Origin of the sequence: Sphingobium rhizovicinum, assembly GCF_042647625.1 — a bacterium.
GTDB classification, from domain to species: Bacteria; Pseudomonadota; Alphaproteobacteria; order Sphingomonadales; family Sphingomonadaceae; genus Sphingobium; species Sphingobium rhizovicinum.
Genome location: NZ_JBHRVU010000005.1, coordinates 691,911 through 807,253, shown reverse-complemented (window position 1 = coordinate 807,253; position 115,343 = coordinate 691,911). Strand labels below are relative to the sequence as shown.

Here is a 115,343-nt window from a genome sequence, read left to right as displayed (position 1 = left end):
CGCGCACCTTCTCGACGGGAACCTGGATGTCGCGGTCGGTGTAGACGACCGGCTGATCGGCCCGGATATAGGTGGCGATGGACAGCGTCGGGTTGTCGGCGAGCTCGTCCAATATCCCGTTCAGACTGTCGCGCAGCGCATTATAGGCCGACGGGTGGGCGAGGGTCAGCAGTTCCTGGAACTGACGGTCCGCCGAATAGGCCGAATAGGTGCCCGACAAAGCGACGATGTTGCGTGTGATGGTGCGCAGATAGGCGGAAGACGGCTTGTTGCCCGTCACATAAAGGTCGCCAGACGCGCCGAAGGGGATGACGATCGTGCGCTGGTTCTGGTTCGACGAATAGATGACGATGCCGAGCACGCTTGTGACGCCGAACAGGCCCACCACGGCGAATTTGAGCAGCCTATTTTCCTCGAAGAGATTGGAGGAGCCTTGCAGATAGCGGTGGATGCCCCAGCTCGACGGTTTGCCTGCGAGCGGATCAGTGGCGTTCGCGTTATGCGATCTTGAAAAGAGCATGGACAGGCTCCCTCACTCGAAGAAGCGGGTCTGGGTCGGACCCGGATAATGGGAAAAGCGCAGCAGGCCCCAGCGCCAGGCGAGATGCGGGATGAACCCGCGCGGCTTGGTCCGCTTCCAGGGGATGAAAAGGAGAAGGGACCCGATAAGCGCCCAGCCGATCACGCCGCCCACGATCACCGCGACGAAGATGGTGGCCATCACCAATATGAATTCATCGGAACCGAACCAGAGGATCTGGACGGGGCGGTGAAGATATTGGGGAAGACGCTCGTCCATGTCCCTTCTCCTCCTGCTTCACGACACCCCGCAGGGCATCGTTCCGGGAACCGACCATCGGCTCCGGTGGGGTGTTGCCGACGCGGACTGATGGTCCGCGTTTGGCGCCGTCAGATGGGTGTCAGATGGTCAGCCCAAAGGTCTGGAGGATCGAATCCGCCTTGATGAGGCAGACCGCCGCCACGATCGTCGGGATGCCGATCATGATGTTGGAGAAGAGGCGCGAGACGCCGAACAGGAAGGCGGCGACGCCGCCCACAAAGCCCAGCGGTCCCTTGACCCCCTGATTGACCACGATGTCGTAGATATCGTAGCCAAGATCGCCCTGCGCCGGCGCGGAGAAGGCATGGGCCGCGCTGCCGATAACGGCCAGCAGCAAGAGCGCCACCCCATAATCTGCGGCCGACGCCAGCCGCTTTCCCAATTGGATATGCATGAACGTACCTCCGTTGAACCGGACCGTCCCTGTCCCTGCCTGCCGGCCTCGATCGCAATCGCTGTCGGCCGATGACCCTGCTGGACGGCCCAGGAAGGGCAGCGCCATCGGCATTCCGGTCCGTCCCTCGGAGTGCGCGGCTGTCCCATAGACTGCCGCGGGCCCGTTCGAGATGGCCGCCATAATTCGCGTGTATCGCCGGGCTTCGCCGGCCGAGCTATTTGCTCGCATGGGTCTGGCCCTGCTTTTGCTGAAGCCAGGCCTCGATCTCGCCTTGCTGGAAACCCGAGATGAGCTTGCCTGCAAGGATGAGCGTGGGCGTGCCGGAAAGGCCGATCGCCTTGACCGCGGCATCATGGGCGGCAAGTCGGGCATGGCCTTGTGGACAAGCGTCGAGCTTGTCCGGCGCCGCGCCGCCATAGATGGCGCGGAAAGTGGCCTCGCTGTCCCTGGCGCAGAGAATATGCTCGGCCTTGGACGCGGCGCCGGGGTGAATGCCGCTCACGAAGAATATGACCCTGCGTACCGGCTTCCCTTCGGCGGCCTTGGTCGCCCAGAAGCGGTCGAGTGCGCGGCAATAGGGACAGTCGGGATCGGTGAACTCGATGACCTCAGGCGCATTGCGAGGGCCGATGACGAGGGCGTTCGACCGGTCGAGACCCGCGAGGCGTTTGCGCGCCGCGGCGTCCTGCGCCAGCGCGGTGACATTGACGCCGCTGCGGTCATAGATGGCGGCAAAGAGGATATGCTCGCTCTCGGGCGCATAATAGACCATCCGGCCGCCTGCGTTGGCCTGGTAGATTGGCCCTTTGATGGGGGATGGACCGAAATCCTCAAACGACAAGTTGGTGAAACTCTGTTTGAGCTGCTGCTGCGCCAGCGCTGCTGCCTTCGAGAGCGCCTCTGTTGACGGTTCCTGGGCGAAAGCGTTCCCACCTGTCGCAAGCGATCCAAGCAGGATTAGACCAAACAGGGGCTTAGCGCGCTTCATGAGCCGCCTCCTTCCTCGATGCGGATGAGCCACGGAGGAGCGGCAGCGCGACATGAGCACCGAGCTTGAAAGTCCGACGCTGCTCAGGCTGATGCACTTCAGCAGTGCGAGACGTCTCTTGGATGGAAAAGTCACTGCCCTTAGCAGCGATATGCTGGCGCGGCGCGCTGAGGGAGGTCGGAAATTCATCCTCAACATTCAGTCCTGACCGGGATGGTGTCGCAGCTTGCACTGCAAGGCCGGCCGCTAACAGAGAGGCAAAGGCAATAATCATCGCGAACTCCCACATTTGGGGGAAGCGCTCGGCCTTACTTTCGGCCGACTATCGCGGCTTTACGGCGTCTGCGCTTCGCATACTATCTCGATGAGAGGTGGATGATCGAACGGAAGCATCGCTGCAATCACGGGAGCATTTAAGTGCGCAATGCGCATTTTTCTGCTCAATGCGCACTACAGTGCCCATTTCTTCACCAATTCAGTCGCACAGCCGCCTCGGTCCATTGTGCGGTTACACCTTGAATTGAACGGTGAGACCAAGATCGCCCTGCGGCTGTGAATGGCGGCGAAGTGCCTGATTTCCCCGGGCAAGACTCGCCGGATCGGCGATTGTTTGTGTTGCGGTGCGGCGAGCGCTGCTTATTGTCCGATCACAGGGATGCCATGGCGGGCTTATTCTCCAAAGAGGGGAGCACATGTCACCAGACAAGGCGACTGCGCTAACGAACAGTCCGCTTCTCAACTTCGTGAAGGAGTTGTCCGGACGACGCATCGAACAGGCGCGTAGACGAAATGGGATCACGCAGGTGCAGTTCGCGCGTGAGGTTGGCATCAGCCGACGTTGGCTCCAGGAAATCGAATCGGGAAATCCAAGTTCCCGGCTCGATTTTCATGTTGTCTGTGCTGAACATCTCCAGTTGAAGACGGGCTATATATTCTTCCCGTTTCTATTCCGTGGGCACCAGATGGAGTTTCCTCGCGAACTCACATATGGAGATTTCGAAGAGATCGAGCGCGAATGTATCGACCTCTTCGTCAGGCGAAAGCTTTCGCGGATGAAGCAGAAACTGACGCCGCGCTGGTGGTCCCCGCAGCAAACCGATGGCGCGTGAGATATCAATGTCCGCGCTCGAGCCGATCACGCATGATCGCATTTACCGGACCATCAAGGCCCATATTCTCGCCGGCCAATTCTCACCCGGCGCCAGGCTGACGGCGACAAGGATTGCCGGCCAGTATGAGGCAAGCATCACGCCCGTGCGCGAAGCGATCTATCGCCTGGTTGGCGAAGGTCTCGTCGAAATGACGCCGGAAGGCTTTCATGTGAAGCCGAGCAACCGGGATATGCTGCTCGACATTCTTGATCTTAGCCAGAAGCTATTGGTGGTGGGTCTGCAACGCTGGACTGCGCCGCAGACAATGAGAGGCGACGAACCGCCGCTTGCGGTCATGCCCCTTGCTGAGGAGGCCGTGCAGCTGCTCGAAAATGTTCTCGTCAATCTCTTTGCCGCCTCCAATAACAAGGCGATCCTGGCCTGGGGCGAACAGGCGAACGAACGCCTGAGATGGATTCGCACCTATCAGTGCCGCGGCAGCAAAAGGGCGTTGCTCGAATGTGTTTCAATTCATAAACTTGCCGAGCAGCGCGATCGCGCGCGTCTTGGGCGACAACTTCTGGCCCATCACCGGCGCTGCGCGCGTGCGATCGTCCAGCATTTTTTGTCGAGCGACCAGCCTGTTCACGCCGGAATCCCGGAAGCGAACCACGAACTCTAGAATAATCCCCGCTACTTGCGCCGGATCGGCGCTTTATGAATTGCGATATATATCCGTCGTCGACCTACCTTGTGATGGCCGCAATGCTGCGGCGGTTATGAGGAGTGAAACGATGCGTGACGAAGAAGCGGTCGGCCAGTCCGACATCATCGAACTGGGCTCGGTCACCGAACTGACCCGGGGTCCTTTCGGTATCCAGGAGGACGTTCTCACCAACCAGGCCCTGGCGAGCATGGGCCTCGCCGACGAGTGATGGGAAGGGGGCACGCAGCCGCGTGCCCCTTTTTCTTGGCAAGGAGGGTGCTGTGGGATTTGTCTTGGCGGATGGTCTCTCTTACGGCGTCGGCGCGAACAAGGCGATTTTTCTGGCCATCGCCAGCGATCGCTATTTCTGCCTGTCGCCGCAACTCAACGACGCATTTCTGGCATTTGCGGATGGGCAAATTGTCGATCAGCGCCATATCGAGGCCCTCATCGCTGATGGGATCATATGCGAGACGACTGGCGACCATGACATTCGCCCCGTCCGCGTGCCGGTGGCGGAGCGATCACTTGCAACCCGCGCGGCGCGTTATTCCATGGCCGTTCGGTCGCCGACCGCTCTGTTGGATCGCGTCTATGTGAAGCGCGTACTGGCCAAAAAGGGCCTCCCACGCTTGCTCACACGAGATTTGAGTAATCTCCTGTACGAACGGAGCGAGCGTGGGGCAGAAGATATAGCAGAGATTGTGGAGGCGGTTCACGCCGCAGGCCGGATATTCGGAGCGAAGGATCAATGCCTGTCGCAATCCTTGCTGATCCGGCGCCAGATGCAACGCTGCGGCTATGGCGCGGCCCTTGTTTTTGGCGTGCGGCTCCTGCCCTTCGAGGCCCATTGCTGGCTTCAGCGCGGTGTCACGGTGCTGGATGACCATCATGAGCATGTCGTTCAGTTTACGCCGGTCTTCGCGTCATGATGGCGCAGCGCTATTTGGTCGTGGCGGATAGAGTGTCTGGCGCGGAAAGTTCGATTGCGGAGGCGGGGCTGCGGATAGTCTATGCCAACGATCGATTGGCAATCGGCATTTCGGCTGGTCTGCCCTTCACGCTTCTGCCGGGGGGCGCGGGCGTAATTTTGGGCGCTTTCTTCCCTCGCAAAGGTCGCGAAAGGACGCTGGATAGCCTCCTGAATTGGGAGGCGACCGGACCGAGGGAAATGCTTGAGGCCATCAGTACCCATTTCTGGGGTTCCTATGTGCTTGTTTGCGATAACGCGAATGGCGAAGGGCCGTTGGTCGCCCGCGATCCTTCGGGCGCGCTCGCTGCCTATTACAAGGCTGAGCCTGGCGGACTGCGTATCAGCAACGATGTCAGGTTGCTCGCTAATTGCTTCACGATCGCCAGCGACCGGGTCCGCGACCTCATAGCGTCGGACGGCTATTATGCGGAAGAAACTTGCCTTGCGGGCATATTTGATTTGAGGCCGGGTATGGCACTCATGGGAGTGGTCAGCCAGCCCGTCGAGCGTCCATTCTGGTTCCCCTGGGATCATTGCCCTGATCCCCGTGAGCCGGGGAATGCAGATGCTGCCGACATTGTCAAAGAGGCGGTGTGCGATACGGTCGCTTCGCTTTGTGGTGCTTATGAACGTCCGCTGGTCTTCATGTCGGGAGGCCTCGATTCTTCGGTGGTTCTCGCCGCGCTACATATAGCCAATCGTCCCGCCCATTGCTTGACAACCTATACAGCTGACTTGTCGGGAGACGAACGCGGGTTCGCACGGATCGTGGCCAAGGCCCTCGATTATCCGTTGGACGAACAGTTTCTCGATCCTTCGCTGGTGGACTTCACAACCTGCGTTGCCTCCCATCTTCCCCGGCCCAAAAGGCGGCCTCTCTTCCAGGCGATGGGCAAACTGGCCGCTCCCATCGTCAAAGACATGGGCGCCGATATTCTGGTGAATGGAAGCGGCGGCGACCAGGTTTTCTGTTCGAGCCAGTCGATGAACGCGGTGATCGACAGTCTGAAAGCGCGTAGATCCCTGCTCGCCACGATGGCGACGTTCGAGAATATCTGTGAATTGACGGGCTGCTCTGTCGGTGAAGGTCTCAAAGGCATCTGGAGGCGTGCCCGGCGGCCGGCGCGCCATGAATGGGGGATCAACACGGATCTGTTGGTCCAGACGGAAAAAATCCGCGTTCCGCGGCATAACTGGCTCGATTGTCCAAAGGGCACGCCCCCGGGGAAAGCATTTCATGTGGGGATGCTCCTGCGCGTCCAGGAAAGTATCGAAAGTCCGTTCGATGCGGACGGTCCGCCGATGCTCAATCCCCTGATCGCGCAGCCGGTCGTTGAAGCCTGTCTTGGCATTCCGAGCTGGGCCTGGGTTCGTGGCGGTCGCAATCGCGCGGTCGCGCGTGAAGCTTTCTCGTCGGACCTGCCGCCGGCGATTGTGAATCGAAGGGCAAAATCGGGTCCCACCAGTTTCTCATCCCAGCTTCTGTCGAAATATCGATCGCAGATGCGAGAAAGGCTGCTCGGCGGGGTCCTCGCTGAGCAGCAGGTGATCGATGTGGCAGCGGTTTCCCATGCTTTGGACAATGTTATGCAACAGAGCGGGCCGCAGAGCCTGAGATTGCTGCAACTCGCCGACACCGAAGCCTGGTGTCGGCATTGGGTGAGCATTGGTTAGATCGCCATGTCCGCGTCAGCTTGCCTTGTTCTCCGCCGTGGGCTTCCTGTCGCGCAGCATCGTCCATCGCTTTGCCGTCTCTGCATCCCGTGGCACGATGCCTTTCAGCCAGAAGTCGAACCAGGCGATATTGCGCTCATAGACGGCGAGGCGATGGGCAGCCTGCCATTTGATATGCTGCTCGTCCGGGAAGACATAGGCGTCGACCGGCTGACCGAAAAAACGGAGTGCCCGGATCGATACCAGGGAATGGAGATATTCGCCGTCGGCAAGATTGAGCAGAACCGGCGTGTTAAGCTTTGCTGCGTTGCGCGACACCGACATATTGGCCCAGAAGGGCTGGTCATTGTCCGACAGGAGCGGGTAACCGGCTGCCTGGAAATAGTTTGCGCCACCTTCTCCGAGCAGGGCCATCGAGCTGATGGGCTCTTCGCAACAGCTACTGACGGATGCCGCAGCGAAGAGATTGCTGTTGATGAGCGAGAACCACAGGATCGAAGCGCCTTCGCTCAGACCCGTTATGGCTCTGCGTTTCGGATCGCTGAGGCCAAGCCGTTCGACCGTCGCGATCCCGGCTTCAAGTGACGACTGGATGCTTCGCCGATTCGCCCAGTCCTTCCGGTTGATCGCGCCATATTCCGCCCGTGAACTGGTCTTGGCAAAGGACGCAACGTCCCTGGGCTCGTCGAAGCTGAGAACCGCGTAGCCCCGCGCCGCCAATGGCTGGATCGGATATTCGTCTCCGGTGCCCCCGCGAAGAAAGCCGCGACTGCGATAGGTGGCGACGATGAGCGGCGGTTTGTCACCCTTCCGGGTTTCGGGCGGAAGAACAAGATCGCCATAGGTTTCTATGCCACGGTCATTGCTCCAGAAGAGCCGCCGGACCGGTCCCAGACGGAATTGTTTGAACTCCGGGTTCGGATCGAAGACGAGGTGTGTCGCACCCGTTTGCGGATTGAGCCTTATGATCCTCCTTGGGCGTTTCGCTTCCTCCTGCGCGCAGACGAGCATATCCTGGGCGGGTTCGCAGCCGAGGAGAAGGCCTGCGGTTTTGAAGCGCTCGATCACCTCACCTTTGTCGATCCGCCATTGGTATAGCGCCATGTCCCCATTGGCGCGACCGACGCGCCGGAGGAAAAGGAGGGATTGGCGGTCAGCAGCCTGCCAAGCCGCGAGAATTCGCCCATTGCAGGCATTTCCCGGGCAATTTCGACCTATTCCAGCTTTTCGGGCGAGCTCGGCAATCGACACGTCCGCGCCGTGATCGTCAATGTCCAAAGCTAGCCAATGCGGACGGGGCGTTGGGGCTGATCCTCCGACCTGCGATCTGGTGAAGAATGATGTCGGGAATTGTGAAATAGGGACGGCTTCATTGCGCAGGGGAAGCGGCGCGCGGAAAAATGGCCGATCCCGGGTGACCGGGGCAAAGCGATCGTCGAGATGATAGCCCTGGCGGGCTTCCTCAGCATCGGCGAGCTTCAGAGCGGTCAGATCTTCGAATGTCACATCAAGGAAGGGTGCATTGTCCGCCCATTTCACCGCGACCACATTGGACGGTCCCGTCGCGACGGCACGCGATCCTCCGCCCGATGCGTCAGCAACCCAGGCCTGGACTTGTCCGTTCACCTGTTTGAGGAACGCCAGAGACCGTCCATCGGGCGACCATTCAGCTTTAATGGCCTTGGCATTGCCTGAAGGATAAGGCCCCAGTCCCCATTGCGGATCGTGCCGAAGGATCAACTCGCCGCCGCGATCAACGATGCGCGCCTCTCCATGTCCGTCCGTGGCCATGACCATCAAGGAAAGACAGTAGCTGTTGCTGATCGGGTCCGCCTGACGGATCTGGAAGGCAACCTGCCGACCGTCGGGCGAAACACTTAAGCCCACAGTAGACTGCGCATAGGTCGGCTCGCCAATATCGCGCAAACGCGCCAGATCGTCCGATGTCATCAGCCGGGTGCCGACGGCCGACACACCCCCTTGGGGAACATCCGTGCAAGAGGGCTGCGCTGGTGGGGTAATTGCCGACGCGGCGAGGGCAAGAAGGAGACCTGTCACCAGCTCTTCTCCACGGTGAAGCCGACATAGCGGCCGATGGCGGAAAAATTGGTGGAATCGAAGGCAGGTACAAAGGCGCTCGAAGTCCGGATGCGGTCGGGCTTGGCATTGAAGATGTTCATGACCGACAGGGCAAAGTTGACGCCGGGAAGCGTGGTCGAGTGTGGTTCATAGCGAATATTGGTGTCGAGCGTGGTCATGGATGCGACCGTGTCGGTGGCGCCAAAGCGCCGGTCTTCAAGGCTGTCGGTATAGTTCACATAGCCAGCGAACATGAGGTCGCTTAGCTGCCAGGCGACACCACCGCGAGCGCGCCAACTTGGGGGACGAAACACTGTGCCGGCAAGCTGCTCCGGGGTTTGGCCCGGCAAGAGCTGTTGACGGCTTTTGAGGTAGGATAGCGATCCTGAAAACTGGAGATCACCCATATCCCTCGTCTTGAGGTGATATTCCAGGGCAAGATCGACACCCTGAATCTCCTGCCGCGCCGCATTCCGGCTTCTGTTGTCGACAATATATGTAACGCTTGCCGGATCGAACGGCAGGCCAGAATTATTTAGCAAGCCGCCAGTCGCCAGTGCAAGGGCACTTTCGACCTGAGCGATTGTCGGATCGATGGTGATGATCGAACTGTACAAGGGGTTCGACAGCACACCAATGCGGCTTGCAATCGGGGTTACCACCCGATCTTTGTAATTGGTGTGGAAATAGCTGAGTTCAACCTTCAGAGCGGGAATGAAATGCGGCTTGACTGTCACACCTGTGGACCAGGTCTCCGCTCGCTCCGGTTTGAGATCCAGATTGCCTCCCGTTAATTGCAGAACCGTATCGCCCGCCACGCCCGTTGCACTATAATAGCTTGGCAGGTCGATCTGCCCGCGCTGGGTCAGATAAAGTTGACGGAAGGTCGGAGCCTTGAAGGATTTGCCCCAACTGGCGCGGAATGTCACATCAGCGACCGGAGCATAAACCAGGCCAAGCTTCGGCGTGGTCACGTTGCCGATTGATTGATAGCGCTCATGCCGCAGCGCGCCCGTCAGCGTCAGGCGCTCGACCCCTGGTACATCATTTTCCGGGGACAAAAGAGGCAGATTGGCTTCGGCGAAGACGTAGCTCGATTTCCGGGTTTCATCGAACGTCGTTCCGGGAATGATCGCGGTCGAAGTGACTGTCCGGAGCCGAGAGTCGAGGCCGTTATGGCGAAAGCCTCCACCCGCCGCGATCTTCGCGTCGCCGCCGGGGAGTTTGAACAGACTGCCCGCCAGGTTCAATTCGCCGAGCAGGATGTTGTTGGCATAGCGCGCCTCGCTGGTGCTGACGCGCACGCCGCCCGCATTATAGCCCGTCGCGACAGAGCTTTTGTCTTCGCCATAGGTTCCAGTCGCCGAGACCGACCAGTCCTTCGCAAAATCCCATGTGAGCCGCGGCGTGACCACAAACGACGACAGACGGGACGACGTCGGAAAGCCTGACTGGCGGTAGTCCGCCGTCGGCGTGAGGGCGGTCGCGAAGAAGGAGGTGCGGTGGTTGTACAGGGCATCGAGATCGAAGGTCAGATCGCTGCTGATCTGCTGATGCCCGGTCAGGGCAATGGCATAATGTTTCTGTTCCGGAAGCAGCGTGGTGCTGTGGTTGAGGTTGCTCGCATAGCTTCGTTCGCCGGCTTTGATAGACGTGTTCCGCCCCGTCTCCGCGGTAATGAGAAAGCCGCCATTGTTCCACCGGCCGCCGGTGACAGCGGCATATTGCTGTTCGACATCACCCCCGTCAGTCGCGGCTCCAAGCCGCGCCGAAATATTCAGCCCTTCGAAGTCGCGCTTCAGGATGACGTTGACGACGCCCGCGACAGCATCCGATCCATAGATAGCGGATGCGCCCTCTGTCAGGATTTCCACCCGCTCGACGGCTGCCATGGGAATGGCGGAAATGTCGATGGACTCGATCCCGCTATCATAAGCCAATCGCTTTCCATTGAGCAGCGTCAAGGTCGCATCCGCTCCGAGACCCCGCAAATTTACGCCGGTCGCGGAATTCACATTCAGGTCAGCGGCGGTCGGACTGCCCGCAAGCACGCCGGGATTCTGGCCGCCGTTGAAATTCTGCGGAACCGAGCGCACGACGTCGCCCAACTGATATTGGCCGGCATCACGCATCGTTTCCCGGGAAAGCGTGATGACGGATGCGGACGGCTCAGCACCGGCGATCCGCGTACCAGTGACAATGATGGCTTCTGAATGGCTATCGCTCTGGCCGGCAGCCGCAGCGCGGCGCCGCTTGTGAACTACAGCGCTGCCTTGAGCATATTCGATCTGAAGCGGAGATTTCTGTTCCAACGCGGCGAGAGCCTGCGGTCCCGTCATGCGGCCTTTGATAGGAGGGGCGATTAATTCTCCCATCTCCTGCGCGTCATACAGGACCTCAAGGCTGCTGGCCTGGGCAATGGCGCGCAGGGTCGTTTCCATCGGCTGCGACGGAAGGTCGAAGTCGGCGACGATATCTTGCTGCGCCGACGCGACAACGGGAAATGCCGCCGCATGGATGCACGCCGAGGCGAGGAGAGTCGGCAGAAATTTGCGGGTAATACGCATAAAGCCCCCTTTGACCCGGCTTGTTCATTTTGCCGGGTTCATGGGGGCTTTCACGCCTCAGTGAGGTTCACCCCTAAATCACGGGTGAATTTTTTTCTCCTGCCGTTGGCGCAAGATGATCCGCTCCCTGCTTACCTCTCGCTCAAGGTCAAAAAGAGCGGCAAGCTTGATGCTCAATGCTTCGGTGTCCTTCAGAGAGAATATCCCCGACACCCGCAGCTGCTCTGTCTCAACGTCGCCGATCTGAATCGGCAGCTGGGCGTAGCGATTGGCTTCGGTCACAACGTCGAGCAGCGGTTCGTCATGAAACTCGCCCTTTGCCTGCGTCCACAAGTCTGTCTCGTGATCAGAAATGGGTCGAGGGGCTTCAAGGCGAGGAGCAAAGACTGTTTTTTCCCCTGGGTGCAATCGTTGGCGAGAGGTGGCTCCCGAGCCGGTCACCGTGACATCGACCGCGCCCCGGAGCAAAGCAACTGAAACCCTCCCGGTTTCCGCGAGACGCACGTCAAATATCGTGCCGCGCGCCGTTACCGTGCCTCCGCCAACAGCGACGTTGAAGGGGCGTTGTTCATGAGCAACCTCGAACCGGGCACGGCCCCGGACAAGTCTCAGGCGCCGGTCCTTTTCGGTAAATGCGACCTGCACCTCGCTGTTCGTGTCGAGAAGGATGGTCGATCCATCCGGCAGTGCGACGCTTCGTATCTGGCCGACGGCACTCGCAACGGTGAAATGATCGGGCGCTGCATGCTGGAGCTGCCCAGCCTCCTGGCGGTCGAGCACTGTATGAAACATCATCTTCGCCGAGATTGCGCCCAGCCCAATGACGAGCGCGATCATCGCCAGACCGTGCTTGCCGGGGCGGGACCGGGGCTTTTCGCCTCCTAAGCTGCCATCAGGATCATCCACTTTCCCACTGTCGGTAAAAATCTCCGATATCTTATTATAAGCGGCCCGGTGCAACGCGCCGCGGGCAAGCCAGGCTTTGAAATCGGGCTCATGCGATTTTGCATCAGGGCCGCGCATCTTGGCGAACCAGTCTGCGGCGTCGTCATAGAGCTGATTGCCCAGAGGAGCGATCGGATCCGGTCTCTCTTCGGTCATGCCTGATCCACTCCTCTCACAAGCGCCTTCAATGCCGATGATATGTGATACTCGATCGCCTTGACGCTCAGATTCAGCTCCTGGGCAATCTCGTTATAGGTTCGCCCGCCCAGGCGATGCATCAGATAGATGCGTCTGGTTTTCTCGGGCAGTCGGTCAATAACGCTTTGATATTGTCGCTTCACGTCTTCTGCCTCAAGGTTCAGTGACTGCTCTGGTGGTGACGCGAGCGCCCTGCCTTCCTCGATCGGCGCGTCGCTGACAAGGCGCCTCCATCGGGCATCGCGACGGCTCCTGCTGATGAGCAAATTCCTTGCGATCCTGAACAAATAGGGGAGGGGGTCGCCATCGATATTGGCGCGGGACAAATGAAGAAATGCGTCATGCATCAAGTCCTGAGCTTCGGCTTCGTGGCGGGTTCGCCGCGCGAAAAACCGAACAAGGCGGCTCGACTCATGCCGATAGAGCGCCTCGATCGACGCAACTGACACGGGATTGCGGTCACCATGACCGCCTTGAACTCTGTCACTCATGGCCTGGACACTTTCCAGGCAGGGCATCGCTGCCCAAATTAGGGCAATGGCGCAAGATGAACATGGAATAATGCTACATGCCGACACGAACCATCCGGAAACCCGGACCAATCCGATCATGCTAATGCCGCCGTTCATCCTCTGCCTGAAGGCGCTGGACTATTGTCCGGTACGGCCGCTCGGCCGTCATGGACGAGCGTGATTGATGCCTGACGAGAAAAACTGCGAGGGGGCGCCGGCAATCCGATCTCGCTCAAGGCAAGTCTGCATAGCGGCGTAGAGCTGTCAAGGGGCGGTAACGGTCTTGAGCGTTCGCCTGGAAGCTGCTTTGTCGCTGCCCGGGCCAACTGATGCGGCCCGGGCAGGATTCCAATCAGCCGTTGAGCTTGTCCTTGATCGCCTTGGCCGGCGTGAAGCCGAGCTTGCGCGACGCAGCAATGCTCATCGGTTCGCCGGTCCGCGGATTGCGGCCGTCGCGCGCCGGGCTCACCTTCACCTTGAACTTGCCAAATCCGTTGATCGAGATTTCTTCGCCCTTCGCCGCGGCGATTGCGATCGCATCAACAAATCCGTCCAGGATCTTCTTCGCGTCGGCCTTGGTGACGCCCTGGGCGGCGGCGACCGCCTCGACCAGTTCAGTGGTATTCATGAGCAAACTTCCCTCTTGTAGGAAGCTCGCTCATGCCGTGGACGCGCCAGCCAGTCGATAGGGAAATGCGAGTATTGCTGGCGGGCGCGTCCTTGTTTCACGATCGCGCCTGGCTCCGGAAAGCTTCGATCAGGGCTATCTGCTCGTCGCCCAACGCATCGACAGCGCCGCTATGTTGGCGCTCGCCCAGCAACTCTGACGGACATCGCCCTTCGACATTGCCGAGATTGGGCCGATGGACCTGATAGCCGACCAAGCGCGCCAGATCCGGCGAGAAATGCCTCGCCTTCTCGGGCGGGTAAACGAGCGACTGGATCTCGTAAGGCTTGAGCCAACCGAGCGAATAGCTGACGATCATTCCGCGGCGCGCCGCCATGGTCCCGTTCGCGCCACCGCAATGCAGCGTCGATCCCAGGAAGAGGAGCGCAGACCCTGGATCGATCTCCAGCGACACCGCCTCGTCGGGATCGATCAGGTCTTCGGCCCGTCGACGATGGCTGCCGGGCCATAGCATGGTGGACCCATTTTCAGGCGCGTAGGGCGTGAAGGGCCACATCACGTTGACCAGATATTCTGCCTCATGGTCGCTCGGCAGCATCCGGCTGACCGGCCACATATCCTGATCGCGGTGGGGCACCTGCTGCTCCGCGCCTGGACGGATTTCGATCGCCTGGGTGAGGTTGAGCTGGATGTTATCGCACCATGGCCCCAGGATATTCTCGACAATCTCCAGAATGAGTGGATGCTGGATGAAGAGGGCGGCGAAGGGCGATCGGTTCAGTAAGCCGCCGAACCGTACCGTGTCGGCTCCATAGAAGGGGCCGTCCGACACCGGAGTTGCGGCAAAGCTGTCGCCTAGATCGGAAGCGAGGCCTTCCACCATGGCTGCCGGAATGATGTTTTCGACAAGGCAGAAACCCTGATTTTTCAGAGCATCGAGATGAGGCCCCGCGGCATGGCCAATGCGTCGGTGTTTCATTGGACCTCTCCCCGATCGAGGGACGGGTCGAACGACGTCTGCGCGGGCGTCTCGTCCCAGGTTCCCGCCTGCGCCATGAGGCGGGGCGTGTCTTCGTTGATCGCGATTTCCAGGGCGCCGACCATGCCGCCCGGGTCCATCTGCGGAAGTCCCAGAACCGTGCACTGCCAGCCATAGGCCATGACCTCGGGCATATACCAGGCATGGGTGACGCAGCAGAAGGCGCTGATCCCGTTCTGGAGCGCGAATTGGACAGCCGATGTCAGCAGGCGATTGCGGACACCTCGACGTTCCGCCGCGCGGATGCGGGGGCTGAGGCACAGCCGGGAGAGTTCCCAGACCGCTTGCGAACTGGGTGCCCCGGCATCGCACAGATGATCGAAGAAATCGCCGATGATCGTGGGCCTGTGGGTGGGAAGCAGGCGCATCGATCCCAGATGCGTGCCATCCGCCAAACCGACGATGAGGTAGAGGGTATCGGGACCGTCAAACTGGTCGATCTCATACTTGCCGTCCAGGGCCGGCAAATCCCAGCCCAGCAAGTCGATGAAGACCCGTTTCCGGTCCCGATACATATCGGCCATGAGCGCGTCGGGCACGCGCGCAGATACACCCTGTTCAAATGACAGCATCATGTTCCTCCTGTGTGTGAGACAGGCAGGATGCGAAGCTTCGCGATTCCGCGCTATTACCCGAACAGGGGTAATTTAGTGCAAGCGCAACATGTCGCGGTAGCTGAGCTGTCCATCAAACAGCGCTCGGACAACCAGCAGCGTCCTCTTGCCAACGCCGTAGCGCTCCATGGCGCTCGAGATATGCTTATCGACCGTATCTTCCGACACGCCCAATATCACGCTCGTCTCCCAGCTGGTCTTGCCTGACCCGACATGGACCAGGCAGTCCAGTTGCCGCTGGGTGAGTTCAGGTATTTTGGAAGGTGAGCCGCTGGCCAGATTTGTGATCCTGCGTGCTGCCTCGAAGCAGAAGGTGCCGACAAGTTGCGCGCTGCCAATGATGTCTGCGGTCAACTCTACCGGATGATCACTGGCGAAGGAGCATGTTCCCCTATATTCGCCTGCCACCTGAACCGGAACGGTAAATCCGTCGCGCAATCCATGGGTGCTCGCCTCGTGCAGGATCCGCCGCTGCCGACGGCTCAGGCGAATGATGTCGGACACCTCGCGCCAGCCAAAGCCGGTCAGTCGGCGATTGCTTGCGGCCAGGATTGGATCGTCCTGAAAATAGCGGTTCCTGATGATCCGCTCCATCCAGCCATCCTCATAGCCCATCAATGTGATCGAATGGGCCGGCGGATGGGCCAGGTCGACATGATGGAGCAACGCATACTGATTGAAGCCGAGTTCCCCTGTCATATCGCGTAATACGTCTCGCAGCCCGGACTCGTCCGAAATTGCGCGGCAGGCGTCCATGAATTCGACCATTTTCGGTGACATGAGCATTGGTAAGTCCCCTGTTGCCTAAGCCTGAGTAAGCACCTCCGACACCACTCCACTTGCAAGGCAGCTGCACCCATTCACCCCCCTTTCGGGGAATGGTCGAGAGCGCGACCTCATGAAATATTTGTGACAGTTTTGCGAAGGGGTGAACATAGATGCGCAGGGCAATAATGAGGGATTTTTTCGCCATATCGGCGATAGTTAGAGGGTTTTCGGGCGCTGTAGCCGTCCTAGCGTTTAGGGCTGATATAACCAGCGTTGCAGCCGCCGGTCCCGGCGCCCCAACCACCGGAATTTGCGGGTGATTCCGTGGACTCGGGCACGGCCAATCGCGGGAATCCCCGGCATATCACAATATGCCTGGATTTGATCGCCAATCGCCAACTTGTTGGAATGCATATCGGGTTCCAACTGTCCGCCGACCCGGCCTGGGATATGCTGCTTGACCTCTATGTCTGGGAGCATCGTGGCCGTGACATTGCAATCTCCAGCCTCGCCAGCGCCGCCAACGTCCCTGCGACGACGGCACGAGCGTGCATCCAGACAATGATTGAATCGGGGTGGTTCTACCGCCAGCGCGATACCGGCGATGGCAGGCGTATCTATATCCGGCTAACCGATAAGGCCCATAGCTCCCTCGCCGCAATTTTTGACGGAATTGCTGACCGGATGAGCATTTGAAGCGGGCAGTGCAGGAGAGGAGGGGGAGGGAAGTTTGCGAATTCATGGATCAGGAGTTCGCAATGTCATCCCATTCAAAACATCACGCTCGCTCTCGGCACGACAGTTCGATCGAGAACACCAATACAGACATCATGCGCGGGCCGCACCTTGAACCGCTGCTGCGCGAGGTCAGATCGTTACTGCGCTGGATGCCGATACGCCATTTCCATCCGCAGTCGCGACGACAGGCCAATGCGATCGCACGCCGGATCGATGACTATCTCGACCGTTTCGCATCGACGCCGCTCGCAATGGCGGCTGCAGCTGCATCCGTTCGGTCTTCTCCCGACCCGGACATGCTCGCGGACGAAGCCTGTCCGCTTGTCGTGGCATCCGACGCAGGCGTCTGGATTACCATGTGGCGCCTTATCGACTGGGACCAGCTACTGCCTCTGCTGCCAAGCTATGCGAGCGCCTGCTATGCTCCGGCGATCACAGCACTTCCGAAGACGGAACGGACCGTCTTTCTGCTCCATCGCATGGGTGGCCTTAGCTTGGCCGATATCGGGCACAAATTGGGTATCGATGTCGCGGATTGCGAGCGCCTTCTTGGCAAGGCGCTTGGCACCATTGCCCGGCAAGTCGATGGAGCGAACTGAGCCGCCGGCGGCCTGACTGAAACAAGCGTTCAAGGAATTGGATCGGGCAATAGGCTACCCGATCCAATTCAATAGCCTTTAAGCGTCGGTCTTGATTTTGAGGGTCTTCCTCGACTGTTTCGCAGGTTTCACATCGCCTGCAGACGCTGTCTCATTCAGGCCGGAAGCTGGTTCCGGGGCGGTCTTTCCTCTGCCTTTTGGCAATGCTTTCGTTGCAACTTTGGCGGGAGAAGCCGAAGTGGTTTGCGACGCAGACGGTGCTGCCGCTGCTATCGGCTCCGCCTTTTTACCCGCTGCTTGAACGCTTTCCGCCTTTGGCTTGCGGTCCACGCGCTTACTTTCCGATGAAGGGGCATCGGTCGTGGGCGCAGCTTTTTTACGCGTGGTGCGGGCGGCCTCCGTCGTCGGCGCTTCTGCGCTGACCTTTGCGGATATCGTATCGCCTTCAACTGCGCTTGCTGCGGCTGCCGGAGCATCGGGCTTCTCGGACGCCGGCTTGCTTGGCGGCTTCAAGGCGTCGGTTTTGGCTTTCGATCCGCTTTTCTTCCCCTTGGTTGTCGCTGCGGCGGATTTTTGCGGCGGAGTTGCTTCGTCCTGCGTCTTGGGCTTTCGCCCGCGCTTTGCGCCGACCACGGGCTTAGCGGCTATTCCGTTCGCTTTGTCAGTCGCGGACGATGGATTGGGATCAGGGGTTGGCGCCACTTTCGCGGCTACTGGAGCGGCCTGCGGAACAGATTCAGCAGCGCCTGGCATCTGTGTAGCCGCGGTGACTGGCTTGCGCCCTCCCAATCCAATCCGCGCAGCGGTGGCGCGACGTTCATCCGAATAGGCTTTCGCCGTCATAGGATAGTCGAATGGCAGGTCATATCGTTCGCGATATTGGGCAGGTGTGAGTCCATGCTGCGCAAGATGACGCTTCAGCATCTTGTAAGGCTTGCCGTCGATCAGGCTGAGGATGTGGTTTGGCGACGCAAGGCTTTTGCGTATCGACACTGCCGGAACAAATTCGGGCTTCGACAATGGTTGAGCGGGCGCTTCATCCGATAGCGCTGCCCGCGTTGTCTTGATCAGTTCCGCGAGGTATTCACGCGGAACGATGTTATTCGACAGGTAGGAGCTGAGCAATTGTACTGTCAGTTGTGCGAGATCGGTCTTTTCGGTATCGGCCATTGGAGGGCTCTCCATCTACACGGCATACTCCATGCCGAAGTCCGTCTTCATCGGACTGAATGAAGATGAAGTAAAGGCGCGAAACCTTCCCCAGTACACCCCTCGGGTGACGATTGCGCGACGAAGATTTGATCTCTCAAAGTGGACGGTATCAGACTGAGAGTCAGTGCAATCTTGGGATGATCTCAAACTCTCGTACAGCGGCCAGAATTGTCTCCGCGAACGGTATCGATAGCATGTTGGAGACGCATTGCGCCAAGGCTGTCTTCAATGGCTTCAAGTTCGATCAGTGCCAGTTCCATCAACTGGACTGCGACCGCTCTTCTCTCGGCGACGGTTTCGCTTTCGGGCATTTGAATCTTCCTTGGCTCTCAGCCGGCGGCACGCCTTGGTCATGAAGAATCAAGGCGTGCGGCCCCTGAGAACCGGATGTTCGAAACTCGCCACTAGAACGAGCGCGAGCGCCTTTAGCCGGATGGCCTGGACATACGCGCCCGCCACCCGGTCGAAGGAGCTTTCGACCGGCTCTAGTGGAACGAGGTTTCGACGCCTCGGTCCGCCTGCTGACGGACGGGGCAAGTCATAGCCGAAAATGACGGAAAACCAAGCACTCATGTCGCCGGTTCGGCGAGAGTGAGCCTGGCGGAATCTCCGGGGCTGGTAGGAGGGGAGAGGGAGCAGGGCTCGCCGTGGCATCCGCTATGGAGATGCGTCCCCGCTGACATAACTTCCGCCCAGTCGCCGCCCAGTCCATCGTGCTGAATGCGCTCTGCACCGGCGATCCCAGCCACGCGAGACCATCGGCACGCATCAGGAGTTGCAGACATGAGCACGCATCTTGAAAGGATAGGCGAAGCGCTCGTCCGCAAGCTGGGCGGCCATTGGCGGCATGGGAAAGGCATGTGCCGCTGCCCAGCGCATGCAGACAGAAATCCGAGCCTCTCGGTCCGGGTTGGGACCAACGCGCTCCTGTATAAATGCTGGGCCGGTTGTGACACAAGCGACGTCATTCGCGAAATTCTGCGGCTCGACGAAAATGCGCTCGATCATATTGAGAGCGGCACAAGCGCAAATTCGACTTTTGGCGCCGACCTCTGGCGGCGCCAGCGCGCGCTTCAGATCTGGGACGAGGCACGCTTGTTGAGCGGCACGCCAGCGGAAATCTATCTGCGCCGCCGGCGCATCGCGATCTTGCCGCGTGCGCTGCGCTTCCATCCGCGAACGGCACTGCGCGGAGGCGAGGATCTCGAATTTCGCCCTGCGATGATCGCCGCTTTGCATGAAGCTGACCGCTTTGTCGCGATCCAGCGCACATTCTTCGACCCCGATGATGCCCACCGCGCCCGCGATCTGGACGACCCGCGAATGATGCTCGGGCGCCCGCACCGGGGCGCTGTGATCCTTGAACCAGCGACCACAGTCCTTGGCTTGGCGGAAGGCATCGAAACGGCACTTTCGGCAATGATTTTGTTCGGCATTCCTGTCTGGGCGGCGCTTGGAGCCGAGCGCCTCGATCAGATCGCCATACCCGATAGCGTCTCCCGTCTCCTCCTGTTCCCAGACAATGACCTTGCCGGTGAGATCGGGGCCGCAAAAGCGATGGCCGCCTATGCGATGTCCGGTCGCCATATCGAGATGGAATTTCCGCCGATCGGCTTCAAGGATTGGAACGACGTCCTGCGGGCTGGAGGGGAGGGAGTGGGGGAGTGGTGGCGGCAAGTGGCCTGATGGTCAGGTCGTCCCCGCCAGGAGCCTAGTCTCATGACCCAACTACCTATCCTCGTTTCCGCGGCGAACCTCACAAAGTCGCCCTATAATGTGCGCACGGTGAGCGACGCTGTCGCCGATGCGCAGCTTGAGGCCAACATCGCCGTCAAGGGCGTCCGCAAAAACCTGATCGGTGTGCCCGTCTCCCGCAAGAAGGGCCATTACCGGATCATCGCGGGAGGCCGCCGGCTCGATGCGGTTCATCGTCTCATCGAGAAGGGCATATTGGATGCGGACTATCAGGTCGCTGTCCTCGTCCTTCCCAATGCCAATGACGCCATCGAAACCAGCCTCGAAGAAAATTTCTTCACGCTGACGATGAACCCCGCGGACACCTGCCGCGCTTTCCAGGACATCATCGAAAGTGAAGGCAAGACGCCCGAGGATGTCGCCAAGCGCTTCGGTCTCACCGAACGCTTCGTGCGCAGCCGGCTGCGCCTCGCCGACCTTGCCGAGCCTGTGTTCGATGCGCTGCGCAGCGCCGAAATTACGCTCGACGTCGCTATCGCCTATACCAGCAATTGCGATCGGACGCGGCAAGGCGAGGTCTTCGCACTGCTCAAGGACGGCTATTATCGCTCGAACGTCAGTGAAATCCGTCGGCAGCTCGCCGAGGACACTTATCTCGGCAGCGATCCCAAGGCGCTTCTAGTCGGGCGCGCGGCCTATATCGAAGCGGGTGGGCGTGTGGATCTCGACCTCTTCACCGACGCGACGACCGAGCGCTGGATCGATGGGAGCCTGCTGAACCGGCTCGCCGCCGAAAGACTGGCGGCCGCGGCTGAAGCCATGCGAAGCCAGGAAGGCTTTGCTGAAATCCGCGTCGTTCCCACGACCCATGTCAGCTATAATGACACTTGGGATCTTCAGCCGCTCAAGGGCGAGACCGCGCCGCTCACCCCCGAGCAGGAAAGCCGGCTTGAGGCGATCGAAGAAGAACTCGACGCCATCAACGCGGCCTATGAGGACGGCGATGAGGAGGAACAGGCGGAGCAGGCGAACCGGGCCGAACTGCTGGAAGCCGAAGCCAGCGCCATTGCGAACCCGACGCCGATCCTGTCGGATGAACAGAAGGCAGGCGCACTTGCCTACATGATCATCGGCCATGACGGCCAGCCTCGCCTCCACCAGCAGCTATATCTCGCGCCGGTCGAGGAAAATGAGCTGGAGGACCAGGACGACGAATCCGAACAGAGTGAGGCGCTCGAGCCAAACGGTGATGTCGAAAGCGGCGCCGGGCGCCCGGTCTACAGCCAGAGGCTCTCCCAGGAACTGGCCGAAATGAAGAGCGAACTGGTTCGGGTCCATATCGCCAGCGACCCAAGCTTCGCCCTCGATCTCGGCGTCTTCTGGATGGTCGATAAGGCGACGCGCCATTATGGCTTCGATCAACTCGCGACCGAACTCAAGGCGGACAAGCCCTGGTCGCCCCTCACTGGCTATAAGAGCGAGACGCCTGCGGCCGAGGAATGGGCCAAGATCGAAGCCTCCCTCGACCGCAGCTGGATGGAAGCCGGCGAGGCATCTGAACGCTATGATGCCTTCTGCTGCCTTCCCGATGACGTCCGCGCGGCCTGGCTGGCCTGGGTCATCGCCCGCACGCTCCATGCGGTGGTCGCGGGCAAGAATGGTTCTGCCTTCATCGACCATCTGGGACAGAAGCTCGGCATCGATGTTGCTGCGTGGTGGCGCCCGACCGCGACCAACTATTTCGACCGGTTGGCCAAGGGCACCATCCTTGCGCATCTCGAATCTGTGGGCGGCAAGGAATTGTCGAGCCGTTATGGGGCTTCGAAGAAGCATGATCTTTCGACGTCGGCCGAGAAGATCTTCGCGGGCAGCATTCCGATCGAAGCGGAAATCCGTGAGGCGGCCATCGCCTGGATCCCCGATGTCATGCGCTTTGGTCCGCTGGTGACCCAAGAGGCAGAGCCAGCGCCCAATGATGCCGAGACCGACGCTGCCTTGGATACGCTAGCCAAAGCCGCCTGATCTCGTCTCCCTGCCTCCGAGGTCGCGGTCATGTGCTGCGGCCCACCTTTCCTCGCGGCATCGCTGCTCGGGAGGGAAGGGGGAGGCAAAGCGGCGGGCCGCCATGGCCCTCAACGAAATCTGGAGTTTCGCCATGTCCCTTCCACTCCTCGCGCTCGTTCAACCGGACGAGCCGGAAAGCTTAAAGATTGACCGTCTTCACAGCGTCGCCACCCGCCTTGCCAATATGTTGCGGCGCGGCCATCACGTGCGGCGGCAGGACCTCAAGCGGCTGATGGAGGAAGCGTTCCATGCCTCCGACGCTACCGACTCCTGGTCGATGCGCGACGCTTATGATGCGCTGGAAGCTGCCCAGGTTCTGCTGCTGCGCTCGCCCGATATGCCGGCGTTTCTCGACCTTGGGGGTGACGCGGCCTTCTCTTGCCTTGCGCGCTTTGAAAACAGTCTGCCGACCCAAACCTATCGTAGCGAGCATCAGGTAGAGATGCAGCAGTTCAGCACGCCGATCTCGCTTGCGTGGTTCGCCGCGACGGCAGCGCGAATCACGCCCGAGGATCATGTGCTGGAACCATCGGCCGGCACCGGCATGCTGGCCGTACATGCCCTTCGCGCTGGAGCCAGCATGTCGTTGAACGAGCGCGACCCTGGCCGGGCTCTTCTCTTGGGCAAGCTCCTTGGGCAGCCGGTTTCGAGCCACGATGCCGAATATATTCACGACCATCTGAGCATCGATGTCCGCCCGACCATCATTCTCATCAACCCGCCCTTCAGCCGAAGCGAAGGTCGTGGTCAGGATCGCTTTGCTGGCGCGCGTCATTTACGGTCCGCGCTCCTGCGGCTTGTCCCCGGCGGGCGCTGTGTCGCCATCATGTCACCGAGCTTTGCGGCCGACGGGAGCGGCGCTGGCGGCTATGCGGCGGTGTGCGAGATCTCTCTGCCCCGCTTGGAAATCACGATCCAGGGGAACCCCTACGCCAAGCACGGCACCAGCATCGCCGTCCGGTTGCTCATTTTCGACAAGGGATGGAGTGGCACGACCGAGCGTCACGTTGCGGACAATATGGAAGCGGCCGCAGCCATCCTGCGGAACGCGCCACCACGGTTCACGCCACCAGACCTTCCACCGCCTACCTCTGCACTCGTGCCCTTGCGGCGCCGCCTCCAAGTTGCAGCTTCTCCGGCGTCTCTCTTCGGCGGGTTAGGGCGGCGTGAGCTGGCTGCGCCGGATCGGATCGCCGCGAGCGGCTCGGAAATCGCGCCTGTCCGCTATTGCGTCAGGGAAGAGCCGCTTGCCCCTGGTGAGCCGGTCGGCATTTATTCCGGTTGGCGATTAGCGCGCATATCGATCGAGGGCGCGAAACCGCATCCAGACGCCCTGGTCGAGTCCGTTGCCATGGCCTCGGTGGTCCCGCCGGCGCCGAGCTATCAGCCGCTGTTGCAGGCCCGCGCGCTTGAGGGCCTATCAGAGGCCCAGCTTGAATCCATCATCCATGCCGGTGAGGCCCATTCAAGAAACCTCCCCGGACTCTTTTCGCCCAACCCTGCCGGCGACCGGCTGGTCGATGATCCTGCCGGGCAGGCCTATCGTACGGGTTATTTCATTGCGGACGGCACGGGCGTCGGCAAGGGACGGGAAGCGGCCGCCTGCATTCTCGATCAATGGAACCGGGGACACCGCAGGGCCATCTGGATTTCGATGTCCGATCTGATCGAGGACGCCCGTCGCGATTGGTCGGCTCTCGGCGGTCTTTCGATCGACATCCAGCCGATCAGCGCCTTTCCGCTTGGCGCCCCGATCGCGATGGAAAGCGGGATCATATTCCTGACCTATGCGGCCCTGCGCTCGGCGCGGCATGACAGCGCCTCACGCCTCCAGCAGCTTCTCGCCTGGACCGGTACGGAATTTGAGGGGATCATCCTGTTCGACGAGTCCCACGCCATGGCCCATGCCGGCGGAACCGAGACAGAATTCGGCAAGGCGCAGGGATCAGAACAAGGTCTCGCCGGAGTCCGTCTACAAAATGCGCTGCCGCGCGCGCGGGTCATCTACATGTCGGCGACGGGCGCGGCGAAGCCTGAACATCTGAGCTACGCCATGCGGCTCGGCCTTTGGGGACCTGGCACGGCCTTTTCCAGCCGCGATGCCTTCATGGCAGCCATGGAAGAAGGCGGTATCGCGGCAATGGAGGTAATCTGTCGCGACCTTAAGGCCATGGGCCTCTACACGGCCAGAGCGCTGAGCTTTGCCGGCGTCGAATATGAACCGCTCGAACATAGACTGACCCAGGAGCAGATCGCCATCTATGACGCCTATGCCGACGCCTGGGCGATCATCCATCGCCAGTTGAAAGATATTTTGAGCGAGTCCGGCATCATCGACAAGATGTCGGGCAAGGTTCAGAACGCTCGTGCGCGCGGCTCGGCGCTCAGCGCTTTCGAATCGGCCAAACAGCGTTTTTTTTCCGCCCTTTTGGTGGCGATGAAGATGCCAACCCTGATCGACGAGATCGAACGCGAAATCGCGTCTGGCCATGCCATATTGGTCCAACTTGCCAGCACCGGGGAAGCGATACTGGACCGACGGCTGTCCGAACTCTCGCCTGAGGAGCGGGCGGCGCTGGATCTGGAGGTCTCGCCCGGGAAACCGTCATCGACTATCTCAAAAATGCCTTCCCGACGCGGCAGATGCGGACCTTCAAGGCGAGCGATGGCGCGGTTCGATCCGAGCCGATGTTCGACGCTGCCGGCAACGCCGTCCATTGTCAGGCCGCGCTCTTTGCGCGGGACGCGCTGATCGAGCAGCTTTGCTCGCTTCCCGCGATCCCCACCGCGCTGGATGCTCTGATCTGGCATTTCGGCGCTGATCGGCTTGCGGAAATCACCGGGCGGTCACGCCGCATCATCCCGGGACCCGACGGGCAGCAGAAGCTTGATCGCCGCAGCCCCAAAGCCAATGTGGTCGAAACCAAGGCGTTCATGGATGCGGCCAAGCCCATTTGCGCCTTCTCGCTGGCCGGAAGCACCGGCCGATCGATGCACAGTGACCGCAATAGCCCAAGTGCGCATCTTCGCCGCGTGCATTTCCTGGTGGAGCTCGGCTTTCGTCTTCTGAGCGCGGTGCAAGGCTTCGGGCGGAGCAACCGGACGAACCAGGCGACATCACCCATCTACCGGCCGCTGACCACGGATTGCCGTGGCGAGCGCAGGTTTCTGAGCACGATCATTCGCGGTTTGGAAGCGCTCGGCGCCTTGACGCGCGGTCAGCGGCAGACGGGCGGGCAGAATCTTTTCGACCCTGCCGATAATCTGGAGTCGGACCATGCGCGCGAGGCGCTCAACCAGTGGTTTCATTTGCTGCATGCGGGGAAGCTCGGCAGCGTTTCTCTTGCTGCCTTCGAGGAGATGACCGGCCTTGAGCTAGCGACCGAAAGCGGTGAACTCAGTGAGAGATTGCCGCCGATCCATCGGTGGCTCAATCGTATCCTGGCGCTCAGGATCGGTACGCAAAACGCCATTTTCGACGAATTTATGGGGCTGGTGGAGAACCGGGTCGAAGCGGCGCGGGCCGCCGGCACCCTCGATCTTGGCATCGAGACGATCAGGGCCGAGCGTGTGGAGCGACTGTCCGATCAACTATTGCGGGCCGACCCGATCACCGGGGCGGAAACCCGCCTTCTCCGGCTTGAACTGCATCGGCGCCCTCGCGTGACATCCTGGGCGCAGTTGCAGATCGAAACTAGGGGCATCGAAAATCTCGCCTATCTTCGCAACGGTCGATCCGAGCGCGTGGCGCTTCGCATTCCAGCCTGGTCGAGCATGGATGAAGAGGGACGGCTGATCCCGATGTGCTATTTGGTCCGGCCGGGAGGTTCCGCGCGCGTAACGATAGACTCGCTTGCCGATAGCCATTGGATCGACATTGAACGCGACAATTTTCAGACCCTGTGGGAACGGGAGGTCGCCGAAACAGAAAGCCAACTGTCGGTCGAAACCATCCATGTCGCGACAGGCTTGCTGCTGCCGGTCTGGAACAAGCTGCCAGAAGATGATGTCCGCGTCTGGCGGATCGACGGTGGCGACGGCGCTTCGATCCTCGGTAGGATCATACGCCCGGCAGCGATCGAGAAACTGGAACGTGAATTCGGTCTCGGCTCAACTGTCGTCCTCTCGCCTGTCGAGATTTTGGAGGGCGCACGCAGCGGTGACGGAATTGCGGTCCCTGGCTGGGGTGAGACAAGGCTCATTTCGGTCTTCGTCAATGGGACTCGCCGGCTAGAAATCCGCAACTTCCGGATCGAGGATCGGGATCAATTGAAGGCTGCCGGGGCCTTTTCCGAAGTGATTCAATATCGCACGCGCCTGTTCCTGCCCTCGAACCGCGCGCGGGATATCCTCGAGGCGCTGATCGACTTGCGGGCATGAGACGTCCGCTCGCCTGACCGCGCCATACGTCCCTCCTCCCGTCCTGATGGAGGGGAGGAGGGAAACCGGTGGTGGCGCGGCAACTGGGTCGCGTGTCATTTCCCAAGAAAGATAAGCCATGGCCGAATGCTTTATACAGGGCTCCTTTGCCTTCACCTGCACCATCGCGGAAGCGGCGCTCATCGAAGAGAGTTGGCAACATGCCTCCGACCTGCTGAGCGAATTTGAACCGGGCGAACCGAGCCACGAATTTCTCGCGGCTTACCCGCCCACAAATGATGAGGATCGCTTCAGCGGCTTCATCACCATCTTCGACGATGCCGACTTCCCGGACTTCGGCGCCGATATGGTCGTCGAAGGCGCGATTGGTGATGCTTCGCGCTGTGCAGTCACGATATTCAGCCTCAGCGATTTCCAGCCAGGGCCGATCGCCAGTCTCATCTCGCATTGCTGCAAACAGACATTGCTGGGAGCGCCGATCGGGTTCGAATGGAGCTATAGCTGCTCCAGGCCCCGCATCGGCAATTTCGGCGGCGGCTACTGCGCTATCTTCTCCGACCGGACCGAGTTTCGAACCACGGCCAATCAGCTGAGCGAAGCGCTCGGGCGCTCGGGCTCAGTTGTCGATGATCGTCCAGACCCATGGATTGAACATCTTGGCCATCCGGTTTCGGACTGGGTCTGCGAGGTCTCGAACGGCGACACGCGGCTGGGATATCTCGACTGGATTACGTCCCGCATCCAGATTGACGACATTGGCTGATGCCCTCGTCTCGCTCAGTTCCTGCGAGGCCCGCCAGCTAACGCCAGCCCTGCGGCAATAGCCGCTTCAATTTCCTACAAGAGGCAAGCCCATGACCGACGCCATGACGCCGGGCGCGCCCTTGCGCCTGTACAGCCAGACCCCATTCGATGAGCGGGGCAATTTCCATTATCAAGGCGACCTTCATCAATCGGGAGAAGAGCTGACCGCCATATCAGGGCGGATCGCGCGACATCTTGCCGTGCAATTCCCGGAAATGAAATTCGCTATTACGACAGAAAGATTTGCCGGCGGCCGCAAAATAACGGCAGAAATCCTCGACGCTCCAACCGAACTTACCTCGCGCGAAGCGCAAAATGGGATTCTTGAAGCCGTCCGCGACCAGATGGAGCGCTTCGGCTTCACCCGGTCGAACATCTACCAGGATTTTCACAGCTGCGCGTTCTTCTGTGAGGCAAGGATTGGGCAGGCCTATTGGTCGGCACTCGGCGAGCGCCGCGGGCGCAAGAACCCGGTCGAGCCGATTATTCCGCTTGCCGCCTTCAAGAAATGGCTCAAGGCTGGCGACTCCCTCAAACTGGTCTACGCGCCCACGGGCCACCGCGCTCTGGGAACGACCCGGACGGTCACCAAGGTCCGCTCCGGCGATCTCATTCTTGAAGGAAAGTCCTATTTGAGCTTCCTGCGCGCGTCCGCCTTTGCCTGCGACGGACGCCTCGTGCGGATCTCGATGGGTTCGGAACAGGACCCTAATGCCCATCTCCTATATGAGTGGCATCAGCAGAAAGCGGCCTGAGCCCAAGCTTTTTCACTTGGGCATGTGACCGGCGCCCATGTTCATATATTGTCTGCGGGGAGAAGATCATGGCTGATCGTGTGTCTGCGTCCATCACATTGGGCGGTACGTTGAGTGCGGCCGATTATGCTGCGCTTTGCACCATTATCGCGAGCGAAGACCTTTCGACCGATTGGGACGGCGACCCATTTTCGTCGCAGCATCGTACGATTGGTGAGCCTCTCCGTCTCTTTGCGCATGAGGTCGCCCTAGGCCGGTTCGAGGCGCTGGAGGGCTGGTGCGTTGAAAAGCGCCTGAGCTTTGCCAGATGGTCCGGCGGATATCCTGGCCAATTTGGCGCTCAACGTCTGGTATTTGCAGGGCAGGGCGATCCACTCGTCTATGCGGCGGATGAAGAAGATCAGATCGTGCTACCGCGCACCACGATAGAGCAGTTGGGCTCGTTCGACGCCGTGATGGCTTATTTCGAAGCTGCGGATTGCCCCGTACCGGCATTGATCGTCGAGGGAGAGCGGGCCCGCGAGCAGGGCTGAGCTATTGTGCTGCTGCCTCCCGGTCTCCACCGCACACCATTTCCAGTGAGCAATGCCTTTGGCGGCCGGCAACCGACATATTTCCAATTCCGAAAGGAGATCCACCATGACGCTTTACTGCATCGTGACTGTCTGTCCGACTGTTTCGGTCGTTGATCTGGAACCCGACGATCGCGCCGTGGCGGAAAATTATGCCGTCATGTTCGCGCCTGAGGATGTCGATTACGGAAGAAAAGATGGGGATGGCGACCCAATTGTCGAGACTGCCAAGGACATATTTCATGCCGCCATTGCGATCGGCAGGCTTGATGATTTTGAGATTGACTTCGTCGCCGTCAAACGAGCCGATCAGGTTCCGGGCGATGCTCAATGGCTGACTAAAGCCGACTCGTTGCTGCCGAGGCTGCCCGGTTGATCACCTCGCCGACGAAGGAAGAGGACCCCGTCATAAATGGGGATGGAGCGACGCGCCCCACCACCCGCGCTCTGACGCCCTTCCGCTTGGCAGTGGAGGAAAGGGGGAGGGGATGGATTGGCCGGTCCAGGATGGATCGGACCGTTCCATCAAGGAGAATTCCTCATGGCCACGCTCCCCCAGCCCATCGAGGCGCCCAAGGTTTCCGGCGCCTATCGCGTCGACATTTCCCGCGGTCACAATGTCGGACGGGTCTCGTCCGAATGGTTCTCACGGCCCGATGACGAGAAGTTTTTGTCGCTCGACGATCTTTACGCCAGCGTCCGCCGCCGCGCTGACCGCGCCCAGACCCGCATCGTCGAAAGTCGAGCGGTGCGCGTCGAGGCGCGTTCCGAAAGCCCCGAGCGGCTCAGCCTGATTCTGCCCGACGAGGACGCACCGATCGCGCCGACCAATTGGTCCTTCGGTCAGCTTTCGAGTCTGGTCGGGGCACCGGCGTCCTATCTGCGGACCCTGCCGGCGGCACTGACCGGTATCAATCTCCAGCACGGGTTGCTGAGGCACCGAGGGGAACAGGTCAAACTGCTCAAGACCAACGAAGGGCGGGCCGAGCTGCGCGCGGTCACCGGCCCCGATTATGGCCGAATCTGGGACCATGAGCTGGTAGCAGCGGTGATGAAGATTGCCGGCAACGGCGTCTCGGACACGCGCTGGAAGGTGCCTGGTGTCCTCGATTGGGCATCAATGCGCTACAATCCCTATGTAGACGTGACCCGCGAGACTACCACGCTTTATGCCTCCGATCGCGACGTCTTCCTGTTCCTCGTCGACGACACACACCCGATCGAAGCGGGCAAACTGCCCAATGGTGAACCTGATCTCTTCTTTCGCGGCTTTTATTGTTGGAACTCAGAGGTCGGCTCCAAAACATTGGGAATAGCAACCTTTTACCTTCGGGCCGTGTGCATGAACCGGAACCTCTGGGGGGTCGAAAATTTCGAGGAAATCTCGATTCGGCACTCCAAATTCGCCGCTAACCGCTTTGCCCATGAGGCCGCGCCGGCGCTGGAAAATTTCGCGGATTCGTCAGCCATGAGCTTCATCGAGGGCATCAAGACCGCCCGCAGCCGGATCGTGGCACGCACGGACGAGGACCGCGACACGTTCCTGCGGAAGAACGGTTTCTCGAAAGCCGACACGGCCAAGATCATCCAGTCCGTTCTGGTCGAGGAAGGGCATCCGCCCGCCAGCCTTTTTGATTTCGTGCAGGGGATCACCGCTCACGCCCGCGCCAAGTCCAATCAGGACACACGGCTCGAAATCGAGAGCAAAGCTCGCAAGCTTCTCGCCAAAGTGCACTGAGCGCCTCTCTTCACGCATCACTTTTCCACCCGCAGCCGGCGGCTCCGATCAGTTCGGGGCCGCCCTTTTCGTAATGAAAGGACATCATCATGACCGCACTCTCTCAGGTCGAACGCCAGACCTTCACCGTCGACGTCGAATTCTCCAGCGGCGGCGAGCCCTATGCCACCGAAACCTACACGATCGAGGCGACCGACTGGTATCGCGCCCAGCGCGACGCTCTCGAAATGTCGCTGAACAGCGTTTACGACAATGCACGCATTCCCGACCTGACGCGGCGGATCTTCGAAGGCTGAGCCCATTTGGCCGCCCGGGAGCTGCCCGTCCCCTGTGACCGTCGATCGCCGATGCAGCGGCAACTTCGGCAGGCTTCTACGCGCCCCTGAAGCTGCTGCGCATCGGCTTTTCTTTCCCCCACGATCCTGGAGGCCAAGATGAGGCCAACCACCAAAGAGGACTTCGTCCGGCTGCTGGCCAGCGCCCGGATCGCCTTGGCCGATACCGGCGAGATGAATCAGACTTTGGTCGCGGAACTTGCTGCGGCCCAAGCCTGTCTTGAGCGCAGCCCCGTCCCCTGGCCGATGGATGTCCACCTTGCGGTGATCGAGCACCGGCAAGGTAGCAATATCTACGCAACATTTTCCCGCGAGGTGCTGATGAGCCAGGTCGCGGGATATTGCCGAACATGGTGGTCGGAAATCCAAGATGCCAGAGACGCTGGGTCCCTGTCGGACGAGGATGTGTCGCAGGTCTATTTTGAGAGCCATGGCGATGAATTTCTTCAGACTGATCGGCTTACGGTCGATGGAGCAAAGGCTGATTGGTTGCCTTCGGTCGAGGTCCATCAATATCTGGTCGTAAGCAACAGCCATGTCAGTCGAGCTTGCGCTGACATGCTCAATGCCTGGGCTCCGTTGCCGCCAGAGGAGCAGCCGGTCGGCGTTGCTGATACGAGCTATGGCTGGTTCGTCCTCACCGAAGCTATCGCTGACGAAGCAGTCGCGCTGATCCCTGCTGAGCTACGGGCCGCCATCGAATTTGGCCGGCGCCACGGTTGTCAGTGGATACTTCTGGATCGCGACGGCGATGCCGTCCCCGATCTGGAGATATTCGACTGGTGAACCGTCGCTCCGCCGCCTGCCAGAGTTGCGCCTCTCAGCTTTGACTACTCGAACCAGCGACGGGGGCACAGCGCTTCGAAATCCACTCGCGGCCCGGATAACCGGGCCCCATCGGAAACGGAAGCGCTGTGCTCCCACCCTTCAACACATTATCGGGAAATCTCCCATGACATCACGATCGAACCGGGCCGAGGTTCGCAACCCCGTGCTCGCGCTGCCGTCGGCGCGGCTGCTATCAGCGATGCCGCTGGAATTACGGCGACTGCTCTTCTTGCTGCTTCTGGATTTGTCGCGTGAGGCGCAGGCGCGCGCCCAGGCGAGCTGGACCAAGCGGAAGGCTTTCCTCGCTGCCTATTGGGCAACGGTCGCCGTCTACGCCAGGCATATTGCGCGGACGCTTCTCGCCCCCGCAGAGCGCTGTTCCGCCAAGCTACCGCTCCATATCGTCCAGAAGGGGCATCCCGCCCTATGGGCGAGTAACTGGGCCGAAGCATCGCGGCTCCATTGCGAGAGGCGCGACAAGCTCGGGCTTGGATCCAGCGCCTTTCCCGAAGCCATAATCCATGTGTTCGACATGCCGGTGGCACGGATAAGCTTTAATGGTCGCATCTGGGCGCTTGGCGAATGGGAGCCGACCGCGCGGCCAATCTACGACAATCAGTCGGCTGCCAACGCTTGCGACGCTGAGCGCTCTGCGATCCTAGCCCAGCCAACAGCGATCGAACAGGGAGGTGCAGCATGGCAGCGCCACTCGCCTTGACGCCCTTTACGCCGGGGGCTGGCCTCAATGTTGCGATTGACGCCGCGATCATGGCGGCGATCGGCAATGGCGCAATATTCGCGTTCAATCTGTCGGGCGGCAAGGACTCTGCGGCAGCCTCCCAAGGCGCGATCGAACTGCTCGATGCCGTGGGACACCCGCCACGCCGCCGCATCGCCATCCATGCCGACCTGGGCCGGGCCGAATGGCGATCGACGCCGGAGATGGTCGAACGTGTCGCGGCGCAGTTGCGTCTCCCACTCATTACCGTCCGCCGCGCAGGCGGCGACATGGTAGCCCGTTGGGAGCAGCGGTTTCTCGCGGGCAAACGCCGCTACGAGGCCCTGGAGACCTACAATCTCATCGGTCCCTGGTCTTCGGCCGCGCTCCGCTTTTGCACATCGGAACTCAAGGCGCAGGTCATCGGGCCCGAGCTTGCTCGGCGCTATCGTGGAGAGGCGATCGTTTCTGTGATTGGGCTTCGGCGGGAGGAGAGCGCCAGCCGGCGCGCAACGCCCATCTCCAGGTCGGATTATCGATTCGCAAAGCCGGACAATAGCGCTGGCACCCAGATGATTAACTGGCATCCCGCGGTTGACTGGACGCAGGCGGACGTCTTCGACGCGCATGCGCGCCATGGCCTGCCATTGCACGAGGCCTATGTCCGTTATGGCTCGACGCGGCTCTCCTGCGCCTTTTGCGTGCTGGCTTCCCGTCAAGACCTTGGTGCCGCCGTGGGTTCGCCAGACAATCTCGATCTCTACCGGCATCTTGCGAGCATGGAGGCAAAATCCACCTTCTCCTTCCAACCGGGTCGCTGGCTGGCCGACATAGCGCCAGAATGCCTCCCTGCTCACCTGCGTCTCGATATCGAACGGGCGAAAGCGGGAGCGAAAGAACGCCGATCGCTTGAAGCTGAGATGCCAGGCGCGCTGCGCTTCGTGAAGGGGCGACCGCCGCGCCTCCCGAGTTTGGCCGAGGCCGCCATCATCGCGCGGTGCCGGGCGCCGCTACTTGCGCGCCATGGCCTTGCGAACCACTTCCCCGACGCGGCTTCGGTTCGCGCGCGCTTCGCCGAGCTACTCTCCCTCTAATCCCCGCCATCCATTTGATCTCCCTACTTCGAAGGGGAGGGAGATGCCGTTGGTTGCGCCGTGGGTCAGCCCTGCGGGCGGTCCTCTTCCCGGATCATTCACTTGCCTCTCGCCAAAGGATTTTGCCATGGACGTCATCGTGTCCAGAGTCCGCCTCGCTGGCCCGCTTTCCACATATCTCTATCGTGCGCTCGTCCCGCTCTGCGACGTTGACGCCAAGCGGCGCGGGCGCTGCGTGATCATCCAGGCGGCGGTTGGCGAACGGCGCATAGCCTCGACCCGGCTGTCGGATGTAATGGCGCCGGATGCCTGGTTCGATCGCCACCTTGCCATAGCTTGTGGCGGCGCGGCGCGGCTTAGCTTTGTCGCGAAGCGGATCGAGGCGCTGATCATTCGCGCCATCTATCCTGAGATGACATCGCACTTGCCACCTTTGTCTTTCCTTCTGAACCATGTGGTCGAAGACGCAAGCTATCGTGTCACGATCCGCGACCTCAACGCCAGCTTCGACCATCTTGCGCCCAATATCGACACCCTGATGGCCGGTGATCTCGGCCTCTTCCAAGGCTGTGACCGTCGTGCTGCCTGACAACCGGGAGATTCGCCATGGAGCAATATAACAAAACAAGCCTGGAGACAGCCGCATGCCTCTGGGAAGCTGTCCTTAACCTCCGTGACAACCCAATCACGGCGCGCGAGGATATCGCCGTCGTCCTTGAGATCAGGGCAGCTTTCGAGGCGCTGGGGACTGCGGCAGTGCGCCTCGTCGTCGTGGGGTGGACCGATGCCGTGGAAGCGGCATGGAAACAGCAAGCCGACAACTATCCGCTCTGCTTCGATTGGGATTTCGTGCCGGCTTGGATCATAGACACTGTCGACTGGTCGGACCCGTTCACACCGACCCTGAAGACCAGGGGAGAGGAATGAATTTTGTGCGGCGGGGGAATTGGCCCCACCCGCACAGGAGCCAGCATCATGACCTTTCCGTCCTCCATTCGCCCCGCCGTCGGCCAGGCGCTGATCAACAAGGTCTCCCGCCTTTTCAACGGGACGATCAGCGACGTCCTTCATGAGCTTTTCCAGAACGCTCGCCGTGCGGGCGCGAGCGCCATCCATGTCGCGCTTCGAAAGTCTCCGGACGGCGCCATATTGTCTATCCTCGATGATGGCTGCGGGATCGATGATCCAGCCACGCTGCTCACCCTTGGAGATTCAGACTGGCATGACGGGATCGTCAGCAGGGAAGACCCAGCGGGGATGGGGGTCTTCAGCCTAGCGGGTCACGATGTGCGGGTCCGGTCATCCTCCACCCTGTCCCAACAGGGTTGGGAAGTGCATATTCCGGTCGATGGCTGGCAAGGCGCCAAGCCGCTGGCGATCGGGCCTGCCGCCATCTCCGCTGGCACCGAGATCGAGATCCTCTTGCCTCCGGCCTGGGAAACCCAGCTTCCAATGGCGCTGCATAAGGCCGCCCAATATTTTCCGCTTCCGGTCTATTTTGGGGATGTCGAACTGGCGCGCGCTGACTTCCTTGCCGAGGCGGCTTATGTCGACACATGGGAGGGGTGCCGCATCGGCGTCTATCATGGCGGGACAAATGACGATCTAGCAGCGCCACGGATCAATTTTCATGGCGTGACTGTAGGGTGCCCGCTCCCATTTGTCAGCGAGACGGGGCGCCTCCTCAACTGGCGGGTTCGCGTCGATATCGTCGATGCGCCGGCACTCCAACTCGTTCTCCCCGCCCGCAAGGAGATGGTCGAAAATGATGCGCTGACCCGCTTACGGGTAGCGGTTGAAGCCGCCATTTTCCGGGCCATTGCGCGGGCGCCGTCTCACCGGCTTGCCTACAAGGCCTGGCTCCGCGCCGCTGAACTCGGTGTGATTTTGCCGGAAGCAGACCAGATCCTCAACGCCTGGGTGCCTTCGACCGCCGACAATGCAGGTGTCACCGTCGGCGCAGCTATCAGGAGCGGTCCCCGGATGTTGATGCCGGATCAGGAGCCGGATATCGAGCAGGCACTTGCGTGCGCCCTTCGGACTGTCTGGCCGGTCGGCGGGCGCCCGGTCCGTGCTGAGCCTGCCTTTGAGGGCTATAGCTGGTATGATGCGCTACCTCGAGTCGTCGGCTGCGCTTTCAGATTTCAGCGCGGTGATGCCAGCTATTGCTACAAAGCCGACAGCGAATTGCCTCCAGAGCTCGAATCGGGCGCGGTGGATTCGCTGGTCGCCGAACTTGCCATTCTTCCGAACGGCGACGTTGCCCCCAGCGCTGAGGTTTATGAGCTTCCGGCCGATATGCTGGCATGCAACAGCATGACCTACTCCGTTGAGGAAGCCATCATCCTTTTCGGTCGGCATGCCGATGTGCAGCCCGGTGCGCTCGCTTCCCTTATATTCGCCAGCCTGTTCTGCGCTGCCGACGATGGCGACTGCGATAGTTGGGAAACCCAGGCGCATGAATTTGAACAACAGGCCCGCCATCTCGCCAATCAGTTGCTGCTTGGGGAGGACGAAGCCCTTTTGGCGCGGCTGCGCGAAGCGGTTCACGAGAATGTGCAATGGCTCATTCCCAAAGGGCGGGGCCTGTCTTTGACCGTCCGCGAGAATGAATTGACCCTGGCTCTGCACTGAGCGGGCCAATTTTCATCCAAAGCTCGTGTTGAAGGGCGGATCGGCGCGTCTTCGTCGCTGATCGTCCTCCCAGGCCAGAGCGAAACTAGGTGGGCGTTTGCCGCCACATGAAGATCGCGAAATCACCACTCCTATCAGGATCGAGGACCGGCCATGTCCCGGATTATTGAAACCACGGTCTACCAGCTCGACGAACTGGACGCCTCGGCCCGCGAGCGGGCGCGTGACTGGTTTCGGCGCGATGCCATCGATGAGGATTGGTATGAGTTCCGCTTCGCGGATTTCGTGTCTGTCTGCGCCATCCTCGGGATATCGCTATCGACCAAGTCGGTTCGTCTAATGGGCGGTGGATCTCGCGCTGCGCCGAAAATCTATTTTTCGGGCTTTTCGAGCCAGGGCGATGGCGCCTGCTATGAAGGCGGCTATCGCTTTGCGCGCGACAGCGTCGGGCGCCTGCGAGCTTATGCGCCGCAGGACGCTGACCTCCATGCCATCGCCAACCGACTCCTCGACGTTCAACGCCGCAATTTCTACCAGCTCAGGGCGGAGATCCGTCATGCCGGTCGATACTGCGATGAATATAGCATGCAGATCGCGGTCCGCCGGGAAAGCGCGACGGGCCAGGATATGAGCGACGCGGACGAGGAGATCGTGATCGACGCGCTTCGCGATCTTGCCCGTTGGCTCTACCGCCAGTTGGAAGCCGAATATGATTTCATCACGGCGGACCAGCAGATCGATGAGGCGATTCGCGCCAATGGCTACAGCTTCACCGAAGATGGTCATCGCTTCGGCTGACATCGGGCCGATGTGTCGTTGGTCAGTAGCTGTCATGAGCCAGATTATTCGGGCTGGAATTTTCTGCTATAATCGATATATGTAATTCACTGAATAGCGAAACTAGGACGGTGCTCATGGTAGCTGCCTCTGCGATCGACAAGCAAGCCAGTTCCGGCGCGACTCGCCGTGGACGGGGGAAAGGGCGCGCATTTTATGCCTCCCAAGGGCTGGCCGCTTCGACAGTCGGGGACGGCCGTGTCCTGGTCGATCTCTCAATGGGAGGCGCTGGCAATCTTGAATTGCTGAAGAATGCGCTCGCGTCCTTGAGTCCTCAGGCGACCGGGGCCAAGGCGACCGACGATGCGGCCAAGCAGCTTGTCGCTGCATTGGAGAAAGTTGCCGAGCGCTATCTGAGCGACGCCTTTGCCGACGAGTTCGCCAAGTTGATCTCGGAATATCGCGTCATGCTGCGGGAAAATCTCGCCAAGGCCGATGATGCGCCGCTCAAGGCTGCGCTCAACCGCGCCCGGCTTCAGGAGCGCATCCTCGCCAGCACGCAGATGGCGGATCAGGCTGAGGCCTGCCAATTGCTGGGGCTTTCTGGCGCGAACCCCTCGGCAACGATGAAGCGCAAGGAGGAGCGCAACGAACTGCTGCGCTTCACCGTGGACGGGCGAGCCGTCTACCCGCTGCTGCAATTCGATGTCGAAGGCCGTCGCATCTACCCGGCGATGAGGCATATCATCGCGGCGAAGCCCGCTGACTGGAGTGATTTCCGGCTGCTGCACTGGCTGACGCGGGAGCATCTCGATTTCGATGAGACGCCGGGTGTCGCGCTCGGTAGTGATCCGCAGGCCGTTATCGCCGCCTTCGAGCGGGAAGCTGAGCCTGCGGTCCACGGCTGATGCGCTTCAGCATCAAGATTCCCCAGCCCGCCACGATGAAGGTCGGGAAGGAGGACTATCATCTGCTGAAGGCGGGGACGCCACTGCACCGCATTCACCCCAAGGCCTTCGGATCGACGCAGTTCAACGACAGCGACAAGGGGAGTGCCCGCTTCTCGCCGATTCGCGGGGCAGGCGGCGCGATCATCCCGACCATCTATGTGGGGCAATCGTTCGAATGCGCAACCTGCGAGATCATCCTGCGTTGCCCGGACACGCCCCCACGCGTCCGAACCTCGGTCGCGCCGCCAGACATCGTCTATCCTGCGGACTATCGGCGGCACGCCCACAGCGAGGTCCGCACCACGCAGGATCTGAATCTCGTCAGCGTCACTGCCACAGGGCAGCGTAAGATCGGTATCAGCGGTAACGGTCTCCTGGCCGGGCCCAGAAGCACCTATCCGGTCACGCGCGGTTGGGCAGAGCGCATTCATGAGACCTGCCCATCGGCGCAGGGGCTTTACTACACCTCCTATCAATATGGTCCCGAGTTCGCCCTGTTGCTCTTTGGCGACCGCGTGCCCGGCAATATCCTTGAAGCGGTCTCGACGCGCTCCATCGCTGATCCGGTCTGCCACGCTGAAATCCAGAAGATCGCCGACGCGCTCTCGATCGACTATGAAGATGTATAGGACCGCATCGGCCTGATCTTCCTCGGCGCTGTTCTTTGTCGCGTCGACAGCTCTGATCGCTTCCTTCCGGGACGCCACATGGCGGCAGCTTCACCGCGTCCGCTTCAGGATCGGCCACCCCCAAAATCCTGCTCATTGAGGAGCATCGTCATGCATGGACCGCCGTCACTTGAACGGCCAGGCGAGGATGCCCGTCTGGCCGGCAGACCTGTCGTGGCCGCCTGGGGCATGGGAGTCGATAGTACCGCCATGATCATCGAATGGGTTTCGCGGGGGTTTCCCCTATCCGTGGTTCTCACCGCAGATACGGGAACCGAGCGCGAGGAGACCTATGCCTTCGCGCCGATCTTCCGGCATTGGCTTGATCGACATCATATCCCCCATCATGTCGTTCGCTATGTTCCCCGCCGCTTCAAACATTGGCCGCCCTATTTCTCCCTGCTGGAAAACTGCCTCACCAATGCCACGCTGCCGTCGATCAGTTTCGGGCGGCATAGCTGCTCCCAAAAATGGAAGATCCAGCCGCAGGACCAATGGGTCAGCGAATGGGAGCCGGCACAGGCAGTCTGGGCTCGCGGCGACAAGGTCATCAAACTCATCGGCTATGACAGTTCCCCGGCCGACAGCCGGCGTTATGCCCATCGGGAAGGGCATGTCTGTGACCTTTACGACTATCTCTATCCCTTGCGGGAATGGGGCTGGGACCGGGACGCCTGTGTCGATCGCATTCGCAGAGAAGGGCTGCCCGTACCGATCAAGTCGGCGTGCTGGCTGTGCGCCGCGCAGAAGACGAGCGAGCTGGAAACGCTGCCTCCCTGGTGTCTGCGGCTGATCGTGTTGGTCGAAGCGCGAGCGGCTCCCCGCTTGCTGACGGTTGAGGGCCTCTGGCGCAGTTCCACTAAGGCGCGCCCAGGATCGATGACCCAGTTCATCCGTCAGCGCGGACTTCTTCCATCCTCGGAGATCGACGCCATCATCGGCGGCGCTTCAATCGACCTCATCGATTTTCAGCGCGTCGCTGCGGACATCCCGCTCGCCGAGCGCCCGACGATGCGCGACTGGATCGAACGCTTCAATGAGGGCGTTGATCGGCTCGCCGCCTGAACAGGTCTGGCGGATCTGGCGACAACTCTCCTTGACCGGTCGATGCCGGTCCCACTTATTGGATGACCATGCGTCTTATGGATGAAATCGCCGCCCGAAGAATTTACTATCGCCGGCCGCTGCCCACGCTTCCTGATATTCTCCTGATCGATATTCCTCCCCGCTTCGCGGGAGAAGGGCTTGCGCTCGATCGCTATTATCCTGCGATCCTCGAAACGGTCGCAGAGGCTCACGAATTTGAGGCTTATCTCTTCGAGCGCCGCGCTTAGTTGGTCCCGCCCTCGCTCCTTGATCGACGTCCCTCAGCATTGCGGGTGGAGGAGATCGTCTTCGCGCGCTACGCGCCGCCGGCGCCCGACTGGCCATGGCTCCAGCTGTGCTGCTGGCCGCAGGCCTATACCCTGATGGTGCCTTCGCCCAATGATGATTTCGCACGCGGCGCCTATACCATCGAGGCCTTCACCAGCGTCGGGGAGGTGGACGCGGCAGAGCGCATTCTTCTCGCCACGCTCGGCCCCCATGAGGCCCGGCATGTCAGATCCTTGCACAGCTTTGGGGGCAACGCCTGAGTTGCTGGGCCGAGGAGAGGACGGCGCATCGAGCGCCTGCCTTCCCCCTACCAGGGCCTCTTTTATTGGCGGAGAATTTCCGCGATCGGCCGCGCCATGTCGGCCCTCTTCTTCATCAGATCGGCAAGCCAGCACAGATGCGCGGCGGCGTCTGCCAGCGGAAGCTCGCACACCTCCTCGAACAGCTCGCGCTGATAGTCGAGGTCGCGTTCAAGGATGTCCCGCAGCCTGTTGCGGGCCGGGCTGTCGTCATCCATGACTTCGGCATTGGCTTCGCGCGCGGCATCGAGAAAGGCTTCGGCCAGTTCCTGGGCCTCATAATATCCGCCATCCAGCCCCTCGCTGGAAGCGAGGCTCGCCAGCCTGCGGCGCACCAGCGGCAGGTCGGGATCGACCGTCGCATCGTTGAGCGGCAGGTTGAAATCATAGGAGGTGAGATAGTCACGGATCATGGGTATTTCCTTCAGCAGGAGAAGGAACATAAAATGAACAGGATTGCAATAGGCCTCCGGGCTGTGTCATGAGTCGCCCCATGTGCGCCTCGACTTTTTCGCTCTTTCCAGCTGCTCTCCGGTCGGCCGATCTGCCTTCGGCGAATATCGCAGGAGCCTCGCTGTGACCGACAGCAAGGCGCCCCTTCGTCTACGGGGGATATTGCGGTTCGGCGAACGCGGACCATGGCTTGAGGTCGAAGACGGCGCCGTCTGGCGGCTGGATACAACCGAGGATTTGCACGCCCATCAGGACCAGCATGTGCAGATCGAGGCGTGGCAGCGCGGGGCAAGCCTGCTCGAACTGCTGTGGATCGGGCCTGCATCCGTCTGATCATCCCCCGGCATCATGCCCAGGATTGCGGCTGTGCCTTGCCAGCTGTCGGTGGGGCGGGGGAGCGTAAACCTCCTGCGTAAGGTCGAGCCTGAAAGTTGATTGCCTCCGGCGGGTTGACGGATGCCCGTCTTCGCCGGGCACCGGGCTCTATCTCCGCTCCGCTTCGACCAAGCCCCCTTCGGGGTCTTGGCGGCTGACGCCGTAACGATCCCTTCCGCGGGGGTGGTGGAGAGGTCGGCATTCTCCCGCTGACGTCATTGGTGCCGCGCGACCTGCGCTAGTCAGGCTTCGCCTAAGGAATCGCGCTTCGCGCGATGTGGTTCGTGGAGCCGGCCGCCAAGCATCACCCCCTTCGCCGCCCTCACAGGTTCCGCGCGTTGCAGAACCGGTTTCGGCCACAACGAGTTGCGTCGGAGCCAAGCTCCGCCAGGCGAAAAGGGGCCGGCGGCGTTTATCCGTTTCAGCGGCGGCGCCGGCCCCTTTTCGCCAGGCTACACTAGGCCCCTCCCGTGCCTGTTGTGGCCAAGAGCCCGGTCCTGCGCCTTCGGACCTGCGAGGGCGGCTCCGGGTGCGATGACTTGTCAGCCGACCCACGCTCCCTCTCCTTCGACAAGGAATCGGCCGCAGGCGGCCGATGCGTCATTTTGGCCGCTACGCGGCGGTCTTTGTGCTCGGGCTCACCAAGTACGATGAGAAATCTGTCAATAAATCAATGTGATAGAAGCAATGGAGGGAAGGGGGTAAGTTAAAAATGCGGATGGGAAAGGAAACCAAATCCGCATTTTGGATGAAAGGATGAAGTCATGAAGATCGGTAGCTTCAAGTTTGATGAACGCATCAACGATATCGTCGGCAAGATCGCCACGCGCGAACTGCATTTTCCTTATCTTATCATGCGCAAGGTCACGGACAGGCAGAGCGACGCCGCCCCGCTCTATGAATTGTTCGAGACGAACCGTGCGGGCGATGAAATCCAGATAGGCGCGGTCTGGGAACGCAAGATGAACCGCAGCGAGGAGAAATTTCTCTCCGGCATGATCGACGATCCGAGCTTCCGCGAGCCGCTGCCGATCGCCCTTTTCGGGGATGAACGCAACGGCTTCGACGTCCAATGGCGGCGCGAGCGTGACCGCGATGCGCAAAGCGGCGGCTTTGGCGGACGGTCAGGCGGCGGTTCGCGTCAAGGGGCCGGCGCTGGCAGCTATGGCGGACGGCAGGGCGGCGGTTTTGCGGGCGGCAGCACCGCAGGGCAGGGCGGCGAATATACCGGCGGCGGCCCGCGCGACCTTGACGATGAGGTGCCGTTCTAGGGCCGACAAAGACGGGCCGGGAAGCGCCGTCACGCTGTCCCGGCCCTGAACCGTCATCCTCTCAGCAAGGAGCAAATCCCATGAGCAAGCCAACGGCCTCCCGGAGCGTTAGCAGCTTTTCCGACCTGCCGGAACTCTACGCCCAACTCATCGCCACGCCTGATTTTGAAGCCTCGTTCGGTGATCCTCTCCCGCTCACCATCATGGAGCGCGGCGAGGAACCCGCCGAATATGACATGCCCGAACCCATCGCCGCGCAGGCGGAATGCGGCGGCATCATCGCATCGATTTTCGACCTTTTAACCGATACCCGGCTGGAGGCGCTGGCCCCCGAAGTCGCATGGGGCATGGTCAATTCGTTTCACTTTGTCGCGGGGAAACTTGAGCGGCGCGAGGATCAGCTTGCCGACAATCTCCGCGATATGGCGCGGCGGTTGGAACCGGGCGAAGTCTTCATGAAGGAACTGGAGGATACGCAGACCGAATGCCAGTCCATAGCCGAGCAGCGCGCCGCCATCGAGGCGATGCGGGACTATGCCGCCGCCATGTATCGCACCTGCTGCGGCCGCCCATGGTCCCCGGCACGCGGATCGCGGGCGTCCCACGTCACGACCGCAAGCCAGATTTCCGCGCTCGACTTCCTGCGCGTCCGGGCGGAAAAGCGGCGCGAGCGCTACGAACCGCAAGGCCCCATCGTCGTCGTATCCGGCCCGCAGAACTGGCATGACGGGCGCATCATCTGGAACCGGCTTGACCAGATCAAAACGCGCATCCCGCGCATGTTGCTTGTTACCACCGGGCAGCGCTTGGGGGTTGATGCCGCCGCCGCCGCATGGGCCGCGCAAAGGGGCGTGCCATGCGTCACTTTCGGCATCTATGGACGCGGGAAAGGCGCGGGCTTCAAGCGCAATCGCGATATTGCCGCGCTCATGCCGGTTGAGGCGATCCTGTGCGAAGGATCGGGCATACAGGCAAGCCTCTATGAACTGTTCAACCCGCAGTCCGGGCATCGCGTGCCGACGCATGTTTTCTTGGCAAGCGAGCAAGCGCCGGATGCACCGATAAGGCGCAAGCGGCGCGTGATACCCGCTTAAACCGGACGGCATAAGTATGAGGGATCGGCGCAGAGCAGCGCGCCGGTCCCTTTTTTGTGCCTGCGGCACAAGCGGAGAAAACCCGAACGGTTTTCCCCGCGCCGCTCCTTTTGCCGGGCGTTCCGCCCGTCAACGTCGCTCCCCCTTCCGCTATGGCTGAACCACCAATAGCGCCTTGCCGTCGCCATGGGTCGCGCCGCCCTGGGGCGGCTTCGGTCGGACCTCGCCAGGCTTCTTCGTTGGCGTTGGCGCAGTCGCGGCGCTCGCATCCGGCATCGCCTTTAGTGCTGCTATCGCAGCACTGCCGCCGACCCGGATGGCGTGCATCAGTATGTCCCGAAATTCCCGTTCGCTTAGCCTTTCGACGGCCAGTTCTGTCGCCAGCTTTCCATATTGGGCGCGCAATCCACGGCGCACCGTTTCCGCCTCTTGGGCAAGGCTCTGTTGATCGGCCTCGATCTTCGCGAGCCGTTCGCGTTCCGTCATCTTGGGCATGTATCGACTCCTCATTGCAAGGGGTCTGCCCGCCGTCACTCTCTATCCATCAAGGAGCAGACACTTGCAACGACCTTCCCCATATTTGCCGCGCTGGCGCGCGGCGGACGCTTCCCGCACGGGGAGGGCCGCCCACGCCTGTTGGGAGCGGACGCAGCGGCCGAGCGCTGCGCAGGGCGGACGCACGGCCCCAAGGCCGGTGTAATGCACCCTACGCACGGGTGCTGCGGCGAAAAATGGCCTATAATCAATGATATATGGTCGAATACGGGTATTCGCCGCACAGCAGAATTTGTGGTCCATGGCCCACAAGCCGCGATCGGAAGCCTTACAACCCGCAGAAATCCGCCATTTTCGCGTGGAATACATGTATTCCACGCGATCGGTTTGAACCGGAGCGGAATCAAGGGTATAAGGGCAGCGCTTCACGACATCCGCAGGGCTCCAGCTACTGGAGCAACCCTGTGGTCAAAGTTAATTTCAGGATCGAAGAGGGGCTCCATGAGCGCCTCGTTCGGCGCGCTGCTGCCGCCGACCTCAGCCTATCTGAGTTTGTCAGGCTGGTTCTGGCGCAGGCAGCCGAACCCAATCGCGGCTATATCTTCTCATCCAAGGATGAGATCCTTGCCACCAGCATCCAGATCCTATCCATCCTTGTCGTCGCAGTAGGACGGCGCTCGCCGGAAGCCGTCGAGCAGGGTATGGCTGAGGCCCGCGCACTCCTTGCCGAGAGGGGACTGCTCGATCCGGAACTCGACCCAAATCGGGGTGCGCGGGAGGTGCGGCGATGAGCATCTTCCGCAACGATACGCTCGGCTCCTGGACTCGCGGCGGCCAGGCCATCGTCCACAATGTCCGCATGACCACCCAGGTCTTTTTCCAGACCATGTCGGCCTGTCTCGTGCTCTGGGTCATGGGCATCCTCTGGTATTGCTTCGAAACCCTGACCGCCTATCAGCGCTATGTGCTGGTCCAGCTGGCGCTCGCCGAATTCCGGAAAGACGCGACCCGCGGCGCCGCCGATCCGGTCCAGTTCCAGACACCCGGCGGTCACAAATATTGGACGACCGCTGAAGCCCTGCTGAACTCTGGTGTCGCGCGAAAGACGTTGGAGGCGGGCGAGGCCGCTCTCATCACTGGTTCTCTTGTCGGAGGCATAGGCGCCGCTCTCGCACTTGGCTGGGCCTGGTATTATTTCACGCGGACCGGGCGCGGTCTGGGGTCGAACCAGTTTCTCCGGGGCGCGCGGTTCGGAACCGTCGGATCGATCCGGCGGCTCCTGCGCCGATACCGGAAGGGCAGTTTCACCATTGGCGGCGTGACGATGCCGCACGCATTCGAGCCGGAGCATATCGTTCTGTGCGGCGCGCCTGGGACAGGCAAGACCAACATCATCACGACGATGCTGGAGGGCATCAGGAAGAACGGAAAGCGGGCGATCGTCTATGACACCGCCGGCTCCTTCGTGGAGAAATTCTACCGACCGGGGAAGGACATTCTCCTCAATCCGCTCGATCAGCGAACCGACCATTGGTCGCCCTGGGTCGATGTCCCTCGGGAATATCATTATGACCAGATCGCCCAGTCCACGATCCCCGATAAGGCAGGTGACCCTTTCTGGGCGAAGGCCGCACGCGGGACGCTGGTCGGCGTCCTGCGCAAGCTCGCCAGGCAGAAACACACGCTGGTCTCCATTCTGCTCGACCGCCTTCTTCGTTCGGGGTTGAAAGACCTGGTTGCCTTCGCCGAGGGAACCGAGGCGGCGGCCTTCATCAGCATGGAAGGAGACCGGACCTCCGCCGGCATCCAGGCGGAGCTTGCTTCGATGATGCGCAGTTTTGCCTATCTCGACGACACGACCAACGGCTTTTCGATCCGCAGCTGGGTTGAGAATGAGACGGACGACAGTTGGCTCTTCATCACGGTGAAGGCTGACCAGCTTCCTTCCCTGCGACCTCTCATCACCGTCTGGATCGACATCGCGATCGGCGCCATCATGAGCATGAAGCCCGACCCCGAGCGGCGGCTCTATTGCATCATCGATGAGCTTCCGACGCTCCAGCGGTTGCCCTCGCTCAGCGACTTCCTCGCCCGCGCGCGGAAATATGGGGGCTGTGGCATACTGGGGTTTCAGTCCTATCCCCAGCTCGAAGCCACCTACGGCATTCAGGATGCCGCGGCGATCACCGGCTACTGCTCGACCTGGATTGCGCTGCGCGCCAACGACACGCCGACGGCGAAGCACGTCTCGGAAAATCTGGGGCAGGTCGAGCAAATCGAAGCCAACGAAGGCATGTCCTACGGGGTCAATGACATGCGCGATGGGGTCAACCTGTCGCGGATGCAGGTGACCCGGCCGCTGGTGATGCATACGGAGGTGACGAACCTTCCCAACCTGTCGGGCTTCCTCCGCTTTGGCCGCGACCTTCCGGTCATCCGATTCGCCGATCGGTTCAATCCGATCGCGAATGTAGCGCCGGCATTCGTCGAGCGGACCAAGCCGCCGATCCGCCTCCCTTTGGCAGATGAGATCATCCAGGCCGCGCGCGCTGCCGCGGAAGAACAGGCGGAGCAAAGTGGTCGGACGGGTCGCGGCAGCCGAACGAAGACTGTCGGCAAGCGCGGATCGCCGGCGCGGCCGCAGGCGGCCCCTCGTTCCGGTACGCCAGCACCGGAGTTGCCGCTCGGGCAGCCCCCGCAAGCCTCACCCCCAGACGGCAAGCGGGAGAAGGCAGTATCACCGAGCCCCTCCATGCTGGGCGCTCGCGCTGGCGCGCGCACGGTTCCGCTGTTGAGCCATGGCCGCGTCAATGAAACCCCGGGAGAGGCTGATCCGGCATGATCCATCCTCGCCGCCTGTCCGGCTCGGCCGGTAACATCGCCCGCTACTATACGGTAGGCGACTATTATACGAAGGGCTCCGACGAACATAGCGAGTGGGCCGGGAAGATTGCAGCCGAACTAGAGCTGGAGGGCGCTGTCGATCCGGCCATGTTCCGGGAGCTGCTGGCGGGCAGGGTGGCCGGTGTGCAGCTTGGCCGCCGGCGCGCCGACGGGACTATCCAGCATCATCCCGGATGGGACTTTGCCGTCAATGCACCCAAGTCGGTCTCGATCATGGCCCTGGTTGCCCAGGACAAGCGGGTGCTTGAGGCGCATGAGCAGGCCGTGGGGGAGGCGATCGGCTGGTTGGAGGAACATGCCGCTTTTCGCTATCGGAAGCAGGGTGAGGTCGTTCACGAGACGACCGGCCGGATCATTGCCGCGCGCTTCACCGAGCATGCCAGCCGTGAACTCGATCCCCATCTCCATACCCATGTCGTCGTGATGAACATCACCGATCGGCAGGATGGCGCGCCCATGACCAGCATGGAAACCCGCGCCATGTTCGCCGAACAGATGGTCGCCGGGCAGATCTATCGCAATGGGCTTGCCCAGAGGCTTCATGCTCATGGCTTTGAACTGGAAACCGATCCTCATCGGGGGCTGTTCGAAATCAGGGGCGTGCCCAAGAGCCTGATCGCAGAGTGGTCCAAACGTGCTGAGCAGATCGAGGCCCATGCGGAGGAACATGGTCGCAAGGGTCAAGCCGCTCGCGTCGCTTCCTTTTACCAGACCCGCAAAGCCAAGCAGAAGACGACGATCGAAGGACTCCGCGAACGCTGGGACAAGGAGGCCGGTCCACTCATCGAAGTGCTCCATAAGGTGAAGGACGCCGCTGACCATGACGGGGTGATCGACCATGAGGCCAATCGCCCCATTGCGGGCCGCGCCGCGCTGTTCGGCATCCGGAACAAGGAAACGCGCGAGGCCGTGAATAGCCAGGGGCAATTGATCCGAACAGGTCTCGCTGCCCACGTCGGGGAAGTGAGTCTTGGCGATGTCCGTCCCTTCATCAGGGAGCATGAAGACCGGGAGAAGCTTCTCGTGACGCGCACCCAGACCGGGGACGCCGTCCTGACGCGCGGGCGAACGACCCGCGCGACTGCCCGGCTTGAGATTGCACTGTCCAAGCACCTTGCCCTCTCATTGGATGACACCCGGCCTCTGGCTTCGACCGATCGGCTGCTGTCAGTGCTGGAAGGGGAGGCGCTTTCCTCGCAGCAAGAACGGGCGCTCGCAAAGCTGGCTACGTCCCGCGACCGCTTGATCGGGGTCCATGGTGTGGCGGGTTCGGGCAAGTCGACCCTCGTCAGGGCATTGGTGAAGGCAGTAGATGCGGATGTTCGAGTGCAGGCGCTGGCGCCCACATCCTCCGCGGCGGCCGAGCTTGGCGTCAAAGCCAATATTCCATCCCAGACGGTCATGAATTTGATCGTTTCGGGCGGGCGTAAACTCGACGCGCGCGACCTTCTGGTCGTCGATGAGGCGGGGCAGCTCAGCAACCGTCAGGCGTTACGGCTCCTGGAACTGAGCCGGGATACCGGGGCCAGAATCCTCTTTCTTGGCGATAACAAGCAGACGGGTGCGATCGAACAGGGGAAGGCATTCTGGCTTCTCCAGCAGCTTGGCTTGCCCAAAGCCGAGCTTACCGAGGCGATCCGACAACAAGATGAGAAGATGAAGAAGGCGGTCAAGGAGGCGCGCCTAGGCGAATATGCGCGAGCGATCGGCTTTCTCGACGGCGTGGTGAGCGGAGACAAGGCGAGCAAGCTGGCGAAGAATTTGGTCGATGCATGGATGGATCTCGCTCCTGAAACGCGAAGCGCCACCAACATTCTCGTCCTCGACAATGCGACCCGTATCACCGTCAACGCCAACGTTCGGCGCGGGCTTCAAAAGGAAGGGGTGATCGCGGCTGAGGAGACACCTTTGAAAATTCTGGCGCCCGCCGGCCTCACCAGCGAAGAACGCCGGATGGCGCGCCTATACTCCAAGGGGCAGGTTGTGATGTTTAACCGGGACATCGAACGGCTCGGTGTCGCTCGGCAGGCGGAATATGAGGTTACCGGATTTGGACGTGATGCCGGCGGTCGCGAAGTCGTCCTGCTGGAAGATCAGCAGGGGCGATCCTTGTCCTGGGATGCGCGTCGGACCCGCACCTCTCTGGTCAGCGTCTTCAATGTACAGGACCGCGGCCTCGCTTCGGGAGATCGCATCCAATGGCGTCTCGCGACGAAGGAGCTCGGCCTGAAAAATGCCGAGCGCGGCACGGTCGAGCGCATGGAGGGGGGAGTGGCGACGATCCGCTGGGACCGAACAGGAGAGGCAAAGGAGATCGACCTCTCACGATATAAGACCTGGGACCACGGCTATGCGGAAACCGTGTACTCGTCACAGTCGAAAACATACCCCAGGGTCTTTGTTCTCGCGCCAGTCGGTTCTCCCCTGGTGACCGGGCAAAATTTTTACACTGCGATCACGCGCGCGGAATATAGTGTGACGCTCTGGACCGAGGATCGAGCGGACCTCGTCGACAAATTGAAGCACAATAGCGGTCAGAAGACATCCTCCCTCGAAGGGTTGGATCTGATCAGGCGGAGCGGGACGGCAGCCCGGCTCGATCGAGAAGCAGTCCGCATCCAGAAAGAACGAGACCTCTATGACGTGCAGCGTCGCGAATTGGCCATCCTGCGCTCCGAGCGCCGAGGCTTTGTTAGGCGAGGCTTGGATAGAGAGGGCGACCGCAAGGGTCTGGCCGGCGCGGGGCTGCGCGCGACGGAAACCCTCACGGCACTCATCGAGCGTATGCTTCGGAACCAGCCGCAGCCGGAAATCGCCCAACCCAAGGCGCCCGACCGGACCGATGAGGTACGCCGGGACCGGGGGCGCGATCGATGATCGGCCGCCTTCGTGCAGTGCTGCTGACTGTCGGCGCGGCGGCCGCGCTCATCTGTGCGACTACCACCGCCAGAGCCGGGCCTGGGAGCCGAGACGACGTGGAGGCTGAGCAGGTGATCGATCAGTGCATCCGCCGGGCAGCGTCCGGACGATCGTGGCTTGAGCAAACCCTGCGGGCTTTGAGGAGGCAGGAGGGGGGATGGATTGGCGCGGAAGTGAGGAATGCGGACGGTTCGGTCGACCTGGGGCCGATGCAGGTGAACAGTTGGTGGATACCTCGTATCGCCCGGCTGATCGACCGAAGTAAGCCCCAGGTCAGATCGTGGCTTCGGGATGATCCTTGCTTCAATGTGGAGGCCGCCCGATGGATATTTCTGTCAGCGCTCCATGATGCGAAGGATTTCTGGCGAGCCGTCGGCATCTATCATAGCCCCACTCACTGGCGGCAGATGCGATACGCAAAGGGGATTGCGCTGATCATGGCGAACGACCGCCGCGGCCGCCCTGTGCCAAAAGCACAAGCGGACTGACGAACTGCGGCCCGCAGATAATTTTTGCGGATCGGAAGCATTCGCAGCCAGCCGCGATCGCGCACGCTAGGGCGGGGCTTTCCGTAGCGGGGGTAGGGAAATTGTCAGCGTCCAGGTTCACACGTCTCAAGCGATTGCGCCGTCAGCTCAATCTGGAGGCTGGCGAAGCGGCTGATCGCGGCGGCAAGAGCATTGCGGTCAAAGCCCGGCAGGCTGATGGAGTGATAGAACCAAGCCTGTCACCGGCCGCTCAACGACGGTTGATCCTTCTGCGCAAGGCGGGGGGATCTGGCGCCCGGTAACGGCCTTGGGCGCCGGCTCTCATGGTCGGATGCCCGCCAATGGCGATGATGGTTGGAAACACCACTTTCCGCGCCATGGCATCTCTGCCACTTTGGTTGGACCTATGGGGGTAGGAAAGCACTATGGTACGATCTGACCTGATTGACAGGATTGCCGAAGAAAATCCGGGTTTGAGCCAAAGCGAGGTCGAAAAGATCGTCGAGGCATTCTTCAGCGCGATCGTAGCCCAACTCAATGCCGGCGGCCGCGTCGAGCTGCGCGGCTTTGGTGCCTTCTCCGTGAGAAGCTATGATGCGCGGGCGGGGCGCAATCCCAGAACCGGCGAGACTGTCGCGGTGGAAGCGAAGAACCGACCATTTTTCAAGCCAGGTAAGCAGATGCTTGCTCGTCTGAACGGCGGCGACTGACCGGCCACAGTCTGGTCGTATCTGCGGTGAAAATGCGCTGCAATCGGCGCGGGCCTCCTACTTGCCCAGGAATGCCTCGACGCCTTCTTCACTGAGCGCATAGCGGAACGCAGCGTCCGCTTCGCGGTCGGTGTCGAAGGAGGCATCCCAGACCGTAGAGGTGCCGTGCTCGTTTACCACCTCAAGGGACCAACCCCGCTCGGTGGCAAGTCGGACAATGTTTATGATCAATCGCACCCCATCTTGCTTCACAGAGCGGCTAAGAGGGGATTCGATGAGTTCGGGTTCCGGGCCAAATTCCATATTGTGATACTACGAACCCGGCGCCCAGGTTTCAACGCTCGGACTTCTCTGTTCCCGCATCTTTTGTTCGATCCAACTCGATCATCGGCAGGTTCGGGCATGGACCCCGACCGGAGAATCGCGCGGGAGCACGCTCGGAAGTTGGTCCCGGAATTCGCATTATTGAGGACGGGGTTCAGGAGGTTGTGAACCTGCTTCAGCGCCAGGTTTCTTCCCAGCAAATGCCGGTAAGATCCAGAAGGTGTATTGAGGATTTATTGAGGAAATCGAGGAAGCGCGTCGCTAAGCCCTTGATTTCGTTGGTGACCCCTACGGGAATCGAACCCGTGTTTCAGCCATGAGAGGGCTGATGCAGGAATGGCATAGCCAAACCGCATGAAAAAGCGTTGTCTTCATCCTCTTGATAGCACTGATCGCAGCGTGTTTGCAAGATAAATATCGATATCGTTATGACAAAAATTGACATCGGGACAATAACGGTTCAAATGGTCTCATGAAGTTCAATTAGAATGTTGGTGGTAATGTTGAACTTCATAAAATGTAATTTCCAAAAATTTTCTATTTTTCAATATCGTGCGCAATGAATTTAAATCCTACTCCCGCAACCACTGTTATAGAACTACAATCGCCGCCCTTCGAGGCGGCGTTGTCGTTTGTGGCGTACGCCACAAGATCCGCAACCCTCGCGACAACCTCTGCCTCGGGACCGTTGGCGCCATCGGGATAGATCGTCACGCTCTCGATCAGCTGATCCATCAGTTCTGCAGCCTCGGTGCGGATGACGCTTTCATTGAGCGTCTCGCGTAGCGCGCCGATCTTCTCCCTGAATTTCTGCACCAGCACCGGATGGGGCAGGATCTGGGCGACAGGCTGCGCCTGTACCGAGCGCGCCAGACGGTTTTCCAAATCCGCCTTCTCCGCTTCCCGATCTGACAGCATCTTCATCAGCGTCGGGCTGAGTAGCCCGGTCAGCAGGTTGGCGGAGAGGTGTTCCAACTCTGTCTCGATCACCCCAAGGCGGCTTTTCAATGCCTGATCGCGATCGACCTGATTGCCGGTGATCTTCGCCACCTCGCGGTTAAAGGTCTCCATGAAAATCTTTGCGTGATCCTCGGTGAAGAGATGATGCTGGAGCACGGCCATGGCGGCTTGTTCCAGCGCGCCCTTGCGCACGGACAGCTTGTTGCCGCAGGTGCTGCACTTGATAAGCCCGGAGAGCAAATGCTTCTTGCGCTTGCTGCCTGCAGGCGAATTCGCGCTCGTTGGGCGCTGGCGGCGTTTGATCTCGGCGTGGACGGCTTCCCACAGCGCATCATCTATGATCCGCACCATCAAATGCCGGGACTAAACACTTAGCGCGTGATAATCAGGGCCAGGGGCGAGCCATATCGCAGCCCGATTTCGGATCAGCAGCGGTTCCCGACAAAGTTGGTGGAATGGTTCAATTCATCACCATCGGATGCAAGCAGCCAGTAGAATCTGAACCGCTATCTTTAGGCCTGCGTAAAATGATGATCGCGGCGAGGGCAGCCGCCATTGTAGGCAGACAATGCACGACCCGGATCGCCAGTCCACGCATCTCGTCGCCCGCCCAACTAATGGCCCAGAGCGCACAGCCGCCGCCCAATCCCATGGCCAGTTTCAGCGCGATGCTACTGATGCCGTAAAAGCTGGCAGCAAGTGGCGCCGTCTCTGCATCTTCACGCGCAACGTCGGCTACCATGGCGCGCAACAGCATGTAGTCTACGCCCCATCCGAGCCCTTTTACCGCAAGAATTACCGCCAACGCTGTCAATGCGGCCGATGGAACGAACATCAACGCCGTCGCGCAGGCGGCTTGCCAGCCATAAGAGGCCATCAATATGTGATGGCGGTCCATCCGCGCGCTTAACCGCCCCCAGAAAGGCAGCGCCACCATCGCGGCAACCGGCTGGATCAGCATCAGTGCGGCACCCCAGTGGTGCAGCGCAAGCGCGTCTTCGGCCAGGAACAGGAAACTGCTAGCGGCCGCCGCATCGGCGATGCCTGTTACCATGTAAAGAAGGAGGATCGGGCGTATCGCCGGCTTGCCCAGCAAGGTCATGTACAGGCGGAGCGGATTTGCGAGCTTGATAGACGGTGGTCGGACGTGCTCCCGGAATAGCATGATTGGCACCAGCACCGTCAGTGGCGCCACCACGGCGATAGCCCAGCCGAGCAGATACATCTCCATACGGAGCGATACGGCGAACAGGCGCTCCAGAGCAGCCAAAATGCCAAGCAGGCCAAGCGAACCCAGCAAACCGAACCATACTTTCGCGCCCATGATCCGCGTGCGTTGATGGCTGTCGTCGGACAGTTCCAGCCCCCAGCCGCCATGGGGCGTAATGATCAGGGAATAGCCGATATGCAGCAGCAGGCTCGCGCTGACGATCACCGTCATCGACGCGCCCATCGGCGCCATAAACAGCGGTGGCGCGCCGATGGAAACCAGAACGGCGCCCGCCGCCATCCAGGGCTTGCGCCGGCCCAATGGCGTATCGACCGTATCGCTCACCCAGCCGAGCAGCAGATCGGCCAGGGCGTCCAGCAGTCTTGCACCAAAGACAAGGGCGGCGATCGCGGCCAGAGCGATGCCAACATCCTGATGCAGGAAGCGTGGGAGATAGACGCGCCAGGTCATTTCGATCGCCTGAAACAACAGAACCGGCAGCGTGAAAGCCGCAAGACGTAGTCTCCCTATGCGCACGCCAGATGCCGGGCTGGCGCACCTGATGAGCGAGAGACGGAGAGTCGGCATTGCGCGCGGTTACGCGCTGACCATGACAGCCCCGTGAACAGTAGCGCTTTACAGGAGGGCTACCAACGCGGCCAGGTCTGCGTGAATTGCAACTCTTGCGTCATCGACGGCACTATCGGCATGGCGCCGCCCGACCGCGGACAGGAAAGCGGACATCAGAGCCGCTTCAAGATGGCTGGGATCTGGTCGATCAGGTCGCAGCATAATGAGCAGATGGCGGGATGTTGTTCCCCGCAGATAGCGTAGCTGAAGGCCAAAATGGCGCAGGGCCGGATCACGCGCGACCCCCAGATGAAGTGCATCCGTACCGCGTCCGCCCAACGACGCAGCCATGAAGTCGGCAAGACCATCCAATGCCGCTTCGGGATCGGCCTGGGCGATGGTGGCGGTACGGGCATGCAGGCGCCCGACAGCGCTGACATAGACAGCCTCGAACCCGACCTGTAGCAATTCGGCCTTGGTCCGCCGCTTGTGCGAAACAACGCCCAGCGTCAGTCCGGCCCGTTCCGCCACGGCGCGATGCGTGACAGCGGACGGGCCGGCTTCTTCGATCAGTGCGGCGGCAGCCTCCGCTATCTGGGATGTCGTGCCATCATGTTCGGGAGCGTCCGGCGCATTGGACAGTGCTTCAAGGCGAGCGAAATCGCGCCAGGGGGCAGGCGGTACGGGATGGCCGGTCAGCCATGCGCCCACGCCGCGCGCAAATTCGTCCAGACCGGCCCGATCCACGGCACGCCGCCATGCAATCATGTGCGTAAACGCTTCATTGTCGAAAAAATATTCGATCAGTGATGCCTGGGACTGCACGCCGAAATGGGCGCAGGCCTGCCGCCAGAAGGCCGACCATAGGAGGGTCCAGTCCGCGCGGACCTGTGCCGCAGCTTCGCTCTCGGTGCGCCACAATTGCCCTTCCCGCCACGCAAAGGCGATCGGTCTTTGTCCCGTCGCCCAGTCATCCACGAGCGTGGCGAAGAATGCGGGGAAGGCGGCTGCGCCGACCGACAGACCGTCCAACTGGGCGAGTCGGTCGGCGCACCACAGCCGAGCGCGCCCCTGCGCCTCTTCCTGCGCAACCAAAAACAATCGTTCTAGTGAGCCGAAGTGATGATAGATGGAGGATACGGGAACGGAGGCAGTCACAGAAATCTGGCGCGCGGACACAGCTTCACCGCCGCCATCCTCCCACAGCGTAAAAATTGCCTCTATCAGTCTGTTATAAGACGTTTTTTTATCTACTTCAGTCATGTAATCCCGTGGCACGCGTGGCGGCGATATGGCAGAACCATAGCAATGACTGGTCGAATGGGCGAGAATTTTCCGGCTCGCACGACCGTTCCATTTTCATGAACATTCGTCACAGAAGTTACATGCACTCGTTCTAGTTGCCCGGCGAACCAACCGGGGGACAGATTTCATGACCATCGCCGCACTTCTCCGATCGACCGCCATCTGCGGTGCGATCGTCCTGACCCAATCCGCCATTGCCGCCGACCAGCCCGTGACAGCCGCAATACCGGCGGCAGGCGAAGAGGATATGGGCGAGATCGTCGTCACCGGCGCCATCCTGTCGGCCCAGCAGGAATCGATCAGCCTGAAACGCGATGCGCTGAACCTGACCGACATCGCCGCATCCGATTCCGTCGGCCGCTTTCCCGACCAAAATGCCGCCGCCGCCCTGTCCCGCCTACCCGCCGTCGCGGTGCAGCGCGACCAGGGGCAGGAACGCTATATCCAGGTGCGCGGCGCGCCCAACCGCTGGACCAGCGTCAGCATCGACGGCATTCCGATGGTGGGCGTCGATGAAGGCGGCGACACCCGCGCCTTTCGCTTCGACGCCATTCCTGCCGTTCTCCTGTCGCAGATGGTCATCAACAAATCGCTGACCAGCGATCTTCAGGCCGACGCCGTGGTCGCCACAATCGACCTGCGCACCTATTCGCCGATGGAGCGCAAGGGGCTGCATGTGTCGGGCGATGCGGGTTATGGCATGATGGACCTGGGCGGTGGCGAGCAGCGCCAGGGATCGTTGCGCCTGTCATGGTCGAACGACAATTTCGGCGTGGTCGTGGGCGGATCCCACTATCGCCGCAAGCAACTGACCGACAATCGCGAAGTGGGCGCCTATGACGCCAAAGGCCCGACCGAGTTCGACGTGCGCCAATATGAGATCGAACGGTGGAACAACGGCCTGTTCAGCGCCGACGAAAAGAAGCGCGCCACCGCCGAACCGCTCTACACGCCCAGCGGGGCATCGCATTTGGTGCAGTTCTTCACCTATATCGACAGCGAATATGGCGGGTCGGAAGCCTATATGAAAAAGGCGTTGGGCCTGACAGATGCCGATATAAGTGGCCTGAAGGCTGTGATGCTTAACTGAGCTATCGGAGAAGCGCGGCATGCAAATGGTGATCAATCCAACTTGCGCGCTGCGCTTCCCATTTAATCAAATGAGCCTGCATCCACCCTATCCGCTTACAAATTCCCTCAAGGGCTCCCCGTCTATCGCCGAGCGAACAAGTCCATGTTTGCATCGCCCCATGCCTTGAGTGCCTCGATTATCGGTAGAAGGGTGCCTCCACGCTCGGAAAGACGATATTCGACCCGAGGCGGCACCTGCACGAATATTTCCCGCTCGATCAGTCCGTCCGCTTCCAGTTCGCGCAGTTGGTTGGTCAGCATGCGCTGCGTAACGGTCCCGCTACGCCGACGCAGTTCGTTGAAACGAACCGGCCCGTCCTGGAGATGATAGAGGATCACGGCTTTCCACTTGCCATCGATCAGGCTGATGGCGGCCTCCACCGCGCAGCCAGGCGCGCAGTCGAGGCGGGAATGGCGGGGCTTGACCAAGTTACGGTATCCTTTTTGACACTATAGGCAGATTTTGTGCGTATTACATGAAACTGCACTGCCACCACATAGGAACGGCAACTGCAAAAGGAAGCACTCTCATGCGTGCCATCGCCTATCATAATCCAGGTTCTATCGATCGGTCCGACGCCCTCGTCGATATCGAACTCACCCGTCCCGCTGCCACAGGTCGCGATTTGCTGGTTGCGGTGCAGGCGGTATCGGTCAATCCCGTCGATACCAAGGTTCGCGCCGGCGCCCCGCCATTTGATGGCCGGGCGGAGCGCATATTGGGGTGGGACGCGGCAGGCGTCGTTGAAGCCGTTGGAGCGGATGTCACGCGGTTCAAGGTGGGCGATCGCGTTTTCTACGCCGGCAATATCGCCCGCGACGGCAGCAATGCGCAATATCAGCTTGTCGACGAGCGCATCGTCGGACATGCGCCTTCCACGCTCTCGGCAGCGCAGGCGGCCGCATTGCCGTTGACGGCCATCACTGCCTGGGAGACATTGTTCGATCGGCTGCGGGTGCTAGACAAGGCCGGGACAGAGCCTGCCGCCATCCTGATCATCGGCGGCGCGGGCGGCGTCGGGTCGGTGGCGATCCAGATCGCGCGGGCGCGCACGGATCTCACGATCATCGCCACGGCATCACGTCCCGAAACGCAGGACTGGGTCCGCAGCCTGGGCGCGCATCACATCATCGACCATAGCCAGCCCATGGCCGCGCAGATCGCGGCTTTGGGGCTTGACGCGCCGGCCTTCGTCTTCTCGACCACCCATACCGACCGGCATCTGGCCGACATTGCCGATCTGATCGCGCCGCAGGGGCGTTTCGCGCTCATCGACGATCCTGCAAGCCTCGACATTATCGCTTTCAAGCGGAAGGCCGTGTCGGTTCATTGGGAACTGATGTTCACCCGGTCGCTCTTCGACACACCCGATGTCGCAGAACAGGGACAACTGCTTGAGGCGGTTTCTGCGCTGGTGGATCAGGGTGCGATCCGCACGACGCTGACACAGACAATGTCACCGATCAATGCGGCCAATCTGATCGCGGCGCATCGTCAGATCGAAAGCGCAACCACACGAGGCAAGATCGTGCTGGAGGGATGGAATCATGACTGATGCGGCTAAGGATGCCATGGTCCACCTCGTCGCGCGCCTGGTGCCGCAGGCTGGCAAGGCGGATGACCTCCTGCAAGCCGTGCTGGCGATATTGCCGCAGGTCCGCTCAGAACCCGGCTGCATCGCCTATCTTGCCCATGCCAGCCGGGATGAGTCGGGCGTGATCGTCATGATCGAGACATGGGCGGATCAGGCCGCGCTGGACAGCCATGCCACCGCTCCGGCCTTTAGCGGACTTGCCGCTCGATTCGCAGACCTGCTCGCTGCGCCGCCGTCGCTGGAACGCTTGCAGCGGATCGGTTGAGCGGATGTCTCAGGCCGTGCGCATCAACCGGCGCAGGGCCTGAGGCGGCTGTCCATAGTTGCGCATGAACACCTCGCGCATACGGCGCAGATCGATGAAGCCGACCTCACGCGCCACCGCTTCCAGGCTGTGGCGCGTGTCTTCCAGGAGAAGACGGGCCGCCTCCAGCCGCAGCTGTTCAACCGCCTTGGCCGGCGACTGACCGGTCTCTGCGCGGAAGGCGCGGCTGAATTGCCGAGGAGAAAGTGCCGCCACTTCTGCCAGTTCCTCGACCGTAAGGGCGTTTTGCAGATGACTGCGGGCATGCACGAGAGCCTTCTGGATGCGATCGCTGCTGGGAGCGAGGTCCAGCATCTCGCTATGCTGCGACTGCCCGCCGGCGCGGCGATGATGCATCACCAGGCGACGCGCCACCGATCGCGTCACATCAGCCCCCAGATCCTTCTCCACCATGGCGACCACGACGTCCAGGCCCGCCGTCAGCCCGGCCGACGTCCAGACGGATCCTTCATTGATGAAGATGCGATCCTCCTCGACCCGGACATCGGGAAAGCCGTCACGCATCATCCGCGCATAGGCCCAGTGCGTCGTGGCCCGCCGCCCATCGAGCAGGCCCATCTGCGCGAGCAGAAAGGCACCGGTGCAAAGCCCTGCAATACGGCGGGCAGGCAGGGCGGCAGCCTGGAGCGCAGCCAGGGGCTCCGCGTCCTGGGGTGGCGGCGGTATCAGCCCCGCCATCAGCAGCAGCGTGTCGACCGGCCCGGCCTCGCCAAGCGGGACAGTGGGGATTTCAAACCCGCTGGACGATGCAACCGGTCCGCCGCCGACCGAATAGATGCCGAGCGTATAGAAAGCGTCTTCCACCACCACATTGGCCAGTTCGAACGCGGCCTGCGCGCCAAGGGCCAGAAACTGGAAGCCCGGCGTCAGCACCATAGCGACATGCGGCATTTCTTCATCTCCATATGTCCTGAATCATGTCGTTATACGTCATTTAAGACAAGGTCCATCCTGTCCATAAAGGGGGTGTCGAAAGTCACAGACTGCTTCTTGCAAAAGGAACCATCCCATGTCCCATGGCACTGCCCTCATCACCGGCGCATCCAGCGGGATCGGCGCCATCTATGCCGATCGCCTGGCTCGCCGCGGTCATGACCTGATCCTGGTCGCCCGCAATCAGAGCAAGCTGCAATCGCTTGCCGCCAGGCTCTCGGACGAAACCGGCCGCGCGGTCGAGATTATCGCGGCCGACCTTGGCGACAGCGCCGACCTTGCCCGGGTCGAGGCGGTGCTGCGCAGCGACGCGAGCATCACGATGCTGGTCAACAATGCCGGCGTAGGCACGCACAGCAGCCTGCTGGAAAGCGATGTGGATCGCATGGAGGCGATGGTCCGCCTCAATGTCACTGCCCCCATGCGGCTGACCTATGCCATCGCGCCAGCCTTCGTGGCGCGCGAACGGGGCGCGATCATCAACATCGCCTCGATCGTGGCCATTGCGCCTGAAACACTGAACGGCGTCTATGGTGGCTCGAAGGCGTTCGTTCAGGCCTTCAGCCAGTCGCTCCACAAGGAACTGGCCGACAAGGGCATCCGTATCCAGTCGGTCCTGCCCGGCGCGACTGCCACCGACTTCTGGGCAATTGGCGGCCTTCCGGTCGAAAATCTGCCCACGGAAATCGTCATGCGGGCCGAGGACATGGTCGATGCTGCGCTGGTCGGGTTCGACCGCGGCGAGACCAGCACGATCCCTGCGCTCGCGGACATCGCTCTGTGGGATGCGTTCGAAGCGGCCCGTGCTGCCCTTGCCCCCCAACTGTCCGCCAGCGCGCCGGCCGCCCGTTTCGGCCTTGCCGAGCGCGCAGCGGCCTGAATTCTCCCACCTGAACTCTTTCCCAAAGGAACAAGAACATGTCGACCATCGCTCTGCTTGCCGACGCCGATGCCACGCCCGACACTGCCGCCATCTTCCGCGAGGCGAAGGCCCGCATGGGCAAGGTGCCAAACCTCCTGCGCGTCATGGCGCAGGCCCCCGCCGTGCTGGATGTCTACTGGGATGGGCGCGGCGCGCTCGGCCAGGGCGTGCTTCCCGCAAAGGTTCAGGAACAGATCGCCATTGCCGTCGCGGCGGCCAACGGGTGCGACTATTGTCTGGCGGCGCACACCGGGGCCGGACGTGCGGCGGGCCTGTCTGCGGCCGACCTTGCCGATGCACAGCGTGGCGAGGCCAGTGATGGCCATGCAGCGGCGATCCTGGCGCTCGCGCTGGACGTGAACGCTGCTCATGGTCGCGCTGGCCCGGATATTCTGGATCAGGCCCGTGCTGCGGGCCTGAACGACGCCGAGATACTGGAGACGATCGCCCATGTCGCGATCAGCATCCTCACCAACAGCATCAACAATATCGTCGGCACCAGCCTCGATTTCCCGCGCGTCGCACGCGTCGGAACGGTCGGCGCCTGATCCTGAAACCCCGATCCTGAAAATCAGAGACAAGGACGAAATCCATGAAACTCACCGGCAACACCATCTTCATCACCGGCGGCACCAGCGGTATCGGTCGGGCCTTGGCCGAGGCGCTGCACAAGCGCGGCAACCAGGTCATCATTTCCGGGCGGCGCCGTGCCCTGCTGGATGCCGTCACAGCTGCCAATCCGGGCATGGCTGCGATCGAACTGGACATCACCGATCCCATCAGCATCGGCCGTGCAGCCCAAGCGATCATGCGCGATTTCCCGGCAACCAATGTGCTGCTTAACAATGCCGGGATCATGCCGTTCGATGATGCGGCAGCGCAAATCGACGATAATATGGCGCAGGGCCTGCTTACCACCAACCTGCTGGGGCCGATCCGTATGACGTCGGTGCTGATCGAGCATCTCAAGGCTCAGCCCGAAGCGACCATTCTCTATACCAGCAGCGTGCTTGCCTTTGTCCCGCTCGCGACCAACGCCATCTATTCGGCTACCAAGGCCGCGCTGCATTCCTACGCTCTGTCACAGCGGTTCCAGCTTCGGGACACCGGCGTGCGGGTCCAGGAGATTGCTCCTCCATGGGTCGATACCGATCTTATCTACAAGAGCGGTGATCCGCGCGCGATGCCGTTGGACGACTTCATTGAACAGACGCTGGTGGCGCTTGGCAGCGATGATTTCGAAATTCTCGTCGATGCGGTCAAGCCGCTGCGTGACAATCCGGGAGCGCAGGAACATGCGCTCGTCCACGCCTTCAATCAGAGCGTTGCGGATAATCCGATCCCGGTCGCGGCATGAAAATTCGAGGCGGGGCCGGCAAAGGCCCCGTTTCTCCCACCGACCCTAGTCGGTCGCTCAGCCACCATTTTTCCATCCTCAGCTGCGGATAGTCTCCTTTTATCATCAAAGCTTGCGAATGGCATCAAACGAGCGCGACAAGAGGCTCTGGCTCCCCGCCGTAGCGGGGAACCAGCAATCTTAGATTTCCGTACCCTCTGCTAATGTCAAAGCGTCTTCCACATCCACTCCGAGATACCGGACCGTACTTTCGATCTTGGTGTGCCCTAACAGGATCAGGACTGCGCGGAGATTTCCGGTCGCCTTATAAATGATCGACGCCTTGGTCCTCCGAAGAGAATGCGTACCATAGTCCTCACCAGGCAGACCAATTCCTGTTACCCATTCATCGACAAGCCGTGCATATTGCCTTGTGCTTATGTGGGCAGAATGATTGGTCCGGCTCGGGAAGGCGTAATCGTCCAGGGAACCACCCCGAAGCTCAAGCCATTTAAGGAGGCTCGCGCGAGCATCATCCATCAGTTCAAACTGAACAGGCCTGCCTGTTTTTTGCTGAACGACGGTGGCTCGTGTCCGAATTTTCCGATCGCAAACGATGTCGCTAATCCTGATCTTCACCAAATCACAGCCACGCAGCTTGCTATCGATTGCGAGATCAAAAAGCGTGCGGTCCCGGAGCCGCCCGTGCTGATCCAGGAAGTAACGCACAGCCCAGATCTGGCGCGGTTTAAGCGCTCGCTTCGCTCCGACTTTGCGCCCTGCATTCCACGAGACTCGCTCACGAGCGGCGGGATCAAACTCTGATAATCCCATGACACTTCTCCTACGGCCGTAATGGCCTGAGAAGGAACGCTCAAAAGAGGAACTGCGCACCGATCTGTGCGGCCATGCTCCATGCGGCACAGAGCATGGCCGCCTTTCTACCTAACAGTTAACAGATGTGTCCCGCCTGCCTGCTGAGCAAACCCAAGGCGTCGATCCAGAAAGCGCCCGATCACGTCGATCGCGGTCAGGCTGTGCTGGCTCGGTTTGACCGTTGTGAAACTGCCGCCGCCTGCAAGCGCGAAGGGTAGCAGCAGCTGATCGGCCAGATAGGGGCCGGCAAAGGCATTGGATTCCAGGAATCCAAGCATCCGGCCGACCGCATTCTTGGCTACACGCTCAGCAGTCACGCCAAGCTGGCCGAAGCCGCTGACGATCTCGGTTCCATGTTCGAACTGCGCTTCAAGCAACAGGATGTTGCCCGGCCCCCGATCGTCCGGAAGTTCGCGTATACAGGCTTCCCGCTCCGACCAGCCAAGGTTCCGGCGCACGACATTGATCTCGCGCTCTGCAATCTCGAAAGGCAGGCCGGCAAAAATCGCCTGACCGCTGACGCCCATTAGGGCTCCGCGCTCCAGACAGTCGATCGGCCGCAGCGGCGCCGGGCTGATGTCGACTTCGATCCGACCGCCACCACGCGGGTAGAAGCCATGACGGACGAGCCGGGCCTCCACTTTTGCACCCATGCGATTGATGACCGGCAGGAAGCATTTGGCGATGAAGTCGAACGGCGGCGCCAGCATGTTGTGCGTCCCACCTTCCAGCACCAGCCGCGACGGCGCATCGGCGAGCAGCAGCGGCATCAGCACCGTCTGCAGAACAAGCCCTGTCGATCCGGCAGTGCCGACGGCGAAACGATACTCGCCCGGCACAACGCTGCCCGGCGTGAAGCTGAGCGTGGATGAGCCCACATGAAGGCCCTGGCACTCGGCATTGCCGATGACGCACGCGGCTTCCACCGCAGTCACATGCTGACGCATGAGCCCCGGCTTGGACCGCTTGGCGCGGACATTCTCGATCCGGACGGCTTTACCGGTGACGAGCGAAAGCGCGCACGCATTGCGCACGACCTGCCCGCCACCTTCGCCTTCCGATCCGTCAATGATGATCATAATCTTTTCCCATGGTTATAGTTGATGCTGGGCATCCACCAGAACATCCACGCTGGAACTTTGCGGCTGTTGGAGGTGGGGATACCAAAGTCACCAAGCCCAATTTCAACTTCCGCAAAGGCAGCAGTTAGCGCTCTGAGCCGATGTATGCCGACGGTCATCACCAAAGCACCGTCAGCTGGTTCTAGGAGAAGGTCCGGAAAGTCTGGGCTGTACTCGAGCCGCAGCTTTTCGAAACGTCCATCTGCCCTGAACTGATAATTGGGCACGGACAGGATCGCCTCGGTCACTGGCGAGAGTTGGATGGTCCGGTGGCAGGCATCCCCGCCATGCATGCGATCAAGCAGATTTCTGATTGATCGACAGCCTGCCGGAGCTCCCGTGAAGTGCCAACCTGCCCAACCCCTTCTGGCATTAGGATAGCGCCAAACGAAAAGCTGCCCCTCCTGGTGCCAGTCATTTACGTCATTGGACATGACAAATTCCCCTGGAAGTGCACGCCAAAGGCTCAGCCTTTGACGCACACCACCTGTTTCAACGTATGGACGATCTCTACCAGATCGGCCTGGGCGGCCATCACGGCTTCGATCGGCTTGTAGGCCTTCGGCGTCTCGTCGATGACGCTTTCGTCCTTGCGGCATTCGACACCCGCCGTGTCGGCGATATGCTCGTCGAGCGAGACCAGCTTCTTCGCCTGGCTACGCGACATCACGCGCCCCGCGCCATGGCTGCAGCTCTCGAACGATTCCGCGTTGCCGAGACCGCGCACGATGAACGATTTCGCGCCCATCGAACCCGGGATGATGCCCATCGTGCCCTTCGCCGCGCGCACCGCGCCCTTGCGGGTCACGAGCACATTCTGGCCGAAATGGTTTTCCCGCGTCACGTAATTGTGATGGCAGTTCACCGCTTCCAGCTCGGCGTCAAAAGGCTTGGCGATCTGGCTGCGCAGCGCCCGGATCACATTGGTCATCATCATCCGGCGGTTCAGCGCCGCGAAGTCCTGCGCCCACTCGACCGCCTCGACATAGTCGTTGAAATGGTGGGTCCCTTCCGGGAAGTAGGCGAGGTCTTCATCGGGCAGGTTGATGAACCACTTGCGCATATCCTGCTTGGCCAGTTCGATGAAGAACGTGCCGATCGCATTCCCCACGCCGCGCGAACCCGAGTGTAGCATGATCCACACGCGCTGCTCGGTATCGAGGCAAAGCTCGATGAAGTGGTTGCCCGTCCCCAGCGTACCCAGGTGGGTAAGCTGGTTCGTGTTCTTGAACCGCGGATATTTCGCCGTGATCCGGTCGAACCGCTCCACAAGCGTCGCCCAGGCGTCGACGATCTCGACCGGCGGCGCGCCCCACGACCCATGATCGCGCTGGCCACGACCAACCGAACGGCCATGCGGCACCGCCTGCTCGATCGCGGAGCGGATGCCCTCCAGATTGTCCGGAAGATCGCTCGCCGTCAGCGATGTGCGCGCCGCCATCATGCCACAGCCGATATCCACGCCCACCGCAGCCGGGATCACCGCGCCCTTGGTCGGGATCACCGAGCCAACGGTCGCGCCGATACCGACATGCACGTCCGGCATCGCCGCCACATGCTTGAACACGAAGGGCATCTGCGCCGCCTTGCGGAGTTGCTCATGCGCCTTCTCATCGACCGGCACGCCGCGCGTCCACAGCTTGATCGGCTTGCCGCCCTCGACGTGCTGAATATCGTAAGTCCTGCTCTCGGTCATTATGACCTCCCTGTATAGTCATGGTGGCGGCGACGAGGTTTGGCGAGACATCCCAGAGAATCCTTGGCCGAATTCTCCGGGGCGGATTCGAACCGCTCGGCCTTTCGGCCTCTACCGATGTAGTCCCGCCGGCATTCGCCAGCTCAAATTTCGGCGCCATGGCGACGAGGTTTTGACAGACTTCTCTCCGTCCTCGCGGACGGTCCCTGTGCTATCGTTACACTACGAACCGATTGGGCGGTCCGGCGGGATTCGAACCCGCATCCGGGGCGTGATAGGCCATGTAGTCCGTCAGGCATTCGCCATGGTTTGCATTTAGGTCACGGCGACGAGAAGTGAGAAAGACCGTCCCAAGGGACTGGCGCTCTACCAGGCTGAGCTACTGCATCGTTGCCGAACAGGCGGGATTCGAACCCGCGACAACCACATTACCAATGTAGTCCTTCTCGGCATTCGCCGTGATATTCTGCTCGGGTCGTGGCGACGAGGTTCGGCAAGACGCGGCCCTTAAGCTACGTGTCGGCGGCGGGGTTCGAACCCGCATCTCCCTTTCGGCACAACTGCCTTCCGGGCGCTTTACTCGTCGGGCCTCGTGGTTTGGAGACATGTAGTCCTGCCAGCATTCGCCGCGACCCTGTTCGTTCAGACCTCCACTTGTTCGACGATGCTCACCCAATCCTGCGTTTCGCCGGAGACGAAGCGCGCAATGGTATCGAACACCGCGTCGGAGAAGCCTCCGACATTCAATATATCCTGCCGGCTAGCCGCCTGCGTGGTGCCGTAAGGAGCAATGTCGATGCAGACGAGCTTGGCTTGCAGGTTGCGCTTCGCCAGTTTCGTCCACTCCTGCATCGTCGCCGTCGAACCGCTCCGCTGCGCATCGACCCAGGACTCATTGTCCGAGACGATAACCACCAGATCGACCGCCGCCTTCTCCTTGTTGAGGAGTGCGAGGGGTGCCGAGACATTCGTCCCGCCACCGCCGACCGCCGCCAGCTTCGCGGCATTCGCCGCGATCCGGTCGGTAGCCTTCAGCGTCACAGGCACGACCACCTGCTCGAACGGGATGACCCGCGCCTCACGGTTGGACCGCAACATCGCCGCCGCGACCAGAGCCGCGACATCGATGCAGCGAACCTTCGACGAAGCGCCCTTGCGGTAGCCCGTCACCGGCGACTGCATCGAACCCGACACGTCGGGGCAGACGACCACGCGGCCCGGCACTTGTCGAACGCCCTGGAGCGACAGCTCCAGCGCTTCCTCCAGCGCCGCCTGCACCTTGAGCGGCACTCCATTGCCGACCTGCCCCAATGCTACCATCAACTGATAGGGCATGGGCCGCACGGCACGGAGTGCATCGCGGTCGGCAAGCCGGGCCGCGACCTGATCGGCAAGCCCCTCCACACCGAACGCACCATTGCGCGCCAGCATGTTGAGGTTCATCCGTAGCGCCTGCCAGCCCATGCGGCCAGCAAGCTCCGCCCACTGCTCCGCGCTCAGCGGATAAGCGGTCAGCCACTCGAACGGCACCTGCGGCAGCGGCAGCATCCGGTCCTGCTTCCAGGCCTCGAACGCAGCAATCTCGACGGGCAGAGCGGCGACGTCATAGGGACGACCGATCAACCAGCCATAGAAAGCCTTGCGCTCCGCATCCGCCGGGCGCTGGTGGACCATCTTGACGATGTCCGCCAAGCTCGGCGCAGTGCCGGTCGCGGCGTGCATCAGGTCACGGATCGACGCCTGCTCCAGCCACTGCTGCACCAAGCGCTTCGGCCGCGTGCCGAGCGAGCTACGCCCGACCTGACCCGACCGCATGATCTGAACGAAGCTACGCAGCATGCGGCCGTTGTTCACGACCTGACCGAATACCCGGACCGCGAGGTCGGGATCCGCAACCGTCAGATAGGCCGCCAGCAAAGCCGGCATGTCCTTCATGGTGCCGGAAGTGCGGGCATAGACCGCAGCCTGGGCGACGAAATATGGATCGACCGCACGGGCCGCGTCCAGCACATCGGCAAGCTGTGTCTCCGCCGCGTCATAGAAATTATCGGCCAGCGTGCCAGTTGCCGCCAGATGGGCGAGCTTCGCCTTCGGCCCATAGGCATAGGACGGCGCACCCTCCCGGTTGAGCGTATCGGTGCGCGGCAACAGCTTCGCCACGGCGCTCGCAAACAGTCCCTTGTTGGCCATCGTCCAACTCCTCATCTGGTCAGGGCGGCAGGATTTGAACCTGCGGCCTCCTGCTCAAGCATCCTGCCTTTTGGGCAGGCGCTCTGCGCAGGCTGAGCTACGCCTGTGAATTTCCGGTCCTTGGGGCGGCCAGCCCATTCCGGCCGCCCCAGTTCCGCCTGCCGGCCGAGTAATCCGCCTCGGCCAACGCAAATCCAAATTGCAGGAGGCGTGCCAATCCGTAGATTGGGGTGAAGAAAAGTCACATATCGTTGATATATAGTGATTTATTTTCTTTCATCGCAATGTACTCCTCTCGACAACGATCAAATTTCATATCGCAAAGGATATGCTTTTATCCTATGGTATAAGGATGAAACCGCTGACCGTGATCGGATTCCTGGGCTCCACGCTCGATGCGAGCAAATTCGGGCCTTCTCGCTGGAACAAGTGGCGGCCAACGGTCGCGCTCACCATGCATGAAGATTTGCGGGTCGATCGACTGGTGTTGTTGCATGGCACCGCTCACCGGCGTCTTGCCGAATATGTCGCAGAGGACATCGCCTCGGTCTCACCCGAGACCCAGGTCGACATGCGCGTGCTCGACTTCCGCGATCCTTGGGATTTCGAAGAGGTCTATGGAAAGCTGCTCGATTTCGCGCGGGCCGAGCCGTTCGATCCGGATGAGCAGGACTATCTCCTCCACATCACCACCGGCACCCACGTCGCGCAGATATGTCTCTTCCTGCTGACTGAGGCGCGCTATTTGCCTGGGCGCCTGCTCCAGACCCAGCCGGCCAAGCGCGCCGAAGATGGCGGAGCGCCCGGCCGCTGGAGCATCATCGACCTCGACCTGTCGCGCTATGACAGCATCGCCACCCGTTTTGCGGTGGCCAGCGCGGAAAGCACGTCCTTCCTCAAATCCGGCATCGATACGCGCAACGCCGCCTTCAACGGCATGATAGACGAGATCGAGCAAGTCGCGCTGCGGTCCCGCGCGCCCGTGTTGCTCATGGGGCCGACTGGCGCGGGCAAGAGCCAGCTCGCGCGTCGGATCTATGAACTGAAGAAGGCCAAGCACCAGATTGCCGGCTCGTTCGTAGAGGTAAACTGCGCAACCCTGAAGGGCGATAGCGCAATGTCGGCCCTGTTTGGCCACAGAAAGGGCGCCTTCACCGGCGCGGTCGCCGACCGGCCGGGTCTGCTTCGCTCTGCTGACAAGGGCATGTTGTTCCTCGACGAAATCGGTGAACTCGGCCTCGACGAGCAGGCGATGATCCTGCGCGCCATCGAGGACAAGCGCTTCCTTCCCGTGGGTGCGGACAAGGAGGTCGCGTCGGATTTTCAGCTGATCGCCGGCACAAACCGCGATCTGGGCGAGGCGGTAGCAGCGGGCGCGTTTCGCGACGATCTCTACGCGCGTCTCAACCTTTGGACGTTCCGCCTACCCGGCCTCGCTGACCGGCGAGAGGATATCGAACCCAATCTCGACTATGAACTCGATCGGTTCGCCGAGCGCGAAGGCGATCAGGCCAGCTTCAACAAGGAAGCACGCCTACACTATCTGACCTTCGCGACATCCGGAGAGGCAAGCTGGCCGGGCAACTTCCGTGATCTCGCCGCCAGCATCACCCGCATGGCCACACTCAGCCCGAAAGGGCGGATCGATGTGGACTGCGTCGACAAGGAAATCCAGCGGCTGCGGCGGCTATGGTCAAGTCAGGCTGATAACGCCGCAGACATTCTGTCCGAGATATTGAGCGACGAGCAAATTGCCGAACTCGACCTGTTCGATCGCGTCCAACTCGCCGAAACGATCAGAATATGCCGCGCCAGCCGCTCGCTGTCGGAAGCAGGGCGAACCCTCTTCAACGCCTCGCGCGCGCGCCGCAGGAGCTCGAATGATGCGGATCGCCTACGAAAATATCTGGCACGCTTCGACTTAGAATGGTCGGTGGTGAACGACTTAAGATGAACGACCCATTGCTGCCGTTCGGAGGTCGATTTTCAATCGCCAAGTGCTGAAGGTCTGCTTGTTAGATTCGATTAAGGCGTGCTTCTCCCGCAGTGTAAGCTGAAAGAGCGGCACCTAAGGATGCTGGCAGTTTGAACGCACCGCCCTCGAAAGATGGGCCGCACGTTTTGAAGATGTCGGCCCCGCAGCCTGTTTGTCACATTTCCCCTCTAGCCACCCCCAGAATCGACACTTCGTCATAATAAACGGTCGCGGAACTGGGATGAGCGGAACGGACAGGGAAAGAGCGCGCTGGCTGCTGCGCAATATCTTGCCGCATGAGCCTGCTTTGCGCGGCTGGCTTGCGTGTCGGCCATTGGGCGGACTCGAACCCGACGATATCATTCAGGAGTCCTACAGCATCTTCGCGGAGATGGATCGGGTCGACACCATCGCCTATCCCCGGGCCTATCTGTTCCAGGTAGCCCGGTCTGTGGTAACCCGCCATGTCCGCCGTGCGCGGATCGTTCCCATCCATGCGGTCGACAATCTTGACCATCTGGACCACCCTGACGATACCGCATCACCCGAGCAGACGGCGATCGACCGGGATGAATTGCGCCAGCTGGCCTGCGCGATCGCGGCCATGCCGCTCAAGACGCGTGAGGCGTTCATCCTGCGCCGGGTCGAGGGCCTGCCTCAGCGCGCAATCGCGGCGCAGATGGGTATATCGGAAAATACGGTCGAGACGCATATTTCGCGCGGCATCCGATTTTTGATTGACTGGTTCGGTCGTGGTGGAAAGACGCTGCCCCAAACCTCTAGGGATGTGACAACGGAGACGCGCGCAGCTGATGGCCGGACAAGAAGACAGTCGCAGCATTGACCAAACCGCGTCCGATTGGGCGGCGCGGCTGGATCGTGGCGCGCTGTCTGCGGCGCAGGATGCCGAACTGAATCAATGGCTGGCCGCCGATCCGCGCCATAAGGGTGCCCTGCTGCGTGCCCAGGCATTGTCGTTGATGAGTGAGTCCGCGCAGGCGCTGGGCCCAGATTACGACCCCTGTCTGTTCGAGTCGAAAAAACAGCGCGGCCTGTCGCGACGACATTTGCTCGGCATCGGCGGTGGTGCGCTGGCCGCCATGGCGGGCATGGCCGCATTGACCGTCGGCATGCCAGCATCGGGCGCGGAAATCCGCACCGGCCGCGGCGAGATGCGACTGGTGCCGCTGGAGGACGGGTCGACCGCCCTGCTGAATACCGACAGCCGCATCCGGATCCTCTATGGTGAAAAGGAACGTCTGGTCTCGCTGCTGGATGGCGAAGTCTATTTCTCGGTCGCACGCGACGAGCGGCGCCCATTCATTGTCGAGGTCGGCGGTCGCCGATTGCGCACGGCGCAGGCCGGCTTTCGCGTCCGCAAGCTGGCCAAGGCGCCTGTCGACATATTGGTGCATCAGGGACTGGTCGAACTGCCTGCGGTCAATCCCATGAGCGGTCAGGTTGTTGCCCTGGCTGGCAATACCCACATGGTCATGGCCAATGCGGCAACCAGCCTGTTCGTCGCGGAACGGCCCGAACCGATCTCGCCCGAGCGCATCAACCAGGAGCTGGCCTGGCGCGACGGGAAACTGGCCTTCGAGGGCGAGACCTTGCAGCAGGCGGCCAATGCCTTTGCCCGTTACAGCGAAACCCGCATCCTTATACCGGACGCGGCACTGGCGCGCGAACCTGTAACGGGCCTGTTTACAGCCAATGATCCCGCTGGCTTCAGTCGCGCCATTTCGACCATCTTCGATGCTCGCCTGGTCCGGCAGGACCATGACCTCATCCTGAGCCGCACAGCGCAGTCGAAAAAAAATTGACCCCGCATTAGCGGAACCGCCGGCCTCCCACCTCTTAGGGTCGAACGCCGTGCAGCGCGCGGCCAGCAGGGGGCTACCAGCTAATGTATTCGCGTCATTATCTCCTCACTTGTGGGGCGTCTGTCGTTGCGCTTACCGTGGCCGTGCCGGCCCATGCGCAGGAACGCCTCTTCGACATACCCGCCCAGCCCGCCATCCGTGCCATCCCCGAACTGGCCCGACAGGCACAGGTGCAGATCGTAGCCCCGGCCCGTGATCTGGCCGGCATCAACACGCCCGCAATCAAAGGGCGGATGGACGTGCGCGAAGCATTGCGCCGCCTGATCGCAGGCACGCCGCTGCGGGTTGGATCGGACGACGGCAATGTCATCACCCTGCGCTCGGCGCGCCCGGAAGCCAGCGTCGGCAATGGCATGGTGCGCGGCCGCGTGTTCAACACCGTCACCGGCGAATATCTGCGCAATGCGGAAATTCGCGTCGAAGGCACGCCGATCACCGTCTATTCCGAGGATAATGGCGAATTCCGTTTGTCCAACATTCCGGCCGGTGAAGCGACGATCCTCGTCAAATATGCTGGCCTCCAGACCGAAAGGCTGATTGCCACTGTCAGCCCGCGTGAAGTCGCGACGCTGGACGTGGCGTTGCGCGCGCCGACCTTTGCGGGCTCTTCCGCCGACGACGGCTCGGCCATCACTGTCACCGCCCGGCGCGAGGGGCAGGCCGCCGCGATCATGGAACGCCGCGCCGCCACCAATGCCAAGACCGTGGTCGCTGCCGACAATTACGGCTTGTTGACCATGGGTGATGTCGGCGAATTCATGAAGCAGATGCCGGGCATCTCGCTCGACTATACCGAGGTTGATGCCACGGCGGTCCGCATTGGTGGTCTCGACCCCAAATATTCGACCTTCACCACCGACGGCGCCCGCATGGCGACGGCGACGTCCAACAACAATAATGGCCGCCAGAACAGTTTCGAGCAGATGTCGATCACCGGCATTGAGTCGATCGAGCTGAACAACACGCTGACTGCCCGCATGGATGCCGACGCGCCTGGCGGCGCGATCAACCTGCGCAGCAAATATGCGTTTCAGCTGAAGAAGCGCCAACTGCGCTTCCAGGTCGGCGGGGTCGGCACCTCGGACGCCGGGGTAGGCGAAATCTATTTGCCCGACAATGACAAGCATGCCCGCATCTATCCGTCGGCCAGCTTCAACTATGGCGACGTGTTTCTGGACGGGCGGCTCGGCGTCGCGCTGAGCGCCAGCTACAATGCCAATTATGTCCAGCAGGATCGCGTCCAGACGGACTGGTCCTATCTCGCCGACGGCCGGGTCATCCCCTATCAGGTCATGTGGCGTCCTGGCCCGAAGAAGACCAGCCGCACCGCCGCCAACCTGTCGGTCGACTATAAATTTTCCGATGAGCTCGCCCTGTCGCTGCGTGGCAGCTATTCCCTCTACGAGGTCGAATATTTCAATCAATATACTTATCTGATCTTCGGCACGACGACCAAATCCTATGCGACGCCAGACTCTACCGGAACCCACATCGTCGTCGACCCCAACGGCACCAACACCCGGCTGCACACCCAATATTCGCATCGTTATGCTGGCACTCCTGCAATGCTGCTGGCGCCCAGGCTCGAATATAAGAATGACGATTGGGAAGTCGCGCTGCGCGGCAGCTATTCCAGCTCGGAATTCAATTTTCGTGACAATTCCAAAGGCTTCTTCCAGCGGACCGACAGCTGGCTGACGCGGATCGGCTTTACGCTCGACCGGGATTCGGATAGCTCGAATGCCTGGACGCTGCAGCAGACTGCCGGTCGGTCTTGGAGCGACCCGACCAGCTTCAACCGCGACGACGACATCGGCAACAATATCCGCACGGCTGAATCGGACGCCCGCAATGAAATGTATGGCGGCAATCTGGACATCAAGCGCAAGCTGTTCGTCGGTGACGTGCCGCTGACGCTGATGGCGGGGGCCGGCGCGCGGGTGAATGACTGGCGCACCAATGAGGGGGCTTATGACCAGTTCCAATATGTCGGCCCGAACGGCGATCTGAGCCAAAAGGACCCAGCCGCAGTCATTCCCTGGACCAATCGCTACCAGTTCGAGATCATCGGCTTCAACGCCGGCAACCTCAACTACCAGAATTGGCACGCCGACAATAATTACGCGATGTACGACATCTACAAGGCGCATCCGGAATATTTCGTTGCCGATACGGTCGGCAATCTGAAGCGCGACCTCGACAACAACAAGCGGGTCAAAGAAGATATCTACGCCGCCTATGTCGAGGCGGAGGCGCGCGTTGGCAAGGCGACCTTTGACCTCGGCCTGCGCTACGAGAAAACCAGGACTGGCGCGCTGGTCGCCAATATCCGTCCGACCAGCGAGGTCGAGGCGGCAGGCTACAAGACCAACACGATCGAGGGGCTGCTCTACCAATATAATGGCGGTACCTATTCAACCCGCCATGGCGAATATGACGACTGGTTCCTGAGCGGGGGCATGAAGTATGATTTCAGCCGCCGTCTGGTCGGCCAGATCGCCTTCAGCCAGTCGATCCTGCGGCCCGACTATGGCAATCTGGGCGGCGTGGTGTCGGTCAATGACGATACACAGATCGTCAATGTACCCAATTCCCTGCTAAAGCCCGAACATTCGACCAAATATTTCGCCAGCCTTCAATATTATCTGGAGCCGTCGGGCATCATCGGCCTGTCCTATTATCGCCTCGACATGAAGGACATGCAGGTCACCGGGATCGAGGTCGATCCCGCCGCCGTCGGATTCGATCCTGATGAATATGCCGGCTACACATTCCGAAGCGCGCAGAATCTTCCGGGGACCAGCACCAATGAGGGGCTGATCTTCGAATATGACCAGCAGCTGACCTTCCTGCCGGGCATCCTCAAGGGGCTGGGCCTGCGCGGTTCCTTCACCCGTCTCTTCCCCGATGCCGAGCGTGTGAACACGCCGGAAAAATCGGCCAACTGGGGCTTGCGCTACAGCTATGGCCCGTTCGACTTCCAGCTGACGGGCAACTGGCAGTCGCGTTATCGGGTGAGTGCATTGAGCGCCACGCCGACCACCGCCAACAATGGCGTCCTCTATCATACCGATCGCCAGCTATGGAATGTGAGCTTCAGCTACAAGCTGAGCCCCAATTTCGAGCTGAACGTCGCCGGCCGCAATATCTTCAATGCGCCCGACGTCATCTATTCCAACGTCGAAAGCCGGGTGCGCCAGTACAGCATCTACGGCTCGATGTGGAACATCGGCATCAAGGGCAGCTTCTGATCCTCCCCTACTGGATGGAGCGGCCTTGGGCCGCTCCATCCCTTTCCGATCCCATCGAAAAGGCATCATCATGGTAATGCAAATCGACCGCCGCAGCATGATCCTAGGCGGAGCCTGGGGCATTGGGGCGCTGGCGCTGCCTGCGGGCCGGGCGCTGGCAGCCGAACTGATCGGCGCGCGCGGCTTCACCCATGCAGTAGCCAGCGGCGAGCCGGGGGCGGATTCGATGCTGCTATGGACCCGCTATGTCCCTGCGAGCGATGTCGAGAGCGTGCGCCTCGACGTCGAAGTCGCGATCGATCCCGACTTCGCCCGGACCGTCGGCGGCGGCACGGTGCGCACAGGCGGCTATCGCGACTGGACAGCGAAAGTGACGATTGACGGGCTTCAGCCGGGCACGACCTACTGGTATCGCTTCGTCGCGCCGGATGGCAGCAAATCGCCGGTCGGCCGCACCCGGACGTTGCCTCAGGGCGACGTGCCGCGCTTTGGCCTAGGCGTCTTTTCCTGTTCCAACCTGCCCTATGGCTGGTTCAACGCCTATGCCCATGCTGCGGCGCGCGACGATCTCGATCTGTGGCTGCATGTCGGCGACTATATCTACGAATATGGCAATGCGTCGGTACGGCCCGGTCAGGGCATTGTGGGGCGCACGCTGATGCCCGACACGGAAATTCTGGCGATTGCCGACTATCGCCTGCGCTACGCTACCTATCGGGCTGACCCCGACCTGCAACGGCTGCACCAGATGGCGCCGATAGTTGCACTGTGGGACGATCATGAATCGGCCAATGACAGCTGGGAAGGTGGCGCCCAGAACCATCAGGCCGACGAGGAAGGTGACTGGAACACCCGCCGCGCCGCCGCAATGCAGGTCTATCGCGAATGGATGCCGGTGTCGGACGAGCCGTGGAAGGCCTATGATATCGGTACGCTGGCGACGCTGTATCGCACCGAATCCCGCTTGCTGGCCCGTACGCGCCCGGCCGACATCACGGCCGCCGCCAGCGCGCCCGATGCGGACGCCGCGCTGAAGGCCTTCCATGATGGCGGGTGGCAGGACCCATCGGCCACCATGTTGGGCAGCACCCAGGAAAGCTGGCTGGCCCATGCGTTCCGGGCGAACGCCCGCACCACCGCCTGGCAGATGGTCGGCATGGGTACGATCATCGGCCGTACGGTGATGCCGGCCAATGTCACCGACTGGCTCCGTCCCGACGCTAACGCCAAGCTGGTCCAACGCTATCGCAACAGCGTGCGCATGGCGCAAAATGGTCTGCCGATGTGGATGGACCGGTGGGACGGCTATCCCGCTGCCCGCTCGCGCCTGCTCCGGTCGGCACAGGCGGCCGACGCCGACCTCATCATGCTTGCGGGCGACAGCCACAATGCCTGGGCCTACGGTCTGGTCGAGGATGGCCAGCCCGCCGGTGTCGAATTTGCCGGACAGGCGGTCACGTCGGGTGGCATGGAGGGTGACCTGCGCGGCGATCCGACGGCGGTGGCGCGCGGCTTCGTCGCCGCCAATCCCGAACTCAAATGGGCGAACACGCACCAGCGTGGCTATATGATGATAGACATCAGCCGTGATCGGGTGATCGGCGAATGGCTGTTCCTCGATACGATCAAGGCGCGCAGCACGCGGATCGCCAGCACCCATCGCATGTCGGTCGAGCGCGGCCGCCGTGTCTTCAGCGCCTGATCAGGAGATTATGATGCGGTCCGCGATCGTTGCGCTACTGCTGCTTGGCCTTGCCCAGTCTGCTCATTCGGCTACGCCGTTTCCGCCTGCCGACCTGCCGCGCGAACAGGTCGCGGGCCCTTTCGCCTCGGGCCATGTTCAGGGCATCGCGGTCGATCGCAAGGGCGGCTTCATCTATTATTCCTTCACCGACATGCTCGCCAAATATGACTTTGAAGGCCGGCTCGTCGGCACACTGACCGGCTGGTCGGGGCATCTGGGCGACCTGGACTTCAACCCGGTCGACGGACGGGTCTATGGCTCGCTGGAATATGGCAAGCAGGACGCCTTCTATATCGCGATGATCGACGGGGCACGGATCGATCGGGTCGGCATGACGGTTGCCGGCACCGACCTGCTGCGCGCCGTCTATCTGCCCGAAGTGACGCGCGACTATGCCGCCGATCTCGATGGCGACGGCAAGGCGGATCATCGCTATGGCTGTTCAGGCATCGATGGCGTCGCTTTTGGCCCCGCCTTCGGCCGGACCGACGGCCCGCTCTACCTGACCGTCGCTTACGGCATTTATGGCGACGTCGCCCGCAGCGACAATGATCATCAGGTCCTCCTGCAATATGACGCGACGGACTGGGGCCGAGAGGCGGAGCCGATTGACGAACAGGCACTGCACCATTCTGGCCCGACTACCCCTCGGGGCAAATATTTCGTCCTTACCGGCAACACCCGCTATGACGTCCAGAACCTCGCCTATGATCCCAGCCTGCAACGCTGGTTCATGGGCGTCTATCAGGGTGCCAAACCCGACTGGCCCAATTATCTGCTGTTCGCGCTCGATGCTCGCAGCCGGCCACGTCGCCAGGCCTTGCAAGGCCTGGCTTCTCCTCAAGGCATTAATCCAGAAAAAGGCCTGCTACTGCCGCTCGCTCAGGATGGGATTCATGATGTGAAGACGGGTGTGCGGGGGTGGTATCAGAAGGCCGATGTCGGAATGCAGCCCTTGGGAGATAGCCTATATTATCTCGTCCAGAACGACGGTGTGCGCGGCGCGCAGTCCGCCGTTACGCGGTTGATGCATTGGACGGGCGTTTCTTCCAAGCCCTTTGAGACAATGCCAATGGCCGATCGATGACGTGCTCACCCACTGGCGTTTGATGGAAGTACCCTTACCGCGCGCCGTTATCTTGTATGCTTGCCAAGGACGACAACGACCCATTCGAGCCATTCAAAGCCGAATTGGAGGCTCCCAAGAGCAGACGGACTGCATTCAACCATTCGATTTGGTATGTGGGGTGATGATCGGTGCCGAAGCATGATCCCTTTCAATCTCATTCAGACCATTGTATCGCAACAAGAAATAACGAGAGGCAGGGTACAGATAAGCGCCGATCGAAACCCATCAATCTTCTCCTTTCCAAAGCATTTTATATGGTTGCGCCGACGTGAGCCGAGGAGGAATCTTCGACGCCGATCCACAATCTGATGCGCAAAGCGACCGAACGTACCCATGAGGCGACATGGAGGCGCATCGGAACTCTCCTCGATGCCTTCACACCATAGGAATGCAGCAATTACCTCCGAAACAGCGGATATGCGTCTGTATAATCACATCAAACTCTAAACGATCCGGCCTTCCTTGACATATTCCCGCTGGATCGCCGCATGGAGGCTGGCGAGATTGAGCGGCCTGCCGCCCGTGGCCAACACATCGATGGCGCAGAAATGGATGACGTTCAATATGGCGGCGCCACTTAGTTCGTGGCGCTCGGCGACATCGTGCCAGTCGATGTCATCGGCCAGTGCCATCTGCGGGGGTAGCGCCTTGCGCCATAGCTCGAGTCGCTCGTCAGGCTGTGGCATCGGGAAGGTTATGATGGCCTGCAACCGGCGCACGAAGGCATCGTCGATATTGGTGCGCTGATTGGAAGCGAGAATGACAAGGCCGTCATAGTTTTCGATCCGCTGCAGGAGATAGGCGACCTGCTGGTTGGCATATTTGTCATGCGCGTCCCGGACCTCGGTACGCTTGCCGAACAGCGCGTCCGCCTCGTCAAAGAACAATATCCACCCCTTGCTCTCCGCCTTGTCGAGCAGGCTGGCGAGATTTTTCTCGGTCTCGCCGATATATTTGGAGACGGTGCGAGAGAGGTCGATCCGGAATACGTCTCGCTCGCTGTGCTTGCCAAGCAGCGTTGCGGTCAGAGTCTTGCCGGTGCCGGGCGGGCCATGGAAGAGCGCGCGATAACCCGGCTTGATCCGACCGCGCATCCCCCAACTGTCGAGCAGAGTGTCGTTATGCGCGATCCAATGTTCAATCTCGCGAATCTGCGCCATGGTTGCGGGATGGAGGACGAGGTCGTTCCACTCCATCCCAGTCTCGATATGTTCGGCCGGAAAGTCTGGGCTGAAACGGGGAGGGGAAACCTTGCCGGTGGTGATCTCCTCGACGATCTCCGGATCGACGATCAACCGTCCGCTCATGACGGGCTCGCCCGCGCGTACGGGTTCGAGCCAAAGGATGCGTTTGCGGGCGAACCAGTGGTCGCCGGAAAGGATGTGGGCGACGATCATACGTTTTTCCAGATTGTCGCCGGCAAGTATGAACTGTGCGGTTTCGCCCGTGGGGAGGATGCCACGGTAATTACCTGTCTTCGCGCCCCCGAACTCAGGAAATTCGCCGCCTTCGGGGAGATGTTTCAGAAGAAGGTGATCAAGCGCGCCGGGCCGTACATGATGAGAGAGAGCCAGCGCGAAAAGCGCAAGTTCCATCCCGCTGTTAACTCCTCTCTGGAAATGCGTCGAAAGAGAGGATGCTTCCGCACAATCAAATGGCGCAATGGCGGCACGTTCGCTGTTTCCAAAATGCGCGTGAAGAGCGTCATCGACGATATGCAGCAGCCATATCTGCGCGCGTTCGATCAATGAACGGCTGGCCACGCATCAAACTCCAGCATGAAGCGCGTTCCATGATGATCCACGAACCAGATCCTGTCGGTATAGCCATGGGCGTAGTGCAGGAAGTCAGGGAAGGTGGAGTGATCGAGGTGCGCCTGTTCAAGGATCAGGCGTTCGAGGACAAGGCGTAACGAGTTCTCGTCCACCGAAAGGGCGAGCCGGACGAGTTTGTCGTCAGCATGGTCCAGAATGAATAATTTCAGTTCGTGATCGTCTGGCGAAAGTTGGGCTTCAAGTGTGACATTCGCTTCCGTTCGACGCGCGATGGCTGCCGGGTCGATGGCTATATTCATCCCCAGGTCGCCGCGAAGATTTTGCACCTCCCAGCCGGCGTCGCCAAGCAGGGCTATGAATATCTCGATCAGCGTCATCGTCTAACGACCCCTACGGATTTTCGAGAGTGTTGTCGATATTTCAAATGCGGCGATCTTGATGCCTGCACCTTGCATCGTATTTACGGCATCGACGCTATTTTCAAGTTCCTTTCCTTTCTTTCCTACATATAGCTCACCATAATATATCGAAAATTTCGCGCCGGGATGTTGTGCCGCTATGTTGAGCAGCTTCGGTGCGCACACGCCCTTGCACGGACTATATTTCACGAAAATATCTATGGACTTGATAGTCGCGCCCTTGTTTTCTGCGTTGAATCGCGAGATTATATTCGGCCAATCCTGAGATATGACTTCCTCTGCGTGGACGCCATCGACATTCTGATATGTCCTAGGTTCGACCCATGAATTATTCAATGTCACCTTTGCTATGACTTTTCTGGGGTTGGTGGCGGCGAACAAGAAGCGGACTTCCTCTGCTATGAGATCTGCGCTGGCGTTCAATACAATCGAGGCACTGCCTTCCTTGTTCGGAGTGACGCGAATTGTCTTCAGGCCATCTTTCGAATGCTTGTTATAGACGCCATCGATCATCTTCTCGAGATCGGCGGGATCGGACAGGCTGCGCGATGATGCCTTGATATCGGCAGCGGCCGCAGCCTTCACCTTGGTGCTTTGCTCGGTATCTTTTTTGTCGTCGTCCTTGCCGAACAACCGCGCGAACAAAGCCTTCGCCTTCGCCACCACCCATGCAATCGCCGCATCCAGCGCCTTGTCCACGCTGACGCGCACCTTCTCGATCACCTCCTTGATCTTGTCGGTGATCTTGCCGAGGCCGAGGAAGCCGGCCAGGAAACTGATGGAAAGGGAGAGGAGGCCGCCCAGCACGCTCTCCACCTTTTTCGCGGCGGCGGCGATATTCCCGGCGGCGATGGTGACGATGGAGTCGATGAATGCCGTCACCACCTGGATGATTTTCGCGATCTTCTCCACGAACACCATGATCGTGTCGTAGATGGAAAGGATCGCCGGGATGAAGCCGGCGCCGGGGATGAACATCGAGATCAGCTTGGGAATGGCCTTCTTGACGATGGTATCGGTGACGAAGCCGATAACGCCGTTCACGACCTGATCCTTGAGATCGGTCAGCTTTTCCTTGATGAGTTCCCAGGCTGCGCCGACGCCGCCCGTCACCAATGCCTTGACCACGTCGAAGGCCAGTTCCAGCCCCTGCATGATCTTCTCGCCTGCGGAACCCAGCGCCTTCACTATCTTGCCGCGAATGCGCAGCCAGCTGATGCCCAATACGCTGAGCGCGAACTTGCCCAGTTCGAGCAGGCTCAGCGCCTTGGGCAGATAGACACCCTCCAGCGCGCCGGTCAGCCATTCAAGGAGGCCGTTCTTGAGATGGGTCAGGATATTGCCGCTGAAATTGTTGAAACCCAGCTTCGCCGCGTTGATGAGATGGCCGAGGAAGGGCAGCGGGTTCTTGAGGATGCCCTTCAACGCCGCGCCCGTCTTGCGGACATAGGTCATGAGGCCGGGCTTCACGACGTCGAACACGATCTCCAGTAGGTTCCAGATAGTCGTGAGGCCCCAGCCGAAGAAAGTGCCTGCGGCGGAGATGAAGGCGCCCGCGATCTTCGTGAAGGCACCCGCAACGCTCACCACATCGGCGAAGGTCAGCGAGGCGAAGGTCGCGATGATCTGCGCCGGGATCGTCCGCACCATGCCCATCAGGCCTTCGAGCGCGGTTTGGAACCAGGCATAGGCACGCAGGATCGCATTGCCCTTCTTGATATTCTCCCAGATTTCTTCCTGCCCGATCAGCTTCATGAAGCCGCCGAGCAGAGTCTCGGCCGTGCGCGGCACCGCTTCGCCAGTGATCGGGTCCGCGCCGAGCAGGACGCGAAGCAGATCATATCCGCGCGTTCCCTCAGCCAGCGCGGCGAGGGGTTCCAGTATGGCCTCCTTGACGATCTTGAGCAGTTCGACTGCCGTCGAGACGCCGAAATCGATCAACCGCCCGATGGGGCCTGTGAAGATCGCCTTCGCCCGGTCCCACACGCCGCCGAGGTCGAAGATGTCGGTCCAGCTGAGGGAGTTGATGAAGGCCCAAAGCGCGGCGGCGATCTGCCCGCCGATGTCGCCCAGCGCCGCGATCTTCTGCTCGACCCAATTGGCCGCCTTGTTGATGATGCCATGATTGTCGAGCGCTTGGCTGATCAGCGATCCGCCCGGCACGATCTCGATAAGCGCGCGCAGCAGATTGGCGGCGTTGCGGTCGACGCTGCGCATGCTGACCGGATTGAAACCCAGCACCAGTGTCAGCATGCGGAAGCCGGGAATGGCGTTTGCCCATTCGGCGAACTTGTCCAGCGCGTCCTGCACGCCCAGCCGCTGCACGGTCGGTGTGGCGGCCGTTACGCTGACGTCCGGGCTGCGCTGAATCGCATGTCCCTGCTGGATGGTGTGGGTGAGTTCATGCGCGAGGAGATGCTGTCCACTGCTCGTCCCCGGCTGATATTGGCCGCGCGAGAAGAAGATATGGTTCTGATAGGTGAAGGCGCGTGCACTGAGCTGGCTATTCAGCTGCGCCGCATCGGAATCGCGGTGGATGCGCACATCGCTGAAATCCGCACCGAAACGAGGCTCCATGTGCGCGCGAACGTCGGAGGAGAGTGGCTCGCCGCCGCCTGTTCTGCTGCGGATCGCCGACTGCACGTCGCCGCCCCCCAGGCCACTTGCAGGCGCGCTGGCTGCGGTCTTTCGTTGCACCTCCGGGCGTTCAGCCGGTGCCTTGGCGATCTTTTCATCCGCTTTCCGTTGCAGGTCGATGCCGTGCCGCCTGTCGTCGACCTTGCGCTGCGCAGCTTCCTTGGCAGCGGTGGGGGCGGGCATGCGGACGACCTTGTCCGCCAGATGGTCCGCTTCCTTCTCCAGCCGGTCGCCGGGTTCGCTGACCGTCATCTTGGCCTGTACGCCGGGGAAGAAACCGCCGCCCTGTCCCACCGGCTTGACGAACGGCTGCCGCGCCACATGCGACGCAGCGGCGGTCGAAACTGTCGAGGATTTTTCGGCGGCGGCTTTCACGGGCTAAGCTGTCCACTCCACCCAGAGGATCGTCGGCATCCAGGGCAGGCGCACTGCGCTCACCCCCCAGGGCAGACGGTCGAGCAAGATGTCGAACGACTGCGGCTCGACCTGCAACACGATATCGTCGCCCCGCCGGGCAATCCGGCCAAGTCGCAACAGAAAACTGCCGCGCAATGTGTCCACGGATATGCTGCCAAGCGCGTCCCAATGGTCGATCACGGCGGCGAGCATGGCATCCGCTTCCGCCCGTTCGGCATCGCCCAGCGTTACCGGCGCGCCGGTCGGGGGCTCCAGTGACAGGTTGCAGAGCAATTTGGGTAGCAACAGCACATGTTCGGGAGCGCTTGGTTGGCCGGTCGCAAGATAGTGCAGCAGGCCGAGCGCGCGGTCGGGATCGGTCAGCATATCGCCCTCGACAAGGCCGAGCGTCGCGAACAGTTGCGGCAAAAAGGGATGGAGGAGGACGACGCCGGCACAATCGACCAGCAGCCCCTCCGCCAGATCGAAGTTGGTAGATGGGTAGGAAGGGGGGACTTGTTCCGGTGTCGGTGCATCAGCGGTCCGGTTTTCCTCGGCTCCGTCCATCTTGTCCTTTGTCGGAGACACGGGATGCTCTGTTGGCCGGTCCCACGCGCGGATCAGGCGTGGTAGTGCGCTTGCCTGGCCCGGCGAAGCGGTTGCCGCATCGTGGAACGCCGCCAGCCAGACCTGCTCCCTCGCTCGCCGCCGTTCCGGTTCGCCCGATATGCGGGTGTCGATCCGCGCAAGGATCGCCGGTATGGCCTGCACAGAACCCGGTCTTATGCTTTCGAGCAGAGGCTCGAGAAAACGCGGCGAGAATTGTCGCACCAGCCTGATCAGCGACACGGTCGGCGCGGGCATGGCCGCTGCCGCCATGACGATGTTCCGATAGCCAACGGGCGGCACGCCACCTAGCCACGCCGCCAGCAGCACCTGTTCGAACGCGCGTCCTTCGGGCAATCGATACCACCAGGGCAGCGCGCCCCTCTCCAGAAAATAGCTGAACGCCTCCAGCAGCGCGCCCGAACTTGTCCGCCGCTGGATGACGGCAGGTGCGCCCCCATCCTCATCCGGCACGCTTTCGTTGAACGAAGGCGTCCCTCGCGCCGACGATTTTTCCGGAGAGGGGCGGCCGGTGCCCGGCACGGTCACGCAGTCCCGCAACGCTCGCGCCACCGCTTCCTCCAGCAGCTTCGCGAAATCCTGTTCCAGCCGGTCGGCCGCTATGGCGGGCAGATCAACGGCCAACCGGTCGATCGCCCATATTTCGTCGGGCGCCGCAACGCCCGCAAATGCCCGGTCGAGCGTGGGGGCGAGCCAGTCGCGCGTGATCGTCGTCAGGCTCCGCTCGGCGGCCATGCCCTCGGCCTCCGTTCCCTGCAACGCCACGTCGAGGACGAGGCGGCGCAGGAGATGGCGCTCAGCGCGGGCCATTATAGTCGACATCGATCGATGCCGATACGGTGCAGCCTTGCTCGTCATAGGCTGTCACGACCACATGTTTCCTCCCCTTGTGCGTCAGGAAGGGATTGAAGCGTTCGGTATAGCCGATGGCCGGCCTTCCGTCCTGCACCTCCCAGATGAACGTCAATGGGGGCGGACTGCCTTCGACCACGACATTCAAGTACAATTCCCCCCCCTCGTTGGGACCGTCATGTTCGATCCTCAGCGCATAGGTCGGCTTGTCTTGGCACAATGGTATGCTGATTGGTTCCGGCGGGCATTTTTCGATCGTCATGCCGCCTGTCGAACGCGCCGGGATGCTTTTGAAATCATCGCCGTCGGCAATGACCAGGCCGTCCGGGTTGTAGCTGTGCGGCAGCCTTTCCTCGCCCGACACCTTCCGCTCAAAGCCGGCGAGCAGATTGAGTTTGAAGTGCAGCGTTTCGAAATATTCTATCCAGAGCGTGCCTCGCAGGCCGGGATTACGTCCCGGTTCGTAATAGAAGGTGAGCCACTGAGCCTTGTGATCCTCATCATATAGTCCCGGCGTCTTGAGGATCGCGCGGTTGATCGTCTTGATCCATTTCTCGACCAGACCGGGAAATGCCGCCGGAGTAAGGTCGTCTGACTTCGCCGTGAAATCGGGGATAGTGAGCGACACGCTGTCACCGGCTTCATTCGTCCCTACGTCGAACTGGCTGAAACTGATGTTGACGCCCGCATAGGGATTATCGGCGTCGGGTTCGTACAGCCAGAAGGGGTAGGCGCGGCGTCGCGCGATGCCCTTGCTCGGCAGCATGCAAACCTTGGGGCATTCATGAGTGAAGGTCGTGGAGACCGAGCAGCCCTTGCTGTCGGCGAACATGACCTCGAAACTGCTGCTGCTCTCCGCCGGTTCGCTCGTATAGCTGGTGCCGTCGAACGCCACGCCATTGGCCATATAGGGCGGGACGCCGCCACTGACCGTCACCGTTGCCGTGAAGCGGCCTTCGGAACAACGATATTCGGTCTCTCCGATTCCGACGGGCGGCGGCACATGCACGTTGACGATGGGGGTTTCCGTGCCCGCCGCGTCGCGCAGCCGGATCGCATAGTCGCCTGCCTTCATCATGATGGGAGCATCGAGCGGCCTGTAGGCGCTGCCTTCGATGGAGACCTCATAGGGCGCCTCTCCGCCCTTCGCCTCGACCGTTAGCGTTGCGACGCCTTTGGGATCGGTGCAGCCCACGGTGACGGTGAAACTCGGCACGGGGACTGGAAGCACGAACTGGATCGACGGCCCGTCGCACGACACGCGATAGGGTAGGAAGAAATCGGCGATGACGGCGCCGTCTTCCAGCTGATCCACTGTCTTGGCAATGATTTCGGCCGCCGGATCATGGGCTGCCGAAGGGGCCGCTGAAAAGGCCCGTGCTTCGGCTTCCTTACGCAAAATCTGGACGAGCCGTTTGACATTGCCGTTCGCCGACAGGCTGTCATCGGCAGCGATGCGGTTCATCAACATGCCAAACTCCGGGGCCGCCTCGCCCAGGAAGATGTTGGGCGGGAGCGTGCCGATCGCCTCGCCGAACATGGGCGTCACGCTGCCTTGCGCAGGCGGCGCCGCCGGATCGCCATGATAGACGAGGATGAAGGTGCCGCCGATGGGCACACCGGCCTTGTGCTGGATACCGGGATGGTCCGCGAGAAAGGGGGCGAGGAACTGATGTTTGCGCAGCTCGCCGAGCCGGTGCTGATATTCATCATACACAGCCTTGATCGGGTCCAGCTTCGTGCCGATCAGCAAGGCATCGCACAGATCCACCAGTTCTTCATACAGCGACACGGCGGGAGCGTCGTCGGCCGTCCTTTCCGCCGCCTGGAAGCGAAAGAAGCGCAGCAACCGCAACAGGTCGCCGTATCGATTTTCGAATGTAGCAAAATCGAGCGCATCGAGACTGTCGGGCAGCAGGTCGCTGAGCTTGCTTAGATAATAGATGGACGTCGCATGGGGGAAATAGGTGGATGTCAGGCCCGTCGTGCTGCCGAATAACGAAGCATTTATATAGTCCATGACATCAGGATTGAGACCGTCCGATTCGAAATCGACATAGGATGCCTGTAGTCGGTCCAGTTCCCCCTCATACCATGCGCCGACACTGGCGCCCCGATAGGTATAACGCGGCGCATAGGCTTGCAGCAGCGGCAGTCGCGGCGCACCGGCCTCACGTGTCACGCGGGGAGCAAGCACATCGTAGAGCGCCCGAACACTCTCCGCGAGCATGCGCATCAATTGCTCGCGCAGGGTGTCGTACAGGGCCTCCAGATCGGGGAAGCGGCTTGGCTTGCCCTTCAGATCGTCCGGCGCGGCCTCGTCGGGCGTGCCAGTGCGCAGCGCGATGATGTCGATCGGCAGGCGATACGCCTTGCGCAGCGACAGCAGCGTCTTCAGCGCCCGCTTGTACGGCTTGCCCAGATGCCCCTCGATGCGCAGGAAATTGGCCGGCTCCAGGTCGTAGCGCAGCGGATCGGTGACGAATTCGGGCGCATTCCCATAATGATCGGAATGATAGCCGAGGTTCAGATTGTCACGGAGGCGGCGCGTTTTCTCCGCGTCCCACAGCTTGTGGATCGGCCGCGTCCCGTCGAAACCATAATAATAGGGGATGGCCCGCCCGCCCAGCAGCCGTTCTCCCAGCGCGCTCGGCGTCACCCGGATCTGGCTGTCCAGCGCCTTGCCATCATCGACGGGGAGCGATGGCGCGTTGGTGAAACGCTGCACCATCGCGACAAGGCGTGCGAAAAGCTGGCGCAACTCTTTCGTCTCGGCCTGGCATTCGCCGACGGCGGGCGAGGCGAGGAAAGGCTGTCTGTAAATGCCCGCCTCCAGCCCCGGCCCCGTCAGTCCGATCATCAGATGGCGCGGAAATATGTCGGGCGAGGGGCAGCATGCGCAACTCAGTTCGGCGCCTTTCCAGCGGAACTCGTCATAGGCGCGCACCAGATCCTCGAACAGATCGGCATAATATTGCAGGAAACGCACCTGTGCATCGCTCGACGGTACGGCGTCGAGAAAGCCGAAATTGGCCTCGAAATTGTCGAAGGGATTTCCGGTATAACCAGCGAGCAGCGGGCTGAATGCGGCATAGGCACTTCTCAGCGCCTCGCCCAGCCTCTTGGCCGCATCCGGCGCATCCCGGAAGAGCGCGAGAAAGGCGGCATAGACGTCGTTCGATGTGGTTGGCCGGCTATTGGTCACGTCGAAACGCAACATGCGCAGGTCGGGCAGGTTTAGCCGCGCTGTCAACGCCTCGGCAAGATCGCTGGAGGTCTGGTCGGAACCCAGCGCATTGGCCGCCGCGATGATCGCATCGAGATCGCTCCGGGCGATCAGCAGGCGGCGGACGGTCGCCGTCACCTCCGATCCCTTGTCGTCGCAATTATTGGGGCTGCAATTGCGCAGGCCCCGCTTCTTCAACTCCAGGAACAGCAATAGCGCCTTGTCGTTGAGAAAGCCCGGCTGGCTGGCGAGCGGCGTGGTGCTCTGCGCCGTGGCGGCTTCCTGCCCCGGCTGAAACAATTCCCACAGCGCATAGGGGGCGGAGCCGTTGCGGAACGGCGGATAATCGATGTCGTCGGGCAGCATATAGGGGCGCGTGGCGACCAGTTCGATGTCCGTCGGTTCAACGATCAGATAGCCTTCCGATGTGACCCCGCACCCTTTGGACAATTTTATCGTAGCGCCGCCCTCGACGATCATCTCGAAGCCACAGACGATGCCGATGCCGACCAGCAGCGACCGGCTCAGCCGTTCCTGCTCATCGAGATAATCGAAGGCATCGTTCAGATGCCCGCTGGTCAGGATCTGGTTCGCTTCGAAGACCGGGAAGCGATCAAGCAATTGGGTCATGGCTGATCCTCGTCGTTCACGGGGGCCCGCGGCACGGTCCGGCGGGGATAGTTGCCGAGGGCCGTATTGTTCAGGCGAACCGGATTCAGGTCGCTGCCATCGTCGCAATCATGCAGCGTCGCGCCGGGATAGACATTGCGAAGCCCGGCAAGCAGGGTGACCACAACGCGCAGCCAGTAGGACGGCGCGCGATAGGCGGTGTAGCGATCCTCCAGCAGCGCACCGATCGCCGCGTCGGTGTCCGCGCGGAAATGCATGCCACTACACAGCGTCACGGCCGGGGGAGAGAAGGGCGGGAGTGTCTCCAGTGTCGCACCTGCGGCGATCCCCGCCTCCATCCAGTCATGGAAGGCCACACCATGGTCGGTCACGATCCGCCGGGCGCAGTCGCACAAAGCGCCGGGTTGCGCGATACTCGTCAGGTTGAGGGTTAGGACAGCCTCGACCCGCTCGGTCAGCCATTCCTTAGTCCAGTCGATCGCCGCATCGGCGTCCAGCCAGTGGCGCCAGGCCCATTCGAACCGCTCAAACTGCCATCCGTTCACCGCGATATCGACGAAATGGGCAGTCATCATCGCCTGCACCAGCGTCCAGAGCGCAGGGCTTAGCACGACCGGCCCCTCCGCATCGGCAGGTGTTGGCGCCGTCGCGAAATGGGCAGCGATCATCGCTTCCAGCGCATCGCGGCGCAGGAAGGCGAACTTCCTGTCCGCATACCAGCTTTCGAACTCGGCGCTGAAGGCGTGATAGATCGACAGAGCGCTCGCGCAGGCTTCTTCGGCGCTCGGCCCGCCGCCACCCTGCGTCTGTCCTTCCGCCGCGAACAGATCCGCAAGGTCGCCGACGACCTCATCGCATGGGTTCTCCGCAAAACCGTCATTACCGACCCAGCATATCTTGGGCAGCAGATGCGACGGCGTCTCTTGCTGGATGGTGCGGTCGGCAAAGCGGCGCAGGTCGAGATTGCCGGTATAGCGCGCGGTCCAGCCCGGCATCACATAGGTCAGCTGGAAGGAATAGGGATCTTCCGACCCGCAGGTCGCGCAATCGCCGTCGTTGCAGGCGGGATAGAGCGCGTCGCCGATGAACTTTGGTCGCAGCAACAGATGCTCGACCAGGATGGATCGCGCCTGCGCGCTCCATTCCAGCAGCTGGTTCCGTATCGCTTCTGCGGCGGCGGATGTGCCGAATGGCGCGGGGGAACGCGCGAGCAGATTCGCGCTGCCGTCCATCAGTTGCAACGCGAACCCGCCCGTCACAGCGATGATCGCATAGGCATCGGGATCGATCATCCGGTCGAGCCAGACGAGACGCAACGCGTTGCTCGCCGCCTCCTCGCTACCAACTGGAACGCTGAAACTCGTCGTCAGCCAGTCCTTGTCGCCGCCATCGTCCAGCGTGAAATCGACCGACGCATTGCCGCCGCTTGCACCCGTCACCCGCTGTGTGAAGCGCAGGTTCGGATGGCCGAGCAGCAAGCCGATGCGCGTCTTGATGCCGGGATCATTGTCAGCCGCGCCGCCGCCGCGCATGCGGTTGAACGCACGATACCGATCGTGGCTGATCTTCGGATAGCTTTGCAGAAAGGCGATCTTGCTCGCGATCAGCTTCTGCCGCGCGACCGCTACCCCATCTATGCTGGTCAGCAACAGCGCATAGTCACTGAACTGCTCGCCGAAACGCGCCAGCAGATGGTCGAGGAAGAGGTTACGGCGGGTCAGGAACTGCGGCTGGGTTTCGGCCAGCGCGTCGATCTCGGCCGCCGCAGCGGGGCCGGTCTCGGCAATCGTCTCATATCCGGCAATGATCTCCCCACTGAACGCCTTGATGAAGCGGGTGCGCGCCACGCCTGCGTCCAGCGAGAACAGGTCGGCGCTATGGGCAAGCTGTTCCAGCGCATTGCCCAGCATCTGTTCGAAGACCATGAGATAGGATTTGAGGTCCAGCGCCTGCGCGCGCCGCTTTGCCGATGCATTGCCCGGCAGCCCGTCCGGCCCCACGCCATAGAGGAGCGGCAGGCTGTGCTGCACCGGGAAATAGGCGGCGGGATCGCGATATTCGCCCTTCGGTACCGGCAGATCCTTCTCCGCACCGGGGAATTTCGGCCTCTCTGCCGCGCCGCGCAACGCGTTGAGCGTGTCCATCGCCTCGTCCATGCGCGGCTGGAAGGGCAGGCCGTTCTTGAAGAAGAGGAAGCGCGAGAGATTGAGATAGAGGCGCGGCCTGCTGCGGCTCGCCAGATATAGCAGCCATGTCGCGCTCAGCCGTTCGGGATCGAAGATCGGTTCGCCGCCAGCCCAGCTTGGTTCAGCCGTGCCCGGCTCGACGTCCGACCAGGTGGGGTCGGCCGCCCCCTTCACCGGCGCGCCTTCGCTGTCATATTTGGTGAGGCGCAACTGGTTTACCGCCTGCACGCCGTTGATCTGCATCAACCGGCCGATGATGTCGGAGCAGCGCAGCACTGTCTTGAGGTCGGATGCCTTCAGGTCATCGGCATCGATGAACCCGTTCTCCAACGCCGGCCCGTCGAAAATATCCTCGACCGCCGCACCCGCCTCCAGCCGCTCGCGCAAGGTGTGGAAGCGGATCGGCGGGCTGAAATACTCTTCTATGGCGAGCCAAATTTCGGCCTGAACCCGCTCGATGTCCGCATCCGGCGTGACATCTACATCGGCACAGACGGCCACATCCTCCACGCCCACGCTGGCGATATAGCAATAATCCTCGTCAAGGTTGCGATGAGCATGGAGCGTGTCGCGGGCGCTCTCGACGGCCACCCGGGTCGCCTTCGCCTTGCGGCGGTAGCGTTGCAGGATCCCCCCCGCGCTCCTGTTCTGGAACAGCGCCTGCCAATCGCTCGCCTTCGCGGCATTGCGAACCGCATTGTCGCCAATCACTCGCAGCGCCGCATTTTCGATGGTGATGGGTGCGGCCAGCGATGCGCTGTCGATCGCGAAGTCCAGATAGAACAGGCCGTTCCAGTTCCGCCGCAGATAGCCGTCCGGGTCCGGCGCAATGCCGGGTGGGGTCAGAATATTATAGTCCTTGGTCGCGGCCAGACGGGTAAGCTCAAGGGTGAAACTCCCCTCATTTGCAAAGGCGGCGTCGTTGTCGAGAAAGGCCAGCCAGTCGTCCCGGTCGATCAGCGCCATATCGGGAAAGCGCAGTTCCATGCTATAGGCATGCGCGCCGTCCGCGTCGTGCAACACGCCGTTGAAGACGACCATCCGGTCGCCGAGATCGCCAAGCTCGGCATCCTCCTCCAGGTCGATCAGGACTTCGAACAGGCCCTTCGCCCAGCTTTCCCTGACCGACTCTCCCCGGATGAGCGCACTGGCGGCCGGCTCGCGATAGCCGAGCTTCAGTTCATCCGCGATCGTGCACCATGCGAAATAGCTGGTTTCGCAGGCGCAGGCCTTGCAGATCAGCCAAGCGTTGCGGACCAGCGGCAGGTCGATCAACAGCTTGCGCGCATCCTCACTGGTGGTCGGATTGACCGTCAATATGTCGCGCGCGGTAAAGAAGCTCTGATCCGGGAAGGGTTGCTTCGGATCGTCCGACGGCGTCGCGCCGGTCAGTAGGTCGGCGATATTCCAGCCCGTGCGATAGCCGATGTCGGTGATGGCGTAGCAGAGCGCCTCCAGCAGGGTGATGCCCGGATCATGGACGTTGAAATCCGTCCACTCCCGGCTTCCCGCCTCGGCAATATAGCCCACGCCTTCGCGTCGCAGCGCATAGAAATCCTCGACCGGCGGCAGTACCGGATTGGGGATCAGCGAGGCCGGTTTTGCGGTCATGCGTCACACCCGCATCGTTCGGCGAGACCGGCTTCGGCGTCCGGGTGGAGGATGACGATCCTGTGCTCCGCGGCCGGCGCCGAGACCAGCACGGATACGGCGCGCGATGCTTCCGCCTGATCAAGGTCGACAGTGCCCTTGGCCGTTCCGATATCTTGAAACAGCTGGAAGTCGGCGACATAATCGACATAGGGCTGGGCCTCCACGAAGCCGATCAGCGCGGACTTGTGCACCCGTCCGCCGAAAGAGGGGGGGGGCGCCTCACCAAATGCCCAGGGCGAAAGGAAGCGCGTAATCGCCTCCCGCAAAAGCCCGCCATAAAAGCTTTCATCATAGCCATCGTACAGCCGCACCGCGAAGCGCACCCGTATCTCTTCGAACTGGGGATTGCGCACATGCAATTGCGCGAAACAGCTCGACCGCTGGCGGAGATATGCCGCGATCTCCTCCAGCATGCCCAGGCTGGTATAGGGCTTCAGCGGATTGATCTGCTGCTGCGCCTTCAGGTCGGGGATGGTCACGATGGTGACATGGCCGGGCGCCAGTTCGCGATAGATGCCCGTGCCGCTCTCGTTCGGCTCATATTGGGTGTGGTTGAGGCACTTCACCTTGTAGATCAGCGGAAATGCCTGGAGGATCAGATGCTCATAGTCCCACAGGACGATGCTGCGGTCCTTATGCCGCAAACGCTCGCTGACACGGGTGCGAAAGGCGTCCGGAGGCTCCGCGCCGCGCCCGCCGAAACCAGTGAAGGGCTGGCTGATCGCCTTCACGGCTGAATCCGGTCGTTCCAGCTTGGCGACGGTGCCCTGCGGCAGCGGCGTAGCGGAAAAATCGGCTGCATTGCCGCGATCGGCGAACACCACCTCCAATGCCTGTGCCGCCACCAGCCGCAGCGCGCACACCGCGTCGCTCTTGGTGGACACCGCCAGGCGAAGCCAATGCTGGCCGGCGGGCATGAGCCGATTGTCGCTCATCGCGTCCTGCGGGATGGCCAGTGCGACGATGCCCGATTTGACAAGGCCTGCCGTCTCGTCCTGCACCTCGCTGGTCTTGAGCGACACCCATTGATTGCCCCGCATATAGCTCCAGTCGATATGCCGAGCCGGCTTGACCGCGAGGGGATTGGCCGTTCCGTCAGCGACCTGAAACAGCAGCGAGAGAGACTGCGGCGGCGCGAGGCCCGAAATGCCGATGTAAAATTCCGCCTCGCTCTGCACCGACGCATTGCCCTGCCGGATCGCGAATTGCGGTAGCAGGGGCACATTGCTGCCTCCATCCAGCGCCGGATGCCGCTCCACCGCGCCAAACGGGGCAAGGTGGAAGAAACGCGCTGGGCGGTTCCGGAAGGCGTCTGCCGCTACCGTGCCGAGCAGCAGCGTCGCCTGTGCCGTGTATTTCAGCGTGACGGACGTGGCGGTCGGCCCGACCGGGGGCTGGGGCGGGGCGGTGGTCAGTTGCTGGACGATATGATTGATCAGTGCCGTCTGATAGCCGCCCTGACCGATGTCTCCGCTCAGGCGCAGGCGCACGAAGCCCTGCCGCGCGCTGATTGAAAAGGGCGCATTCAATGTGAAATCGGGCCGATCCAGCACTGGCTTGGAGAGGTCGGCGGAGACGCTGTTGGAAAGGGTAAGCGGCGAGGCGGTAAGGGCGATGGCAGGATTGGGCGCGGTCGCGTCGCTCCATGTTCCTGCGTTCAATAGGCTCATGCTGACGGTAGGGACGGTGGTGCCGGTAAAAACGACGGGCGACGTCAGCCAGCTTATACTGACCTCCAGCGTCGAAAGCTTCTTCTGAAACACCTCTTTCGATCCGATGACGAGACTGCTGCCCGCCACGGGCGACGCCCCGAATGGCTGGAACGGCTTCGACGGGTCGACCGGCCCGAAATCGTTCGACAGGGCCAGCGCCTTCACTGCATCGGCGGTCACGCTGATCGCCACTTGTGTCGCCATTATGGTTTGCAAAGCCGAATAGGCGTAAGGGCGTGCCCGGTCTTGCCGCAATACGACCAGCAGCATGGGCAGGTCCGTGTCAAACCCCCGGCCATGGACTCCGGCGACGTAAGGCGTGATTGGCGCGTCGGCGCCCGTCAGGTCCACGGTCAGCTTCATGCTGGTCGCCGAAAAGGCCGTGAACGTGACCGCTGGCTTCTCCAGCCACGCTTCCGACGTGGTGATGAGGCAGCTGATGTCCTCCCTGAACTCCGCTCCGGTCTGGCCAGCATAGCCCTCGACCGTGAAAATCAGTTCGATCCTGCGCGGCCCCTCCGCCATCAGCAGATAGTGGGACGCGACCGCAAAGCCGATCTCGGCCGGCGGCATCGCGATATCTTTCAGCGCGCCGTCGATATAGGTTTTGCGAAAGAAGGAATGCCACGGCTGATCGGCGGGGGGTAGCGGTCCGGCGACCGGCGCCGCGAAAATCCGCCCCTGATCGAGCGCTCCCCCATTCACCAACTCGCCGCCATGCCGATAAAATGTGGAGAGCGTGGCGACCTGCGCGCGATTGGCCACCATGTCGCGCACATTGGCGAAGAAGGCGTCTTTGCCCGCACCATCCTTGCCCGCGCGAAAGCCGAGACCCGGCGCAAATCTATGGCTGTCGCTCTGCCGCGCCAGTTCCGCCAGCAGATGGGCGTGACCGGGCGCCGCCGGCTGCTCCTTCAGCATCAGGATCGAGCGATAGTAGAAGTCGAGATGCCGTCCGGTCAGGCTGTTCGCCGCTTCCCGCACATGCTCGAACAGGCGCAGGAAGGCGAGGAACAACGCATAATGCGGCGCATGCCCGTCCCATTTTGACAGCGCTGTCTCCAGCGCCGGCCCGGCATCGGCGGTTAGCCGGGCCAGTCCTTTCAGAAACTGATCATAGACGGACCGGAACAGCGTGTGGCGCGTGCAATGGTTGATGCGCGTAAATACCCCGCTGCCCGAACCATAGACGCTCGCATCCTCCGCGATCCCGGCGACATGCGCACTCCATGCAGCCCCACGGCTCCAGACGTCCGACAGACCATCGGTCAGCAAAGTCCCGAATTTGCCGACCGGCTGTTCCAGAATGCGCAGCGGCGGCTTGGGATCGGCGGGATCGATGATGGCGAGCGTCTCGCCCGCCTTATAATAGGTGATCAGCCGCGCCAGCGCCGGTGCCAGTTGCGCCGCGATCATATTGCCCAGCGTCGCCCGGAGCGGCATCGTTTCCGGCAGGCTCAGCGTCAGAGCGTCCAGCCCCCGCGCCACACCGCCGACGCTGTCGAACACATAGCCGAACCGCTCGATCAGCCCATCCTCGTCCGCTTCATTCGCCAGGTTATCGAGAAAATCGAACCAGCTGCGTACAGCCTGCTTGTAGCTTTCGACATCCTCTATGGCTGCGATGGCCAGCGGCACCGCCGGATCGCCGCCGAACAGCGCGCTCCAGTCGCCGTCAACCGTCCCGTCTGCGTTGAAATAGCGCAGCAGCCGCGTATAGCCGCGCGCGAACACGATATCCCGCGCGACGCTCCCCGGATCGACAGGCACATTGGCAGGATTGAGCACGGCGATCCGCCGCCCGTCCTGGCTCATGCCCTCCCGCACCAGCTTCTGGGGATCGATGCTGTCGCCGCACCCGGACATGGCTCAGATCGCCTCCGGCAACAGGTTGACGCTGGTGGTCAGGTTGATGTCGGTGCCCTGATCGATGTAATAGGGATAGACGAAGTTGAACCGGCTGTTGGTCGTCTTGACCCGGTATATGATGTCGATCAGCACGATCCCTTCCAGTTGCCGGTCGTTGTAGAGCGTGACGCTCTCCAGTGTAATGCGCGGCTCAAAATAGAGGATCGCCGTCTCGATCTTGTCGATCATCAGCGTCTTGATCCGCGTGTCGAGCGTCTCGAAACAGAGTTCACGCAGGTTGCAGCCATAGCGCGGCTGCATGATCCGTTCGCCCGGCACCGTGCCGAGCAGGATTTCGAGGCTCGACGCGACATCCGCATCCTGCTCCAGCATGGCGACGCCCAGGCCGGGCCGGGTAAAGTCGGGTGGAAAGGACCAGCCCTTGCCGAGGAAGTCGCGGTCCATGGATTCAGCCGCCGATCGTCACGGTCGGCGCGCCGGGGGGGAGCACCGAACCGCCTGATGCCGTCGTCGCGCCCACGCGTGCAGCCGGCACGCCGCCAATAAAGACCGTCGCCGATCCGACGATGATGGCATCGACACCGCAGCCATCGCCGACCCGCGCGGCGGGCAAGCCGCCAATCAGCACGGTCGGGCAGCCGGGCGGAATGATCGGCACCGGCGCACCCTGCGTCGCCGGGCTGACGATCAGGTCGCTGATGCGTGCTGCAAAGGTCATCGCCATTTCCTCCCGCTTAGTTGATCTGCACCATGCCGCCCTTGATGACGGTCATCGCGTCGCCGTTCACCTTGGTCTGCGCACCCGAAAGTTCTGCCGTGCTCGCGCCCGACGCCTTGAACGCGCTCTGCGCGCTGAACTCCGCATTGGCGCCGCTCAGCTTCACGTCGCCCGCGGCCTTGAAGGTCAAATCCTTCGCACTCTCTATCAGGATGCCGCTATCGTCCAGGATGATGCGGTTCTTGTTCTGGTCCTCCAGTTTGATGCCCTTGGCATCTTCGGAGAGTGTTATCCGATTGCCCGCCGGCGTCTCTATGAGGACGACCTTCTTCTCGTCATCAAAGGTCAGCTTCATCTTCTCGCGGCTGACATAGCCCTTATGGTGATTGGTGTCTTCGGCCGGCTCCGGCGCCGGTTTGGCGCTCGAATGCACCATGCCCAGGATCACCGGATGGCGCGGATCGTCGCTCAGGAAGCCGACAACCACCTCATCGTCTATCTCCGGCCGGAAGAAAGTGCCGCGATCCTTGCCCGCGTCGAGGGTGGTGATCCGCGCCCACACACCGTCGTCCTGCGCGGAAATGAGGGGCAGGCGGCAGCGAATGCGATCCTCGCCGTCTGGGTCTTTCTCCAGCGCCGTCACCACACCGATCTGCAATCCGCTGACCGCCGGCAGCATCCCGGCGGCTGGCAGCGGACGCAGGTCGTGGGTTTCGGCGAAACCCTCATGACCGAGGCCGAACTGGACATCGGTCTCCCAATTGCCCGCCGATACGCTGTGGCGCACGCCCGACACATAGAGGTTGCCGGAAAACCGCTCGCCAATGCCCGAAATCTCGACGATCAGGCCCGGCAACATGTCGGCGAACCCCTGACACCGCGCACGGCCGCGTAGCCGGGCGAGGCGCATCCGCTGCAACCGGGCATCGGCCCAGCTTTGCAGTTCCGCCTGATCGATGGCCCCGCCATGGATGATAAGGTCGGTGTCGTCGCCCAATATCTTCGCAAGGTCGGCTGCGCTCACATTGCCCGCCGCCGGCGTTGCCGGCTCGCTGGCGTCGGCATCCAGCACTGCCTGATCCGCCGCCTTCCACGCCTCCGCCCTGACGGCCTTGCTCTGCCAGCGTGCGTCCATTTCGGCATCAAGCTCCAGCACGGTCGCGCCATAGACGAGGCTCAGTGCCGGCGATCCGCCCGCCGCCGGTTTTGCGAAACGGACCTTGTCATCCTCCACCAGCGCCACGAGGCCATTGGCATCCGCGCGGCACAACAGGAAATCCCAGTCGGTGCAGTCATATTGCACCACTTCCCTCAATTGCGGCTGGGTTGTCTCCACATCCTTTGACAGGCCATGCTCGCCCAGCACCTCATCGATGATGTCGCTGTCCTTCTTGTCGAGGAAATAGCGGCTCCTGCGGGCGCCGATCATCTTCACGGCCTCGGCATAACAATCGACGCTCAGCACGGCGGCGCCCTTGCGGATCCTGATCTGCTGGCGGACGATCACGCCCTTGAACACGCGTTTGTTTTGCGAGCGATAGCCCAGTTGTATCTCAATGCTCTTGCCCGGCGCGAACTCGTCCGCGCTGCTCGCCGCAAAGGTCGCCTTGGCCGCATCGCCGTCGTCGAACTGGATGGAGGCGGAGGGGATGCGATTGGCTTCCCGAACGATTGTCATGGCGAGCATGTGGAAAGCGCCGGGCAATTCCTTCCCGTCGATCAGGATCGCCGGGGTGCATACGTCTGGCGTAGCCGGCGTCGGAATGACGGTCTGCTCGGTCACGGCGCTGGCACCACCTTGGCAATGGGCGGAAAGCGGAGGTTGTCGCCGGGCTTCAAGGTGCGGAAATTGGTCAGCCGGTTATGCGCCGCAACCTGCAAATAATAGCGCGGATCGCCGTAAATCTCGTTGCACAGCAGGGGCAGCGTATCGCCCCGCTTGACCTTGCGCACATGGGTGAGGTCAGGGGATTTCTTGTCCTCCTTGGCGGCGCGCTTCTCTTCCTCGATGCTTGCCTTGAACGTCACCTTGGCGATGGCGCGGATCGGCGTGCCGTCGGCGTTGAACAGCTTGTAGGTGACGTCGAGCAGGGTGACGCGGCCCTTGAAGATGGAATTTTCGCCCCACACCAGCTTGAAATGGCGCGGCTCGTGCGCGTCGCCCTTATAATCGATCAGCACTTCCTTGAATTTCTTCAGATCGTCCGCCACCGAAGCGCGCGGCTCGCCATCGATGATCCCCGTATTGTCGAACAGGAACTCGAACGTCATGTCCGCCGGTTCGGTATACTGATATTTCAGCTGCTTGCCGCTCGTCCCATGGCCTTGTCCGGACTCGGAGAATTTCAGCTTATAGGCGATGGTGTAGGTCTCGGGGTTGATGAGCGCCTCGAAGGCCTCATCCGCCTCCGCCACGCCGCCGCTTTCCGCCTTCTTCGAATCCGCGAAGGCGAGGATCAGCATCTTGCCATGCTTGCCCGGCGCCGCCATGTCAGCGTTCCTTTCGCGTCTGGAGGATTTGCAGCACCTGCTCGACGCATTCGGCGACGATGGCGTCCCTGTCCGCCTCCGCCTCGCCCGCATGCGCCCGGCCTCCAGCGGTCGCAGCCGATTTCGCCGCGCCGCCGTCCACCGTCACCCGAATATGCAATTCTCTGATCTCGACGGGCATGGTCCCTCTACTGAATGCTGAAATAGCGGTAGGTTAGCTCCAGCGTCTCGATGACGATGCTGCTCTCATTGGCGTTGAAGTCGCTCACCATCCATTTCTTGGGCACGGCATGGGTGACGTTCCATGTGCGCAGAGGCGCGCCCGTTTCGCTCATCAGGATGACGTTGATATCCGCCGGTGAGAAACTGCGGTCACGAAAGGCCGCCAGAAACCAGCGGATGACTCCGGAATCGGTCAACATTCCGCGCTTCAGCACCATGTCGGCATATTTGGTCCGCACGGGCAGCTTATGCTCGAAACGATTCTCGCCGCCTTCCTTGAAGCTTTCATAATCATATTCGACCGACAGGCCGGATACGTTCTGAAAGCGTGCATCGTCGGCCTTTCCCGGCGTGCCGAGCAGGAACTCAACCTTGTAGTAGAAGCCCCAGGGCGGGTAGTAGCCGGCCGACACGGGTCTATACCTTCATCAGTTTCAGACCTTCGTGCGCGATCTCTATGCTTTCTATCGCCACCTCATTGGCGTCGGACTTGAGGTCGGGCGCCATCACCTTGACCGGGAAGCAGCGGGTGGCGGACCAGGCCGCGACCGGTTTATGCTTTTCGTCCAGCAATTTGATGACCAGGTCGCGGCGTCCGCCCGCACGGTCGTTGGCGACCGCATCGAACCATTCGTTGAGCTGGAAGTCGCCCTCGAACTTGCCGCGCTTGCAGGTAATATTGCCGTTCTTGACCAGGCCGGGCATCGCGATCTTGTTGAAATCGGGGCTGTTGCTGTGGCGATATTCGATCTTCTCGCGCTCCATGACGAGCCCGGTGACCTCGGTGAAGCTGAGCTTCGCGCCACCCCAGTCGACCAGGAAGTGGAAACGCGGAAGGGGATATTCCTGAGCAGCCATCATTGCCTCCTAGAATATGGTCAGGGTCGGTCGATCAGGACTCGGCCAGCTTGTGAGAGAAGCGCAGGATGATGAATTCGGCCGGCCGCACCGCCGCCATGCCGATCTCCACGATCATCCGGCCTTCCAGGATGTCGAGCGGAGTCATCGTCTTGCCGAGGCCGACCGATACATAGAAGGCATGCTCGGGCTTCACGCCCTGCAACGCGCCCTGTCGCCAGAGGGTGGTTAGGAAATTTTCGATCATTCCCTGCACCTTGACCCAGCTGTTGGCGTCATTGGGTTCGAAGACGAACTGCATCGTCGCTTTCTTCACGGATTCTTCCACGAAGTTGAAGAAGCGCCGGACGCTGACATAGCGCCATTCATTATCGTTGCCGGTAAGGGTGCGGGCGCCCCAGACCAATGTGCCCTGACCCGTGAAAGCGCGAATCGCATTGACCGATTTGCCGGCGGTCGTGTCGATGTTCATGCGGTCCTGCTCGACATTCGTCAGCGGGATCGTTGGCTGCGTCACGGCACTCAGGGCGACGTTCGCAGGCGCTTTCCATACGCCGCGACTGCCGTCGGTCGCGGCATAGACCCCCGCCACCGCCGCGGAGGGGGGCAGCCGGCACGGCAGTTCGCGGATCGCCGCTTTGGCGGCCGCGAAGAGGTCGTTGCGAACCTCTTCAAGGCCGGAAAGCGTGGTCGGCGCAGGTGTGGGAGTAGGCGTCGGTGCAGGTGTAGGCGTAGGCGTTGGAGTTGGAGTGGGCGTCGGTGTCGGAGTAGGGGCCGGCGTGGGCGTTGGTGTCGGCGCCGGTGTCGGTGTGGGGGTAGGAGCGGGCGTTGCCGTTGCCCCACTTACGGACGTATCGTCGGCATATCTGAAGTCGATCGTGGTCTCCAGATTGGGCGCATAGGCTGCCCCATATTTGAGATTCTGGATCGAAGCGTCGCGGAAATTGGCGATCCCGGCCATGAAATCGTCCGCAGGATCGGACATGGATTGGTCGTCGCCATGGACGTCGAGGATCACGAACCTGTCCATCAGCGTCGCGCATTGCAGCAGCGCGCTGTTCATCAGCGTGGTGTAGTCGCTGAACGACAGATTCTGCGCTTCCGGAAAGACGAGCAGCGTCGGCTCGTCCTCCTTGGCGATGGCGGTGAGGCCGTCGCCAAGGTCGGTTCCCGTCGGTGCGGCGCCAAAGGTCGTCAGATAGGGATCGACGGACACGATGTAGCAGGGGCCACCGCCGTTCGCGAAATAGGTCTGTAGCGCATAATTCATCAGGTGCTTTGAGCGGTCTGCCTCGTCCAGGGTCGCTGCCACCTTGTCGATCGTCACGCCATCGACCGTGTTCGATGTGATCGTGATCTCTATATTCTCTTCTTCCTGCGGCAGCCCGAAATACAGCTCATATTCCGCCATTGAACTGATGCGCGTTGGTTTCAGGTGCAGGTCGGCCGCCACAGTTCGCTGCGCCTTTTCGGTATAGCCGATGAAGGCCGGGATGGCCGTTTCCACTGGCGCCACGGAAGGCGGGAATTTCGCAATCTCTTCGACGTAGACGCCGGGAGTCCTGTAGCTGGTGGCCATGGCATGCCCTCTTGCTGGTTGCTAAATATAGATTTCCGAAATGATCCGCGTGATTTTCGCGCCGGACTTCTCCGCCTTGATCGGCCCAGGCATGGCCTTGCGTTTGGTCCCGGCGTTGCCGAACAGGGTGAGGGGCAGTGGCTGCGCTTCGGTCGAGACGACATTGCCCGTCCGCTGATCGCGATAGACCCACCGCGTCGAGCGGTTCCGGAAGCGCACATCATAGACCGGCGGCGTCGCTCTGGGCGCGCCCGTGGTGGCTGTAAGGAAGCTGAAACGAGTGTCGCCGCTGTTCACCGCCGTGAGCGACAACAGGGCATAAATATCGTCGGGCAGTTCGGCCGACAGCGCCACGCCACGCGCCGGAGCGCCTGTCACGCCGGCAGGGGGGACGATCGCGGGCACGTCCACCTGGCTCAAGAAGGCGGGCAGACTGGCGCTCGCACCGATCTGGAGCGTCGCCGCGCCTGGATTGTCGCCGACGAGCTGGAGCAGGTTGGAACCGGATGTCACCAGCGCTTCGACCGGATCGTCCGCCGCAGCGGCCGGGATCGCGCGGGAGAGATAGAGCTTTGCCGATGTCCCCGAACCGCGCGTCGTGCCAGTCAGATTGGACAGGACCGGCACATTTTCCTTGAAGCGATGGATGGCTCCGTCCGTTCCCGCCACCTCGACGATCCGCTGCGGACGGAGGGTGAGGGCGGTGACGTCGAAGAAGCGGTTGTCGATGATGGAAACCGCGAAATTCAGCATCATGTCCTTGGGCAGGCGTGCTCCTGTTGGCACCCCGACGACAAAGCCCAGTCCCAATGGCTTGAAAACGCATCCAGATCCCACGATCAAACGCTCCGTGTCGGGGGTCGGCGCAACCTTCAATATCGGGCGTATGTCATAGTTCAGCAACCGCACATCGCGCTGGCTGGCGCTCGCCATGGCGTCGAACAGCGTCGCGCCATCGTCCAGCCAATAATGGTGAAGCAGCCGTACCGTGAACAGGCGCTGATAGGGCGTTGTCGACCGCTCGCCCATGGTCAGCCCGCCACCGCAATAGTCTGGCGCACATCGTTCACGACCTCGGTGATCAGGCCGCTCTCGCTCTCGACCGCCTTGAACTGCATTTCGACGACGCGCAGCGCATACAGGGCAAAGGGATATTGTTTTCCGCCCAGCGTGCCCCAGAGATGGTTCACTTCCTCCATCGTCGGCGAGCACAGGTCAAAGCCGATCTTGAAGCTGGCCAGCTGGTCCAGTGCATTGGCCGGCGCATTGGTGGTGAGCGATGCGGGGGCCACCACATCCTGTGTGAACAGGTTGCGATACTGGAAGAATTGCAACGCGCGCGACAGCATCAGCAGCGCATTGGAATAATTGCTGTGCGTCGCGACGATCAGGATGTGGAAATTCAGGAAGAGCGGCGGATTCTGGTACAGGACCGTCATTGACGCATCATTGCGCACATAGCCCGGCCCGTTCTTCAGGGCCTTCTCCTCGCGAATGTTCACCATGGACAGGCCGAGCACATCACGGGGCAAAGCGCCCGGACTCGCTGTGCCGACACCCTCGGCGATATTGCCGAGTTTTACCTGAGTCGCAGCGCCACCATAAATGCTCGTCAAATGACGATTGAGTTCATTGCTCACAATCGTCAATGCATGGGATAGCATTGCCAAAATCCCCCGCCGCGCATATCCATGCGCCGGTGACACACAATAGTCGATTATTGTTTTTCTTCACGACCCATTGCGCGGAGGACATGTCGATTCACCGCAGACGGAGCATATGGTGGTTGCACTGACTTGTGGAGTCTGATTTTGCGACAAATCTTATCGCTCATCGCACATGTTGTTCGATCTGTCGCAGGAACACCCCGACTCTTGAACAGCGTGGCCTCGTCCTGCGCAGCGAAATGGCATGAAGACGGGAGCAGGCATGGAGGCTCTGTTGCAAACAATGGCGACCCTCGCCCCTTACTGCCCAACAAGCTGCGCGGCGCGGGGTGGATGATCGCCGAGAGCTGAACGGGATACTGTGACGCTTTCGTTCACGGAACTTCGGGCAGCCCGTCGCATCAGCGAGTTGATCGAGCCATCGTTCCGGCCTCTTCATATTCCTCGGCGGTGCCCTTCTGCGCGATGTCACCGGTGACGAGTATGCCATGGGCCACCCCGGAAGCGAGCTTCCCGGTATCGTAGAGTTGGGTCAGCTGGGTCAGGAACAGCCGGCGGAACAGCTTGCCCAGAACCCGGAACGGCAGGAGGAAGGCGGGACGCGAGGATATCCATCGTTCCCCGCCTGGCGCGATGCCCCCACCCGGCACGACCATGTGCACATGTGGGTGATGCGTCATCGACGACCCCCATGTGTGAAGCGCAGCAGTGATGCCGATGCGCGCGCCGAGATGCCTGGGATCGGCCGCGATCGTCAGCATGGTCTCGGAAGTGGCACGGAACAGCAGGTCGTAGAGCAGTGCCTTGTTGTGGAAGGCGATCTCCGCGATCTGCGCCGGCAGCGTGAAGACGACGTGGAAGTAGCCGACCGGCAACAGATCGGCCTCGCGTTCCGCCAGCCAGGTGCGCGCGGCCGCGCCCTGGCACTTGGGGCAGGGCCGGTTGCGGCAGCTGTTATAGGCGATCCGCCAATGCCCGCAGTCTTCGCAGGCCTCGCCATGACCGCCCAGGGCAGCGGTGCGGCAGTTCTCGATCGCCGTCATCACTTTGAGCTGTGTCAGGCTCAGATGTCCGGCATGGGCCGTCCGATAGGTGGCCCCGGCGGCGCGCAACCTCATCAGGACTAAGGACCGTGCGCAACGATCGAGGGTGTTTAACGAAGTAAAGCCTGCGGGCGAGATCGGGCCGATTGAGTGTGCGTGTGAAGAGGAAGCGCAGCGCTGATACAATGCTGTTCATCGTCGGCAGACCGACGCCTGCGTCCTGCTGATCAATCTGGAACTGACGCAGATCCTCCGGTGTCGCTGTGTCGGGAGGGCGTCCGAGATAATAGGCAAAGCGCTCGACGTGGCGAACATAGTCGATCTGGGTCTTACGCGCGAACCGGCGCATGTTCATCTCGTCGATCATGCGCTGACGCAACGAACTGACTGGAAGGTCGGAAATAAACTCGATCATCGTTCGACTCCTTGGTTGAAAGGAGTCGCGATGGTCTGCCTACCCTTAGCGGGGCTTAATCATGGTGCGGCATCAGATCGATGGCCGACGTGGAGCCAGGCGTCACTCCCGCGCAGCGGGTTCGTACATGTCCCACTTGCCGACAGATCGCCGGAGAATCTGTAATTTCGGAGCATTACTGAATTGGGGTGAAAAGGAGATGAGGGGCGGCGGCGCTTTAGCATCCGGCAATTTGCGATGGGAAATCTGAGATTTCCCTTCGGCCGGAAGGCCGTCTCAGCTAGGTTGCGAGTTCGTGTGCTGTCGGGCCCACCAAATATTGCTTTCAAGACAGTTCAGATGCTATGGTAAAACCCTGAAAAATTGGGGTTTTTCAGCATTCTTGCTGTTCAGGACAGGTCAGGACAGACCAGGACAGTTCAGCGAATCTGTGGGCATAATTGCGGGCATGGCGGGCCGATTTGAGGGCATAATCTCATGTCGCTTACCATCGTCGAAATTAAGAACGCCAAGGCAATTACGCCGTTGATCGTTCCTGCAATTACGATCGCCTATGGATGGCGCGCAGCATTCATCGTTACCGGCCTTGCAAGCCTTGTGTGGGTGATGTTGTGGATATGGGTCTATCGTAAGCCTGAGCATCATCCCAAGGTTTCGGATGAGGAACTGGCCTATATTCGCAGCGATCCGGTTCGGCCGGCTGGCCAGTTGCCTTGGATCAGGCTCTTCGCCATTCGGCAGACCTGGGCTTATGCCATCCCCAAATTCTGTATCGATCCGATCTGGTGGATGTTCCTGTTCTGGCTCCCTGATTTCCTGGGAAAGCGCTATGGCCTTGATCTCAAGAGCTTTGGTCCGCCGCTTGTCGTGATTTATCTCATGTCGGACCTGGGAAGCGTGGCGGGGGGATGGGCTTCTTCGCGTCTGATAGGCCGAGGCTGGAGCGTCAATGCAGCCCGGAAGACTACCCTTCTTTGCTGCGCACTTCTGGTCCTGCCGGTCATCACCGTTCAGTCGATCGATAATCTGTGGCTGGCGGTATTTCTGATCGGACTTGCTACGGCCTGCCATCAGGCGTTTTCGGCAAATATTCTGACCTTGCCATCAGACCTTTTCTCACGCGATGCTGTCGGATCGGTTGTCGGCATCGGGGGCACCGCAGGCGCGATCGGCGGTATGCTTATCGCCAAATTCGTTGGCTATGTCCTCGACACCACCGGCAGCTACGGACTGATCTTCGCTGTAGCTGGATCGGCCTACCTTGTGGCCCTTGCTGCCCTTCATCTGATTAGCCCCCAATTGAGACCAGCACAGACAATCTCGGGAGAAACGCCGTCGTGAACCGTTTTACATCGACCATCATTCTCGCCCGATGCCGACACATTGCCCACCGGGTTCGAGCAGCCGGATTTCGACGTGTCGAGCTGGAAATCGATCAAGGTGCCGGCTGACTGGCAGGCCGAGGGCTATGATCAGGCCCGCTACAATAATATCACCTACCCCTTCCCCGCCAACCGGCCGCTGATCCCCCATGCGACCAATCCGGTCGGCTCCTATCGCCGCGACATCGACCTGCCGACGGGCTGGAACGGACAGGATGTCGTGCTGCATATCGGGGCGGCAGGCTCGGCTTATTATGTCTGGGTCAACGGCCAGAAGGTCGGCTATTCGGAGGACAGCAAGCTGCCGTCGGAATTCGACGTCACCCGTTTCGTCCGTCCCGGCCGCAACAGCATCGCCATTCAGATATTCCGCTGGTCGGACGGCTCCTATCTGGAGGATCAGGATTTCTGGCGTGTGTCGGGCATCGAGCGCGAGGTGTTCCTGATGGCCGCGCCCCGGACGCGCATCCGCGACTTCTTCGCCCATGCCGGCTTCGACAATAAGACGGGCGCCGGCAAGCTGGCGGTCGATGTCGCGGTGACGCCGGGGGGCGCGACCAGCGCCCGCTATGTCCTGATGGACGGCGATCGCAATGTCATCGAAGGCCGCCAGCCCGTTGCCGCAGGCCAGGCCGAACGCAGCGTGACACTGACCGGCCTAGTCGACAAGGTGAAGCCATGGACGGCTGAGACGCCCAATCTCTACATGCTGCTGGTCGAACTCTATGATGCGCAGGGGCGGATCATCCAGTCCAGCTATGCGCGGATCGGATTCCGCACCGTGGCGATGCAGAATGGCGTCGTCACGGTGAACGGCAAGCCGATCACCATTCGTGGCGTCAACCGCCACGAGCATGATCCCGAAACCTTCCACGTCATCTCGCTGGAGTCGATGGAACGCGACATCCAGTTGATGAAGCGGAACAATATCAATGCGATCCGTACGTCGCACTACCCCAATGATCCGCGCCTCTACGAGCTTGCCGATCGCTATGGCCTCTATGTCATGGACGAGGCGAATATCGAGAGCCACGCCTATATGGACTATGCCAACAAGCATGGCGACCGGCGCGCGGAGTTTCAGATCGGCTTCGATCCGGCCTGGAAGGACGCCCATGGGAACAGTTCGCCCTGCAGCAGGACACACCTGCCCTGCCCGCCGCCGCCAGCGGCACCGTCGTGATCAGCGACAAGGGCGGCGCGATCAGCCTGAGTGCCGGTGACGCTGCGCTGGTGATCGACCGGGCGAGCGGCCTGGTCCGTTCCTACAGCAAGGACGGCCGGATGCTGGCACAGGGTGGCGCGCCCCATTTCTGGCGCGCGGTGACCGACAATGACATCGGCATCGGCACCGACAGGCAATTCGCGATCTGGAAGGGGATGAGCGAGCAGCGCAAGGTCAGCGCGATCCGCCTGACGCCCCAGACCGATGGCAGCCGCGCAGTCGAAATCGACTATCAACTGGGCGACGGCGCGGCCGGTTTCACCAGCATCTACCGCATGGCCGGCAATGGTGCGGTGACCGTCTCCGGCAGCTTCACCCCCGTCAAGCCCGACCTGCCGCCCCCCTTCCGCATTGGCTTGGCCTTCAACCTGCCGGCCGATCTCGATACGGTCGAATGGTATGGTCGCGGCCCGCATGAAAGCTATGTCGATCGCAAGACATCGGCGCCGATCGGCCTGTGGCGCGGCGCACTGGCGGACCAGAATCACGATTATATCCGGCCGCAGGAGACCGGCAACAAGGTCGATGTCCGCTGGATGGAACTGTCAGGAAGCGACGCAGGCCTGCGCGTGCAGGGCGACCAACCGATGATGATGAACGCCCTCGCCTTCCCCTATGCCGATCTCGACCGGCACAAGCCGGGCACCTGGAAATCGTCGGACATCCGGCCGCACGACCAGGGCACGCTGCTGATCGACGCGGCGCAATGGGGCGTGGGCGGCGACACCCAGTGGAGCGAGTTCGGCAAGCCCATGGCTCAATATCGCACGTCAAATCAGCCCATGACGTTCCAGTTCCGCCTTAGCGCGTTTTCGGGCGCGGGCACCAATCCAGAAAAGGCGCAGCAAGCGCGAGCAACGGAGAAAGAATGATGCGGGGAATCGTTACTGCTTTGGCGGTGCTGCTTGGGAGCACGGCCTTGGCGCAATCGGCCGGCGCGCAAGGGGAGGGGACCGTCACGGTCCATGCTGACCGCTCGGCTCCCAAATTTGACAAGAGAATTTTTGGGCAGTTTGCCGAGCATCTTGGGAGCGGGATTTATTCCGGCATCTGGGTGGGCAAGGGCAGCAAGATCCCCAATATTGATGGTTACCGAACGGACGTGATTGATGCCTTGAAGGCCATTCGCGTGCCTGTCATCCGGTGGCCGGGCGGTTGCTTTGCCGATGAGTATCATTGGCGGGAGGCTATTGGCCCGCAGGCGAAGCGCAAAATCAAAATCAACACCCATTGGGGTGGTGTCACTGAGAGCAATGCTTTTGGTACGCACGAGTTCATGAACTACTCCGAACTCGTCGGTGCAGAGCCCTATGTCTCAGGTAATCTCGGATCGGCGCCACCCTATGAGATGGCCGAATGGGTTGAATATATGACCTCGCCGACTGGCTCGAGCCTCGCACAGGAGCGAGCAGCAAATGGCAGAAAGGCTCCCTGGCATATCACGATGTTCGGGCTCGGCAACGAGCTTTGGGGGTGCGGCGGCGACATGAAGCCGGAGCATGCTGCTGCCCTTACGCGTCAATATGGCTCTTTCGTCAAGCTGCCGGGCGGAGCCAAGCTGATGAAGATCGCAAGCGGTGCCAATGAGGGCGACCTCAACTGGACTGATGTGATGATGAGGGATGCTGGAGAGAAGATCGACGGCATCGGGGTCCATTATTACACCATCCCTTACGACTGGAAGAAAAAGGGGGCTGCTACCGGCTTCGATGAAGATGGATGGGCGCGGACCTTGGCCAAAACTGTCCGAATGGACGACATCATCACCAAACATGCCAAGGTGATGGATAAATAGGCGTGCGTCATCTCGAATAGATGCACATCGGATGTTCCGAGCGCCATCGATGGGAGATTAGTGATAGGCGTGCTTATCCCCAGCCGGCGTGCCATGTCCTTTACCTTGTCTCCTCCAAGCTGTGAGGCCAACTGCGCTGCTACCGTGTTTAGAGAGTAGGCAAATGCGGTGCGGAGGCTGACATTTCCCTGCAGCATCGAACGGCACCAATTCGGCATCGAAGCCGTAGAGCGCTGCAAAATCTCTCGCGAGATCTACCGATACACCGGATAGCGCATCTGTTTCGGCATCTCTTCGAGCCAGGATCGGATTGCCAAGGTTGATCGAGAAGCGCAGCGTTCCGGTGGGCGCGAGCGCCGCACGAAGGTCGTTATTCAATATGAAGTCTCCCGGTGGATCGAGGCCTAATTGTTCGAAGGCCCGGTGATGGTCAGTCGATGGTCGCCCAGCAGCTCCGCTTTGGACTTCTGTCCCACCTTCAGATGCCTCGCCATCAGGCGTGCGGCGGCCTGCAAGTCCCCATCTTCGATGCGGTCCAAGATCGCGAGATGCTCGATGGATTGGGTCGGCGTGCGTGTGTGGTCCAGAGCGATCACATAGCCGACCACGCGGCGAAGTCGTGTGATGCGAAGGGCTGCATCGGCAAAGAAGCGGTTGTTGGATGCCTGCATGAGCGCAAGGTGGAATCCGGAATTATGCTCGAACACCTGACGTGGATCGGTGCTGTCGCCATTTTCGAGCAGGTATTTTTGTTCGCGACGCAGGCGATTGGCCGTCACCGTCGTAAGCTCGAAACCGGGGTCTAGTAGGGCAGCCGGTTCGATAGCCCGCCGGAATCGATAGGATTCGTCGTAGCTCTCTCGCCCATCGATCAGTGGAAGAAAGCGCCACGCGCCTGTCGGCATCGGCTCCGCCCAACCTTCTGATGCAATCTGACGCAGCGTCCGCTGGATGAGGCTGCGACTCGCATCGTAGCGCCGCATCAGGTCAGCCTCGGCGGTGGTCGCCTCGATGATATTAGTCAGCCTGTCCGATGCGATCTTCCAATACAGGGCTTCGACCTCACCGCTCTCGTCGAGAGGGCCGCTCGCCATATCCTCAATCTGGGGCAAGCGCATGAGACTGAAACGACGATTGTCGCCCCGTACGATGATGCCTTCACCCTCGAGGAGCTGCAGGGCCCCTCGCACAGGCGATCGTGAAACACCCATTGTCTGAGACAGGCCAAGTTCACTGACGGGTGAGCCGACCTGCGCGCCTTCCTCGACCAGATGCTGAAGAATGGATCGCGCCAGGATCCGGTGGGTCTCGCTGGCGGCTGCTCTTGGCAAATCCGGTCTCCTACATCGTTGAAACAGCTATCCGATCTTTATCACAAAAAAAGACATTTACTATGAAAACCAACAACTTCTGCCTGATCGTCTGATTTTGCGTCATTTTCCTTGAAGCTGGTCCGTTGACGCCTTCCAATAACTGTCTAATAGCACTATAAAAGACAGGAGAGGAATCCAAGATGGATACGAATAGCAAACATCTTCAGGTCACCCGTCGTACCGCAATCCTGGGTGCGTCCATTGCTGCGGCAAGCGTAACGGTCGCCGGTTCAGCACAAGCTGCAAATTCTTCTGCGACCCCGATTCGGTACGCCTATGTCGGATGCCGCACCACGCGCGCCAGAAATGCGCGTGGCGATGGACTGGCAGTTTTCCGGATCGATCCATCGAGCCGCGCATGGACACTCCAGCAGACCCATGCTTGCGAGAACCCGTCCTTTCTTGCCTTCAACAAGGCGGGAGATCGCCTCTACACTGTGCATGGCGACATGACCGAGCTGTCGGCATTCAAGGTCGATCGCAAGACGGGCGGTATCAGCCTCATCAACACGGCGCCCTGCAACGGTCGCAATCCGGTCCATCTCGCCTTCGACCCCAGCGGGCGCTTTCTCGTGGTCGCGAACCACATCACGAAAGAGGAAGCCGTCTCGAACGTCTCGACTGTCGCCGTCGAGCAGGATGGCTCGCTCGGCAAAGTCGTCAGCACGATCGAATTGCCCGGCAAGATCGGTCCCCATCGAGTCGAACAGCCGTTTTCCAAGCCACACCAATGCCTGTTCGACCCCAGCGGCAAACTGATCGTGGTGCCCGATAAAGGTTTGGATCGCGTATTTGCGTTGACTCTGACGGTTGATGGTCAGTTGCAGCGCGTAGAACCCAATTCGGCGATCGCGCGCGAAGGATCAGGGCCGCGTCATATCGTCTACCACCCGACTTTGCCGTTCCTCTTCGTCATCAACGAACTCACGTCGACCGTGATGAGCTGCCGATATGATCCGGCGACCGGCGAGATTACGCCGATCCAGGAATTGTCGTCGCTGCCGGATACCTTCATCGCATTCAACCGAGCCGCTGAGATCGATATCTCGCCTGAAGGGAGTTATATTTACGTCAGCAATCGCGGACATGAATCCATCGCGACATTCTCGTTCGAGCGCGCGACCGGAAGATTATCGTCCGTGGGCTGGACCAAATGCCTGGGCGAAACGCCGCGCTTCTTCAATCTGAGCCCTGACGCGCGCGAACTCTATGTCGCGAACGAAACAAGCGACACGATCGTGCGCTTCGTCCGGCACGCGGACAACGGCGTCGTCGCGCGCGGTGAGGTCGTAGCGAAGACCGGAAGCCCAACCTGCATCCTGTTCGCCTGATCATAAAGAACAATGATCGGGATCGCCGCTATGCGCAAACGCGCCTTAATTCTCATCGCCACCACAGTGTCGGTTACCAGCTTGCCGGCCCATGCGGAAACCAACTCGAGCGATGCCACTGTCAAGGCACTCATCGACCTTCTGGTTCAACGTGGGACTATCAGTCGGCAAGAAGCGGATCAACTGGTTGCCGCGGCGCAGCAGCGCGCTGCGCCGCCACCTGCATCAATCGAAGTAAAGGCGCCCGCATTCCTTTCGCAACAAGAGGCGGCGGGGACGCCCGACCCTTCGACTGCGGCGCCATATCCGCCACAGCTTGTCGTCAAGGCAGCGGAGAGCAATTCGCTCACTGTGGATTGGAGCGAAGGCGATCCCAAATTTGTATCGCCTGGCGGTTTCTCCTTCAGGCCGCGAGGGCGCATCCTTATCGATGGCCAGTTGGCGAGTGGTTCCCGATTCTCCGACCGCAATATCAGCACCACAGGCGCGCGCGCAGCGCGCCTGGGGTTCGAGGGCACATATGGCAGCAACTTCTTTTACCAGTTCGAAGTCGATTTCGCCGATGCTGCAACCGAAGTCACTAGCGCCTATTTTGGATGGAGGAAGAAACTCTCCAACAGCGTTACGACAGAACTGAATGTCGGGTCGCGACTGACGGAACGGGGTATTGACGGCTCCACTGGTTCCGACCAGACACCATTTCTAGAACGCAATGCTATCACCATCGCGCTTGTCCCTCTGAAGGGCTTTTTTGGCCTTGGCTTCACATCCAAAACATTCGGCTCGAACTGGCATGTCGCCGTTTCTGTCGTTGGTGAGCCGATAAATTCATCCAGCGCGAGCGATGACAGCACTACCATCATCGGCCGCGCCCATTGGAACCCGATCAAGACGTCGGCTGGTGTCGTCCATCTGGGCGCCTGGGGCTATCATGAGGATTACTCGTCTTCCGTCACCAATCTCACCGTGAATGCGCGCGAAGCCAATCGCTACAATGACAATATCCGCATCTTCACCGGGCCGCTTGGCGCACCCAACCACTCGAATGCCTTCGGTCTGGAACTCGGGGGAACGCATAATGGTCTCTGGGCCTTTGGCGAATATGGCGAACGCCATATTCAGTTCCGTCCAAGCACAGGACTGGGCTTAGTAAAGCTGAAGGCCGCGGCGGTTTCCGCCGGATGGGTCATGACGGGCGAGAAAGCGCCCTTCGCTCAGCGTGGCGGCACGTTCACGATGATGGATGTCGCCAACCCGGTGTTCGAAGGCGGTCTTGGCGCAATCGAGCTGGTCGCACGATACGAAAATACCGATTTCAGCGACGCGCCCCTTGGTGGCAAAGGTCGTGCCTGGACAGCGGGCCTCAATTGGTACCTCAACGACATATCTCGAGTGATGTTAAACTACATCCATTTCAAAACCAACAATAAATCTGGTGACTATGTTGGACCAGATGCCGGGAATTTATTAGGGACTCGCTTTCAGATTTCATTTTGACGAGAATTTATCTTAGGGTGTCTGTTTTGGTTCCATCGTTGGAAATCCGTGAAGTATTTGTTTTTGTAGTTGGATTGAACTTGCCTGAATGTCATCTCCAAAAGTTCGGATTCACGAAATCCTTCGCTCTCCGCTCTAAAGCAACCGAGAGTCGTTGGGCGAAAAGGCGCTCCTCTGTGGTCGTAAGAAGGTTCAAGGGGAGTATCTTAGACTTACCATCCAAGAGCGGTCCGATACAAGCAGCTTGACTAGGAGGATATCGACCTTCGGTGCTAGGCGATAGCACTGCCAAATCTGACCTCCGGTCCCGCTGCACTCCACCTCCATTTTTAAACGGGTTGATCGGTGGTGGGCGTAATCCACTAGGCCCACTCGATAGAGGCAAACCAGTCCTATGGCGGCTTCTAGGAAAGGCGGGCATTCGGCATATGAAATTGAGCACAGAGATGGCGACCGCCGATAATTCCGAAAGGAAAGGGTGTGGGGATCGCTCCCCACGCCCTTTCCTACTCACGCCAATTCGGCTTACAGCTTGCCGGTCAGTTCCGGCACCACCTTGAACAGATCACCGACCAGGCCGATGTCGGCCACCTGGAAGATCGGCGCATCCTCATCCTTGTTGATGGCGACGATGGTCTTGCTGTCCTTCATGCCGGCCAGATGCTGGATCGCACCGGAGATGCCGACGGCGATATAGACTTCCGGTGCGACGATCTTGCCGGTCTGGCCGACCTGATAGTCGTTGGGGACATAGCCCGCGTCGACCGCAGCGCGCGAGGCACCGACGGCCGCGCCCAGCTTGTCGGCCAGCGGCATGATATATTCCTCGAAGGTCGGACCGTCCTTGAGCGCACGGCCACCCGACACGATGATCTTGGCGCTGGTCAGCTCGGGACGTTCCAGCTTGGCGATCTCGGCGCCGACGAAGGCGGAAATGCCCTTGTCGCCGGTCGAGGCCACGGCTTCCACCGCGCCATTGCCGCCTTCCTTGGCCGCCTTTTCAAAGGCCGTGCCGCGAACGGTGATGACCTTCTTGGCGTCCTTCGACTTGACCGTGGCGATCGCGTTCCCGGCATAGATCGGACGGGTGAAGGTATCTTCGCTTTCGACCGACAGGATGTCGCTGATCTGCATTACGTCCAGCAGGGCAGCGACGCGAGGCGCGATATTCTTGCCGTTGCTGGTGGCCGGCGCGACGAACGCGTCATGATGGCCCATCAGTTCGACGATCAGCGGCGCGACATTCTCCGGCAGCGCATGGCCATAGGCGGCGTCGTCGGCGACATGGACCTTGCCCACGCCGGCGATCTTGGCGGCTTCGGCGGCAACGCCGTCGACGTCCTGGCCAGCGACCAGCAGATGGACTTCGCCCAGCTTGGCGGCGGCGGTCACGGCGGAAAGGGTCGCGTCCTTGACGGCGCCGCCCTCATGTTCAACCCAAACGAGCGTCTTCGTCATGCTGCAACTCCCAGAGCCTTGAGCTTGGCCACCAGTTCATCGACATCGGCAACCTTGATGCCGGCCGAGCGCTTGGGCGGTTCGGAGACCTTGAGCGTCTCCAGACGGGCGGCGATGTCGACGCCGTAATCGGCCGGGGTCTTGTTCGCCAGCGGCTTGGACTTGGCCTTCATGATGTTCGGCAGCGACGCATAGCGCGGCTCGTTGAGGCGCAGGTCGGTGGTGATGATCGCCGGGGTGGCAAGCTTCACCGTCTCCAGGCCGCCATCGACTTCGCGGGTGACGTTGACCTTGTCGCCCTCGACCTCGACCTTGCTGGCAAAGGTGCCCTGCGGCAGGTTCAGCAGCGCGGCGAGCATCTGGCCGGTCTGGTTGCTGTCATCGTCGATCGCCTGCTTGCCCAGGATGATCAGGCCAGCGCCTTCCTCTTCCTGCACCTTCGCGAGCAGCTTGGCGACGCCCAGCGGTTCGACCTCGTCATCGGTCTGGATCAGGATGGCGCGGTCCGCGCCCATCGCCAGCGCCGTGCGCAGCGTTTCCTGCGCCTTGGCGACGCCGATCGATACCGCCACGACCTCGGTCGCCGCGCCCTTTTCCTTCAGGCGGATGGCTTCCTCGACCGCAATCTCATCGAACGGGTTCATGCTCATCTTGACGTTCGCAAGCTCCACGCCCGTGCCATCCGCCTTCACCCGCGGCTTCACATTGTAATCAATAACCCGCTTCACGGGTACAAGGATCTTCATGGGGGCTTCCTCTCTTTAATGGTAGGACCATTAATAAAATGGTTCTGACTGTCAATAGTGTTCGGTCCGGCCATTGCACCTTTCAAGGCGGCCATTATAGATTGATGCCATTATTTGGAGCTC

Annotated in this window: 101 protein-coding genes, 2 tRNA genes and 5 pseudogenes (1 of these 108 only partly in view); 55 read left to right on the top strand and 53 right to left on the bottom strand. The window is 61.1% G+C overall.

Going from position 1 to position 115,343, the window contains the following annotated elements; genetic code table 11:
• The 4 genes from ACFOKF_RS22310 to ACFOKF_RS22295 all read right to left on the bottom strand — a co-directional run.
• Window positions 1-520, bottom strand: the 5' portion of a protein-coding gene (locus tag ACFOKF_RS22310; protein ID WP_380798784.1) for a TraE/TraK family type IV conjugative transfer system protein. Its footprint begins 116 nt before the window's first position; the window shows 520 of its 636 coding nt (coding positions 1-520); the start codon lies at window positions 518-520; its stop codon lies beyond the left edge, outside the window.
• 12 nt (window positions 521-532) lie between these two features.
• Window positions 533-799, bottom strand: a complete 267-nt coding sequence (locus tag ACFOKF_RS22305) for a type IV conjugative transfer system protein TraL (protein ID WP_380798783.1) — start codon at window positions 797-799, stop codon at window positions 533-535.
• Window positions 800-920: 121 nt separating this feature from the next.
• Window positions 921-1,235: a hypothetical protein gene (locus ACFOKF_RS22300; protein ID WP_380798782.1), complete on the bottom strand. Its 315-nt coding sequence runs from the start codon at window positions 1,233-1,235 to the stop codon at window positions 921-923.
• A gap of 217 nt (window positions 1,236-1,452) precedes the next feature.
• Window positions 1,453-2,226: a DsbC family protein gene (locus ACFOKF_RS22295; protein WP_380799324.1), complete on the bottom strand. Its 774-nt coding sequence runs from the start codon at window positions 2,224-2,226 to the stop codon at window positions 1,453-1,455.
• A gap of 692 nt (window positions 2,227-2,918) precedes the next feature.
• On the opposite strand from ACFOKF_RS22295, the gene ACFOKF_RS22290 reads away from it, so the two are divergent.
• The 5 genes from ACFOKF_RS22290 (at window position 2,919) to ACFOKF_RS22270 (ending at window position 6,670) form a co-directional block, all read left to right on the top strand.
• Window positions 2,919-3,335: a helix-turn-helix transcriptional regulator gene (locus tag ACFOKF_RS22290; RefSeq protein ID WP_380798781.1), complete on the top strand. Its 417-nt coding sequence runs from the start codon at window positions 2,919-2,921 to the stop codon at window positions 3,333-3,335.
• 7 nt (window positions 3,336-3,342) lie between these two features.
• Window positions 3,343-3,999: a GntR family transcriptional regulator gene (locus ACFOKF_RS22285; RefSeq protein ID WP_380798780.1), complete on the top strand. Its 657-nt coding sequence runs from the start codon at window positions 3,343-3,345 to the stop codon at window positions 3,997-3,999.
• Between the two features lie 112 nt (window positions 4,000-4,111).
• Entirely contained in the window at window positions 4,112-4,252 is a 141-nt protein-coding gene (locus tag ACFOKF_RS22280; protein WP_380798779.1) for a hypothetical protein, read from the top strand.
• Window positions 4,253-4,304: 52 nt separating this feature from the next.
• Complete coding sequence (locus tag ACFOKF_RS22275) at window positions 4,305-4,955, top strand: lasso peptide biosynthesis B2 protein (protein WP_380798778.1); 651 nt, start codon at window positions 4,305-4,307, stop codon at window positions 4,953-4,955.
• On the top strand, window positions 4,952-6,670 hold the full coding sequence (locus ACFOKF_RS22270; protein WP_380798777.1) for an asparagine synthase-related protein: 1,719 nt from the start codon (window positions 4,952-4,954) through the stop codon (window positions 6,668-6,670). Before ACFOKF_RS22275 ends, ACFOKF_RS22270 begins: the two co-directional genes overlap by 4 nt.
• Window positions 6,671-6,685: 15 nt before the next feature.
• Here ACFOKF_RS22270 and ACFOKF_RS22265 read toward each other — a convergent pair whose 3' ends face one another.
• From ACFOKF_RS22265 to ACFOKF_RS22230, 8 genes are all read right to left on the bottom strand, one after another.
• A complete protein-coding gene (locus ACFOKF_RS22265) occupies window positions 6,686-8,728 on the bottom strand; it encodes an Atxe2 family lasso peptide isopeptidase (protein ID WP_380798775.1) in 2,043 nt (680 codons plus the stop codon).
• The gene (locus ACFOKF_RS22260) at window positions 8,725-11,316 is read right to left on the bottom strand and encodes a TonB-dependent receptor plug domain-containing protein (RefSeq protein WP_380798774.1); all 2,592 of its coding nucleotides are present in this window, start codon (window positions 11,314-11,316) and stop codon (window positions 8,725-8,727) included. Before ACFOKF_RS22260 ends, ACFOKF_RS22265 begins: the two co-directional genes overlap by 4 nt.
• 78 nt (window positions 11,317-11,394) lie before the next feature.
• Window positions 11,395-12,417 (bottom strand): FecR family protein, encoded by a 1,023-nt coding sequence (locus ACFOKF_RS22255; protein ID WP_380798773.1) that lies wholly within the window; start codon window positions 12,415-12,417, stop codon window positions 11,395-11,397.
• The gene (locus tag ACFOKF_RS22250) at window positions 12,414-13,070 is read right to left on the bottom strand and encodes an RNA polymerase sigma factor (RefSeq protein ID WP_380798772.1); all 657 of its coding nucleotides are present in this window, start codon (window positions 13,068-13,070) and stop codon (window positions 12,414-12,416) included. The genes ACFOKF_RS22255 and ACFOKF_RS22250 overlap by 4 nt, the downstream gene beginning before the upstream one ends.
• Window positions 13,071-13,323: 253 nt before the next feature.
• A complete protein-coding gene (locus tag ACFOKF_RS22245; RefSeq protein ID WP_380798771.1) occupies window positions 13,324-13,599 on the bottom strand; it encodes an HU family DNA-binding protein in 276 nt (91 codons plus the stop codon).
• A 97-nt stretch (window positions 13,600-13,696) separates the two neighbouring features.
• Window positions 13,697-14,578, bottom strand: a complete 882-nt coding sequence (locus tag ACFOKF_RS22240; protein ID WP_380798770.1) for a phytanoyl-CoA dioxygenase family protein — start codon at window positions 14,576-14,578, stop codon at window positions 13,697-13,699.
• Window positions 14,575-15,213, bottom strand: coding sequence for an acyl-homoserine-lactone synthase (locus ACFOKF_RS22235; protein ID WP_380798769.1), 639 nt, complete (start codon window positions 15,211-15,213; stop codon window positions 14,575-14,577). The genes ACFOKF_RS22240 and ACFOKF_RS22235 overlap by 4 nt, the downstream gene beginning before the upstream one ends.
• Window positions 15,214-15,285: 72 nt before the next feature.
• On the bottom strand, window positions 15,286-16,038 hold the full coding sequence (locus ACFOKF_RS22230) for a LuxR family transcriptional regulator (RefSeq protein ID WP_380798768.1): 753 nt from the start codon (window positions 16,036-16,038) through the stop codon (window positions 15,286-15,288).
• Between the two features lie 363 nt (window positions 16,039-16,401).
• Here ACFOKF_RS22230 and ACFOKF_RS22225 point away from each other — a divergent pair, with 363 nt between their 5' ends.
• Together ACFOKF_RS22225 and ACFOKF_RS22220 are read left to right on the top strand one after the other, a co-directional pair.
• The gene (locus ACFOKF_RS22225; RefSeq protein WP_380798767.1) at window positions 16,402-16,716 is read left to right on the top strand and encodes a winged helix DNA-binding protein; all 315 of its coding nucleotides are present in this window, start codon (window positions 16,402-16,404) and stop codon (window positions 16,714-16,716) included.
• A 44-nt stretch (window positions 16,717-16,760) separates the two neighbouring features.
• Window positions 16,761-17,357, top strand: a complete 597-nt coding sequence (locus ACFOKF_RS22220) for a sigma factor-like helix-turn-helix DNA-binding protein (protein WP_380798766.1) — start codon at window positions 16,761-16,763, stop codon at window positions 17,355-17,357.
• 78 nt (window positions 17,358-17,435) lie between these two features.
• On the opposite strand, the gene ACFOKF_RS22215 is transcribed toward ACFOKF_RS22220, so the two are convergent.
• Both ACFOKF_RS22215 and ACFOKF_RS22210 read right to left on the bottom strand, forming a co-directional pair.
• Window positions 17,436-18,527 carry a MucR family transcriptional regulator gene (locus ACFOKF_RS22215; protein WP_380798765.1) on the bottom strand — a complete coding sequence of 364 codons (1,092 nt, stop codon included), beginning with the start codon at window positions 18,525-18,527 and terminating at the stop codon, window positions 17,436-17,438.
• Window positions 18,528-18,712: 185 nt separating this feature from the next.
• Window positions 18,713-18,880, bottom strand: a complete 168-nt coding sequence (locus tag ACFOKF_RS22210) for a hypothetical protein (protein ID WP_380798764.1) — start codon at window positions 18,878-18,880, stop codon at window positions 18,713-18,715.
• 472 nt (window positions 18,881-19,352) lie between these two features.
• Between ACFOKF_RS22210 and ACFOKF_RS22205 the strand changes: the two genes are divergently transcribed.
• The 22 genes from ACFOKF_RS22205 (at window position 19,353) to ACFOKF_RS22100 (ending at window position 40,215) form a co-directional block, all read left to right on the top strand.
• Window positions 19,353-20,255, top strand: coding sequence for a DUF7146 domain-containing protein (locus ACFOKF_RS22205; RefSeq protein WP_380798763.1), 903 nt, complete (start codon window positions 19,353-19,355; stop codon window positions 20,253-20,255).
• Window positions 20,256-20,288: 33 nt separating this feature from the next.
• On the top strand, window positions 20,289-22,286 hold the full coding sequence (locus ACFOKF_RS22200; RefSeq protein WP_380798762.1) for a ParB/RepB/Spo0J family partition protein: 1,998 nt from the start codon (window positions 20,289-20,291) through the stop codon (window positions 22,284-22,286).
• A gap of 103 nt (window positions 22,287-22,389) precedes the next feature.
• Window positions 22,390-25,080 (top strand): strawberry notch-like NTP hydrolase domain-containing protein, encoded by a 2,691-nt coding sequence (locus tag ACFOKF_RS22195; RefSeq protein WP_380798761.1) that lies wholly within the window; start codon window positions 22,390-22,392, stop codon window positions 25,078-25,080.
• Window positions 25,017-26,708: a strawberry notch C-terminal domain-containing protein gene (locus ACFOKF_RS22190; protein ID WP_380798760.1), complete on the top strand. Its 1,692-nt coding sequence runs from the start codon at window positions 25,017-25,019 to the stop codon at window positions 26,706-26,708. Before ACFOKF_RS22195 ends, ACFOKF_RS22190 begins: the two co-directional genes overlap by 64 nt.
• 118 nt (window positions 26,709-26,826) lie before the next feature.
• A complete protein-coding gene (locus ACFOKF_RS22185; RefSeq protein ID WP_380798759.1) occupies window positions 26,827-27,471 on the top strand; it encodes a hypothetical protein in 645 nt (214 codons plus the stop codon).
• A 91-nt stretch (window positions 27,472-27,562) separates the two neighbouring features.
• Entirely contained in the window at window positions 27,563-28,267 is a 705-nt protein-coding gene (locus tag ACFOKF_RS22180) for a hypothetical protein (protein WP_380798758.1), read from the top strand.
• Window positions 28,268-28,335: 68 nt separating this feature from the next.
• Window positions 28,336-28,800, top strand: a complete 465-nt coding sequence (locus ACFOKF_RS22175; RefSeq protein WP_380798757.1) for a hypothetical protein — start codon at window positions 28,336-28,338, stop codon at window positions 28,798-28,800.
• Between the two features lie 106 nt (window positions 28,801-28,906).
• Window positions 28,907-29,215, top strand: coding sequence for a hypothetical protein (locus ACFOKF_RS22170; protein ID WP_380798756.1), 309 nt, complete (start codon window positions 28,907-28,909; stop codon window positions 29,213-29,215).
• Between the two features lie 165 nt (window positions 29,216-29,380).
• Window positions 29,381-30,577, top strand: a complete 1,197-nt coding sequence (locus ACFOKF_RS22165; protein ID WP_380798754.1) for a DUF932 domain-containing protein — start codon at window positions 29,381-29,383, stop codon at window positions 30,575-30,577.
• A gap of 89 nt (window positions 30,578-30,666) precedes the next feature.
• On the top strand, window positions 30,667-30,873 hold the full coding sequence (locus ACFOKF_RS22160) for a hypothetical protein (RefSeq protein WP_380798752.1): 207 nt from the start codon (window positions 30,667-30,669) through the stop codon (window positions 30,871-30,873).
• A gap of 138 nt (window positions 30,874-31,011) precedes the next feature.
• Window positions 31,012-31,698 (top strand): DUF5983 family protein, encoded by a 687-nt coding sequence (locus ACFOKF_RS22155; protein WP_380798751.1) that lies wholly within the window; start codon window positions 31,012-31,014, stop codon window positions 31,696-31,698.
• 166 nt (window positions 31,699-31,864) lie between these two features.
• Window positions 31,865-32,458, top strand: coding sequence for a hypothetical protein (locus ACFOKF_RS22150; RefSeq protein WP_380798749.1), 594 nt, complete (start codon window positions 31,865-31,867; stop codon window positions 32,456-32,458).
• Entirely contained in the window at window positions 32,437-33,552 is a 1,116-nt protein-coding gene (locus ACFOKF_RS22145; RefSeq protein WP_380798748.1) for a phosphoadenosine phosphosulfate reductase domain-containing protein, read from the top strand. Before ACFOKF_RS22150 ends, ACFOKF_RS22145 begins: the two co-directional genes overlap by 22 nt.
• A gap of 127 nt (window positions 33,553-33,679) precedes the next feature.
• The gene (locus ACFOKF_RS22140; protein WP_380798747.1) at window positions 33,680-34,141 is read left to right on the top strand and encodes a hypothetical protein; all 462 of its coding nucleotides are present in this window, start codon (window positions 33,680-33,682) and stop codon (window positions 34,139-34,141) included.
• A 17-nt stretch (window positions 34,142-34,158) separates the two neighbouring features.
• Window positions 34,159-34,479, top strand: coding sequence for a hypothetical protein (locus tag ACFOKF_RS22135; RefSeq protein ID WP_380798746.1), 321 nt, complete (start codon window positions 34,159-34,161; stop codon window positions 34,477-34,479).
• Window positions 34,480-34,527: 48 nt separating this feature from the next.
• On the top strand, window positions 34,528-36,186 hold the full coding sequence (locus ACFOKF_RS22130) for an ATP-binding protein (RefSeq protein ID WP_380798745.1): 1,659 nt from the start codon (window positions 34,528-34,530) through the stop codon (window positions 36,184-36,186).
• Between the two features lie 153 nt (window positions 36,187-36,339).
• On the top strand, window positions 36,340-36,984 hold the full coding sequence (locus tag ACFOKF_RS22125; RefSeq protein WP_380798744.1) for an antitoxin of toxin-antitoxin stability system: 645 nt from the start codon (window positions 36,340-36,342) through the stop codon (window positions 36,982-36,984).
• Between the two features lie 116 nt (window positions 36,985-37,100).
• Window positions 37,101-37,871: a hypothetical protein gene (locus tag ACFOKF_RS22120; RefSeq protein WP_380798742.1), complete on the top strand. Its 771-nt coding sequence runs from the start codon at window positions 37,101-37,103 to the stop codon at window positions 37,869-37,871.
• A complete protein-coding gene (locus tag ACFOKF_RS22115) occupies window positions 37,871-38,542 on the top strand; it encodes an RES family NAD+ phosphorylase (protein WP_380798741.1) in 672 nt (223 codons plus the stop codon). The genes ACFOKF_RS22120 and ACFOKF_RS22115 overlap by 1 nt, the downstream gene beginning before the upstream one ends.
• Before the next feature lie 288 nt (window positions 38,543-38,830).
• Window positions 38,831-39,646: a hypothetical protein gene (locus tag ACFOKF_RS22110; protein WP_380798739.1), complete on the top strand. Its 816-nt coding sequence runs from the start codon at window positions 38,831-38,833 to the stop codon at window positions 39,644-39,646.
• A gap of 77 nt (window positions 39,647-39,723) precedes the next feature.
• A complete protein-coding gene (locus ACFOKF_RS22105; protein WP_380798738.1) occupies window positions 39,724-39,915 on the top strand; it encodes a hypothetical protein in 192 nt (63 codons plus the stop codon).
• Between the two features lie 45 nt (window positions 39,916-39,960).
• Window positions 39,961-40,215 carry a hypothetical protein gene (locus tag ACFOKF_RS22100; protein WP_380798736.1) on the top strand — a complete coding sequence of 85 codons (255 nt, stop codon included), beginning with the start codon at window positions 39,961-39,963 and terminating at the stop codon, window positions 40,213-40,215.
• A gap of 62 nt (window positions 40,216-40,277) precedes the next feature.
• Here ACFOKF_RS22100 and ACFOKF_RS22095 read toward each other — a convergent pair whose 3' ends face one another.
• Window positions 40,278-40,667 carry a hypothetical protein gene (locus tag ACFOKF_RS22095; protein WP_380798735.1) on the bottom strand — a complete coding sequence of 130 codons (390 nt, stop codon included), beginning with the start codon at window positions 40,665-40,667 and terminating at the stop codon, window positions 40,278-40,280.
• A gap of 163 nt (window positions 40,668-40,830) precedes the next feature.
• Between ACFOKF_RS22095 and ACFOKF_RS22090 the strand changes: the two genes are divergently transcribed.
• The 3 genes from ACFOKF_RS22090 to ACFOKF_RS22080 all read left to right on the top strand — a co-directional run bounded on the left by ACFOKF_RS22090 (window position 40,831) and on the right by ACFOKF_RS22080 (window position 43,447).
• On the top strand, window positions 40,831-41,040 hold the full coding sequence (locus tag ACFOKF_RS22090) for a DUF5818 domain-containing protein (RefSeq protein WP_380798734.1): 210 nt from the start codon (window positions 40,831-40,833) through the stop codon (window positions 41,038-41,040).
• A gap of 806 nt (window positions 41,041-41,846) precedes the next feature.
• Window positions 41,847-42,353, top strand: a complete 507-nt coding sequence (locus ACFOKF_RS22085) for a DUF736 domain-containing protein (RefSeq protein WP_380798733.1) — start codon at window positions 41,847-41,849, stop codon at window positions 42,351-42,353.
• 80 nt (window positions 42,354-42,433) lie between these two features.
• On the top strand, window positions 42,434-43,447 hold the full coding sequence (locus ACFOKF_RS22080) for a DUF2493 domain-containing protein (protein ID WP_380798732.1): 1,014 nt from the start codon (window positions 42,434-42,436) through the stop codon (window positions 43,445-43,447).
• Between the two features lie 150 nt (window positions 43,448-43,597).
• On the opposite strand, the gene ACFOKF_RS22075 is transcribed toward ACFOKF_RS22080, so the two are convergent.
• Window positions 43,598-43,942, bottom strand: a complete 345-nt coding sequence (locus ACFOKF_RS22075; RefSeq protein WP_380798730.1) for a hypothetical protein — start codon at window positions 43,940-43,942, stop codon at window positions 43,598-43,600.
• Between the two features lie 257 nt (window positions 43,943-44,199).
• On the opposite strand from ACFOKF_RS22075, the gene ACFOKF_RS22070 reads away from it, so the two are divergent.
• From ACFOKF_RS22070 to ACFOKF_RS22050, 5 genes are all read left to right on the top strand, one after another.
• Entirely contained in the window at window positions 44,200-44,733 is a 534-nt protein-coding gene (locus tag ACFOKF_RS22070; RefSeq protein WP_380798729.1) for a hypothetical protein, read from the top strand.
• Window positions 44,730-46,784, top strand: coding sequence for a type IV secretion system DNA-binding domain-containing protein (locus tag ACFOKF_RS22065; RefSeq protein ID WP_380798728.1), 2,055 nt, complete (start codon window positions 44,730-44,732; stop codon window positions 46,782-46,784). The genes ACFOKF_RS22070 and ACFOKF_RS22065 overlap by 4 nt, the downstream gene beginning before the upstream one ends.
• Complete coding sequence (gene mobF / locus ACFOKF_RS22060) at window positions 46,781-49,723, top strand: MobF family relaxase (RefSeq protein WP_380798727.1); 2,943 nt, start codon at window positions 46,781-46,783, stop codon at window positions 49,721-49,723. Before ACFOKF_RS22065 ends, mobF begins: the two co-directional genes overlap by 4 nt.
• Entirely contained in the window at window positions 49,720-50,253 is a 534-nt protein-coding gene (locus ACFOKF_RS22055; protein ID WP_380798726.1) for a lytic transglycosylase domain-containing protein, read from the top strand. Before mobF ends, ACFOKF_RS22055 begins: the two co-directional genes overlap by 4 nt.
• Before the next feature lie 425 nt (window positions 50,254-50,678).
• The gene (locus tag ACFOKF_RS22050) at window positions 50,679-50,963 is read left to right on the top strand and encodes an HU family DNA-binding protein (RefSeq protein ID WP_380798725.1); all 285 of its coding nucleotides are present in this window, start codon (window positions 50,679-50,681) and stop codon (window positions 50,961-50,963) included.
• 57 nt (window positions 50,964-51,020) lie between these two features.
• On the opposite strand, the gene ACFOKF_RS22045 is transcribed toward ACFOKF_RS22050, so the two are convergent.
• The 5 genes from ACFOKF_RS22045 to ACFOKF_RS22025 form a co-directional block, all read right to left on the bottom strand.
• Window positions 51,021-51,266 carry a hypothetical protein gene (locus tag ACFOKF_RS22045; protein ID WP_380798724.1) on the bottom strand — a complete coding sequence of 82 codons (246 nt, stop codon included), beginning with the start codon at window positions 51,264-51,266 and terminating at the stop codon, window positions 51,021-51,023.
• 300 nt (window positions 51,267-51,566) lie between these two features.
• Window positions 51,567-51,634, bottom strand: a tRNA-Glu gene (locus ACFOKF_RS22040).
• Between the two features lie 190 nt (window positions 51,635-51,824).
• Window positions 51,825-52,598 (bottom strand): zinc ribbon domain-containing protein, encoded by a 774-nt coding sequence (locus ACFOKF_RS22035; protein WP_380798723.1) that lies wholly within the window; start codon window positions 52,596-52,598, stop codon window positions 51,825-51,827.
• 109 nt (window positions 52,599-52,707) lie between these two features.
• Window positions 52,708-54,045: an MFS transporter gene (locus ACFOKF_RS22030; RefSeq protein WP_380798722.1), complete on the bottom strand. Its 1,338-nt coding sequence runs from the start codon at window positions 54,043-54,045 to the stop codon at window positions 52,708-52,710.
• A 48-nt stretch (window positions 54,046-54,093) separates the two neighbouring features.
• Window positions 54,094-55,290: a TetR family transcriptional regulator gene (locus ACFOKF_RS22025; RefSeq protein WP_380798721.1), complete on the bottom strand. Its 1,197-nt coding sequence runs from the start codon at window positions 55,288-55,290 to the stop codon at window positions 54,094-54,096.
• A 169-nt stretch (window positions 55,291-55,459) separates the two neighbouring features.
• Here ACFOKF_RS22025 and ACFOKF_RS22020 point away from each other — a divergent pair, with 169 nt between their 5' ends.
• The gene (locus tag ACFOKF_RS22020) at window positions 55,460-56,422 is read left to right on the top strand and encodes a TonB-dependent receptor plug domain-containing protein (RefSeq protein ID WP_380798720.1); all 963 of its coding nucleotides are present in this window, start codon (window positions 55,460-55,462) and stop codon (window positions 56,420-56,422) included.
• Between the two features lie 122 nt (window positions 56,423-56,544).
• Here the strand turns inward: ACFOKF_RS22020 and ACFOKF_RS22015 are convergent, their stop codons facing one another.
• Window positions 56,545-56,892, bottom strand: coding sequence for a winged helix-turn-helix transcriptional regulator (locus tag ACFOKF_RS22015; protein ID WP_380798719.1), 348 nt, complete (start codon window positions 56,890-56,892; stop codon window positions 56,545-56,547).
• A gap of 101 nt (window positions 56,893-56,993) precedes the next feature.
• Here ACFOKF_RS22015 and ACFOKF_RS22010 point away from each other — a divergent pair, with 101 nt between their 5' ends.
• Window positions 56,994-58,019 carry a zinc-binding alcohol dehydrogenase family protein gene (locus ACFOKF_RS22010; RefSeq protein WP_380798718.1) on the top strand — a complete coding sequence of 342 codons (1,026 nt, stop codon included), beginning with the start codon at window positions 56,994-56,996 and terminating at the stop codon, window positions 58,017-58,019.
• Window positions 58,012-58,323 carry a putative quinol monooxygenase gene (locus tag ACFOKF_RS22005; protein ID WP_380798717.1) on the top strand — a complete coding sequence of 104 codons (312 nt, stop codon included), beginning with the start codon at window positions 58,012-58,014 and terminating at the stop codon, window positions 58,321-58,323. Before ACFOKF_RS22010 ends, ACFOKF_RS22005 begins: the two co-directional genes overlap by 8 nt.
• 9 nt (window positions 58,324-58,332) lie before the next feature.
• On the opposite strand, the gene ACFOKF_RS22000 is transcribed toward ACFOKF_RS22005, so the two are convergent.
• Window positions 58,333-59,274: a GlxA family transcriptional regulator gene (locus tag ACFOKF_RS22000; protein ID WP_380798716.1), complete on the bottom strand. Its 942-nt coding sequence runs from the start codon at window positions 59,272-59,274 to the stop codon at window positions 58,333-58,335.
• 118 nt (window positions 59,275-59,392) lie between these two features.
• On the opposite strand from ACFOKF_RS22000, the gene ACFOKF_RS21995 reads away from it, so the two are divergent.
• The 3 genes from ACFOKF_RS21995 to ACFOKF_RS21985 are packed head-to-tail and all read left to right on the top strand — an operon-like array spanning window position 59,393 to window position 61,595.
• Entirely contained in the window at window positions 59,393-60,196 is an 804-nt protein-coding gene (locus ACFOKF_RS21995; protein WP_380798715.1) for an SDR family NAD(P)-dependent oxidoreductase, read from the top strand.
• A gap of 38 nt (window positions 60,197-60,234) precedes the next feature.
• The gene (locus ACFOKF_RS21990; protein WP_380798714.1) at window positions 60,235-60,786 is read left to right on the top strand and encodes a carboxymuconolactone decarboxylase family protein; all 552 of its coding nucleotides are present in this window, start codon (window positions 60,235-60,237) and stop codon (window positions 60,784-60,786) included.
• Window positions 60,787-60,830: 44 nt separating this feature from the next.
• Complete coding sequence (locus tag ACFOKF_RS21985) at window positions 60,831-61,595, top strand: SDR family oxidoreductase (protein ID WP_380798713.1); 765 nt, start codon at window positions 60,831-60,833, stop codon at window positions 61,593-61,595.
• Between the two features lie 180 nt (window positions 61,596-61,775).
• Here the strand turns inward: ACFOKF_RS21985 and ACFOKF_RS21980 are convergent, their stop codons facing one another.
• The 7 genes and pseudogenes from ACFOKF_RS21980 to ACFOKF_RS21950 all read right to left on the bottom strand — a co-directional run bounded on the left by ACFOKF_RS21980 (window position 61,776) and on the right by ACFOKF_RS21950 (window position 67,563).
• A complete protein-coding gene (locus ACFOKF_RS21980) occupies window positions 61,776-62,408 on the bottom strand; it encodes a tyrosine-type recombinase/integrase (RefSeq protein ID WP_380798712.1) in 633 nt (210 codons plus the stop codon).
• Window positions 62,409-62,515: 107 nt separating this feature from the next.
• Window positions 62,516-63,529 carry an RNA 3'-terminal phosphate cyclase gene (gene rtcA / locus ACFOKF_RS21975; protein WP_380798711.1) on the bottom strand — a complete coding sequence of 338 codons (1,014 nt, stop codon included), beginning with the start codon at window positions 63,527-63,529 and terminating at the stop codon, window positions 62,516-62,518.
• Window positions 63,526-64,005: a hypothetical protein gene (locus ACFOKF_RS21970; protein ID WP_380798709.1), complete on the bottom strand. Its 480-nt coding sequence runs from the start codon at window positions 64,003-64,005 to the stop codon at window positions 63,526-63,528. The genes rtcA and ACFOKF_RS21970 overlap by 4 nt, the downstream gene beginning before the upstream one ends.
• A 32-nt stretch (window positions 64,006-64,037) precedes the next feature.
• The gene (locus tag ACFOKF_RS21965) at window positions 64,038-65,267 is read right to left on the bottom strand and encodes an RtcB family protein (RefSeq protein WP_380798708.1); all 1,230 of its coding nucleotides are present in this window, start codon (window positions 65,265-65,267) and stop codon (window positions 64,038-64,040) included.
• Window positions 65,268-65,660: 393 nt separating this feature from the next.
• Window positions 65,661-65,740, bottom strand: a tRNA-OTHER gene (locus ACFOKF_RS21960).
• A gap of 169 nt (window positions 65,741-65,909) precedes the next feature.
• A complete protein-coding gene (locus tag ACFOKF_RS21955) occupies window positions 65,910-67,457 on the bottom strand; it encodes a vWA domain-containing protein (protein ID WP_380798707.1) in 1,548 nt (515 codons plus the stop codon).
• A gap of 16 nt (window positions 67,458-67,473) precedes the next feature.
• Window positions 67,474-67,563 (bottom strand): annotated as a pseudogene (locus ACFOKF_RS21950).
• A gap of 261 nt (window positions 67,564-67,824) precedes the next feature.
• Between ACFOKF_RS21950 and rtcR the strand changes: the two are divergent.
• The 6 genes from rtcR (at window position 67,825) to ACFOKF_RS21920 (ending at window position 77,397) form a co-directional block, all read left to right on the top strand.
• Window positions 67,825-69,411 (top strand): RNA repair transcriptional activator RtcR, encoded by a 1,587-nt coding sequence (gene rtcR, locus ACFOKF_RS21945; protein ID WP_380798706.1) that lies wholly within the window; start codon window positions 67,825-67,827, stop codon window positions 69,409-69,411.
• Window positions 69,412-69,673: 262 nt separating this feature from the next.
• Window positions 69,674-70,276, top strand: coding sequence for an RNA polymerase sigma factor (locus ACFOKF_RS21940; RefSeq protein ID WP_380798704.1), 603 nt, complete (start codon window positions 69,674-69,676; stop codon window positions 70,274-70,276).
• Window positions 70,245-71,255 (top strand): FecR family protein, encoded by a 1,011-nt coding sequence (locus tag ACFOKF_RS21935; protein ID WP_380798703.1) that lies wholly within the window; start codon window positions 70,245-70,247, stop codon window positions 71,253-71,255. The genes ACFOKF_RS21940 and ACFOKF_RS21935 overlap by 32 nt, the downstream gene beginning before the upstream one ends.
• A 137-nt stretch (window positions 71,256-71,392) precedes the next feature.
• A complete protein-coding gene (locus tag ACFOKF_RS21930; RefSeq protein WP_380798701.1) occupies window positions 71,393-74,566 on the top strand; it encodes a carboxypeptidase regulatory-like domain-containing protein in 3,174 nt (1,057 codons plus the stop codon).
• Between the two features lie 70 nt (window positions 74,567-74,636).
• The gene (locus tag ACFOKF_RS21925; protein ID WP_380798700.1) at window positions 74,637-76,268 is read left to right on the top strand and encodes an alkaline phosphatase D family protein; all 1,632 of its coding nucleotides are present in this window, start codon (window positions 74,637-74,639) and stop codon (window positions 76,266-76,268) included.
• Window positions 76,269-76,278: 10 nt separating this feature from the next.
• Window positions 76,279-77,397, top strand: a complete 1,119-nt coding sequence (locus tag ACFOKF_RS21920; protein WP_380798699.1) for a hypothetical protein — start codon at window positions 76,279-76,281, stop codon at window positions 77,395-77,397.
• Window positions 77,398-77,882: 485 nt separating this feature from the next.
• Here the strand turns inward: ACFOKF_RS21920 and ACFOKF_RS21915 are convergent, their stop codons facing one another.
• From ACFOKF_RS21915 to ACFOKF_RS21825, 19 genes and pseudogenes are all read right to left on the bottom strand, one after another.
• Complete coding sequence (locus tag ACFOKF_RS21915) at window positions 77,883-79,202, bottom strand: ATP-binding protein (protein WP_380798698.1); 1,320 nt, start codon at window positions 79,200-79,202, stop codon at window positions 77,883-77,885.
• Complete coding sequence (locus tag ACFOKF_RS21910; RefSeq protein WP_380798697.1) at window positions 79,184-79,591, bottom strand: hypothetical protein; 408 nt, start codon at window positions 79,589-79,591, stop codon at window positions 79,184-79,186. The genes ACFOKF_RS21915 and ACFOKF_RS21910 overlap by 19 nt, the downstream gene beginning before the upstream one ends.
• Window positions 79,592-79,594: 3 nt before the next feature.
• Window positions 79,595-82,645: an eCIS core domain-containing protein gene (locus ACFOKF_RS21905; protein WP_380798695.1), complete on the bottom strand. Its 3,051-nt coding sequence runs from the start codon at window positions 82,643-82,645 to the stop codon at window positions 79,595-79,597.
• A 3-nt stretch (window positions 82,646-82,648) separates the two neighbouring features.
• On the bottom strand, window positions 82,649-84,103 hold the full coding sequence (locus ACFOKF_RS21900) for a contractile injection system tape measure protein (RefSeq protein WP_380798694.1): 1,455 nt from the start codon (window positions 84,101-84,103) through the stop codon (window positions 82,649-82,651).
• Complete coding sequence (locus ACFOKF_RS21895) at window positions 84,090-88,001, bottom strand: hypothetical protein (RefSeq protein WP_380798692.1); 3,912 nt, start codon at window positions 87,999-88,001, stop codon at window positions 84,090-84,092. Before ACFOKF_RS21895 ends, ACFOKF_RS21900 begins: the two co-directional genes overlap by 14 nt.
• Complete coding sequence (locus ACFOKF_RS21890; protein ID WP_380798690.1) at window positions 87,998-91,798, bottom strand: hypothetical protein; 3,801 nt, start codon at window positions 91,796-91,798, stop codon at window positions 87,998-88,000. Before ACFOKF_RS21890 ends, ACFOKF_RS21895 begins: the two co-directional genes overlap by 4 nt.
• On the bottom strand, window positions 91,795-95,418 hold the full coding sequence (locus ACFOKF_RS21885; RefSeq protein WP_380798689.1) for a hypothetical protein: 3,624 nt from the start codon (window positions 95,416-95,418) through the stop codon (window positions 91,795-91,797). The genes ACFOKF_RS21890 and ACFOKF_RS21885 overlap by 4 nt, the downstream gene beginning before the upstream one ends.
• Window positions 95,419-95,421: 3 nt before the next feature.
• On the bottom strand, window positions 95,422-95,865 hold the full coding sequence (locus ACFOKF_RS21880) for a GPW/gp25 family protein (RefSeq protein WP_380798688.1): 444 nt from the start codon (window positions 95,863-95,865) through the stop codon (window positions 95,422-95,424).
• Window positions 95,866-95,869: 4 nt separating this feature from the next.
• Window positions 95,870-96,139 carry a PAAR domain-containing protein gene (locus ACFOKF_RS21875; RefSeq protein WP_380798686.1) on the bottom strand — a complete coding sequence of 90 codons (270 nt, stop codon included), beginning with the start codon at window positions 96,137-96,139 and terminating at the stop codon, window positions 95,870-95,872.
• Between the two features lie 16 nt (window positions 96,140-96,155).
• Window positions 96,156-97,922, bottom strand: coding sequence for a type VI secretion system tip protein VgrG (vgrG, locus tag ACFOKF_RS21870; RefSeq protein WP_380798684.1), 1,767 nt, complete (start codon window positions 97,920-97,922; stop codon window positions 96,156-96,158).
• Window positions 97,919-98,629, bottom strand: a complete 711-nt coding sequence (locus ACFOKF_RS21865) for a CIS tube protein (RefSeq protein WP_380798683.1) — start codon at window positions 98,627-98,629, stop codon at window positions 97,919-97,921. Before ACFOKF_RS21865 ends, vgrG begins: the two co-directional genes overlap by 4 nt.
• A gap of 1 nt (window position 98,630) precedes the next feature.
• Window positions 98,631-98,810, bottom strand: a complete 180-nt coding sequence (locus ACFOKF_RS21860; RefSeq protein WP_380798681.1) for a DUF5908 family protein — start codon at window positions 98,808-98,810, stop codon at window positions 98,631-98,633.
• Between the two features lie 7 nt (window positions 98,811-98,817).
• Window positions 98,818-99,264: a phage tail protein gene (locus ACFOKF_RS21855; protein ID WP_380798680.1), complete on the bottom strand. Its 447-nt coding sequence runs from the start codon at window positions 99,262-99,264 to the stop codon at window positions 98,818-98,820.
• A gap of 4 nt (window positions 99,265-99,268) precedes the next feature.
• Window positions 99,269-99,712, bottom strand: coding sequence for a phage tail protein (locus ACFOKF_RS21850; RefSeq protein ID WP_380798678.1), 444 nt, complete (start codon window positions 99,710-99,712; stop codon window positions 99,269-99,271).
• 31 nt (window positions 99,713-99,743) lie between these two features.
• Window positions 99,744-101,288, bottom strand: a complete 1,545-nt coding sequence (locus ACFOKF_RS21845; RefSeq protein ID WP_380798677.1) for a phage tail sheath family protein — start codon at window positions 101,286-101,288, stop codon at window positions 99,744-99,746.
• Window positions 101,289-101,309: 21 nt separating this feature from the next.
• The gene (locus ACFOKF_RS21840; RefSeq protein ID WP_380798675.1) at window positions 101,310-102,317 is read right to left on the bottom strand and encodes a hypothetical protein; all 1,008 of its coding nucleotides are present in this window, start codon (window positions 102,315-102,317) and stop codon (window positions 101,310-101,312) included.
• A 2-nt stretch (window positions 102,318-102,319) separates the two neighbouring features.
• Window positions 102,320-102,952: a DUF4255 domain-containing protein gene (locus ACFOKF_RS21835; protein WP_380798674.1), complete on the bottom strand. Its 633-nt coding sequence runs from the start codon at window positions 102,950-102,952 to the stop codon at window positions 102,320-102,322.
• Between the two features lie 509 nt (window positions 102,953-103,461).
• Window positions 103,462-104,073: pseudogene (locus tag ACFOKF_RS21830) on the bottom strand (IS91 family transposase); the annotation flags it as partial.
• Between the two features lie 76 nt (window positions 104,074-104,149).
• Window positions 104,150-104,365, bottom strand: a pseudogene (locus ACFOKF_RS21825) (phage integrase N-terminal SAM-like domain-containing protein); the annotation flags it as partial.
• A 564-nt stretch (window positions 104,366-104,929) separates the two neighbouring features.
• Between ACFOKF_RS21825 and ACFOKF_RS21820 the strand changes: the two are divergent.
• From ACFOKF_RS21820 to ACFOKF_RS21805, 4 genes and pseudogenes are all read left to right on the top strand, one after another.
• Window positions 104,930-105,754 (top strand): annotated as a pseudogene (locus ACFOKF_RS21820) (MFS transporter); the annotation flags it as partial.
• 42 nt (window positions 105,755-105,796) lie between these two features.
• A complete protein-coding gene (locus ACFOKF_RS21815) occupies window positions 105,797-106,978 on the top strand; it encodes a glycoside hydrolase family 2 TIM barrel-domain containing protein (protein WP_380798672.1) in 1,182 nt (393 codons plus the stop codon).
• On the top strand, window positions 106,975-107,892 hold the full coding sequence (locus ACFOKF_RS21810; protein WP_380798671.1) for a beta-galactosidase small subunit: 918 nt from the start codon (window positions 106,975-106,977) through the stop codon (window positions 107,890-107,892). The genes ACFOKF_RS21815 and ACFOKF_RS21810 overlap by 4 nt, the downstream gene beginning before the upstream one ends.
• On the top strand, window positions 107,889-108,815 hold the full coding sequence (locus ACFOKF_RS21805) for a hypothetical protein (RefSeq protein WP_380798669.1): 927 nt from the start codon (window positions 107,889-107,891) through the stop codon (window positions 108,813-108,815). The genes ACFOKF_RS21810 and ACFOKF_RS21805 overlap by 4 nt, the downstream gene beginning before the upstream one ends.
• Before the next feature lie 110 nt (window positions 108,816-108,925).
• On the opposite strand, the pseudogene ACFOKF_RS21800 reads toward ACFOKF_RS21805, so the two are convergent.
• Window positions 108,926-109,012, bottom strand: a pseudogene (locus ACFOKF_RS21800) (hypothetical protein); the annotation flags it as partial.
• Window positions 109,013-109,219: 207 nt separating this feature from the next.
• On the bottom strand, window positions 109,220-110,146 hold the full coding sequence (locus ACFOKF_RS21795) for a GntR family transcriptional regulator (protein ID WP_380798667.1): 927 nt from the start codon (window positions 110,144-110,146) through the stop codon (window positions 109,220-109,222).
• A gap of 182 nt (window positions 110,147-110,328) precedes the next feature.
• On the opposite strand from ACFOKF_RS21795, the gene ACFOKF_RS21790 reads away from it, so the two are divergent.
• Both ACFOKF_RS21790 and ACFOKF_RS21785 read left to right on the top strand, forming a co-directional pair.
• Window positions 110,329-111,519, top strand: coding sequence for a lactonase family protein (locus tag ACFOKF_RS21790; protein WP_380798666.1), 1,191 nt, complete (start codon window positions 110,329-110,331; stop codon window positions 111,517-111,519).
• Between the two features lie 12 nt (window positions 111,520-111,531).
• A complete protein-coding gene (locus ACFOKF_RS21785; protein ID WP_380798664.1) occupies window positions 111,532-113,016 on the top strand; it encodes an OprO/OprP family phosphate-selective porin in 1,485 nt (494 codons plus the stop codon).
• A gap of 525 nt (window positions 113,017-113,541) precedes the next feature.
• Here ACFOKF_RS21785 and ACFOKF_RS21780 read toward each other — a convergent pair.
• Both ACFOKF_RS21780 and ACFOKF_RS21775 read right to left on the bottom strand, forming a co-directional pair.
• The gene (locus ACFOKF_RS21780) at window positions 113,542-114,474 is read right to left on the bottom strand and encodes an electron transfer flavoprotein subunit alpha/FixB family protein (protein WP_380798662.1); all 933 of its coding nucleotides are present in this window, start codon (window positions 114,472-114,474) and stop codon (window positions 113,542-113,544) included.
• On the bottom strand, window positions 114,471-115,220 hold the full coding sequence (locus ACFOKF_RS21775; RefSeq protein WP_380798661.1) for an electron transfer flavoprotein subunit beta/FixA family protein: 750 nt from the start codon (window positions 115,218-115,220) through the stop codon (window positions 114,471-114,473). The genes ACFOKF_RS21780 and ACFOKF_RS21775 overlap by 4 nt, the downstream gene beginning before the upstream one ends.
• Between the last annotated feature and the right edge of the window lie 123 nt (window positions 115,221-115,343).

Bases quoted from the DNA above. Each gene is read 5' to 3' on its own strand.
- ACFOKF_RS21865 (WP_380798683.1), bottom strand. From the start codon at position 98,629: ATGGCGGCGCCGGGCAAGCATGGCAAGATGCTGATCCTCGCCTTCGCG.
- ACFOKF_RS22045 (WP_380798724.1), bottom strand. From the start codon at position 51,266: ATGGAATTTGGCCCGGAACCCGAACTCATCGAATCCCCTCTTAGCCGC.
- ACFOKF_RS22095 (WP_380798735.1), bottom strand. From the start codon at position 40,667: ATGATCCGTGACTATCTCACCTCCTATGATTTCAACCTGCCGCTCAAC.
- ACFOKF_RS21785 (WP_380798664.1), top strand. From the start codon at position 111,532: ATGATCGGGATCGCCGCTATGCGCAAACGCGCCTTAATTCTCATCGCC.
- ACFOKF_RS21935 (WP_380798703.1), top strand. From the start codon at position 70,245: ATGGCCGGACAAGAAGACAGTCGCAGCATTGACCAAACCGCGTCCGAT.
- ACFOKF_RS22135 (WP_380798746.1), top strand. From the start codon at position 34,159: ATGGAGCAATATAACAAAACAAGCCTGGAGACAGCCGCATGCCTCTGG.
- ACFOKF_RS22200 (WP_380798762.1), top strand. From the start codon at position 20,289: ATGACCCAACTACCTATCCTCGTTTCCGCGGCGAACCTCACAAAGTCG.
- ACFOKF_RS21895 (WP_380798692.1), bottom strand. From the start codon at position 88,001: ATGACCCAATTGCTTGATCGCTTCCCGGTCTTCGAAGCGAACCAGATC.
- ACFOKF_RS21835 (WP_380798674.1), bottom strand. From the start codon at position 102,952: ATGCTATCCCATGCATTGACGATTGTGAGCAATGAACTCAATCGTCAT.
- ACFOKF_RS22140 (WP_380798747.1), top strand. From the start codon at position 33,680: ATGGACGTCATCGTGTCCAGAGTCCGCCTCGCTGGCCCGCTTTCCACA.
- ACFOKF_RS22000 (WP_380798716.1), bottom strand. From the start codon at position 59,274: ATGCCGCATGTCGCTATGGTGCTGACGCCGGGCTTCCAGTTTCTGGCC.
- ACFOKF_RS21990 (WP_380798714.1), top strand. From the start codon at position 60,235: ATGTCGACCATCGCTCTGCTTGCCGACGCCGATGCCACGCCCGACACT.
- ACFOKF_RS21875 (WP_380798686.1), bottom strand. From the start codon at position 96,139: ATGACCTTTGCAGCACGCATCAGCGACCTGATCGTCAGCCCGGCGACG.
- ACFOKF_RS22230 (WP_380798768.1), bottom strand. From the start codon at position 16,038: ATGCTCATGTCACCGAAAATGGTCGAATTCATGGACGCCTGCCGCGCA.
- ACFOKF_RS21910 (WP_380798697.1), bottom strand. From the start codon at position 79,591: ATGACGCTGATCGAGATATTCATAGCCCTGCTTGGCGACGCCGGCTGG.
- ACFOKF_RS21805 (WP_380798669.1), top strand. From the start codon at position 107,889: ATGATGCGGGGAATCGTTACTGCTTTGGCGGTGCTGCTTGGGAGCACG.
- ACFOKF_RS22035 (WP_380798723.1), bottom strand. From the start codon at position 52,598: ATGGTGCGGATCATAGATGATGCGCTGTGGGAAGCCGTCCACGCCGAG.
- ACFOKF_RS22025 (WP_380798721.1), bottom strand. From the start codon at position 55,290: ATGACTGAAGTAGATAAAAAAACGTCTTATAACAGACTGATAGAGGCA.
- ACFOKF_RS22220 (WP_380798766.1), top strand. From the start codon at position 16,761: ATGGATCAGGAGTTCGCAATGTCATCCCATTCAAAACATCACGCTCGC.
- ACFOKF_RS22205 (WP_380798763.1), top strand. From the start codon at position 19,353: ATGAGCACGCATCTTGAAAGGATAGGCGAAGCGCTCGTCCGCAAGCTG.
- ACFOKF_RS21850 (WP_380798678.1), bottom strand. From the start codon at position 99,712: ATGATGGCTGCTCAGGAATATCCCCTTCCGCGTTTCCACTTCCTGGTC.
- ACFOKF_RS21985 (WP_380798713.1), top strand. From the start codon at position 60,831: ATGAAACTCACCGGCAACACCATCTTCATCACCGGCGGCACCAGCGGT.
- ACFOKF_RS22245 (WP_380798771.1), bottom strand. From the start codon at position 13,599: ATGAATACCACTGAACTGGTCGAGGCGGTCGCCGCCGCCCAGGGCGTC.
- ACFOKF_RS22085 (WP_380798733.1), top strand. From the start codon at position 41,847: ATGAAGATCGGTAGCTTCAAGTTTGATGAACGCATCAACGATATCGTC.
- ACFOKF_RS22105 (WP_380798738.1), top strand. From the start codon at position 39,724: ATGGATGAAATCGCCGCCCGAAGAATTTACTATCGCCGGCCGCTGCCC.
- ACFOKF_RS22020 (WP_380798720.1), top strand. From the start codon at position 55,460: ATGACCATCGCCGCACTTCTCCGATCGACCGCCATCTGCGGTGCGATC.
- mobF (WP_380798727.1), top strand. From the start codon at position 46,781: ATGATCCATCCTCGCCGCCTGTCCGGCTCGGCCGGTAACATCGCCCGC.
- ACFOKF_RS22055 (WP_380798726.1), top strand. From the start codon at position 49,720: ATGATCGGCCGCCTTCGTGCAGTGCTGCTGACTGTCGGCGCGGCGGCC.
- ACFOKF_RS21860 (WP_380798681.1), bottom strand. From the start codon at position 98,810: ATGCCCGTCGAGATCAGAGAATTGCATATTCGGGTGACGGTGGACGGC.
- ACFOKF_RS22305 (WP_380798783.1), bottom strand. From the start codon at position 799: ATGGACGAGCGTCTTCCCCAATATCTTCACCGCCCCGTCCAGATCCTC.
- ACFOKF_RS22190 (WP_380798760.1), top strand. From the start codon at position 25,017: ATGTTCGACGCTGCCGGCAACGCCGTCCATTGTCAGGCCGCGCTCTTT.
- ACFOKF_RS22120 (WP_380798742.1), top strand. From the start codon at position 37,101: ATGGTAGCTGCCTCTGCGATCGACAAGCAAGCCAGTTCCGGCGCGACT.
- ACFOKF_RS21995 (WP_380798715.1), top strand. From the start codon at position 59,393: ATGTCCCATGGCACTGCCCTCATCACCGGCGCATCCAGCGGGATCGGC.
- ACFOKF_RS22255 (WP_380798773.1), bottom strand. From the start codon at position 12,417: ATGACCGAAGAGAGACCGGATCCGATCGCTCCTCTGGGCAATCAGCTC.
- ACFOKF_RS22240 (WP_380798770.1), bottom strand. From the start codon at position 14,578: ATGAAACACCGACGCATTGGCCATGCCGCGGGGCCTCATCTCGATGCT.
- ACFOKF_RS22130 (WP_380798745.1), top strand. From the start codon at position 34,528: ATGACCTTTCCGTCCTCCATTCGCCCCGCCGTCGGCCAGGCGCTGATC.
- ACFOKF_RS21880 (WP_380798688.1), bottom strand. From the start codon at position 95,865: ATGGACCGCGACTTCCTCGGCAAGGGCTGGTCCTTTCCACCCGACTTT.
- ACFOKF_RS22300 (WP_380798782.1), bottom strand. From the start codon at position 1,235: ATGCATATCCAATTGGGAAAGCGGCTGGCGTCGGCCGCAGATTATGGG.
- ACFOKF_RS22030 (WP_380798722.1), bottom strand. From the start codon at position 54,045: ATGCCGACTCTCCGTCTCTCGCTCATCAGGTGCGCCAGCCCGGCATCT.
- ACFOKF_RS21780 (WP_380798662.1), bottom strand. From the start codon at position 114,474: ATGACGAAGACGCTCGTTTGGGTTGAACATGAGGGCGGCGCCGTCAAG.
- ACFOKF_RS22180 (WP_380798758.1), top strand. From the start codon at position 27,563: ATGACCGACGCCATGACGCCGGGCGCGCCCTTGCGCCTGTACAGCCAG.
- ACFOKF_RS21955 (WP_380798707.1), bottom strand. From the start codon at position 67,457: ATGGCCAACAAGGGACTGTTTGCGAGCGCCGTGGCGAAGCTGTTGCCG.
- ACFOKF_RS21900 (WP_380798694.1), bottom strand. From the start codon at position 84,103: ATGGCCCGCGCTGAGCGCCATCTCCTGCGCCGCCTCGTCCTCGACGTG.
- ACFOKF_RS21920 (WP_380798699.1), top strand. From the start codon at position 76,279: ATGATGCGGTCCGCGATCGTTGCGCTACTGCTGCTTGGCCTTGCCCAG.
- ACFOKF_RS21885 (WP_380798689.1), bottom strand. From the start codon at position 95,418: ATGTCCGGGTGCGGCGACAGCATCGATCCCCAGAAGCTGGTGCGGGAG.
- ACFOKF_RS22215 (WP_380798765.1), bottom strand. From the start codon at position 18,527: ATGGCCGATACCGAAAAGACCGATCTCGCACAACTGACAGTACAATTG.
- ACFOKF_RS22210 (WP_380798764.1), bottom strand. From the start codon at position 18,880: ATGCCCGAAAGCGAAACCGTCGCCGAGAGAAGAGCGGTCGCAGTCCAG.
- ACFOKF_RS22170 (WP_380798756.1), top strand. From the start codon at position 28,907: ATGACGCTTTACTGCATCGTGACTGTCTGTCCGACTGTTTCGGTCGTT.
- ACFOKF_RS21790 (WP_380798666.1), top strand. From the start codon at position 110,329: ATGGATACGAATAGCAAACATCTTCAGGTCACCCGTCGTACCGCAATC.
- ACFOKF_RS21940 (WP_380798704.1), top strand. From the start codon at position 69,674: ATGAGCGGAACGGACAGGGAAAGAGCGCGCTGGCTGCTGCGCAATATC.
- ACFOKF_RS22050 (WP_380798725.1), top strand. From the start codon at position 50,679: ATGGTACGATCTGACCTGATTGACAGGATTGCCGAAGAAAATCCGGGT.
- ACFOKF_RS21925 (WP_380798700.1), top strand. From the start codon at position 74,637: ATGGTAATGCAAATCGACCGCCGCAGCATGATCCTAGGCGGAGCCTGG.
- ACFOKF_RS21890 (WP_380798690.1), bottom strand. From the start codon at position 91,798: ATGACCGCAAAACCGGCCTCGCTGATCCCCAATCCGGTACTGCCGCCG.
- ACFOKF_RS21965 (WP_380798708.1), bottom strand. From the start codon at position 65,267: ATGACCGAGAGCAGGACTTACGATATTCAGCACGTCGAGGGCGGCAAG.
- ACFOKF_RS22235 (WP_380798769.1), bottom strand. From the start codon at position 15,213: ATGATGCTGTCATTTGAACAGGGTGTATCTGCGCGCGTGCCCGACGCG.
- ACFOKF_RS22070 (WP_380798729.1), top strand. From the start codon at position 44,200: ATGGTCGAATACGGGTATTCGCCGCACAGCAGAATTTGTGGTCCATGG.
- ACFOKF_RS21845 (WP_380798677.1), bottom strand. From the start codon at position 101,288: ATGGCCACCAGCTACAGGACTCCCGGCGTCTACGTCGAAGAGATTGCG.
- ACFOKF_RS22075 (WP_380798730.1), bottom strand. From the start codon at position 43,942: ATGCCCAAGATGACGGAACGCGAACGGCTCGCGAAGATCGAGGCCGAT.
- ACFOKF_RS22290 (WP_380798781.1), top strand. From the start codon at position 2,919: ATGTCACCAGACAAGGCGACTGCGCTAACGAACAGTCCGCTTCTCAAC.
- ACFOKF_RS22280 (WP_380798779.1), top strand. From the start codon at position 4,112: ATGCGTGACGAAGAAGCGGTCGGCCAGTCCGACATCATCGAACTGGGC.
- ACFOKF_RS22115 (WP_380798741.1), top strand. From the start codon at position 37,871: ATGCGCTTCAGCATCAAGATTCCCCAGCCCGCCACGATGAAGGTCGGG.
- ACFOKF_RS22125 (WP_380798744.1), top strand. From the start codon at position 36,340: ATGTCCCGGATTATTGAAACCACGGTCTACCAGCTCGACGAACTGGAC.
- ACFOKF_RS22065 (WP_380798728.1), top strand. From the start codon at position 44,730: ATGAGCATCTTCCGCAACGATACGCTCGGCTCCTGGACTCGCGGCGGC.
- ACFOKF_RS22150 (WP_380798749.1), top strand. From the start codon at position 31,865: ATGACATCACGATCGAACCGGGCCGAGGTTCGCAACCCCGTGCTCGCG.
- ACFOKF_RS22010 (WP_380798718.1), top strand. From the start codon at position 56,994: ATGCGTGCCATCGCCTATCATAATCCAGGTTCTATCGATCGGTCCGAC.
- ACFOKF_RS22175 (WP_380798757.1), top strand. From the start codon at position 28,336: ATGGCTGATCGTGTGTCTGCGTCCATCACATTGGGCGGTACGTTGAGT.
- ACFOKF_RS22195 (WP_380798761.1), top strand. From the start codon at position 22,390: ATGGCCCTCAACGAAATCTGGAGTTTCGCCATGTCCCTTCCACTCCTC.
- ACFOKF_RS22260 (WP_380798774.1), bottom strand. From the start codon at position 11,316: ATGCGTATTACCCGCAAATTTCTGCCGACTCTCCTCGCCTCGGCGTGC.
- ACFOKF_RS22250 (WP_380798772.1), bottom strand. From the start codon at position 13,070: ATGATCGGATTGGTCCGGGTTTCCGGATGGTTCGTGTCGGCATGTAGC.
- ACFOKF_RS22270 (WP_380798777.1), top strand. From the start codon at position 4,952: ATGATGGCGCAGCGCTATTTGGTCGTGGCGGATAGAGTGTCTGGCGCG.
- ACFOKF_RS22295 (WP_380799324.1), bottom strand. From the start codon at position 2,226: ATGAAGCGCGCTAAGCCCCTGTTTGGTCTAATCCTGCTTGGATCGCTT.
- ACFOKF_RS21840 (WP_380798675.1), bottom strand. From the start codon at position 102,317: ATGGGCGAGCGGTCGACAACGCCCTATCAGCGCCTGTTCACGGTACGG.
- ACFOKF_RS22080 (WP_380798732.1), top strand. From the start codon at position 42,434: ATGAGCAAGCCAACGGCCTCCCGGAGCGTTAGCAGCTTTTCCGACCTG.
- rtcA (WP_380798711.1), bottom strand. From the start codon at position 63,529: ATGATCATCATTGACGGATCGGAAGGCGAAGGTGGCGGGCAGGTCGTG.
- ACFOKF_RS22285 (WP_380798780.1), top strand. From the start codon at position 3,343: ATGTCCGCGCTCGAGCCGATCACGCATGATCGCATTTACCGGACCATC.
- ACFOKF_RS22160 (WP_380798752.1), top strand. From the start codon at position 30,667: ATGACCGCACTCTCTCAGGTCGAACGCCAGACCTTCACCGTCGACGTC.
- ACFOKF_RS22155 (WP_380798751.1), top strand. From the start codon at position 31,012: ATGAGGCCAACCACCAAAGAGGACTTCGTCCGGCTGCTGGCCAGCGCC.
- ACFOKF_RS22145 (WP_380798748.1), top strand. From the start codon at position 32,437: ATGGCAGCGCCACTCGCCTTGACGCCCTTTACGCCGGGGGCTGGCCTC.
- ACFOKF_RS22185 (WP_380798759.1), top strand. From the start codon at position 26,827: ATGGCCGAATGCTTTATACAGGGCTCCTTTGCCTTCACCTGCACCATC.
- ACFOKF_RS22005 (WP_380798717.1), top strand. From the start codon at position 58,012: ATGACTGATGCGGCTAAGGATGCCATGGTCCACCTCGTCGCGCGCCTG.
- ACFOKF_RS21775 (WP_380798661.1), bottom strand. From the start codon at position 115,220: ATGAAGATCCTTGTACCCGTGAAGCGGGTTATTGATTACAATGTGAAG.
- ACFOKF_RS22165 (WP_380798754.1), top strand. From the start codon at position 29,381: ATGGCCACGCTCCCCCAGCCCATCGAGGCGCCCAAGGTTTCCGGCGCC.
- ACFOKF_RS21970 (WP_380798709.1), bottom strand. From the start codon at position 64,005: ATGTCCAATGACGTAAATGACTGGCACCAGGAGGGGCAGCTTTTCGTT.
- ACFOKF_RS21980 (WP_380798712.1), bottom strand. From the start codon at position 62,408: ATGGGATTATCAGAGTTTGATCCCGCCGCTCGTGAGCGAGTCTCGTGG.